General features: G+C 54.0%; 96 protein-coding genes, 2 tRNA genes and 1 riboswitch. Of the genes, 46 read left to right on the top strand and 52 right to left on the bottom strand.

The window, feature by feature from the left end; all coding sequences use genetic code 11:
* The 3 genes from ACRDCA_RS06015 to ACRDCA_RS06005 all read right to left on the bottom strand — a co-directional run.
* The coding region (locus ACRDCA_RS06015) for an ESPR-type extended signal peptide-containing protein (RefSeq protein WP_438688720.1) at positions 1–6,181 on the bottom strand (6,181 nt) is incomplete at its 3' end.
* 144 nt (positions 6,182–6,325) lie between these two features.
* Positions 6,326–6,973 (bottom strand): LuxR C-terminal-related transcriptional regulator, encoded by a 648-nt coding sequence (locus ACRDCA_RS06010; RefSeq protein WP_438688719.1) that lies wholly within the window; start codon positions 6,971–6,973, stop codon positions 6,326–6,328.
* A gap of 451 nt (positions 6,974–7,424) precedes the next feature.
* Positions 7,425–8,702, bottom strand: a complete 1,278-nt coding sequence (locus ACRDCA_RS06005; protein ID WP_438688718.1) for a PTS ascorbate transporter subunit IIC — start codon at positions 8,700–8,702, stop codon at positions 7,425–7,427.
* Between the two features lie 448 nt (positions 8,703–9,150).
* On the opposite strand from ACRDCA_RS06005, the gene yajD reads away from it, so the two are divergent.
* From yajD to ACRDCA_RS05990, 3 genes are all read left to right on the top strand, one after another.
* Complete coding sequence (gene yajD, locus ACRDCA_RS06000) at positions 9,151–9,492, top strand: HNH nuclease YajD (protein WP_438688717.1); 342 nt, start codon at positions 9,151–9,153, stop codon at positions 9,490–9,492.
* Between the two features lie 369 nt (positions 9,493–9,861).
* Positions 9,862–10,497 (top strand): division plane positioning ATPase MipZ, encoded by a 636-nt coding sequence (locus tag ACRDCA_RS05995; protein ID WP_438688716.1) that lies wholly within the window; start codon positions 9,862–9,864, stop codon positions 10,495–10,497.
* Positions 10,494–10,799: a hypothetical protein gene (locus tag ACRDCA_RS05990; protein WP_438688715.1), complete on the top strand. Its 306-nt coding sequence runs from the start codon at positions 10,494–10,496 to the stop codon at positions 10,797–10,799. Before ACRDCA_RS05995 ends, ACRDCA_RS05990 begins: the two co-directional genes overlap by 4 nt.
* Positions 10,800–11,010: 211 nt before the next feature.
* Here the strand turns inward: ACRDCA_RS05990 and ACRDCA_RS05985 are convergent, their stop codons facing one another.
* The 7 genes from ACRDCA_RS05985 to ACRDCA_RS05955 form a co-directional block, all read right to left on the bottom strand.
* The gene (locus ACRDCA_RS05985) at positions 11,011–11,742 is read right to left on the bottom strand and encodes a substrate-binding domain-containing protein (protein ID WP_438688714.1); all 732 of its coding nucleotides are present in this window, start codon (positions 11,740–11,742) and stop codon (positions 11,011–11,013) included.
* Complete coding sequence (locus tag ACRDCA_RS05980) at positions 11,735–12,514, bottom strand: ABC transporter ATP-binding protein (protein WP_438688713.1); 780 nt, start codon at positions 12,512–12,514, stop codon at positions 11,735–11,737. Before ACRDCA_RS05980 ends, ACRDCA_RS05985 begins: the two co-directional genes overlap by 8 nt.
* Entirely contained in the window at positions 12,507–13,505 is a 999-nt protein-coding gene (locus ACRDCA_RS05975) for a FecCD family ABC transporter permease (RefSeq protein WP_438688712.1), read from the bottom strand. The genes ACRDCA_RS05980 and ACRDCA_RS05975 overlap by 8 nt, the downstream gene beginning before the upstream one ends.
* The gene (locus tag ACRDCA_RS05970; RefSeq protein ID WP_438688711.1) at positions 13,502–14,551 is read right to left on the bottom strand and encodes an ABC transporter substrate-binding protein; all 1,050 of its coding nucleotides are present in this window, start codon (positions 14,549–14,551) and stop codon (positions 13,502–13,504) included. The genes ACRDCA_RS05975 and ACRDCA_RS05970 overlap by 4 nt, the downstream gene beginning before the upstream one ends.
* Positions 14,552–14,782: 231 nt before the next feature.
* Entirely contained in the window at positions 14,783–15,706 is a 924-nt protein-coding gene (locus ACRDCA_RS05965) for a DUF7916 family protein (protein ID WP_438688710.1), read from the bottom strand.
* Between the two features lie 206 nt (positions 15,707–15,912).
* A complete protein-coding gene (gene bglX, locus ACRDCA_RS05960; RefSeq protein ID WP_438688709.1) occupies positions 15,913–18,210 on the bottom strand; it encodes a beta-glucosidase BglX in 2,298 nt (765 codons plus the stop codon).
* An 83-nt stretch (positions 18,211–18,293) separates the two neighbouring features.
* Positions 18,294–19,220 carry a LysR substrate-binding domain-containing protein gene (locus ACRDCA_RS05955; RefSeq protein WP_438688708.1) on the bottom strand — a complete coding sequence of 309 codons (927 nt, stop codon included), beginning with the start codon at positions 19,218–19,220 and terminating at the stop codon, positions 18,294–18,296.
* 140 nt (positions 19,221–19,360) lie between these two features.
* On the opposite strand from ACRDCA_RS05955, the gene ACRDCA_RS05950 reads away from it, so the two are divergent.
* From ACRDCA_RS05950 to ACRDCA_RS05920, 7 genes are all read left to right on the top strand, one after another.
* On the top strand, positions 19,361–20,515 hold the full coding sequence (locus ACRDCA_RS05950) for a pyridoxal phosphate-dependent aminotransferase (protein ID WP_438688707.1): 1,155 nt from the start codon (positions 19,361–19,363) through the stop codon (positions 20,513–20,515).
* A 34-nt stretch (positions 20,516–20,549) separates the two neighbouring features.
* Positions 20,550–21,332 carry an ABC transporter substrate-binding protein gene (locus ACRDCA_RS05945; RefSeq protein ID WP_024486873.1) on the top strand — a complete coding sequence of 261 codons (783 nt, stop codon included), beginning with the start codon at positions 20,550–20,552 and terminating at the stop codon, positions 21,330–21,332.
* Positions 21,333–21,938: 606 nt separating this feature from the next.
* Entirely contained in the window at positions 21,939–22,466 is a 528-nt protein-coding gene (locus tag ACRDCA_RS05940) for a fimbrial protein (protein ID WP_438688706.1), read from the top strand.
* Between the two features lie 74 nt (positions 22,467–22,540).
* Positions 22,541–23,053 carry a fimbrial protein gene (locus ACRDCA_RS05935; RefSeq protein ID WP_438688705.1) on the top strand — a complete coding sequence of 171 codons (513 nt, stop codon included), beginning with the start codon at positions 22,541–22,543 and terminating at the stop codon, positions 23,051–23,053.
* 66 nt (positions 23,054–23,119) lie between these two features.
* Positions 23,120–25,606 carry a fimbria/pilus outer membrane usher protein gene (locus tag ACRDCA_RS05930; protein ID WP_438688704.1) on the top strand — a complete coding sequence of 829 codons (2,487 nt, stop codon included), beginning with the start codon at positions 23,120–23,122 and terminating at the stop codon, positions 25,604–25,606.
* Positions 25,607–25,624: 18 nt separating this feature from the next.
* On the top strand, positions 25,625–26,344 hold the full coding sequence (locus ACRDCA_RS05925) for a fimbria/pilus periplasmic chaperone (protein WP_438688703.1): 720 nt from the start codon (positions 25,625–25,627) through the stop codon (positions 26,342–26,344).
* Between the two features lie 16 nt (positions 26,345–26,360).
* Positions 26,361–27,503 carry a fimbrial protein gene (locus ACRDCA_RS05920; protein WP_438688702.1) on the top strand — a complete coding sequence of 381 codons (1,143 nt, stop codon included), beginning with the start codon at positions 26,361–26,363 and terminating at the stop codon, positions 27,501–27,503.
* Between the two features lie 311 nt (positions 27,504–27,814).
* Here the strand turns inward: ACRDCA_RS05920 and ACRDCA_RS05915 are convergent, their stop codons facing one another.
* The gene (locus tag ACRDCA_RS05915) at positions 27,815–28,360 is read right to left on the bottom strand and encodes a helix-turn-helix transcriptional regulator (protein WP_438688701.1); all 546 of its coding nucleotides are present in this window, start codon (positions 28,358–28,360) and stop codon (positions 27,815–27,817) included.
* A gap of 618 nt (positions 28,361–28,978) precedes the next feature.
* On the opposite strand from ACRDCA_RS05915, the gene ACRDCA_RS05910 reads away from it, so the two are divergent.
* Entirely contained in the window at positions 28,979–29,785 is an 807-nt protein-coding gene (locus ACRDCA_RS05910) for a winged helix-turn-helix domain-containing protein (RefSeq protein ID WP_438688700.1), read from the top strand.
* Positions 29,739–30,254, top strand: a complete 516-nt coding sequence (locus tag ACRDCA_RS05905) for a hypothetical protein (RefSeq protein WP_438688724.1) — start codon at positions 29,739–29,741, stop codon at positions 30,252–30,254. Before ACRDCA_RS05910 ends, ACRDCA_RS05905 begins: the two co-directional genes overlap by 47 nt.
* A 43-nt stretch (positions 30,255–30,297) precedes the next feature.
* On the opposite strand, the gene ddlA is transcribed toward ACRDCA_RS05905, so the two are convergent.
* Positions 30,298–31,404 (bottom strand): D-alanine--D-alanine ligase, encoded by a 1,107-nt coding sequence (ddlA, locus tag ACRDCA_RS05900; RefSeq protein ID WP_438688699.1) that lies wholly within the window; start codon positions 31,402–31,404, stop codon positions 30,298–30,300.
* Positions 31,405–31,575: 171 nt separating this feature from the next.
* Here ddlA and ACRDCA_RS05895 point away from each other — a divergent pair, with 171 nt between their 5' ends.
* From ACRDCA_RS05895 to ACRDCA_RS05880, 4 genes are all read left to right on the top strand, one after another.
* On the top strand, positions 31,576–31,779 hold the full coding sequence (locus tag ACRDCA_RS05895; protein ID WP_438688698.1) for a ParD-like family protein: 204 nt from the start codon (positions 31,576–31,578) through the stop codon (positions 31,777–31,779).
* Positions 31,776–32,570: a type I methionyl aminopeptidase gene (gene map, locus ACRDCA_RS05890; RefSeq protein WP_438688697.1), complete on the top strand. Its 795-nt coding sequence runs from the start codon at positions 31,776–31,778 to the stop codon at positions 32,568–32,570. The genes ACRDCA_RS05895 and map overlap by 4 nt, the downstream gene beginning before the upstream one ends.
* Before the next feature lie 45 nt (positions 32,571–32,615).
* The gene (gene dld / locus ACRDCA_RS05885; RefSeq protein ID WP_438688696.1) at positions 32,616–34,313 is read left to right on the top strand and encodes a D-lactate dehydrogenase; all 1,698 of its coding nucleotides are present in this window, start codon (positions 32,616–32,618) and stop codon (positions 34,311–34,313) included.
* A 222-nt stretch (positions 34,314–34,535) separates the two neighbouring features.
* On the top strand, positions 34,536–35,909 hold the full coding sequence (locus ACRDCA_RS05880; RefSeq protein ID WP_438688695.1) for an NAD-dependent succinate-semialdehyde dehydrogenase: 1,374 nt from the start codon (positions 34,536–34,538) through the stop codon (positions 35,907–35,909).
* Positions 35,910–35,970: 61 nt separating this feature from the next.
* Here ACRDCA_RS05880 and ACRDCA_RS05875 read toward each other — a convergent pair whose 3' ends face one another.
* Complete coding sequence (locus tag ACRDCA_RS05875; RefSeq protein WP_438688694.1) at positions 35,971–36,561, bottom strand: Yip1 family protein; 591 nt, start codon at positions 36,559–36,561, stop codon at positions 35,971–35,973.
* A 204-nt stretch (positions 36,562–36,765) separates the two neighbouring features.
* Between ACRDCA_RS05875 and ACRDCA_RS05870 the strand changes: the two genes are divergently transcribed.
* The 6 genes from ACRDCA_RS05870 to ACRDCA_RS05845 all read left to right on the top strand — a co-directional run bounded on the left by ACRDCA_RS05870 (position 36,766) and on the right by ACRDCA_RS05845 (position 41,497).
* The gene (locus tag ACRDCA_RS05870) at positions 36,766–37,233 is read left to right on the top strand and encodes an acyltransferase (protein WP_438688693.1); all 468 of its coding nucleotides are present in this window, start codon (positions 36,766–36,768) and stop codon (positions 37,231–37,233) included.
* Positions 37,234–37,776, top strand: coding sequence for a GNAT family N-acetyltransferase (locus ACRDCA_RS05865; protein ID WP_438688692.1), 543 nt, complete (start codon positions 37,234–37,236; stop codon positions 37,774–37,776).
* Between the two features lie 62 nt (positions 37,777–37,838).
* Positions 37,839–38,672, top strand: coding sequence for a DUF1460 domain-containing protein (locus ACRDCA_RS05860; protein ID WP_438688691.1), 834 nt, complete (start codon positions 37,839–37,841; stop codon positions 38,670–38,672).
* A gap of 118 nt (positions 38,673–38,790) precedes the next feature.
* The gene (locus ACRDCA_RS05855) at positions 38,791–39,603 is read left to right on the top strand and encodes a MetQ/NlpA family lipoprotein (protein WP_438688690.1); all 813 of its coding nucleotides are present in this window, start codon (positions 38,791–38,793) and stop codon (positions 39,601–39,603) included.
* Positions 39,604–39,734: 131 nt separating this feature from the next.
* Positions 39,735–40,760, top strand: a complete 1,026-nt coding sequence (locus ACRDCA_RS05850) for a MerR family transcriptional regulator (RefSeq protein ID WP_438688689.1) — start codon at positions 39,735–39,737, stop codon at positions 40,758–40,760.
* Positions 40,761–40,948: 188 nt separating this feature from the next.
* Positions 40,949–41,497: a GNAT family N-acetyltransferase gene (locus ACRDCA_RS05845; protein ID WP_438688688.1), complete on the top strand. Its 549-nt coding sequence runs from the start codon at positions 40,949–40,951 to the stop codon at positions 41,495–41,497.
* 293 nt (positions 41,498–41,790) lie between these two features.
* On the opposite strand, the gene ACRDCA_RS05840 is transcribed toward ACRDCA_RS05845, so the two are convergent.
* The 6 genes from ACRDCA_RS05840 to ACRDCA_RS05815 all read right to left on the bottom strand — a co-directional run bounded on the left by ACRDCA_RS05840 (position 41,791) and on the right by ACRDCA_RS05815 (position 47,993).
* Complete coding sequence (locus ACRDCA_RS05840) at positions 41,791–42,711, bottom strand: DUF808 domain-containing protein (RefSeq protein WP_438688687.1); 921 nt, start codon at positions 42,709–42,711, stop codon at positions 41,791–41,793.
* Between the two features lie 157 nt (positions 42,712–42,868).
* Positions 42,869–43,798, bottom strand: a complete 930-nt coding sequence (gene pbpG, locus ACRDCA_RS05835) for a D-alanyl-D-alanine endopeptidase (RefSeq protein ID WP_438688723.1) — start codon at positions 43,796–43,798, stop codon at positions 42,869–42,871.
* Positions 43,799–43,954: 156 nt separating this feature from the next.
* Positions 43,955–45,058, bottom strand: coding sequence for an adenosylhomocysteinase (locus ACRDCA_RS05830; protein ID WP_438688686.1), 1,104 nt, complete (start codon positions 45,056–45,058; stop codon positions 43,955–43,957).
* Positions 45,059–45,256: 198 nt separating this feature from the next.
* Positions 45,257–45,940: an outer membrane protein gene (locus ACRDCA_RS05825; protein WP_438688685.1), complete on the bottom strand. Its 684-nt coding sequence runs from the start codon at positions 45,938–45,940 to the stop codon at positions 45,257–45,259.
* A 110-nt stretch (positions 45,941–46,050) separates the two neighbouring features.
* The gene (locus ACRDCA_RS05820) at positions 46,051–46,674 is read right to left on the bottom strand and encodes a response regulator transcription factor (protein WP_438688684.1); all 624 of its coding nucleotides are present in this window, start codon (positions 46,672–46,674) and stop codon (positions 46,051–46,053) included.
* Positions 46,674–47,993, bottom strand: coding sequence for a sensor histidine kinase (locus ACRDCA_RS05815; RefSeq protein WP_438688683.1), 1,320 nt, complete (start codon positions 47,991–47,993; stop codon positions 46,674–46,676). The genes ACRDCA_RS05820 and ACRDCA_RS05815 overlap by 1 nt, the downstream gene beginning before the upstream one ends.
* 153 nt (positions 47,994–48,146) lie before the next feature.
* Here ACRDCA_RS05815 and ACRDCA_RS05810 point away from each other — a divergent pair, with 153 nt between their 5' ends.
* Positions 48,147–48,710 (top strand): DedA family protein, encoded by a 564-nt coding sequence (locus ACRDCA_RS05810; protein ID WP_438688682.1) that lies wholly within the window; start codon positions 48,147–48,149, stop codon positions 48,708–48,710.
* 2 nt (positions 48,711–48,712) lie between these two features.
* Here the strand turns inward: ACRDCA_RS05810 and ACRDCA_RS05805 are convergent, their stop codons facing one another.
* Positions 48,713–49,339: a LysE family translocator gene (locus ACRDCA_RS05805; RefSeq protein ID WP_438688681.1), complete on the bottom strand. Its 627-nt coding sequence runs from the start codon at positions 49,337–49,339 to the stop codon at positions 48,713–48,715.
* Positions 49,340–49,565: 226 nt separating this feature from the next.
* A complete protein-coding gene (locus ACRDCA_RS05800) occupies positions 49,566–50,453 on the bottom strand; it encodes a LysR family transcriptional regulator (RefSeq protein ID WP_438688680.1) in 888 nt (295 codons plus the stop codon).
* Between the two features lie 119 nt (positions 50,454–50,572).
* Between ACRDCA_RS05800 and ACRDCA_RS05795 the strand changes: the two genes are divergently transcribed.
* Entirely contained in the window at positions 50,573–51,010 is a 438-nt protein-coding gene (locus ACRDCA_RS05795; RefSeq protein ID WP_438688679.1) for a PACE efflux transporter, read from the top strand.
* Between the two features lie 241 nt (positions 51,011–51,251).
* Positions 51,252–52,718 carry an L-asparagine permease gene (gene ansP / locus ACRDCA_RS05790; RefSeq protein WP_438688678.1) on the top strand — a complete coding sequence of 489 codons (1,467 nt, stop codon included), beginning with the start codon at positions 51,252–51,254 and terminating at the stop codon, positions 52,716–52,718.
* Positions 52,719–52,767: 49 nt separating this feature from the next.
* On the opposite strand, the gene ACRDCA_RS05785 is transcribed toward ansP, so the two are convergent.
* The 3 genes from ACRDCA_RS05785 to ACRDCA_RS05775 all read right to left on the bottom strand — a co-directional run bounded on the left by ACRDCA_RS05785 (position 52,768) and on the right by ACRDCA_RS05775 (position 57,886).
* Positions 52,768–55,869: an efflux RND transporter permease subunit gene (locus tag ACRDCA_RS05785; protein WP_438688677.1), complete on the bottom strand. Its 3,102-nt coding sequence runs from the start codon at positions 55,867–55,869 to the stop codon at positions 52,768–52,770.
* A gap of 10 nt (positions 55,870–55,879) precedes the next feature.
* The gene (locus ACRDCA_RS05780) at positions 55,880–56,968 is read right to left on the bottom strand and encodes an efflux RND transporter periplasmic adaptor subunit (RefSeq protein WP_438688722.1); all 1,089 of its coding nucleotides are present in this window, start codon (positions 56,966–56,968) and stop codon (positions 55,880–55,882) included.
* 165 nt (positions 56,969–57,133) lie between these two features.
* The gene (locus tag ACRDCA_RS05775; RefSeq protein ID WP_438688676.1) at positions 57,134–57,886 is read right to left on the bottom strand and encodes an SDR family NAD(P)-dependent oxidoreductase; all 753 of its coding nucleotides are present in this window, start codon (positions 57,884–57,886) and stop codon (positions 57,134–57,136) included.
* 937 nt (positions 57,887–58,823) lie between these two features.
* Between ACRDCA_RS05775 and ACRDCA_RS05770 the strand changes: the two genes are divergently transcribed.
* Positions 58,824–59,597, top strand: a complete 774-nt coding sequence (locus tag ACRDCA_RS05770; protein WP_438688675.1) for an arylamine N-acetyltransferase family protein — start codon at positions 58,824–58,826, stop codon at positions 59,595–59,597.
* Here the strand turns inward: ACRDCA_RS05770 and dusC are convergent.
* The 4 genes from dusC to rhlE form a co-directional block, all read right to left on the bottom strand.
* Positions 59,584–60,513: a tRNA dihydrouridine(16) synthase DusC gene (dusC, locus tag ACRDCA_RS05765; protein WP_438688674.1), complete on the bottom strand. Its 930-nt coding sequence runs from the start codon at positions 60,511–60,513 to the stop codon at positions 59,584–59,586. The two genes, ACRDCA_RS05770 and dusC, sit on opposite strands and share 14 nt — an antisense overlap.
* A gap of 123 nt (positions 60,514–60,636) precedes the next feature.
* Complete coding sequence (locus ACRDCA_RS05760; protein ID WP_438688673.1) at positions 60,637–61,725, bottom strand: hypothetical protein; 1,089 nt, start codon at positions 61,723–61,725, stop codon at positions 60,637–60,639.
* Positions 61,726–61,853: 128 nt separating this feature from the next.
* Positions 61,854–62,816, bottom strand: a complete 963-nt coding sequence (locus ACRDCA_RS05755) for a D-2-hydroxyacid dehydrogenase family protein (protein ID WP_438688672.1) — start codon at positions 62,814–62,816, stop codon at positions 61,854–61,856.
* Positions 62,817–62,889: 73 nt separating this feature from the next.
* Positions 62,890–64,257 carry an ATP-dependent RNA helicase RhlE gene (rhlE, locus tag ACRDCA_RS05750; RefSeq protein WP_438688671.1) on the bottom strand — a complete coding sequence of 456 codons (1,368 nt, stop codon included), beginning with the start codon at positions 64,255–64,257 and terminating at the stop codon, positions 62,890–62,892.
* A gap of 323 nt (positions 64,258–64,580) precedes the next feature.
* Here rhlE and cecR point away from each other — a divergent pair, with 323 nt between their 5' ends.
* From cecR to dinQ, 6 genes are all read left to right on the top strand, one after another.
* Positions 64,581–65,279, top strand: a complete 699-nt coding sequence (gene cecR, locus ACRDCA_RS05745; RefSeq protein ID WP_438688670.1) for a transcriptional regulator CecR — start codon at positions 64,581–64,583, stop codon at positions 65,277–65,279.
* A gap of 27 nt (positions 65,280–65,306) precedes the next feature.
* Positions 65,307–66,293 (top strand): secretion protein HlyD, encoded by a 987-nt coding sequence (gene hlyD, locus ACRDCA_RS05740; protein ID WP_438688669.1) that lies wholly within the window; start codon positions 65,307–65,309, stop codon positions 66,291–66,293.
* 9 nt (positions 66,294–66,302) lie between these two features.
* Positions 66,303–68,039, top strand: a complete 1,737-nt coding sequence (locus tag ACRDCA_RS05735; RefSeq protein ID WP_438688668.1) for an ATP-binding cassette domain-containing protein — start codon at positions 66,303–66,305, stop codon at positions 68,037–68,039.
* Positions 68,036–69,172, top strand: coding sequence for an ABC transporter permease (locus ACRDCA_RS05730; RefSeq protein ID WP_438688667.1), 1,137 nt, complete (start codon positions 68,036–68,038; stop codon positions 69,170–69,172). Before ACRDCA_RS05735 ends, ACRDCA_RS05730 begins: the two co-directional genes overlap by 4 nt.
* 9 nt (positions 69,173–69,181) lie before the next feature.
* A complete protein-coding gene (locus tag ACRDCA_RS05725; RefSeq protein WP_438688666.1) occupies positions 69,182–70,288 on the top strand; it encodes an ABC transporter permease in 1,107 nt (368 codons plus the stop codon).
* A 224-nt stretch (positions 70,289–70,512) separates the two neighbouring features.
* Positions 70,513–70,761: a damage-inducible type I toxin DinQ gene (gene dinQ / locus ACRDCA_RS05720; protein WP_438688665.1), complete on the top strand. Its 249-nt coding sequence runs from the start codon at positions 70,513–70,515 to the stop codon at positions 70,759–70,761.
* 140 nt (positions 70,762–70,901) lie between these two features.
* On the opposite strand, the gene ACRDCA_RS05715 is transcribed toward dinQ, so the two are convergent.
* The 6 genes from ACRDCA_RS05715 to moaA all read right to left on the bottom strand — a co-directional run bounded on the left by ACRDCA_RS05715 (position 70,902) and on the right by moaA (position 74,532).
* Positions 70,902–71,609 (bottom strand): Bax inhibitor-1/YccA family protein, encoded by a 708-nt coding sequence (locus ACRDCA_RS05715; protein WP_438688664.1) that lies wholly within the window; start codon positions 71,607–71,609, stop codon positions 70,902–70,904.
* Between the two features lie 128 nt (positions 71,610–71,737).
* Positions 71,738–72,190, bottom strand: coding sequence for a molybdopterin synthase catalytic subunit MoaE (gene moaE / locus ACRDCA_RS05710; RefSeq protein ID WP_438688663.1), 453 nt, complete (start codon positions 72,188–72,190; stop codon positions 71,738–71,740).
* 2 nt (positions 72,191–72,192) lie between these two features.
* Complete coding sequence (gene moaD, locus ACRDCA_RS05705; protein WP_438688662.1) at positions 72,193–72,438, bottom strand: molybdopterin synthase sulfur carrier subunit; 246 nt, start codon at positions 72,436–72,438, stop codon at positions 72,193–72,195.
* On the bottom strand, positions 72,435–72,914 hold the full coding sequence (moaC, locus tag ACRDCA_RS05700) for a cyclic pyranopterin monophosphate synthase MoaC (RefSeq protein ID WP_071683176.1): 480 nt from the start codon (positions 72,912–72,914) through the stop codon (positions 72,435–72,437). The genes moaD and moaC overlap by 4 nt, the downstream gene beginning before the upstream one ends.
* Positions 72,915–72,917: 3 nt before the next feature.
* Positions 72,918–73,430, bottom strand: a complete 513-nt coding sequence (moaB, locus tag ACRDCA_RS05695) for a molybdenum cofactor biosynthesis protein B (RefSeq protein WP_438688661.1) — start codon at positions 73,428–73,430, stop codon at positions 72,918–72,920.
* Between the two features lie 118 nt (positions 73,431–73,548).
* The gene (moaA, locus tag ACRDCA_RS05690; protein ID WP_438688660.1) at positions 73,549–74,532 is read right to left on the bottom strand and encodes a GTP 3',8-cyclase MoaA; all 984 of its coding nucleotides are present in this window, start codon (positions 74,530–74,532) and stop codon (positions 73,549–73,551) included.
* Positions 74,523–74,665, bottom strand: a riboswitch (molybdenum cofactor riboswitch). Its footprint overlaps the gene before it by 10 nt.
* A 262-nt stretch (positions 74,666–74,927) precedes the next feature.
* Here moaA and yvcK point away from each other — a divergent pair.
* Positions 74,928–75,845: a uridine diphosphate-N-acetylglucosamine-binding protein YvcK gene (gene yvcK / locus ACRDCA_RS05685; protein ID WP_438688659.1), complete on the top strand. Its 918-nt coding sequence runs from the start codon at positions 74,928–74,930 to the stop codon at positions 75,843–75,845.
* Here yvcK and ACRDCA_RS05680 read toward each other — a convergent pair.
* Together ACRDCA_RS05680 and uvrB are read right to left on the bottom strand one after the other, a co-directional pair.
* A complete protein-coding gene (locus ACRDCA_RS05680) occupies positions 75,842–76,081 on the bottom strand; it encodes a VF530 family DNA-binding protein (RefSeq protein ID WP_438688658.1) in 240 nt (79 codons plus the stop codon). The two genes, yvcK and ACRDCA_RS05680, sit on opposite strands and share 4 nt — an antisense overlap.
* Positions 76,082–76,193: 112 nt before the next feature.
* A complete protein-coding gene (uvrB, locus tag ACRDCA_RS05675; protein WP_438688657.1) occupies positions 76,194–78,206 on the bottom strand; it encodes an excinuclease ABC subunit UvrB in 2,013 nt (670 codons plus the stop codon).
* Positions 78,207–79,283: 1,077 nt separating this feature from the next.
* Here uvrB and ACRDCA_RS05670 point away from each other — a divergent pair.
* The gene (locus ACRDCA_RS05670) at positions 79,284–79,994 is read left to right on the top strand and encodes an ATP-binding cassette domain-containing protein (protein WP_438688656.1); all 711 of its coding nucleotides are present in this window, start codon (positions 79,284–79,286) and stop codon (positions 79,992–79,994) included.
* A gap of 15 nt (positions 79,995–80,009) precedes the next feature.
* Here ACRDCA_RS05670 and bioD read toward each other — a convergent pair whose 3' ends face one another.
* From bioD to bioB, 4 genes are read right to left on the bottom strand one after another with little or no spacing between them, the layout of a single operon-like run.
* Positions 80,010–80,690, bottom strand: a complete 681-nt coding sequence (gene bioD / locus ACRDCA_RS05665; RefSeq protein WP_438688655.1) for a dethiobiotin synthase — start codon at positions 80,688–80,690, stop codon at positions 80,010–80,012.
* Positions 80,683–81,450 carry a malonyl-ACP O-methyltransferase BioC gene (bioC, locus tag ACRDCA_RS05660; protein WP_438688654.1) on the bottom strand — a complete coding sequence of 256 codons (768 nt, stop codon included), beginning with the start codon at positions 81,448–81,450 and terminating at the stop codon, positions 80,683–80,685. Before bioC ends, bioD begins: the two co-directional genes overlap by 8 nt.
* Positions 81,434–82,585, bottom strand: coding sequence for an 8-amino-7-oxononanoate synthase (gene bioF / locus ACRDCA_RS05655; RefSeq protein ID WP_438688653.1), 1,152 nt, complete (start codon positions 82,583–82,585; stop codon positions 81,434–81,436). The genes bioC and bioF overlap by 17 nt, the downstream gene beginning before the upstream one ends.
* Positions 82,585–83,622 carry a biotin synthase BioB gene (gene bioB / locus ACRDCA_RS05650; RefSeq protein ID WP_438688652.1) on the bottom strand — a complete coding sequence of 346 codons (1,038 nt, stop codon included), beginning with the start codon at positions 83,620–83,622 and terminating at the stop codon, positions 82,585–82,587. The genes bioF and bioB overlap by 1 nt, the downstream gene beginning before the upstream one ends.
* Positions 83,623–83,713: 91 nt before the next feature.
* On the opposite strand from bioB, the gene bioA reads away from it, so the two are divergent.
* Complete coding sequence (gene bioA / locus ACRDCA_RS05645; RefSeq protein ID WP_438688651.1) at positions 83,714–84,988, top strand: adenosylmethionine--8-amino-7-oxononanoate transaminase; 1,275 nt, start codon at positions 83,714–83,716, stop codon at positions 84,986–84,988.
* 46 nt (positions 84,989–85,034) lie between these two features.
* Here bioA and pgl read toward each other — a convergent pair whose 3' ends face one another.
* Entirely contained in the window at positions 85,035–86,030 is a 996-nt protein-coding gene (gene pgl / locus ACRDCA_RS05640) for a 6-phosphogluconolactonase (protein ID WP_438688650.1), read from the bottom strand.
* 152 nt (positions 86,031–86,182) lie between these two features.
* Here pgl and ACRDCA_RS05635 point away from each other — a divergent pair, with 152 nt between their 5' ends.
* A complete protein-coding gene (locus ACRDCA_RS05635) occupies positions 86,183–87,004 on the top strand; it encodes a pyridoxal phosphatase (protein WP_438688649.1) in 822 nt (273 codons plus the stop codon).
* Between the two features lie 125 nt (positions 87,005–87,129).
* On the opposite strand, the gene modC is transcribed toward ACRDCA_RS05635, so the two are convergent.
* The 4 genes from modC to ACRDCA_RS05615 all read right to left on the bottom strand — a co-directional run bounded on the left by modC (position 87,130) and on the right by ACRDCA_RS05615 (position 89,978).
* Positions 87,130–88,224: a molybdenum ABC transporter ATP-binding protein ModC gene (gene modC, locus ACRDCA_RS05630; RefSeq protein WP_438688648.1), complete on the bottom strand. Its 1,095-nt coding sequence runs from the start codon at positions 88,222–88,224 to the stop codon at positions 87,130–87,132.
* A complete protein-coding gene (gene modB, locus ACRDCA_RS05625) occupies positions 88,225–88,914 on the bottom strand; it encodes a molybdate ABC transporter permease subunit (protein ID WP_438688647.1) in 690 nt (229 codons plus the stop codon).
* Positions 88,911–89,684, bottom strand: coding sequence for a molybdate ABC transporter substrate-binding protein (modA, locus tag ACRDCA_RS05620; protein ID WP_438688646.1), 774 nt, complete (start codon positions 89,682–89,684; stop codon positions 88,911–88,913). Before modA ends, modB begins: the two co-directional genes overlap by 4 nt.
* 150 nt (positions 89,685–89,834) lie before the next feature.
* Positions 89,835–89,978, bottom strand: a complete 144-nt coding sequence (locus ACRDCA_RS05615) for an AcrZ family multidrug efflux pump-associated protein (protein ID WP_438688645.1) — start codon at positions 89,976–89,978, stop codon at positions 89,835–89,837.
* A 180-nt stretch (positions 89,979–90,158) separates the two neighbouring features.
* On the opposite strand from ACRDCA_RS05615, the gene modE reads away from it, so the two are divergent.
* From modE to gpmA, 9 genes are all read left to right on the top strand, one after another.
* Positions 90,159–90,950 carry a molybdenum-dependent transcriptional regulator gene (modE, locus tag ACRDCA_RS05610; RefSeq protein ID WP_438688644.1) on the top strand — a complete coding sequence of 264 codons (792 nt, stop codon included), beginning with the start codon at positions 90,159–90,161 and terminating at the stop codon, positions 90,948–90,950.
* A 216-nt stretch (positions 90,951–91,166) separates the two neighbouring features.
* Positions 91,167–92,636 carry a molybdate ABC transporter ATP-binding protein ModF gene (gene modF, locus ACRDCA_RS05605; protein WP_438688643.1) on the top strand — a complete coding sequence of 490 codons (1,470 nt, stop codon included), beginning with the start codon at positions 91,167–91,169 and terminating at the stop codon, positions 92,634–92,636.
* 119 nt (positions 92,637–92,755) lie between these two features.
* Complete coding sequence (locus ACRDCA_RS05600) at positions 92,756–93,328, top strand: cysteine hydrolase family protein (protein ID WP_438688642.1); 573 nt, start codon at positions 92,756–92,758, stop codon at positions 93,326–93,328.
* Between the two features lie 145 nt (positions 93,329–93,473).
* Complete coding sequence (locus ACRDCA_RS05595) at positions 93,474–94,295, top strand: lysostaphin resistance A-like protein (protein ID WP_438688641.1); 822 nt, start codon at positions 93,474–93,476, stop codon at positions 94,293–94,295.
* A gap of 261 nt (positions 94,296–94,556) precedes the next feature.
* Entirely contained in the window at positions 94,557–95,606 is a 1,050-nt protein-coding gene (gene galT, locus ACRDCA_RS05590) for a galactose-1-phosphate uridylyltransferase (protein WP_438688640.1), read from the top strand.
* Positions 95,606–96,757, top strand: a complete 1,152-nt coding sequence (galK, locus tag ACRDCA_RS05585; RefSeq protein ID WP_438688639.1) for a galactokinase — start codon at positions 95,606–95,608, stop codon at positions 96,755–96,757. Before galT ends, galK begins: the two co-directional genes overlap by 1 nt.
* Positions 96,751–97,794: a galactose-1-epimerase gene (gene galM / locus ACRDCA_RS05580; RefSeq protein WP_438688638.1), complete on the top strand. Its 1,044-nt coding sequence runs from the start codon at positions 96,751–96,753 to the stop codon at positions 97,792–97,794. Before galK ends, galM begins: the two co-directional genes overlap by 7 nt.
* A 187-nt stretch (positions 97,795–97,981) precedes the next feature.
* The gene (locus ACRDCA_RS05575; protein ID WP_438688637.1) at positions 97,982–98,320 is read left to right on the top strand and encodes a PsiF family protein; all 339 of its coding nucleotides are present in this window, start codon (positions 97,982–97,984) and stop codon (positions 98,318–98,320) included.
* A 272-nt stretch (positions 98,321–98,592) separates the two neighbouring features.
* Positions 98,593–99,345 carry a 2,3-diphosphoglycerate-dependent phosphoglycerate mutase gene (gene gpmA, locus ACRDCA_RS05570; protein WP_021180326.1) on the top strand — a complete coding sequence of 251 codons (753 nt, stop codon included), beginning with the start codon at positions 98,593–98,595 and terminating at the stop codon, positions 99,343–99,345.
* A 95-nt stretch (positions 99,346–99,440) separates the two neighbouring features.
* Here the strand turns inward: gpmA and ACRDCA_RS05565 are convergent, their stop codons facing one another.
* The 3 genes from ACRDCA_RS05565 to aroG form a co-directional block, all read right to left on the bottom strand.
* Entirely contained in the window at positions 99,441–100,472 is a 1,032-nt protein-coding gene (locus ACRDCA_RS05565) for a M48 family metallopeptidase (RefSeq protein WP_438688636.1), read from the bottom strand.
* 10 nt (positions 100,473–100,482) lie between these two features.
* Positions 100,483–101,673 (bottom strand): YjgN family protein, encoded by a 1,191-nt coding sequence (locus ACRDCA_RS05560; RefSeq protein ID WP_438688721.1) that lies wholly within the window; start codon positions 101,671–101,673, stop codon positions 100,483–100,485.
* Positions 101,674–101,951: 278 nt separating this feature from the next.
* Entirely contained in the window at positions 101,952–103,007 is a 1,056-nt protein-coding gene (gene aroG, locus ACRDCA_RS05555) for a 3-deoxy-7-phosphoheptulonate synthase AroG (protein ID WP_438688635.1), read from the bottom strand.
* A 209-nt stretch (positions 103,008–103,216) separates the two neighbouring features.
* Between aroG and zitB the strand changes: the two genes are divergently transcribed.
* Positions 103,217–104,155, top strand: a complete 939-nt coding sequence (gene zitB, locus ACRDCA_RS05550; RefSeq protein WP_438688634.1) for a CDF family zinc transporter ZitB — start codon at positions 103,217–103,219, stop codon at positions 104,153–104,155.
* Positions 104,156–104,313: 158 nt separating this feature from the next.
* Here the strand turns inward: zitB and pnuC are convergent, their stop codons facing one another.
* The 4 genes from pnuC to ACRDCA_RS05530 form a co-directional block, all read right to left on the bottom strand.
* On the bottom strand, positions 104,314–105,039 hold the full coding sequence (gene pnuC, locus ACRDCA_RS05545; RefSeq protein ID WP_438688633.1) for a nicotinamide riboside transporter PnuC: 726 nt from the start codon (positions 105,037–105,039) through the stop codon (positions 104,314–104,316).
* Between the two features lie 32 nt (positions 105,040–105,071).
* Positions 105,072–106,133: a quinolinate synthase NadA gene (nadA, locus tag ACRDCA_RS05540; RefSeq protein WP_438688632.1), complete on the bottom strand. Its 1,062-nt coding sequence runs from the start codon at positions 106,131–106,133 to the stop codon at positions 105,072–105,074.
* A gap of 860 nt (positions 106,134–106,993) precedes the next feature.
* Positions 106,994–107,069: transfer RNA gene (locus ACRDCA_RS05535), tRNA-Lys, on the bottom strand.
* Positions 107,070–107,256: 187 nt separating this feature from the next.
* Positions 107,257–107,332 (bottom strand) — tRNA-Lys (locus ACRDCA_RS05530).
* Positions 107,333–107,608: the final 276 nt, after the last annotated feature.

The raw sequence follows: 107,608 nt of genomic DNA, 5'->3' as shown, positions 1-107,608 counted from the left end.
TGGTGATAGCTGTGGTGTTGCCCGCGATGTTGGTGGTGTTGATATCGACCTGATCGTTGGTCGCTTTCAGCTGGGAACCGTTCACCGCATCGGTGCTGGTATCCGTCAAGTCACCGGCTGCTACGTTGGTGATCTTGGCTGGGCCGTTACCCATATGGTCGGCGCTGTAGGCATTCAGAGACGGATCCCACTGCAGTGCATCATCCTTCAACTCATTAATATTGGTGGTGTTACCCGCAATATTGGTGGTGTTGGTGGCAATGTTAGTGGTATTGGTCGCGATGTTGGTGGTGTTGGTATCTACCTGCGTGCCCAGAGTATCGATGGACTGGTTGGTCGCAAACAGTTGTGAACCATTCACCGCATCGGTGCTATCACTATTCAGGCGGCCTGCGGCCACGTTAGTGATGGTACGTTCTGCATCCTTGTCGCCCACGCTGACGGTGCTGGTTGGGGCTACCCCGGCAAAATCATACTCTTTGCCGTTGATGGTCGCTTTGGCCGTCGCTTCTGCTGCGGCAGTCACGGAGCCGGCACCCAATGCAACATCGTTGTCATGCGTTGAGATGGCACCCATACCAATCGCCACCGCATCCTGACCCAGTGCGGACGAATCTGTCCCGGTGGAGTTGGCGTGGAAGTACTTGGTCCCGGTGTTGTAGATGTTGTCTACGGTATCACCCAGGTTGGTGATTGCCGTGGTGTTACCCGCGATGTTGGTGGTGTTGATCTCCACCTGATCGTTGGTGGCTTTCAGTTGGGAACCGTTCACCGCATCGGTGCTGGTATCCGTCAAGTCACCGGCGGCTACGTTGGTGATCTTGGCCGGGCCGTTACCCATATGGTCGGCGCTGTAGGCATTCAGAGACGCATCCCACTGCAGCGCATCGTCCTTCAACCCATTAATGTTAGTGGTGTTGTTGGCAATGTTGTTGGTGTTGGTGCTCACCTGATTGTTGGTTTCGGTCAGCTGTGAATAGTTCACCGCATCGCTTGGCGCTACGCCATCCGCCACGTTGGTGATGGTAGTGCCACCGGTGTGCGTACTGTTGTCGTAGGTATTGCCACCCAGGGTAATGTTATTGTGGGTGCTGTTGTCGTACATCACAGCATCCGCAACAGAACTTGCTGCTGTCGCTTTCAACTGTGCGACGTTGACCGCATCCATATCGTCCGCACCGGCAGCCAGCCCGGTAATACGACGATCGCCCACGTTCACTTCACCCTTCGCTTTGCCGCCGACCAGATACGCTTCATGCGACAAGGTGCTGCCGTCTGCCAGAGAACCGGCACCCAGCGCGACGCTGCCATCAGCACTGGCGATAGCACCCATACCGATTGCCACCGCATCCAGGCCAGAAGCGACAGAGTCGGTACCGGTAGAATTAGCGTGGAAGTACTTGGTCCCGGTGTTGTAGATATTGTCTACGGTATCGCCCAGGTTGGTGATCGCCGTGGTGTTACCTGCGATGTTGGTGGTGTTGATATCGACCTGATCGTTGGTCGCTTTCAGCTGTGAACCGTTAACCGCATCGGTACTGGTGTCTGTCAGATCGCCCGCTGTGACGTTAGTGATCTTGGACGTGCCATTGCCTTTATGGTTAGCGCTGTAAGCCCCCGCTCCTCCGTCCTCCGCCGAATCCCACTGCAGTGCATCATCCTTCAGCTCATTAATATTGGTGGTGTTATTAGCAATATCGGTGGTGTTGATGGTGACCTGTTTGTTGGTGGCATTCAGTTGCGAACCGTTGACAGCATCGGTGCTGGTGTCACTCAAACGGCCTGCGGCCACGTTGGTGATGGTACGCTCTGCATCTTTATCACCGACGCTAACGGTTCCAACAGGGGATCCGCCTGCAAAGGTATAGCTATTCCCTGCAATCTGAGTGCCCGTTGTTGCAACGACAGCGTCGGTTTTTGCCCCATCGCCCAGCGCGACACTTCTCGCTACATCGGCGACGGAATTATAGCCAATAGCGACAGATTTAGACGCCGAAGAGTTTGCCAGCACGCCGACAGCCAAAGAGTAATTATCTGATGCTGTAGATCCACCGCCTAAGGCAAATGCGGACTGGCCGGAGGCCGTAGAAGCATTACCAAACGCTCCTGAATTCCCCCCTGTTGCCTTGGAGTTAAAACCAACGCTAACGGCATTACCGTTTGTCGCTTTGGCATTGAACCCCAATGCTACGCTGTTGCTGCCACTGGCCAAACTGCCTATGCCTATTGCAACATCAGCACCAGACAAAGCCTGAGAGTTCTCACCAATAGCCGTGGAGGAAATTCCCGTTGCCCTGGCATTAATACCCGCTGCAAGCGCACGCTCGGCCGTAGCTCCGTCGTTATTGTAGTTGGCACCTTGGGTGCCGCCATCATTAACGCTGTAATAATGGGTTTTGCTATCAGCGATGGCCTGATTGGTGGCAAACAGCTGTGAACCATTGATGGCATCGGTGCTGGAACTGCTGATACGCCCTGCCGCCAAATTGGTGAGTGTGCGTTCATTACCTGCACTACCTATGCTGGCAGATGCGACAGGAGTCGTTCCTGCAAAGGTATAATCTTTACCGGCAATAGTCGTGGTACTTGTTCCCACGGCAGCGTCTACTGTGGAATTATCACCCAATACAACAGAATTATTCAGGCCGGCGTTCACCCGGACATTATTACCAAGAATAACTGTATTGTCAGAGCCAATGTAATTAGAGTCACCCACTGAATAACTTCTTTCACCATCTACTGTGGTATTATTTCCCAGCACCCCGGAACTATATTTATTAGTTATTGAGCTACCACTACCAATACTGATTGATTGATGGCCAAAAGATCTTGATCCATTGCCTATCGCAATCCCACTTTGCTCTGTTACTGTCGCATCAGCACCGATTGCAATCCCCTCAGCTGCGTCTTTAATTGCTTTAGCACCTGTACCCAATGCCAAGCCGTTTCTGACATTCCTTGCAACGGTTGCAGAGTAGCCCATCGCTATACTTCCGTTTTCGCCTGCAGAGCTTTCTGAACCCAGACTAATTGAATGTAACCCGGTACTACGACTATTATTACCAATCGCAATTGCATCATCAGCAAGTTCAAAATATAGCTGACCACCCGCAATTGCTCCTGCCCCCAAGGCGACACTATTATTGCCCAGAGCCTGGCTACCAAAACCAATAGCCGTTGCCTTTTCGGCTATTTTGTAAGTACCGTATCCGTCGGTACCGCTATATCCCGCAATGGCAGAATTACCCATTGCAATATTATCGTTGAAGAGAGCCTGACTAGATTTACCCAGAGCCATGGCCGTGTCGCCAATTGCACTGGACGCGGTACCAATAGCCAGTGAATCCTGACCATTTGAAGATGCGCCAACACCAGCAGCCAACGCATTAACACCCGTTGCACCGTCGTTGTTGTAGTTGGCACCTTGGGTGCCGCCATCATTCACGCTGTAGTAGTGAGTTTTACTATCGTTGATGGCTTGGTTGGTGGCAAACAGCTGCGAACCATTGATGGCATCGGTGCTGGTGTCACTAATACGCCCGGCTGCCACGTTGGTGATAGTACGCTCCGCATCTTTATCGCCCACGCTGACAGTGCTGGTTGGCGCTTTGCCTGCGAAAGTATAAGGTTTACCGCCAATATCAGCGCCGGTTGTCGCCACCGCTGCTGCGGTAACAGAACCAGAACCCAGGGCAACACTGCCATCCTCAGTAGCAATGCTGTTTGCACCCAGCGCCAGAGAACCTTCACCTATTGCTTGTGTTCGCTCACCAACAGCAATAGCGCTGTCACCCGATGCAATGGCACGATTACCTTGTGCAATGCTACTCACGCCCTCGGCACCCGCAAAAGCACCAATCGCTATAGTGGCTTCTTTTTGTGCTTTGGCACCTGAACCAATAGCAGTCGCATCGGTCGCGGCCCCTAAAGATTCCCACCCAATGGCAATTGCACCAGTGCTGGTGGGATCGGAGGTAGAAGAATCAACACCAAAGGCAATACTGTTAATACCGGTTGTGTGAGCACGCATACCTGTCGCAATGCTGGATTCCCCTGTAGAGGTTGCCTGATAACCCATTGCCATTGATGCCTGGCCCACAGAAGAAGCATCGACACCGCCAGCAAGTGAGTTCATCCCCACCGCACCGTCATTGTTGTAGTTACCCCCCGCAGTACCAAAGTCGTTTACGCTGTAGTAATGGGTTTTATTATCGGCAATGGCCTGATTGGTCGCCGCCAATTGCGAGCCATTGATGGCATCGGTGCTGGTAGCATCGACACGGCCTGCGGCCACGTTGGTGAGAGTACGTTCTGCATCTTTATCGCCCACGCTGACGGTGCCGACAGGAGATACGCCCGCAAAAGCATAATTATTCCCGGAAATCTGTGTCCCCGCCGTTGTAACGGCAGCGTTGGTTTTTGCCCCATCGCCCAGCGCAACACTTCTCGCTACATCGGCGACGGAATTATAGCCAATGGCGACAGATTTAGACGCTGAAGAGTTTGCCAGCACGCCAACGGCCAGAGAGTAAGTATTTGATGCTTTAGCTGCGCCGCCCAAGGCAAATGCGGACTGACCGGAGGCATTGGAAGCATTACCGAATGCCCCGGAATTCCCCCCTGATGCCTTGGAGTTAAAGCCGACACTCACGTCATTACCGTTGGTCGCTTTAGCATTGCTCCCCAGTGCCACACTGTTGCTTCCACTGGCCAAGCTATTAAAACCGAGCGCAATATCCGCTCCCGACAAGGCCTGTGACTGATCGCCAATCGCCGTTGCGGAAATTCCTGTGGCACTAGCATTAATACCAGCCGCAAGCGCTCTCACAGCCGTAGCACCGTCGTTGTTGTAGTTGCCGTTCGGAGTACCGCTATCATTGACGCTGTAGTAGTGGGTTTTATTATCGGCAATGGCCTGATTAGTGGCTGCGAGTTGCGAACCATTGATGGCATCGGTGCTGGTAGTGTCGACACGGCCAGCGGCTACGTTGGTGATGGTACGTTGGTTACCGACTCCCGTTGCGCCTACGCTCACGGTGCTGCTTGGTGCAGCCCCAGCGAGGTTATTATAAGTTTTGCCAGCGATAACCATGCTGCTGGTAGCCACGGTCTCCGCAGTTACTGAGTTGGCACCCAACGCAACATCACCGGTGTTGGTGGCTTTGGCATTACCACCCAGTGCGGTAGAGTTTTTACCCGCCCGAGTACTGACTCCGACGGCAACAGCATTATCTGCGGTACTACCGATATAGGAGTCGTAACCAATACCTACGCTGGAGTTACCACCAGCGGTGCTATAACCACCAAGGCTGGTTGAATAACTTCCCGTGGCGTTAGATGAAGAGCCCAATGCGGTAGATGTAGTACCCGTAGCTTTCGCGCCACCGCCACCAATTGCAGTGCTGTAAGCGCCTGAAGCGGTTGACTGGTTACCCATTGCAGCAGAAGTACCACCGGTAGCAATAGCGCCATAGCCTAGTGCAGTGTCAGCTACATTCTTGGCATAGCTGCTATCACCAAGAGCAGTAGCACCTTCAGCTAACGCCTGAGTAGCATAGCCGATGGCGAGAGAATATTTTCCAGATGAAACAACGCTCTGACCAATACCTATCGACCCGTTCCCCGTACTGGCTACCGTGTAACCTAGTGCTATCGCGCCTGCGGTTGAAGCATTAGCACCGTAACCAATAGCGGTCGCGGCCTGGGCCGTCGCCTGGTTACCAGAACCAATGGCTAATGAGTACAGTGCTGAAGCATTGGCATGAGTACCGATAGCGGTGGACTGAACACCACCTGCGGAAGCGGTATCACCTATCGCAGTCGCTTTGTCACCCACTGCCGACGCATTAAAGCCAACCGCTGTGGCAAAACCTGTACCAAGGCTAGCGCCAGTGGCTATAGCTCCAGAACCTATTGCAGTATTGTTTGACATGGTGCCATCAGAGGCCGCAGTACCACCATTGGTAACACTGCCTGGGGTAACCGTCCAAGCTTCTGCTGGTTCAATACTGACCAACGCCGCTGCAAACGCACCAGCCATACCGCCAGCACGCATCAAAGCCCGGCGCGCACGACGAGTGCTGCTACCATCTTTGCCTTTACCTTTGGCCGAGGCGAATTCACTAGCGACCACCCAGGCTTGCTGCGCGGCACTCCAGACTAAACGATATATCGTATTCATAAGCTTGTTCCAATAAAAAGTATTATGCACGCGCAGTGACTCGCGTGATTATCTAATTCAGTGAAATTTAAATAAATTTCAGATTAGATTCCCTGGGTGTGACTCACTTACTCTAAATTCCATATTAAATTCCCCATCACGTTATTAGCGTCTTACTAACAAATCAGACATACTTTTTACACCAAGCTTTTTTAAGGCGTTTATTTTATGACTGGTGATAGTTTTAACACTTCGATTACGTGTTAAGGCAATATCAATGAGGGAGATACCCCTCATTATATCGTTCAAGGTACTTAACTCCGGCGTGGTTAACTTTCTCTTATAAAAGTCATAACATTTGAAATTTTCGCTGCGGCCAGACTGCATGCCGCCGTTCATGGCGGTTTCTATTTTTTTAATAAAAACATAGGATTGACGAAAGAACGAAGCCATATCCACATCTTTATCGATGCAAACAATAGATTCGTCCTGGGTATCATTCATTAATGTCGTCAGATATTTCTTGTCATGTAAAAAAACACAATGGGTAATGACTTCCTCATCGCAAAACTGCTGGGGAAGGCTTTCAAACAGCTTTACCAAATCAAAGAAATTACCACAGCTATCAATAACAACGCCGTTGTAGTAGTTATTGTCATCCTGCCGGGATTTAAAGGCACGATAGTTGTAAAAAAAAACCAGCTTTACCTCAGGTAAATAGCTGCGCTCTTTTCTTAACGTCGAAAAGACATACAGTAATGCCAGTCTTAAATAATAGTTATTCGTGATGCAAGCGACCCTTACCTGGTTCATCTTCAAGTCCCTTTTTTGGTACTGCCCTGGAAAACGGGTATTAGCAGTGTTGTGGTTTCCTGGCACTCCGGCCGGATATAAGCTCACAACCCTTTGCAACTGAGGTTATTAGATAGGAACGACTCCGAGGAAGATGTAAGACAAGGTTGATAGTTTCTAGGAAAAGTCTTGAAATTGGGGTTTTAGTTAAAAAAATCAATAGCTTTTTGAAGATGCAAATCTTAAACACCTTCTTGGCAATTAGGAATAACGACTGATTTATGGGTGCTATTCTTAATTCGCCAATAAAATGGTAATTAGAGTGGGGGCTATTATCATTTATAACTGGAGTGGGCAACATTATCACCCTGGCGATGCAAAGTTTGATTAACGTTTTAGCAGATTATCGGTAGCTACCTCCCAAGAGGTGGCTACCGACTGACAGTATGCGGGGTTACGGGCGAGGAGAAGCTTATTTAAACCAACCAAATACGGTGTTGACCAACATCGATGAAATGGTGAAGTCCGGGTCAGCAAAGGTCACGCCGTTGGCCCCCAGGCCCGCGAACAGGTGTAGCGTCAGAGCCGGGAATACGCACAGCAACAGGCCGTTGATGGTGCTGGCGATGATAGCACCACGGAACCCACCGGTAGCATTACCGAAGATCGCCGCCGCACCGCCGGTAATAAAGCTGGCCATAATACCGGGCACAATAATCGGCAAGCCGATAAACGGGAAAATCAGGATACAAACCAGCTCCACCAGGAAACTGACCAGGAAGCCAATCAGGGTGGCGTTAGGCGCTTTGGTGAACAGCACCATCACATCGACCGCGGGAACCGCGCCTGGAGCAAACACTTTGGCAAACCCTTTAAATGCGGGCACGATCTCGGCGGTAAACATGTTGACACCAGCCTTGGCCATATACAGGCCGCAAGCGAAAATCGCCGACTGTTCCAGCACAAAGATCAGTACGTTTTTATCTGCTGCCCCAGCCCCATAAACCTGGACCATAGCCTCCTTGACCTGCGGCTGCGTGGCAAAGATGCTGGAGATGATCAGCAGGATTAGCATCGTTAACAGCGTGGCGACGTTTGGTTCGCGGATAAAATCAAACTTGTTGCTGATCACGACGTGTTCGGTATCGTGTTTCTTATTACCGAACCATTTCCCCATATAAGAACCGATGATATAAGAGGAAATCGCCGCATGGGAAATGGCATAATCATTCGAACCGATAATATCCCGGCTGAACTTGCTCAATATATACGGGGATATCGCCATATAACAACCAATGAAGATGGAAGCGATAGTCACGATAGCAAAATGGCTATAGCCTAATTCGGCAAGCACCGCCGTCAGCGCAAAGGCCATAAACAGCACCAGGTGCAGGGAAAGGTAAATATTCTTAAAGCGAGTGAAGCGCGCCAGCAGAATATTCAGCACCATCGAGAACAGCAGAATCAGGGCGGCTGTCGCACCCAATTTATCGATGGTCGCCGCCATGATGGCTTCGTTACTCGGCACCACCCCAACAATATTAAATGCATTAGAAAACAGCGAACTAAAGGCAGTAAGCACCTTCATCAGAATGCTGCCGCCCACCTTGATCATGGTGAAACCGATAAAAGAGAGTAAGGTCCCGGTGATAATCCTTGAAATCGGCGCTCGTTGAAAAATCAGCCCTAGCAAAGCGACGATCGCAATGATCACCGCAGGTGTTTTTACCAAGCTTAACAATATGTCCACAATATCCCTCATTATTAAATAATACTTATGTCAGAAGGACTTGTTTCTTGTTACCCGATAGATTTCAAACCACGGTTTAATTAGGCAATAAATGCCCTGCTCGTGCTATGGCTTGAAAGGTGAAGGGAGCAATGTGCCTTCGATGGGCACAGTGATACCACGCGGAATTTTTTTTTACTGCTGGCAAGTGATTGATTCGAGATCTCAATCACGAAAAATGAAACATTGTTTTGTTTTTGTAAAACACTTTTTCATTTTTTATTTTAGTGTTGCAGTTGATGAAGCGATCGGTTCGGGTTCGGCGATCAGAGCGGCAATGATGATCTCGGTTACTCGCACAGCTGTCGATCGGCCTCGGGGTAGGCGATTCCAATCGCTTGCCTGAAGGATCTACGCGAAGTCTGTGGTAATATTGAGCGTAATATCATTTTGATCCTGTAGGCACACCATGGCATTCATTCCAAAAAACTACGCGAGGCTGGAAACCGGCTACCGCGAAAAAGCACTGAAAATCTTCCCGTGGGTTTGCGGGCGCTGTTCACGCGAATTTGTATACTCCAACCTGCGTGAGCTAACGGTGCATCACATCGATCATGACCACAGCAATAACCCAGAGGACGGTAGCAACTGGGAAATGCTGTGTCTGTATTGCCACGATCACGAGCACTCAAAATACACCGAAGCCGATCAGTATGGTTCCACGGTGGTCGCCGGTGAAGATGCACAGAAAGACATGGGGCTAGCCACGCATAACCCCTTTGCCAATCTGAAAAACATGATGAAAAAATAGACTCCGCTCATAATCTGTTGGGGCGCCGCATGCTGCGCCCGATTAGCCCGATGCTGCGCCCAGCCCTCCCTTCACCTGTTTGCTACCTTAATCACCGCTCAAATTGACAACTTGCCAAACTATTAACTTAGGCTGAACTAGCCTCTTTCGCTGGCTTTCATTCCACTCACCAACCTATCAAGTTAGTAAGTTATTAGATAAACAAACCCGCAAGTTAAGACTTTAGCTACTTGGCAAGCCGCCGCCAATGGGGCATATTGTCGTCATACGCACTTGTTAACTCATTTAATTACCAACCTAACAAGCGCATTAACTTATTAAGTTAGTTGGTTGATAAGTTATCCGCTTGGCAACTTGAGAGATGGCAGCATGATTGTTTTGATCGGTTCGCAGAAAGGTGGTGTCGGGAAATCGACCATGGCGGTAAACATCGCCGGATATCTGATCCTCAAAAAGAAAAAAACGGCCATCATCGTCGATGCCGACGATCAGAAATCCATCATGACCTGGTTCAATGACCGCCAGAATGTCGAAGGCGTGCCACAGATCCCGGTGGTAGCCGCCTCTGGCAAGATCAAAGAAACCCTGCTGGAACTGAATCGTCATTACGATTATGTGATTGTCGATACCGCTGGCCGCGACAGTGCCGAACTGCGCTCCGGGCTGCTGGCCGCCGATCTGTTTATCTCGCCGTTGCGCCCTTCGCAAATGGACCTGGATACCATCGGCTACCTGTCCGAAATGTTCTCCACCGCGCAGGAATACAATGAAAAGGTGAAAGGCCACATCGTATTGAACCTGTGCCCTACCAATATTTTCATTAACGAAGCCAACGAAGCGGCCGAAGTGCTGAGCGAATATCCAGAGCTGAAGTTGGTGAACAACCGCCTGTGCGATCGCAAAATTTATCGCGATGCCTGGGGCGAAGCGCTAACCGTGCATGAAGCGCACAATGAAAAGGCTCAGCACGAAATCGAAAGCCTGGTAACCGAGGTGATCCTGTGAAAAAACGCACCCCAACGCACCGCATGTCCGAAGATGAATTTATCAACAGCGCCACTTCGCATACGTTGATTGTTCCCGCCCCTGCTGCCGTTACCGAAAAACCCCAGGGCCGTAAGCGCATCTATAAAGCGCTGTCCGTCAGCCTGACGGATAACCACGTGGAAATGATTGACGATGTCATTGGTCATGCCGCGCGCAACGGCATCGTGCGTATCACCCGTTCCGACGTGATCAAGTTGGCCATAGATACTTTAGCCGACAAGAGCGAGGCACAGTTGCTGGCGCTGCTAAAGAAGATTTGATAACTCACTAAACTGCTAGCTTAATAAGTTAACAATTAAGTAAGTTGGTAATGTCGCTGAATGAGTAGGGGTCGAACATGTTCGCCCCGATTTTATTGATTGATATCTTGTCGTGGGCACAGGATGCAGCGCCCCTACATCAGCAACCTAATTAAGCTACCAAGCTGGTAGCTTATTGACTTAATAACTTAATGTTATTGATATTTAAACATTAAATTAACGATAACATCCCCATGCGCTGCAAAGCCTGCTGCCCTTGCGCGCTGAGAATGAAGGTCATCAACTGCTGCGCGGCCTGACTGCCCTCCTCCAAAAGACACATTCCATAGGTCACTTTGCAGTCGAGCTCGGCTGGCAAAAGACGCACTTTAACCTGTGGGCAGGGGGCTAATGCCTCGGCATAACTGGCGTAGCCAAGGAAGATATCGGTCTGACGTTTTGCAATCAGATACTCCGCTGCCAACCGACCAGCCGGTATTGGTGCCGAATCGGCTCCACCGACCAACGCCACCGCCCTGCTTCGTAACGCACTCCCCTGCCCCGGTAATAACTGCTCGAGACGATCAAACAGCAGTTGTGCATAATCGCCGGAAGGATCGGCGACCGGCGTCGAGGTACCGACCCGCCATTGGGGATCGCACAGTAACGTCAGTAAATCCGGCTGCGTTAACGCCGGGATATTGCGCACCGTGGCACATAGGCGGTTACGGGTAAACGGTTGCACCGCCTGCGCAATACCATTAGCCACCAATCGCTGTGGATGTTCAAGATTGGCAGAGGCGAATATCTGCGGCCTTTCGCCTTGTTCAATACGTTGCCGTAATAATCCTGCCGGGCCAAAGGTGGCTTCAACTCGCTGACCGGTTTGTTGCTCGAACTCTGCCAACAGTGAGGTGAACGCCAGCCGCAGGCTACCTGCGGCAAACAGAGTTATGCTATTCACGGTCGCGCTCCCGCAGGCTGTGGAAGATGGGCACCAACGTTTCCAGATGTCCGTCGGCAAAGGGAACGGATATCCGCTCAATCGGCAGGTGAAACAGCGGCGAGAGATTTTCCGCCGTCAGCACCTGCTGACAATGGCCTAACTGATGCCGCCCTTCCGCTCCCAGCAATAATGCCCGATCCGCCACCGCATGGGCGTGGTTGGGCTGATGGGTAGAAAAGATCACCGCCATATGCCGTTCACGCGCCAGTTGGTCGATCATCGTTAGCACCTTGTCCTGATGGTGCAAATCCAATGCCGAGGTCGGCTCATCAAGGATCAGAACTTCACAGGCCATCGCCAACGCACGGGCTATCAGCACCAATTGGCGCTGCCCGCCGGAAAGGCTGCCAAACTCGCGATCGGCGAATGCCAGCATATCCAGCGCATGCAGCGCCTGTTTGGCTAACTGGTGATCCTGAGCCGAAGGCGAGCGGAATAGCTGCACATGCCGCGCCCGCCCCATCAGCACAATATCCAGCACCTTGTAGGCAAACGGCGGCGTGAAATATTGCGGCACAAACCCTAGCCCGCAGTGACGAGACACGCTCCCTTGTTGCAACGGCAAAGTGCCCAACAACAGCTGCATCAAGGTACTTTTGCCACGACCGTTGGGGCCAAGCACCGCCACCACTTCACCCCGTTGCAGTTGCAAATCGAGCCGTTGGAACAATGTTGGCTGTCCTGGCCAACCAAAGCTCAGGTTGTTGACCTGTAATAGTGTTTCAGCCATTCCAACCTCTCACTTGCGCACGCCGTAACAGCAAAGCAAACAAAGCCGCACCGATCAACGCGGTGAGAATGCCCAGCGGGATTTCACTGCTGCTCAAGGTGCGTGCCAAATCGTCGATCAGCACCATATACAGCGCCCCAAGGCACATGGCAGCCGGTAATAGACGCCGGTGGTCTGGCCCCACCAGCAAACGGGCCAAATGCGGGATCAGCAGGCCCACCCAACCAATGCTGCCGCTGACGGCCACCTGTGCGGCCACAATCATCGCGCATAGCGTCAGGATCAGCCAGCGGGTGCGTTCAACGTTAATCCCCAGCGCGGCGGCATCTTCATCCCCCAAGGAAAGCAGGTTGATGCGCCAACGCAGGGCCAGCAACAGGCCACCGGCCAGCAGCAACGGCAGGAATAACATCTGTAGCTTATGGCTATTGGCGGTGGCAAAACTGCCCAGCAACCAAAATACGATGCTGGGTAGCTTTTCTTCGCTATCGGCCAGATATTGCACCAGGCTGACGCAGGCGGAAAAGAAGCCGCTGAGGATCACCCCGGCCAATACCAGCGAAAGAATATTGCGCCGGGCGATGGCACTGGTAATGGCAAAAATCAGCAGCAAAGCCAACATGCCGAACGCAAAGGCGCAAAACAGCAGCATCAACATTGGCAAGCCCAGCAGGATCGCCAAGGTGCCCCCAAAGGCGGCCCCGGAGGAAACGCCGATAATGTGCGGATCGACCAGCGGGTTACGAAAGACCCCTTGCAGTGCCGCCCCACATAACGCCAGAGCCGCCCCTGCCCCCATGGCTAACAGCACGCGCGGCACACGTACACCGAGGATCACCTGCCGTTCGATTGCTGTGATATCAGCATGCTGGCCGATAAGCGGCTCCAGCAAAATCATCAGGCTATGGCCTGCCGTAACCGGATAACGGCCAATGCCCAAAGAAAGCAGTGCGCAACAGGCCGTTAGCAGAAGCAATATCCCCAGCTTCATTTCACAGTCTGGCAGCAGCTGGCACGGTAATAACGCTGGTAGTAGCTATCGACATATTGCTGTAGATCGATATCGTGAAAACGCTGTGGGTAGAGCACTTTTGCCATCCAGAGTTCCCCCAGCGCCAACGCTTCTGGCATAGGGTAGCCCCAGGCTTTGGCATATTCTGGCATCAGGTAAACCCGTCGGTGTTTCACCGCTTCGATTGGCTGCCATTGTGGCGAAGTGAGGATCTGCTGCACGACTTCTGGATAACGCTCCTGCACCAGGATCACCGCCGGGTTCCACTTCAGTACGTCCTCGATCGAAACCTGCTTGAAGCCCTGGATATCTTTGGCCGCCACGTTGACGGCCCCAGCATGCTGCATCATCAGGCCAGTATATTTACCCGAACCGTAAGTGGTGAGATCCGGGTTGGCCATATAGACCCGAACTCGTTGCGCTTCAGAAATGTCCTGCAAGCGATTGGCCACCAGGGCGCGCTGATGGAAGACATCTTTCACCATTGCCTCCGCCTGAGCCTCACGCCCCATCACTTTGCCAATCAGGCGAATGCCATCCTGCAAACCTAGGTTATAGGCCTGATCTTCATTTTCCAGCATCGGATTGATTTTCCCGGCCTGATCCGCCGGTTCACGACGCAAAGAAATGGCTACCACCGGAATTCCCACCTGCTCGATCTGGGCGATCATATCCGCCGGAGCATAGTTGGCGACAAACACCACCTGCGGATGCAGGCTCAGCAGGCTTTCGATATTGACCGCCGTGAGGTCGCCCGGCATTGGCATCTTGGCCAGGCTCGGAGCCAGACGCAGATAGTTTGGCCCCAGCTGCTTCTGCCAGCTACTGAGCACACCCACCACCTGTGGCATGGCATCAAGCTGTACTAACAGGTTTAACGTCTGATGTTGTAACACCACGGCGCGGGTGATGTGATCGGGCAGCGTGACGGTACGGTTGAGTTGATCGGTGACCTGGCGATCCGCAAAAGCGCTGGAGGAGAAAACAAGCAAAATCAGTAATAGGCGAGGAATACGTTTAAACATAAGGCTGTCTCTATGGGCTATCGTTATATATAAAATCATATAGCGATAGCCACATTGAAACAATCAGCTGGATCAAACAACACATGAAAAGATGAATAGATAGCGAGAGCGCCCCCCTCAACCTAGCCCTCTCCCAAAGGGAGGGGACCGAATGTGCTACCAATAAACTCCGGTATCTGAACGCAGCTCCGTACTGCTCCCTCTCCTTTTTGGGGAGAGGGGGAATAAACGTTAGCGATTAACCGAGCGGGCAATACGCGTATAGGTATGCCGTACGCCACGGATCGCCACGCTGTAGGCAAAAATATTTTCCGGCAGTGCCAGGCCAAGGTAGCCGGTATCGCCGATATGATGCAGATCGGCCCCGGCCATTTTGCTCATCAGGGCAATCTGGCGGAGGGTTTGCACATCGGCCCCTTCCTGAGAAGTGCCGATAGCGGTCATCGCCAGCGCGCCCTGCTGCTGAGTGAAAGCAATCAACGCAGCGACCTTTTCCTGCGACATGCCGGGGATAGTTCCCGGCGCGGGCAGCAGGACGATATCGGCACCGTTTTCGATAAACAACGCAATATCCTGTTCGGTGATTAACTGGCTGCCGCTTTCGCGCACAATCCCGGCACCGTGCATCTTCCCGGTGACCAGCACCAGCTTGTCGCCCACTTCATCACGAATGTGCTTCAGCGCTTCGGCGATGGCCTGATTGCTGACGCCGTTATTCGGGTTGCCGGTCAATACCACCATGCGAGCACCCAGCTCATACAGTTTACGGGCGTTTTCTGCCGTGGCGGCACGCCCCGCGGTCATCTGCCAGAACTCATTATGCGCGGTGGCAAACGCCGGATCGACAGCTTCCAGATTCACCCCGATAACCCGGCCGGTTAGCCGTTGCAGCTCGCGTATAGCGTCTTCTGGCACAACATCGGCAGGCAGCCCGGCAATATGCGGCTGATTGACATCGAACAGATTCAACAGCAGCAGGTCGGCCCCCTGGCTGGCGGCCAGTTCGGCATTGGTAACGTTATTGAGCAACGGCTGAGTCACCGCAATGCTTTCACTGACCAGGATGCGCCCTTCACTGGCACGGATGGCGTAGATCAGCTCATCTTTGCCGATGTTGGCCAGATCGCTGGCGCTACAGTCCAGATATCTCTTCATGGTGTACTCTCCCGATGGTTTTTTATCGAACCTGTTGGAGGCGAATGAGGCTTCTGTTGTCGCGGGATCCCCTCACCCAAAAGGCAAGGGGACCGAATGTGCTACAAATGTAGCCTCGTATCTAACCACGACACCGTTTCAGCTCCCTCTCCTTGTGGGAGAGGGTTGGTGTGAGGGGGATACAGCGAGTGTAAACACTCACAAACTTACTTCAGAGTAAAGCTCTGCTGTTGCAGATTGTCCGAGTCCAGACCGACAAACACGTTGAATTTACCCGGCTCCGCGCCCCATTTCAGGCTGGCGTTATAAAACTTCAGATCGTCCTCGGTAATAGGTAATTCCACCCGCTGTTGCTGCCCCGCATGCAACGTCACTTTCTTGAAGTTACGCAGCTCTTTGATCGGGCGGCTGACCGAGGCGGTCACATCCTGCACATACAGCTGTACCACGGTAGCGCCGTTATACTTGCCGGTATTTTTCAGCATCACGCTGGCGGTAATTTTGCCATCGCGCGCCATTTCCGGGCTGGAAAGCTTGAAGTCCGACAGTTCAAACTGGCTATAGCTCAGGCCATAACCAAACGGATACAGCGGACCATTTGGCGAGTCAAAGTAACGCGAGGTGTACTTGCCTGGGTTTTCCTTGCCGAAAGGACGGCCGGTATTCAGATGGTTGTAATACATCGGGATCTGCCCCACCGAACGTGGGAAGGTCATGGGCAGCTTGCCGGAAGGGTTATAGTCGCCAAACAGCACATCGGCGATGGCGTTGCCGCCTTCAGTACCGCTGTACCAGGTTTCCAGCATGGCGTCGGCATGTTCACTTTCCCAGCTCAAGGCCAGCGGGCGGCCATTCATCAGCACCAGCACCAGCGGCTTACCGGTGGCTTTCAACGCCGCAATCAGATCGCGCTGGCTTTGCGGAATGGTGATATCTGCCCTGCTGGAGGCTTCATGGGCCATCCCCTGCGCTTCCCCCACGACAGCCACCACCACGTCGGCCTGTTTGGCGATGTTCACCGCTTCATCGATCATCTGCTGTGGCGAGCGCGTGTCAAAAGCCACCGCTGGCTCATATTCATTCAGATAATCGATAATGCTTTTATCCTGTGTGATATTGGCCCCTTTGGCATACAGGATGCTGGCCTTATCCTTCACCGCGTTCTGCAACCCTTCACGCACGGTGATCGACTGCTTCACCACGCCTGCCGCCGACCAACTGCCCATGATATCGCGCTGGCTGTCGGCCATCGGCCCGATCAACGCAATGGTGCCCTGCTTTTGCAATGGAAGCGTCTGGTGGTCATTTTTCAGCAACACCATGGTCTTGCGGGCAATCACGCGGGCTTCCGCACGGTGCAGACGGCTTTCGGCATTGGTATCCTGCGGATCGGAGCCCACCGGGCCAAGGTGGTTATACGGATCTTTAAACAGGCCCATATCATATTTGGTATTAAGCACGTCGCGGCAGGCGCGGTCGATCTCGCTTTCTGAAACCAGGCCCTCCTTCACCAGCCCCGGCAAGTATTGGTCGTAATACTCGTCGCTCATGCTCATGTCGACACCGGAGGTGATCGCCAGGCGCACCGCGTCGCGCGCATCCTGTGCCACGCCGTGTTTAATCAACTCTTTAATCGCACCGTGATCGCTGATGGTAATGCCTTTGAAACCCCATTGGTCGCGCAACAGATCTTTCAGCAGCCACGGGTTGGCGGTTGCAGGCACGCCGTTGATCGAGTTGAGCGATACCATCACGCCACCGCTGCCGGCATCCACCGCCGCTTTATACGGCGGCAGGTAATCCTGGTGCATCCGCAGCGGGCTCATATCGACGGTGTTGTAATCGCGCCCCCCTTCGGTAGCACCATACAGGGCAAAGTGTTTCACGCTGGCCATCACCGATCCCGGCTTGGACGGATCGCCATTCTGGTAGGCGTCCACCATCACTTTAGCGATCTTCGATACCAGCCAGGTATCCTCACCGAACCCTTCGGAGACCCGGCCCCAGCGCGGATCGCGGGTAATATCCACCATCGGCGAGAAGGTCATGTTGAGGCCGTCGTCGCTGGCTTCCTGTGCCGAAACGCGACCACTCAGAGCGATAGCCTCCATATCAAAGCTGGCTGCCAAGCCCAGGCTGATCGGGAACACGGTACGCTGACCGTGTACCACGTCATAGGCAAAAAACAGTGGGATCTTCAGGCGACTGAGCTGCATGGCCTGATCCTGCATCACGCGGATATCATGGCGAGTCACGGTATTGAAGATGGCACCGATCTGCCCTTTACTGATGCCATCGCGGATGGCCTCTTTCGGGTTATCCGGCCCAACGCTGATCAGGCGCAACTGGCCGATTTTCTCTTCCAGCGTCATCTGTTTCATCAGGTTGGCGACAAAGGCATCACGCTGCTGCGCATTGCTCCCTTGCGTCACGCTGGTTTCCTGCGCAAAAACCGGGCTGATAGCCAGACCGGACAACATACTCACCACACAAAGCCATTTCATATTTTGATTCTCAGGCACGTCCCCGCCGCCAGTGGCGGCCAGGCGTATTAATAGATGTGAGCACGCAGTTTGCCATAGCAGAATCAATTCGTCTGCGTTGACGTCAACAGATGATGCAATCTGGTCCGGCTGGCTTGCGCCTCGGCCCCCAGCCACTCCACCAGCCGGGTTAATGCAGCAGGCACCACCGCGTGTTCGGGATAAACCAGATAATAGGCGGCACCGCTGACCACGCTGATGGGGAACGGCGTGATGATGCGGTTAGCCTGAATATCCTCCTCCAGCAGGCACAAATCGCCGATGGCGATGCCACAGCCCTGCAATGCGGCGCTCATGGCCAGATCGAGCGTGTCGAAATGCTGTGACTTGGCGGAAGGCAAGGTGGTCTGCCCCGCTGCCTTCAACCACAGCAGCCAGTCGCGGCGATCGCGCGTGGGATGCAGCAAGGTGGTCTCTGCCAAGTCGGCAGGTTCCACAGGTTGAGCCAGATCGGGCAGATAGTTTGGGGTACAGACCGGCGTCAGGATCTCATCAAATAAATGGTGTACCACCAGCCGTTTGCCCTGCGGCTTGCCAAACACCACCGCCGCATCGAAATGTTCGCTGCCAAAATCCAGCCCGTGTGACACCGACGCGGTCAGTTCGATGTGCATCTCAGGCCGTTCATTCTGCAGGCGAATAATACGCGGCAATACCCAGCGCATCGCGCAGGTTGGGCATTTGACGCGCAGCGTCCCCGGCTGTTCCCCGGCCTTGGCCAACGCTTGTGCCAATTGCTCTAACGCCAGCTGTACCGGTGCCAACAGTTGCGCCCCCTGTGGCGTTAGCGTCAGCCCGCGTGCACGGCGGCTGAACAGCGGATAACCCAACTGCTGCTCCAACCCCAGGATCTGGCGGCTGACCGCGCCCTGTGTCAGATGCAGCGTTTGGGCTGCATGGGTAAAATTGAGGCGCTCGGCCACCACCACAAAGGTTTTCAGCACGTCGAGCGAGGGCAACGATGTTTGCATAACGAGTCTCAATAGCTGCATTTATTTTCATTGCTAGCCATGATCTGACTGCATGGCAAGCATGACGAATTTTCTCTTGTTAGCCCATCCTAACTGATGCTTAATCATTCGACACCCGATTCTTTTGCCAGGAGCCCACCATGCAGAGCGCCTGCTCGCAACGTTCGAAACTGCCGGACGTTGGCACCACCATTTTCACCGTTATCGGCCAACTGAGCGCCGAACATCACGCCCTGAATCTGTCGCAGGGTGCCCCCAATTTTGCCTGCGATGTGCAACTGGTCGAGGGTGTTGCCCAAGCCATGCGTGCAGGTCATAACCAATACGCCCCGATGAGTGGCGTGGCCGCACTACGTCATGCACTGGCGGACAAAGTTGAACGTCTGTATGGCGCACGCTTCGACGCCGACGACGAGATCACGGTGATCGCCAGCGCCAGCGAAGGGCTGTACTCCGCCATCAGTGCGTTGGTGCATCCCGGTGATGAAGTGATCTATTTCGAGCCGGCCTTCGACAGCTATGCCCCTATCGTGCGCCTGCAAGGTGCCACGCCGGTAGCCATCAAGCTTTCCCTACAGGATTTAACCATTGACTGGGATGAGGTCGCCGCGGCAATCAACAGCAAAACCCGCATGATCATCGTCAACAGTCCGCACAACCCTACCGGCAGCGTATTTACCGATCATGATATCGAGCGCCTGACGGCCCTGACCCGTAACACCGATATCGTCATTCTTTCCGATGAAGTGTATGAGCACGTGGTGTTCGACGGCGGCATCCATCACAGCATGGCCTGCCACCCTGCTCTGGCAGAGCGCAGCGTGATCGTCTCTTCCTTCGGTAAGACCTATCACGTCACCGGCTGGCGCGTGGGCTACTGCATGGCACCGGCTACCCTGATGGAAGAAATCCGCAAGGTGCACCAATTTATGGTGTTCTCTGCCGATACGCCGATGCAATATGCCTTTGCCACCGCCCTGAATAATCCACAGAGCTACCTGGGCTTGGCGGAGTTCTACCAGCAAAAACGCGATCTGCTAGCCAACGCGCTGCAAAGTTCGCGCTTTGAATTACTGCCCAGCCATGGCAGTTTCTTTATGCTGGCCCGCTTTAGCGGTTTCAGTAATGAAAGCGACAACGACTTTGCGGTGCGGCTGATCCGCGAAGCGAAGGTTGCGACCATCCCGCTGTCGGCCTTCTACAGCGACGGCACCGATACCGGCATTATCCGGCTTAGCTTCTCAAAAGATAATGACACCCTGTTAGAAGGCGCTCGCCGCCTGTGCCAGGTGTGATCCATTGATTGCTTACCATGGGAAAAAGACCTCGATGAAGAAAACATTAAAGACGCTGATCGCCGCAGGATGTTTACTGGCAGCCGGTTCCACGCTAGCGGCAGAGAACAGCCTGCGCTTTGGCCTTGAAGCGCTGTACCCGCCCTTCGAGTCCAAATCCGCCAGCGGCCAGTTGGAAGGATTTGATATCGATCTGGGTAACGCCGTGTGTGCCGCCGCGCAGGTCAAGTGCAGCTGGGTAGAAACCTCGTTCGACAGTCTGATCCCGGCGTTGCAGGCGCGCAAATTTGACGTAATCAACTCGGCGATGAACGTCACCGAACAGCGCAGGCAGGCGATTGCGTTTACCGATTCGATCTATCAGGTACCCAACCGCCTGATCGCCAAGGCCGACAGCGGCCTGAAACCCGATGCCAAATCTCTGGCAGGTAAACATGTCGGCGTGTTGCAGGGATCGATTCAGGAAAACTACGCCAAGGCGCATTGGGCACCAGAGGGAGTCGATGTGGTGTCCTACCAGGATCAGAATCAGGTCTATCTGGATCTTACCGCTGGTCGCCTGGACGCCACCTTGATCATGGCCCCAGCCGGGCAGAGCGGTTTCCTGGCGCATCCGGATGGTAAAGGCTTTGCCTTTGTTGGAGATGCGGTACAGGACGACAAAATCCTGGGTGAGGGCATCGCCTTCGGCTTGCGCAAAGACGACACCGCAACGCTGAAAAAACTCAACGAGGCCATTGCCAAGGTGAAGCAGCAAGGCACCATTGGCGAGCTCTCCAAGAAGTACTTTGGCGATATCGATGTGACGGTGAAATAAGCCGTTATCATTCAAGCATGCCTGGCTGTAACGGTTTTAAGCCGTTACAGCCCTCTTCTAGTTTCCGCCAGTTCCGCCCTATCAACTTCTATTTCTTCTATAGACACCCCTATTTTTCAAAAAAAACACATTGTTTTGTAAATTATTTCCAACCTAAAGCATCACATAATCAAGAGTCTAAAATTAGGATTTTTCTAGTATCCTAATTAATAACTCCAATTTAAATCAATAAAACAGTTATTTATGCTATTGTAAATTTAATTTACAGATCATTATATCGAATTTATCGTATTTACCAACCTAAGATATCGTGTATGATGCATCCATCTCTTGAGAAGAACGCAGTGCATTGAAATGTATGATTACGGCAAAAACCGAGAGACTTCTATAAAGGAAGAGCAACACAACCCGAGGGAATTAGCGTTATTATAGATAGCTGAAATTTATATTATCTATTTTGCACCGCGCTTTCCCGACGACCAAGTTCTCCCCTTATAACAATGCTGCGAGCTGTCTGACTTAAGGGAATTTCTCTATAAGAAACGAGATAACAAAGTTATTAGATTCTTATACTCACTAAGCGATATAAACATGGAAGCGTTATTTATGTCTATCTTGAAAAAAAATATGCTGGTTCTGGCTTTGGTTTCTTCTGCTTTCGCTGCAAACGCGGCAGATCAGGGTTCAGGTACCGTGACTTTCACTGGTTCTATCATTGATGCACCTTGCTCAATCAATTCAGACAGCGTTGACCAAACCGTTGAGCTGGGTGAAATCTCTCAGACCTCTTTGGCTAACCTGGGGACATCTACCCCACGTAACTTCGCCATCAATCTGGAGAACTGCGATCTGACTGACAAGAGTAAAGTTGCTATCACTTTCAATGGTTCACCAGACGTGGTTAACACCGCTCTGCTGGGCATCACCGGGACTGCCAAAGGCGCCGGTATCGTCATCACCGACGGTAGCGGTTCACCGATCAAACTGGGCGTAGCTTCTACTTACCGCGCACTGGGCGAAGGCTCCAATACCCTGGTGTACTCTGCTTACCTGCAGGGTAACAGCGCCACAGCCGGTAGCGTAAAACCAGGTTCTTTCAGCAGCGTTGCTGACTTTACTCTGGCCTATCAGTAATCGTTCCCCAAAGCATACGGGTCCGCCCGTATGCTTGTTATCCCAATCATTATTGATGACATAACCGATTAAAAATGAAGAGATTATTATTAATTTTATTCGGCGGAATACTGTCGGCCAATACTGCTGCATTCCAGCAGGAGACAACCCGCGTTAACTTGAATGGCGTAATAATAGTCCCTGCCTGTGCTATCGCGGCAGAAGCACAAGACCAAAGCATCGACCTTGGCGTGGTCGATGAAACCCGTATGGCGAGCGGGGCTGAACCCAGCTACCCCTTTTCTATCCGGTTAATCAATTGCCTTACCGAAGAAGAAAAGGAAACTAACCATACGCTAGCGGTAACCTTTATGGGCCAATATGAGGGCACCAATCCCTGGTTTAACCTGCAGGGCAATAGTATTGGCGTGGGGATGAAAATAAAGGATCAGAACGACCATATTATTCAGCCAGGTGTTGCACACTCGGGTTACGTGCTAAAAAATGATGATGTATTACGCTATAGCGCGTCATTGGTTAAAACCGCTGACTACTTTAAAGCGGGAGAAGTTAGCGCCACGTTTAGCTTTATTATTGATTATAAATAGCCTTTTTACCCAGCATTCTTTCGGTCAAGGTCTTCGGTTTGAGAATATAAATTTCAGGATGTCATTGTGCGAAAAAAAACAAAAGGAATTAACAAAACCAGGCTGGCTCTTGCTATCTCGTTAATCAACTGGAGTGGCATAGCTCATGCCATTGAATTTAATACCGATGTCCTGAATGCCGAAGACAAGCAAAATATCGATTTATCCCGTTTTACCCAGGCGAATTATGTGATGCCTGGCGAATATCTGATGGCGATCAACATTAATGACTATGTGCTGCCAGAACAACCAATGCATTTTTACGCACGCGAGGGCCAACCGGAAAGCAGCGAACCTTGCCTCTCCCCTGCCCTGATGGGGCAGATTGGCTTGAAACCTGAGGCACTGGCCAAAGTACGTTATTGGCAAAACGGACTATGCGCCGAACTGAGCAGTATCGAAGGCATGGTGGCAAAACCCGATTTGGCTACCGGCACCCTGTACCTGTCTATTCCGCAGGCCTGGTTGGAATACAGCGATGCCAACTGGCTGCCCCCATCGCGCTGGGATAACGGCATTCAGGGGATCCTGCTGGACTACAATATCAACACCCTGGTCAGCAAGCCAAACCAGAGTAGTACCACGCAAAATACCAGCTTGAATGGCACTACCGGGTACAACGTCGGGCCATGGCGGGTACGAGCAGATTTCCAGGGTAACAACACCCGGGGTGGTGAAACCGGTAACCAAAGCAATTTCGACTGGAGCCGGGTGTATATGTACCGGGCGATCCCACGGTTGGCCTCGACGCTGACCCTCGGAGAAAGCTTCTTTGCCTCGGATATTTTTGACAGCTTCCGTTATACCGGGCTTAGCCTGGCCACTGACGAAAGGATGCTGCCGCCCAACCTGCGTGGGTATGCGCCGGAAGTTGCCGGGATCGCTCGTACCAACGCCAAGGTCACGGTTTCCCAGCAAGGACGGGTGATTTACCAGACCACCGTGGCTTCAGGCCCATTTCGTATTCAGGATCTGAACAGCAGCATCAGCGGCAGACTGGACGTCAGGGTCGAAGAACAAGACGGTACCGAACAGACCTTCCAGGTTGATACCGCAACTATCCCGTACCTGACCCGCCCAGGCACCGTACGTTATAAAACCACCGTTGGCCAGCCGTCCGATTTTAATCATCGTACCGAAGGGCCGGTGTTTGCCAGTGGTGAAGCCTCGTGGGGGGTGAGCAACAGTTGGTCACTGTATGGTGGCGCAATAGCCAGTAACGGCTACAACGCCCTATCAATGGGTGTGGGCAGAGATTTATTCGCCATGGGCGCCGTCTCTGCCGATATCACCCAGTCGTTCGCGACCGATTTACCGAGCCAGGGCAGCTACAGCGGCAAGTCTTACCGTATCAGCTATGCCAAGCGCTTCGAAAAGATCGACAGTGAGATCACCTTTGCCGGTTATCGCTTCTCGGAGCGTAACTATATGACGATGTCGCAATACATCGATACCCGTTATCGCGGCAATACTATCGCCAGTGACAAAGCGATGTACACCGTTACGGCGAACAAGAACTTTCAGGATGCCAGGATCGGGCTCTATCTCAACTACAGTCATCAGACCTATTGGGATCAGCAAACGGCGGACTATTACAGCATCGCGGCCAGCCGCTATTTCGATGCTTTTTCGATGAAGGATTTATCGGTCAACCTGTCAGCTAGCCGTACACAGAACGACGGCAGAAATGACAATGCGCTATATCTGAGCCTGTCCGTCCCCCTGGGTAACCAACAGGCACTCAGCTATAACGCCCAACGTAATGGCCAGGGTAATACCAGCCAGACGGTCAGTTATCTGAACAACAGCCAGTTGGGCACCGCCTATCGGCTCTCAACCGGTATTAATACCGGTAATGACGACGGGGTACGTAGCCAGTTTAGCGGCTATTACAGCCGTAATACGCCGGTAGCGGATATCAACGTTAACGCCAGCTATATGCAAAACAGCTTCACCTCGGCAGGGCTGTCTTTGCAGGGTGGCGCTACCGTCACCGGCAAAGGGGCTGCGCTGCATGCGCGCGGAGCCAACGGCGGTACCCGGTTGATGGTAGATACCGACGGCATTGCCGGCGTGCCGATCGAAGGTGGCCGGGCACGCTCCAATGCCTTTGGCATTGCGGTGTTAAACGATATGCAAAGTTATTACCGGGTTGATACCCGGATTGACATCAGCAAGTTGGATGACGATGTCGAAGCCACCCAACCGGTGGTGGAGTCTGCACTGACGGAAGGAGCCATTGGCTACCGCCGCTTTGGCATGCTGAAAGGTGAAAAAATTCTGGCCACGCTGGGCCTCGCCGATGGCAGTCATCCGCCGTTTGGCAGCAGCATTGTTAACCAGGCAGGAAAAGAGCTGGCGATTGTCAGCGATGCCGGTTTTGCCTATTTGACTGGGATACAACCCGGTGAACGTTTAGAGGCGGTCTGGGACGGGAAAAAGCAATGCCAGGTCGTCATCCCTGAAAAGTTGGCGGTGCAATCGCAGTTATTACTGCCTTGTCGACCGCTCTAATACCATGAGAGAAACTGTATGAATTTATTGAATAAAATAGCGCTGCTTTGCGCTATTACACTCACCAGCAACGCGGTGCAAGCCGCCATTACTCTCGATCGCACCCGCGTGATTTACGACGGCCAGCATAAGTCGATCAGCCTGAATATCAGCAATGAAAATAAGCAACTGCCTTATCTGGCCCAGGCGTGGATTGAGGATGCGCAACAGCAAAAAGTCACCAGCCCGCTGATCGTGACACCACCGGTACAGCGCGTTGAGCCGGGTGCCAGAAGCATGGTGCGCATCGCTGCTGCTCCCGAGATAGCAAAATTACCGCAGGATCGCGAAAGCCTGTTCTATTTCAACCTGCGCGAAATTCCGCCGCGCAGTGATAAACCCAACGTGATGCAAATTGCTCTGCAGACCAAGGTCAAACTGTTCTATCGCCCGCAGGCCATCACCCCTAAAGCGGATGAGGTGTGGCAGGAAAAGATCGTTTTGCATAAAACCGCACAGGGCTACCGGGTGGAGAACCCAACGCCCTACTACGTGACGGTGGTTGGCATCAAGGGAAAAGCTGGCGACAAGGTTGCCGGTGATTTTGAGCCGGTGATGGTGGCACCAAAATCCAGCGTAGAACTTAAATCTGCCCCCTTCGCCGTGCCGGTGTTGACCTTTATTAATGATTACGGCGGCCGCCCGGAACTGGCCTTTAGCTGCAGTGGCGAACGCTGCCAATTTGCCAAAACGGTTTAACACGGAGAAATTTTTCATGTTGATAAACAAAGCAAAAAGTTCACTGCGTGTTAACAAACGCTGGCAACGGTTAACCATGGCTATGCCGTTGTTACTGATCGCACTGGGCTACAACAGTCAGAGCTCAGCGGCGATCGTGCCGGGTAGTTGTAATTTCGACGCTGCATTCGCCACGGTTTTTTCTATATATCCCTCCCCAGCACAAATGTATAACGGTTTTGTGGCAGCCAGCAAGACCGTGATGTTCCGTTTTAATTACCAGAAAACAGGCACCAACGATGACATGCTGGCCAGCGGCGCTTGGTTCGCAGGTGGCGAGCTAGGGGCGTACTCAACCATTCCAGTATTAGATAGTGGGGGGAAGACTATCCCTGGCTTGGGTTTCCGATTGACTAACTCAACAACCGGTAGCCCCGCGACCAAAACCAGCAATAATATGCTGCACTGGTGGTTTGAAAACCAACCAGGTACCTTTGGCATCCTAGAAAATTATAATCTGGAGTTCGTGGTTATCGATGCCAGCCTCTATGTAGGAGGCTCACCCGTCGCTTTCAAAGCTCCCTCGATCACTATTGCCATGGGCAACGCCGATGCCTGGGATCAAAAAAACGTGAGCAACGGTGGGACTCGTTGCGGATCCTCAACCGCGATTTCGCCACCTCAAGCCCTCTCATTAGGGGGAACGGCCCCGCCAGTCCTGCCGCCGCCTACCTTGCCTACCTGCTCACTGGGTGCCAAGGAGATTTTGGTTCCGTTAGATCCGGTAGATGCCTCGCAGCTAGCGACTACCGGTAACACGGCGAGCACCACCGGATTCACTATCCCATTGGGTAACTGCGGTAAAGATGCCAAACCCTATATTACGCTGACGGACAGTGCCAATATCAGCAACCGCACCAGCGATCTGACACTTGCACCGAGCAGCACCGCCAAAGGGGTGCGTATCAGGCTGACCAAGGGCGACGGCAGTGCGTTACAGCTAGGGGCACAGAATACGTCGGTAAGTTCAAATAACGTCGGCCAGTTTTTGGTAGGCACCTCACCGGCGGACAACACGCCGATGTCGATAAAATTGAATGCGGCCTATGTGCGAACCGATGGGAAAATTGAAGCGGGTTCTGTTAAAGCCGACGCCATTTTCACCGTCGCTTATCCGTGAGTAACTCGTTGCCAACGTCCTGCGATGAAGACCTGGCCGCCGCAGTTCCAACTCCCTCTCCCTCTGGGAGAGGTGAGAGAATATCATTCCACACTATTACTTATTTCCTATGAATTTCCTCTTCCTATACCTTTAATATCCCCTATCAATTTCATATTCCCCCATTAAACTAAAATTTAATTTTCCTATAAACGAAAACGCCACTAATCATATAATCAATGGCGTTTTTATTTAAAACAAGGACATGCTTATAGCAAATACTATAAATGAATAGAAAATAGTTTTATTGTTTTTAGGACAAGACCACTCAATTAAGCTGATGTCATTTTACGTAATAACTCCTGATTACTTTTAACACCCAATTTGTTCATTACCGACCTTTTTTGTGTACTGATAGTCTTTTCACTTTTACGCAAAATCTGGGCAATACTCTTGCCGGAAAATCCGCGTATAAACAACTTGATGACCTCATACTCGTTGGTGGTCAGGTTTTCATTAAAACGAGTGGTCAATTGGTGTTTTATTTGTTCGTTACGTTTTAACAACAGGGGCGAGTCCAAGAAAAACCCTTGTTGCAGAACGCTGGAAATTTTTAGCTTGATTGAATCTATTCCCTCCTCCCTGTAGATAATATTAGCAATATCTTTCCTGATGGAACTGAGCATGAGATTATTTTCTTTCTCATGACAAATAATAAATATTTCTATCCCGCGATTAAAGCTCACCGCTTTTTCCAAGCTGCGGTAGAAGTTTGGCACATCGGTATCGATAAAAATGGCATCGGCATAGGTTGACGCACTGCGACTAAATTTAGACTCACCTTTGAAATTAAAATCGATTAACGATTCCTTGATCAAGGTTGACAATCCTTGCCTTAAAAACAGATCTGGCGTAACAATTAAGCACTTAAACACGGTTACTTCTCCAAAATAATTAAATAATGGTATAGCCAGCACATTAACTATTTGATAATTTAATGAGTGCAATGAAGTATTTTACGCGGAGTTTTAAACGATCAACCACGGATCCCAATTATACATGAATATACGTTTAATTAGAATTGTCTTACCTTGATAACAGGCACTTTACTGGTGATTAATAACGACTCCAACTCGATAACCTTGCTCTCTAATTACCTATCGCTAGCCACTCTCTTTGATAGTCAGCTTTCATAATGCCTTATGCAGCATTCGCCACCAGGCCGTCACCTCTCACTGACACCAGGGTTATCCTGATGCAAACCATGGTATGGGATAATTCTCATGATCGGTAGTTTATATCAACAAACCAAACCATATAGCAGAATCGACCTATGAATTAGAGTAAATCATGTTTTTACACTGATCATTAACCCATATCAGTCATCCGTGATGCACTATACTTAGCTGATATCAGCGAACTCTCAGTCACTAAATAGACACCGGAAAAGTGCTAAATTTAACATTCAGTAAATTTTATCTTTTGGGGTAGCCACAATGCGATTTATTCTCAATAAAATGGTGGTATTTGATGAAGAACAGGGAATGCTTGAGGAGGTTAACCAAGAGGAAGCGGGTAAAACCCTTTCTCTTACCGAGATCCGCCTGATTGGTTTTTTTGTCAACAATCCGAATGTCGTCGTTTCGCGTGAAACGTTGTTAATCGAAGTTTGGGAAAAAAACGACCTGACGCCATCCTTAAATAATCTTAACAACTATATGTCGATGGTACGTCGCAAATTGGCTCGACTTGGCCTGCCTGACGTGATTATCACCATCCCTAGATCTGGTTTTTGTTTAAAAATAGACAGCATTGAGACGATTGAAGAAGAAGTACCTGCCACTACAGAATCGTTTAAGAACGAATTTGAAATTTCAACCCAACCAGAAAACCACTCAAAAACCGGCATTTCAGCACTACGTATCCGCCCAGGCTATAAAACCACATTCGCCCTGCTATTGTTCGTGGCTACCTTGATAACTGCGAGCTATGAGGTTTATTTCCATATCGAAAACACGGGAAAGATGATTAAAAATGATATCACCTTCCATAAAAAAATAGACAATAGTGATGTTTATTTTTTACAGGGATCATTAATCGAGCTAGAAACCGGAACTGTTGAGGAAGATGCCATAATCAAAAAAATAGCCAGCAGCAAATATAAAAACCCTGTCGTATATGTTTATATAAACAAACGTTCAACCAATAAATCAGAACAGGGCCACTTCATATACGCTTTATGTGGAAATAGCAAAAATGAACAATGTGAAACCACCTATACCTATAATTCAAAAGTTCTTTAAGCCATGGGTTTTATTGGTGCTATGTTCTCTAGCTCTACTGATGACATTAGCTATTCATTGGCCATCAACGAAAAACATCTATCGCGGCTTACATTGTGCAACCAAACTAAACTCTTATGAGATCAGGGATAAAGGCTCAGTTGATAGCATGTTGGACGCCTCTATCTATTTCAAAAGTGATGATAAAGGTACTATCTCATTGTATGGTGTCATGCATGATGGTGTTAAATCTTCTGTGATCTCAAGAAACCTGGATTTTCATTATGAAATAGACGGGAAATTCCTGTTGTTGACCGATACCGTGAACAGGAAAAGTGACACCGATACCGCACCGGACGATGCAGTTACCTTTGGCAAAAAAGTGACGCTACGCGTGGAGCAGCTGCTAGGGGACGATATCTTAATCTCCACCGCCTTCATTCCAGCCTTCGTTTGTACCCAAACTGAAAGTAAACGGCAAGGGAGATAGCCAAGGAAGGGCAACAACCTGTGTCACGTTGTTGCCCGCCAGCTTAATCCCGATCAAACACCGAGCTGTTCAGCCCGCGATCCTGCTGATGCCGCTCCAGCGCCAGCTCAATCAAGGCGGTGATCAACTGGGTATAGCTCACCCCGCTGGCCCCCCACAATTTCGGGTACATGCTGATATTGGTGAAGCCCGGCAACGTATTAATTTCGTTGATGATGACATTGTTGTCCGGCGTCAGGAACACGTCGACGCGTGCCATACCTAAACAATCCAGCGCTTTGAAGGCTTGCAACGCCACCTCGCGGATTTTATCGCTGACGTCCTGCTCAAGCGCCGCGGGTACCACCACCTGCGCGCCCTGCTCATTAATATATTTGGTATCGTATGAATAGAATTCATCGCTCAGAACGATTTCACCACACACGCTGGCCTGCGGATTATCGTTACCCAGCACCGCGCATTCTATCTCGCGGCCCACAATGGCTGATTCCACCAGCACTTTATGGTCAAAACTGAATGCCAGAGCAATGGCCTGTGCGAACTCTGCCTCATCATGTACCTTGCTGACGCCAACGGAGGACCCCTGGTTCGCCGGTTTAACAAACAGCGGTAACCCAAGGCTTGCCGTTAATTGGGCAAAAGTGTATCTGTTGCGATTAGAGCGCGTCAGCGTCACAAAGGGTGCCACGGACAGCCCGGCATCACGCAGCAGGCGTTTGGTGACGTCTTTGTCCATGCTGACCGCTGAACCCAGCACGCCCGCACCAACAAACGGCATATTGGCCATACGCAGCAACCCTTGCAGCGAGCCGTCTTCCCCCAGTGTGCCATGCACGATCGGGAACACCACGTCGAGCTGCCCCAAGGCACCGGCACCATCGGCCTCGATCAGCTGTTGTTTCTCATACCCAGGGACCAGCGCCACGTTTTTATTCGAGTGGTTCAGCGCGATCAGCGCCGGATTTTCTGCATTCAGCAGGAAGTTGGAGGCATCGTTAAGGTGCCACTGCCCCTGCTTATCGATCCCCAGCAGCGTGACGTCAAACTTGTCTTTGTCGATGGCATCCAGAATGTTTTTTGCCGACTGTAGCGAAACCTCATGTTCCGCCGATTTGCCCCCAAAGATCACCCCAACACGTAGTTTAGTCACGCCCTAAATCCTTCTTGAAAATGTCATGGCAACAAAGCCGACCCTCACAATAAACGCATTGTGCAGCCCCGGCAATGACCATTCGGCCGAAAATACCTGCGCCACAGAATGCCAAACCAGCAGCATCCAAAACGTATACACTTCGTATATTGTTGACTTCAGGAGTAGGTTATGGGGATCGTAAAAATTTCTGATGCCTTGCATGACGATCTCAGGCTCGCCAGCCTGACCATGTCGCGTTCTATCAACGCACAGGCGGAACATTGGATCAGGATCGGCATGTTGGCAGAGCTCAATCCTGAGCTGACCTATCCGCAACTGGTAAAGAAAATGATGAAAGAGAATGCGCTGACGCTAAAGGAGATTGTCGGGTGAAAGATATTGTGATCAAAACGCCGCAGGAGATTGCCATCATGCGCCACTCCGGCGCACTGCTGGCCAAGGTGTTTGCCATGCTCGACGAGGTGATCGGTGAGGGGATCACCACCATGGAAATCAATGACCGTACCGAAGCGTTTATCGTTGATGAACTGAAATCGCGCCCTGCCAGCAAGGGCCAATATGATTTCCCCTACGTGCTCAATACTTCGGTCGACGAAGTGATCTGCCACGGCATCCCTTCTGCCAGCAAAATCCTGCGCTCCGGGATGATCGTCAATGTAGATATTACACTGGAAAATAACGGGTTTATTGCCGACTCCAGTAAGATGTATTGCATCGGCCAGATCACCCCGGTGGCCAAACGGCTGGTGAATAACGTGTATGAGTCGATGTGGCAAGGTATCCGAACCGTGAAGCCCGGTGCTACGCTAGGTGACATCGGCCACGCCATCCAGCGCCATGCCGAACAGGCGGGTTACAGCGTGGTGCGGGAATATTGCGGACATGGCATTGGCCGCGAAATGCACGAAGGCCCGGCGGTGTTGCACTTCGGCCAGCCTGGCACCGGCACGGTGTTGCAGGAAGGCATGGTGTTTACCATCGAACCGATGATTAATCAGGGTGACCACCGCATCAAACAGAAGAAAGATGGTTGGACCGTGGTGACCCGCGATAAAAAACTTTCCGCCCAATGGGAGCATACCGTGGCGGTCACCGCCGACGGCGTGGAGATCCTGACGCTGCGCGCAGAAGAACGTGAGGCGGGATATCAGCAACGCTATTAACACTTAAACTCCCGTGGCAATCAGGCGGGTGACATGGAGATGGGCATGACGCAGGCATTTATCACTCAGTTGAAAAATATCGTCGGTAGTGCGCAAGTGCTGACCGGCGAGCGTAGCACCGAACGTTATCGCAAAGGCTTCCGCTCCGGCGGTGGCAAGGCACTAGCCGTAGTGTTCCCCACCCGCCTGCTGCAATTGTGGCAGATCCTGCAAACCTGCGTCGCTGCCGACAAGATCGTCATTATGCAGGCGGCCAATACCGGTTTGACCGAAGGCTCCACCCCCAGCGGCCAGGATTATGACCGTGAAATTGTAATCGTCAGCACCTTGCGGCTCGATCATATTCAGGTGTTGGATAACGGCAAGCAGGTGGTCGGTTTCCCTGGCAGCACGCTCAATAAGCTGGAAAGGTTGCTGAAACCCTATGGCCGTGAACCGCATTCGGTGATCGGTTCTTCGTGCATTGGCGCTTCGGTGATTGGTGGCATTTGCAACAACTCTGGAGGGGCGCTGGTCAAACGCGGCCCGGCCTATACCGAAATGGCACTGTACGCCAAGCTGGATGCCGATGGGCAACTGCGGTTGGTCAATCATCTGGGGATCAATCTGGGCGATACGCCCGAAGAGATCCTCACCCGGTTAGAAAAGGGTGATTACCGGCCAACGGACGTTGAACACGGCGAGCTGCGCGCTTCGGATAACGAATACGCCAGGCGGGTGCGCGATGTGGATGCCGACACCCCTTCCCGTTTTAACGCCGATAAACGCCGCCTGTTCGAAGCCTCCGGCTGTGCCGGTAAGCTGGCAGTGTTTGCGGTACGTCTGGACACCTTCGCCAAAGAAGACAAAGAGCAGGTGTTCTATATCGGCACCAACGACACCGCGGTATTGACCGAACTGCGCCGCCATATGCTCAGCAAGTTTGAGAATCTGCCGGTGGCTGGCGAGTATATGCACCGCGATATTTTCGATATCGCCGAGGTGTATGGCAAAGACACCTTTATGATGATCGACAAGCTGGGCACCGATCAAATGCCGCGCTTCTTCACCCTGAAGGGTCGGGTGGATGCCACGCTGAACAAACTGCCCCTGTTACCGCACAACCTCACCGACAATCTGATGCAAAAGCTGAGCAAGCTGGCCCCTAACCATCTGCCGCAACGAATGAAAGAGTATCGCCAACGCTTTGAACACCATCTGCTGCTGAAAATGGCCGGACCGGGGGTGGAGGAAGCCCAACAGTATCTGCAAAGCTACTTTGCCGAGATCGATGGGGACTTTTTCGTCTGTACGCCTGAAGAAGGTAAGAAGGCGTTCCTGCACCGCTTTGCGGCAGCGGGCGCCGCCATACGTTATCAGGCGGTACATGCCGATAAGGTGGAGGATATTCTGGCACTGGATATCGCCCTGCGCCGCAACGATAGCGAATGGTTTGAAACCCTGCCGCCGGAGATCGATAACCAACTGGTGCACAAGCTGTATTACGGCCACTTTATGTGCCACGTATTCCATCAGGATTATGTGGTGAAAAAAGGCGCGGACAGCCATGCGCTGAAGGAGCAAATGTTGGCGATCCTCAATCAGCGTGGTGCGGAGTATCCGGCCGAGCACAACGTTGGCCATCTGTATCACGCCAAAGCCGATTTACAGGCGTTCTATCAGGATGCCGATCCCACCAACAGTTTTAACCCCGGTATCGGCAAAACCAGTAAGCAAAAACACTGGGGTAACAACATCCAGTAACATTTTATCTTACCCCCCTCTCCCACAGGGAGAGGGAGCCGGTAGATCTTGCCCTTTTGGGTTCAAAGGATCATCTCAGCAAACTTGTATTAAGCCTCTGCAAGCGGGGTTCTGGCACACTACCGCCCTTTTTGCCCCTCCTCCTCAGCCCTGTCGTCTAGACTTAATGTTCTGAATAAGGCGTCTGTCAGGCGTCAACATGAGCGACGAAAGGAGCATTTCATGCCGTACCAGACAGTAAATCCTTTTAACAATCAGCTAATTAAAGAATATACCCCGCATAATGACGATCAGGTGGAGCGGGCCTTGGCACAGGCCGATGCGCTGTATCATTCCGACTGGGCCAAGGGTGACATCACTCAGCGCCTGCCGGTGTTGCACAAATTGGCCGATCTGATGGAGAGCCGGGTAGAGGAACTGGCTAACATTGCCAGCGTTGAGATGGGTAAGCTCATCGCCCAAAGCCGTGGCGAAGTCAAACTGTGCGCCCAGATTGCGCGTTACTACGCCGATAATGCGCAAAAATTCCTGGCTCCGGTGCGCTATGAGTCCAGCCTTGGCGAAGCCTGGGTGGAACATCATCCCATTGGCGTGTTGATGGCGGTCGAGCCTTGGAACTTCCCTTTTTATCAATTGATGCGCGTGCTCGCCCCTAATCTGGCGGCCGGCAACCCGGTGTTGGTCAAGCATGCCAGCATCGTGCCCCACTGCGCCGAAGCGTTCGAAAAGCTGGTGCATGAGGCCGGTGCGCCAAAAGGTGCCTATACCAACCTGTATATTTCCCAGGATCAGGTAGCCGACATTATCGCCGACGATCGGGTGCAAGGTGTGGCGCTGACCGGCTCGGAAAAAGCGGGCAGCATCGTGGCGGCTCAGGCTGCCAAGAAGCTGAAAAAGGCGACGCTGGAGCTTGGTGGTAACGACGTTTTCGTGGTGCTGGATGACAGCGATCTCGATAAAGCCGCCAAGGTGGGCGCTCAGGCACGGCTGAACAATGCCGGGCAGGTGTGTACCGCCGCCAAGCGTTTTATCGTGCAGGAGAAAGTGGCGGAGCAGTTCCTGCAAAAACTCACCGACCATTTCCGCGCGGTGAAAATGGGCGATCCGCTGGACGTATCAACTACGCTCGGCCCACTATCCTCCAGGTCTGCCCTGGAAGGGCTGATCGAACAGGTCAAAGACGCGGTGAAACAAGGGGCCAAACTGCACCTGGGCGGTAAGGCGTTACAGCATGAGGGTAACTTCTTTGAGCCTACCATCCTCACGCATATCAGCCGTGACAACCCGGCCTATTTCACCGAGTTCTTCGGCCCGGTGGCTCAGGTCTACGTGGTGAAAGATGACGAACAGATCGTCAAGCTGGCCAATGATTCTCACTACGGGCTCGGTGGTGCCATCTTCAGTACCAATATCGAGCGCGCCAAAAAGCTGGCCTCCCGTATCGAAACCGGCATGGTGTATATCAACTCATTGACCGATACCGCACCTGAACTGCCGTTCGGCGGGGTGAAACGCTCCGGATTTGGCCGGGAACTGTCAGACCTGGGGATTAAGGAGTTCGTGAATCAGAAGCTGGTGGTGGTGAGTAACAGCTGATGCTTTAAATAAAATGCCCCTCATGCCGCAACGGTATGAGGGGCAACTACCGAAAGTCACTTCAGAATAACCAGGAACCATACCCCCATAGCAATACCGTCAGCCCCAGCAGCAGCTCAAGTACCAGAATGCCGATCGCCAAGGTCGAACTGGAGAAGAGAAACCCTTCTTTACGATCGATATTCAGGAAGTGCGGAATACCGAGATACAGCAGATAACCCGAGTAGGCCAGCCCGATAATCCCGACAAACAGACACAGCCACACCACCGGATACAGCGCGACCAATCCGCTGAGGAACATCGGGGTCGCAACATAGCCCGCAAACACCATGCACAAATGCAGGCTTGGTCGTGACTCATAGCGCCGGGCCATCCAGTGGATCACTTTGCCCATAATCGCCACACCGGCCAGCATCAGCAGGTAAAAGGCCACCGCAGTGTAGAACGCGGTGAACATATCCAGGCGGATCGCCTGCCCTTCACCAGAGAGCCAGCCCGTCTGGGTGGTACCGATGAACGCACTGATGACCGGTATCAACGCCATTAGCAACACGTGATGGGTGTATAGGTGCGAGACGGTTTCATTCTCGCTTTTAATCTGTTTTAGCTCGGCGTTGGGATGGGCCAACAGACCCCAGACATGATTGACCATGAGACACCTCCTCTTTTCGCCGCAACCGCGATCGGCGAACGGAAACACACCACTGGCGGCGCTGACACCGCGCGAGGGTTGCGGTTAGCGGGCTCTAGCCCCTGGATCAATTATAGTCTTTGGCTGAAAAAACGTACGCTCCCGGCAGCCAGTAGGTTACTCTGACTATAATCAATATGTTGCGCTACCCGATGGAGGGAAACCATGACAGCCAAGATCCGCACCCGCCAAAGCGGGATCAATAACGTGCAGGCCGGCCAGAACGTGATGGTGATCGAACCCAGCAATCTGTACGGCTGCCAGTTGGGTGACGACGTGTTCGTCGGCCCGTTTGTCGAGATCCAGAAAAACGTCAGCGTAGGTGCTCGCAGCAAGATCCAGTCGCACAGCTTTATCTGTGAATACGTTACCCTGGGCGAAGATTGCTTTATCGGCCACGGCGTGATGTTTGCCAACGACCTGTTCAAACAGGGAACTCCCAACGCCAATCCGGCAAGCTGGGGACATACGCGGCTCGGTAACCGGGTTTCGGTGGGTTCTGGCGCAACCATACTGGCCGTAGATATCTGCGATGACGTGGTGATTGGTGCCGGTGCGGTGGTCAGCAAGAGTATTACCCGCAAAGGCATCTATGCGGGCAATCCTGCCAAACTGCTAAGGGAGCTGGAATAATTGAACCCGGCGATCGACATTGAAGCTATCACCGCACTTCCCTTCGGTTACCTGGAATACGGTGATTTTTCCTTTTCCGTCGCCTGCTACGCTCAGCCCTGTTTTGATAAGCCCGTTGAGCTTTGGCCAACCCAGCCGGTACTCCCTTTCAATAAAATCTACCCGCTGGCCCCGTTCCTTAATGACGATGGGGAAACCTTCCTCGCTCGTTATCAGGGGGAGGCCGTCGGGCATATCACGCTCAGCAAAAACTGGAACGACTACACGCTGATCGAGGAAATTGCCGTTAGCCGCCATGCCCGCCGCCAGGGCGTGGCCACGGCGCTGTTGGATACCGCACGCCTGTGGGCGCGGGATCAGGACACCGCCGGGCTGATGCTGGAAACGCAAAACAATAACCTGAACGCCTGCCGCTGCTATCAGCGCTATGGCTTTGTGCTGGGCGGCATCGATCATTTACTTTATCGTGGGCAACCGGACATTGCCGATCATGAAATCGCCCTGTTCTGGTATCTGCCGTTCAATAACGAAGTGGGCTATTGATACGCCTGGTTTAGCTGGCGCAAGCCATACTGGCCGCACAAATGATCGTTTGGGAGAGAGGGATGCGTGACCTGGTCCTGATACTATTCACCGCGCTCCTGATGGGTTGCAGCGGTAAACAACCGGCCAAAATCCCGGTAGAATCACCACCAACACAGGTGAAATCTCTGACAATGGCGATAGCAATGGACGATGACACAGTAAACAAACTGCAAGCGGCGCTGGCACTGCGTGCTGCGGTGCCAATGATCGACAAAGGGCAGGCCATCGAGCTGCTCTCACAGACTTTCCTCGATACCCCTTACGTCGCCAACCGGCTGATCGGTTCCGCATCCACCGCAGAACAGTTGGTGATCGATTTGCGCGGGGTGGACTGCTTTACCTATCTGGATTACGTTGAGGCGCTCAGAACCGCCACCAGCGAAAGCCAGTTTGTCGAGAATGTGATCCAGACGCGCTACATCAATGGCGATGTCAGTTTCCAGCAGCGCAAGCATTTCTTCACCGACTGGGCGCACACCCGCCAGATACTTGCCGACGACGTCACCACACAGCTCAGCCCGCACGCCGTCACCGTGGTCAAACAGCTCAACCGCAAAGCGGATGGGGAACTTTACCTGCCTGGCATCGCGGTCACCGAGCGTAGCGTAAGCTACATCCCCAGCGAATTTATTGACCAGCAGTTGATAAGCCAATTACAGACCGGCGACTATATCGGCATCTACACCAAGCTGCCTGGCCTGGACGTGACTCATACCGGCTTCTTTATCATGACCCAAAGCGGGCCCGTGCTGCGCCATGCCTCCTCACGCCCGGAAAACAGGAAAGTGATGGACTCGGCCTTTGCCAGCTATGTGCTGAATACGCCGGGCATCGTGGTGTTACGGCCACGCTGATCGGCGGGTTATTAACTAGATGATTTTATGCTTAACAACCATTTGACTTGGCTACGGCCATAGGTTTAGCTGTTGACACAATACTGACCGATCTTATTGTTTTTACAGGGAGTCACTCATGGCAATTGTTTGGCGCGGCACGGCTTTGGCCGCAGCATTGGCAGCAACGCTATTATTACAAGGGTGCGATCAGCAGGCCGATCAGAACCATATCAAAGTTGGCGTGATTAACGGCGCCGAGCAGGACGTGGCAGAAGTCGCCAAACGGGTCGCCAAAGAGAAATACGGCCTGGACGTTGAACTCATCGGTTTCAGCGGTTCACTGCTGCCCAATGATGCCACCGATAAGGGTGAACTGGATGCCAACGTGTTCCAGCACCGCCCCTTCCTGGAACAGCAGAATAAAGATCACGGCTACAAACTGGTGGTGGTAGGCAATACCTTTGTCTTCCCGATGGCGGGCTATTCGAAGAAGATCAAATCACTGTCAGAGTTGCAGGACGGCGCGGTGATTGCCATCCCCAATGACCCGACCAACCTGGGCCGCGCACTGTTGCTGCTGCAAAAGGTTGGGCTGATCGAGCTTAAGCAGGGCAAAGGCCTGCTGCCCACCTCGCTGGATATCAGTGCCAACCCGCACAACTACCAGATAATGGAACTGGAAGGCGCGCAGCTACCCCAACTGCTGGACGATCCTAAAGTTGCCGTGGCGGTGATCAGCACCACCTACATCAACCAGATTGGCCTGACGCCGACCAAAGACGGGATTTTTATCGAGGATAAAGATTCACCGTACACCAATATCGTGGTGGCGCGTGAAGATAATAAAGATGCGCAGAACGTGCAGAACTTCGTCAAAGCCTACGAGTCCGATGAGGTTGCCAAAGCGGCAGAGAAAATCTTCAACGGCGGTGCTGTCAAAGGCTGGTAACGTCTCTCTATCTCTTGCAGGTGCCGGTTAGCGGTGCCTGCAACGTTTCACGAAAATTCCCCTCCTCCCTGCTTGACCCTCACGTTACGTCAGGCTGTAGTATCTCTGCACACACCAGGGAGATATTCAGCATGTTATTGAAAGTAGGTGAATTGGCTCGTCGTTCGGGGATCACCGTAAGAACCTTGCATTACTACCACAGCATTGGGCTGTTGATCCCTTCTGCGCGTTCCGATGCGGGTTATCGTTTGTATAACCGGTTAGATATTACTCGCCTGCATCATATTCAAGCCTTGCGGCGGATGGGGGTAGCGCTGGCGGAAATCGAATCCATTCTGGCGCACTCCGGCCTGGCGTTGCCAACGGTGATTGAACAGCAGATTGCCATGCTTGAGCGGCAACTGACGCAAATAACCACCTTGCGCAACCGCTTACAGCATATGCATGCTCAATTGACCCAGGGTGATGAACCCGAATTGAATGATTGGCTGACCACGTTGGAGATGATGACCATGTACGACAAATACTTTACCGCCGACGAACTGGCGCAACTGCCGTTCTATCAGGCCGATGAGACGCGTAACCGGGAATGGCAGGAGATGGTCAGCAGCGTACGGCTGTTGATGGATAGTGGGGTACTGGCCGAAGATCCGCGTGCTCAGGCCATTGGCCGCCGTTGGATGTGCACGCTGGAGCGTGATACCGCAGGCAATCCAGCTTTCCTGACTCGCCTCAATGCCATGCACGCCGATGAGCCTTCGATGCGCGAACAAACGGGGATCACGCCAGCCATGACCGATTACATCACCCGTGCCTTCGCCGAAACCAAGCTGCAAATCTATCAGCAATATCTTTCTGCCGACGAGTATGCCTATGTACGCGCTCACTATTTTGACCGCATTCACGAATGGCCACCGCTCATCGCCCAATTCCAGCAGGCCATGAAGCAGGAGGTTTCACCCGATTCGGCCCAGGCAAAACGGTTGGCGGCCCTTTGGCTGGAGCTGTTCCAGTCCTATGCCAGTGACAATCCGGCCACCCAGATGAAGATCCGCCAGGCGATGGAGCAGGAGCCGACCTTGACCGAAGGTACCTGGCTCACTCCTGCACTGCTGGACTATCTGCGCCAGTGCGTCATGCAGCTGATGCGGGGATAAGCGATTTCCCCTCACCCCAATCCTCTCCAACAGGGCGAGGGAGCTGGTACGGAGCAGCTGTCAGGCACATGAACTAATTGTCTATCGAGTTTGCTTATCACCGTCAGATAAAAAGCCAATTTATCTGGCCCTCGGAGAAAGTGCATAATGCCTTCATGCTCTGATTTCTCATCATAAAAGGGAACATTATGTCACTTGCCACCCTGCCGCAGACCACGCTGAGCGTCACCGATGCCAGCATTGAGGATATGGCCGCCATTCAACAGATCTATGCCCATCATGTGCTTTACGGGCCTGCCTCGTTCGAAGAAGCGCCCCCAACGCTGGAGGAGATGCAACAACGCCGTAATAACGTCTTGGCTGCGGGGTTGCCGTGGCTGGTGGCGAAAATGGAAGAGCGCGTCGTGGGGTATTGTTATGCCACCACGTACCGGCCACGGCCCGCCTACCGCTATACCATCGAAGATTCGGTCTATGTCGCCGAAGGCATGCAGGGGCACGGTATTGGCAAGGCATTGCTTGGCGCATTGATTACCCGCTGTGAAGACGGCCCGTGGCGGCAAATGTTGGCGATGATTGGCGATGCCGCAGGCAACGTTGGCTCCCTGGCCCTGCACCGTAAGTTGGGCTTCACCAGCATCGGCACCTTAAGCGGAGTAGGGTTTAAATTTGGCGGCTGGCTGGATACGCACATCATGCAGCGGCCACTGAGCGACGGTAATCATTCGCTGCCTTAAGCCGTTTCCGGGCAAGCTGCTGATTTTCATCTATAGTTAATTCTGTCGTGGCTTAGCGATCTCAGCGTGTATTCACGCACTCACTAAACATACTCAGTCGGGAGAGACGGATGAAAATTTTTCTGTGGATTATTGCGATTATCTTTATTGTTGGCCTGTTGACCATTACCGGCGTATTTAAACTGATCTTCTAGTACTCATTATCTGCATGATTGGGCGCATTAATGCGCCCAAAGTGTGAGTCTGGTGAAGGTTTGCCAGCAAACTAAAAGGCCCCGCAGGGCCTTTTAGCGTTATGCTTTAAAACGGGAACGTAGTGCGCTTATCCCGGAAACCACCACCATCACCACGCCACCGGCTATCAGGCCAAACACCGCGTTCAGCAGCGTTGGGGTGACGCCCCCGAGGATTTCACCAACGCCTGGCACTACCGTAGAATAACTCGCCCAGTCGGTAAACAGGTGATGCACCGGCGGTAAACCATGGGTCAGGATCCCGCCCCCCACCATAAACATGGCCAGGGTCCCCACCACCGACAGCGTTTTCATCAGGTAAGGTGCAGCACTGACGATACCGCGCCCTATCGATTGTGCCATCGCGCTACGCTTACGGGCCAACCAAAACCCCAGATCGTCCAGTTTGACGATACCCGCCACGATGCCGTACACCCCAACCGTCATCACAATGGCGATGCCACACAACACAATCACCTGCTGGCTAAAGGTAGCCCCGGCGACGGTCCCCAGCGTGATGGCAATAATTTCAGCGGAAAGCACAAAGTCGGTGCGAATTGCGCCTTTGATTTTGCGCTGTTCATAGACCGCGACGTCTTCACTGGTATCCAATTCCGCTTGCTCTTCTGCCGCTGCGCCCTTGCGGTGCATCAAGCTGTGGTAAACCTTTTCAAATCCCTCAAAACAGAGGTAAGCCCCACCGACCATCAGCAACGGCGTAATTGCCCACGGGGCAAAAGCGCTGATCAACAATGCCAGCGGCACCAGGATCGCCTTGTTGATAAACGATCCCTTGGCCACTTTCCACACCACGGGTATTTCACGATCGGCCTTAACGCCGCTGACCTGTTGGGCATTGAGCGCCAGATCGTCTCCCAGCACCCCGGCGGTCTTTTTGGCCGCCATTTTCGTCATCAGCGAAACATCATCCAGTAACGAAGCGATGTCGTCGATCAGGGTTAATAAGCTGCTGCCTGCCAAAATGCACTTTCCTTATCAAAAGGTGAAATCACCCTACCGGTTTAGCATAGCGGGTTGAAAACATGAAGGGGGGAAATCTTAATGAAAGAACGGAGGTTTTAACCTACGGATGGGGAAACGATAACCTGCCGCGCTAGACGGCAGGTTAATAAAAACGTTATTCCGTGTCGTTCTTCGCCAGGGCGGCATCTTTCTGACGGCGATAATCTCGCGCCGCCGCTGGGATCGGCGTCACTTTGCCGGTTTCAATCCAGGTGCGCAGACGGCTGGCATCGGCGAAATGGGTGTATTTGCCGAAGGCGTCCAACACGACCAGCGAAACGGAACGGTTGCCGATCACGGTACGCATCGCCAGGCAATGCCCCGCCTGATTGGTAAATCCGGTTTTGGTCAGCTGGATATTCCATTTCTGGTTGTAGACCAGGTGGTTGGTATTGCGAAACGGCAAGGTATAGTTGGGATCCTTGAAGGTCGCCATCCGCTCGGTGGTGGTGCTCAACTGGCCGATCAGCGGGTACTGTTTGGTCGCCAGCATCAACTTGGTGAGGTCACGGGCAGTAGAGACGTTATGAATCGAAAGTCCGGTCGGTTCAACGTAATGCGTATTGGTCATGCCCAGCGCTTTGGCCTTGGCATTCATCGCCCGAATAAATGCCCCATAGCCGCCGGGATAATGATGCGCCAAACTGGCCGCAGCACGGTTTTCCGACGACATCAGCGCCAACAGCAGCATATCCTTGCGGCTGATTTCGCTGTTCAAACGCACCCGCGAGTAAATGCCTTTCATTTCTGGCGTCTGGCTGATATCAACCGACAGCATTTCATCCAGTGGCAGGCGGGCATCCAAAGTCACCATCGCCGTCATCAGCTTGGTGATTGAGGCGATAGGGACCACTTCATCAGGGTTACGTGAATAAATCACCCGATGCGTTTGCATATCCAGCACCATAGCGCTGCCAGAAGCCAACTCCGGTTGGCTGGCGTGCACTGCGGCGGTTTTTTCACTGGCTAATGCACGCGGCACCAAGCCGGTACCCGCTTGTAACGCGAGCAGGGTTAGAACCAAAACACGGATTTTCACAAGTATTACTCTGTAACGGAGGAGAGAACCGACTGCGATGAATTATAAGTGAGGGCTATAGAATTGCACTGTGATTGTGAGTAGCTATTTGTGACAAATCTTAACGGCACAAAATTTGTGCAAACCGCGAGCGTACTGGCTTGTACGCCCGCGAGATAAAAGTTACAGCGCTGGTTGCCAGGCAGATTGAGGCAACAGGTACAATCCGGCCTCATGCTGCTCACCGGCCCCAACAATATGCCCGATCCCGGCGGCCATCACGGCCAGGGTCACATCGAAGGCGTTCAGGCTGTCGCCGTAACCCGCCGTCAGGTTGAACATCGACCCGTTGGCCAGCAGATACAGCGTTTTGTCTGCCAGTTGGTAAGCATTCACAAATGGCATTGGCTCGCGGTGCGGCAAGGCTTGCAGGAAAGCAACGTCGATCTCTTCCGCCACATGCCCAACGTTGAGGATAAACACCCCATCCTTGGCCCGCTCCAGGTGCCGTGCAGACAGCACGTTCTTGGCCCCGGTGGCCGTGGCAATGACGTCGGCCTGTTCTATGGCAGTGGCTAAATCAACCACCGCCCAACCATCGTAACGCGCCTGCAAAGCACGGGCCGGATCGATTTCCGCCACGATAACTTGCCCACCGTAGGCCTTGGCAGAAGCGGCCACACCCTGACCAACCAGCCCGTAACCAATCACCACTACACATTTTTCGTGCAGCGTCAGGTGAGTGGTCTGGAAGAAGGTATGCCAGGCGGTCAAGCCAACCATATGGCGATTATGCAGCCCTTCTTTTACCGGCAGGTCATCCCAGTTAAAGATCGGGTAACGTGGGGCAATACCTCCCAGGCGGCTGATGCCTGAACCGGTTGCTTCCAGCCCGGCCTTGATCTGCGGGCCGTTAGCGGATTGGTGCAGGCGGGTGGTCAGATCGGCCCCCATCTCGCACAGGTGAGTCGGCCCCCAGGCCAGCGCACGATCGAAAGAGTCAGACCAATCGGCATCGCTCATATCACGCCAGGCGTGCGCCTCGGCACCGTGGCGTTCCAGCCAGGCCACTACGTCATCCTGCACCGTGGTCGGATTGCAGGTGGTGAGATAGATGGCGGCCCCTTTATCCAATAACCCGGCAACCAACGGGGCCATTTTCAGATCCAGGTGCATGTTACACGCCAGACGCACGCCGTGCAGATCCGGTAACGCTGCCACTGCCGCTCGGGTACGCGGCATATGTCGCATGGCCCATTTCAACTCACTGTCAAAATCCTGATACATCAGTTACTCCTCTACTACGCCACGCCGCCGGGGCATGGCCGAATGATCCCATCTTAACCGCATGGCGACTATTATCACTCAGATCGAACTCAAAAACCGAGGTGACTATCATGGCAGAGGTAATGCTGAGGTTATTGATGCTTCTGGAGGGCCTGCTTGATGATTGCCGAGCCTGGCGGCCCGACATCAACGATAAGGTTAGAACAGATAACGCACGCCTAAAGCAAACTCGCTGGAAACCAAACGTGCTTTCATTTGCTCATCTTTCAATCCACGGGCGTTGGTGAAGTTATTATAACCACTTTCAATATTGCCCATGTCAACGTAGCGATAGCCTAAATCAAAGCTGAGGCGTTCCATCGCGGCATAGCTGACCCCGGCACCTATAGCATAAGCCAGGTTATTTTGCGTGCTTGAGGCATATTGACGTGACGTATTACCCTGCCAACCATCGGACTTCACCTTGGCGACCCCCAAACCCACCGTACCGTACAGCGAGAAATTGTAGCCTAACGCATAGTCGCGATAAACGTTGAGCATCAGGCGCTCTGCGTCCACTTTATGGTGGTTGTAGCTGCTGGCAAAGGTCGTTGAACCGCTGGTGTATTCACTTTTCTTTTTGAACACATACTCCGCCTCGCTGCGCCAGCCATTGCCAAATTGGTAGCCTGCGGCGATAGACCCGTTATAGAAGTTATGTTTTTCATCACCGCTGACAAATTGACCGACTCCAGGGCGGCTGCTGGTGTCCATATTCTCGGCGGATTGTCTGGCATGCAGTAATTTGGCCGCTGCGTAATAGCCGGACAAATAATCATCGGCGACAGCACTACAGGAAATAGCGGCTAAAGAAACCATCATTAAGACAGGTTTGATATTCATGCGTTCCTCGCTTGAAAAGGTTATTTATGATGAGTAATAAAGACTCATCTAAAATAACCAGCGAGGTGCAGTAGAACAATTCGGTCAACTACCTACCCCTCTAGGTATTTTTACTTAACCCTTTCCAGGGAGAATAACGCCCCATAGATCTTCATTAACTTCACCGAAGAATTAATACCCAATTTGGCAAACACATTGGCACGATGAGCCTCCACCGTGCGTGGTGAAAGGATCAGCTCATTGGCAATTTCCTTACTCGATTTCCCTGCCATAATCAGCCCGGTGACCTCTTGTTCCCGTGCCGACAGGGTGCTGATTTTTTCTTTCAATTCAGCCATTTCTTGCCGCTGTTGCTGTAAAACTCGCTGATGCTCCAGGGCACCACTCACCGTTTCGATCAGCAAATCGGCGTCAATCGGTTTGGTCAGGAATTCAAATGCGCCATTTTTGAAGGCCCGGCGACACAGCTCAATATTTCCGTGCCCCGTCATAATGATCACGGGAAACTCCAGACCTTGCTGTTGCCACTCTTCGAGCAACGTTAAACCACTTTTACCCGGCATACGGATATCCAGCAACAAGCAGCCGGATAACGCCTGCGGGTCAGAAATATTCTGCTGAAAATCCAGGGTATTTTGGAATGTTACCGTTCGCCAGCCCATGGTGGCCAATAGCGAACTGAGTGAACAGCGGATGGCATGATCGTCATCAATCAGATAAATAAGCTGTTCCATCACTCCTCCTGAGTGTTAAGCGGGAAACACAGGGTAAAACAGGCACCTTGGCTGGCAATATTTTCCGCGGTGATCGTACCATCAAGACGCTGAACCAGGGTTTCTGTCAGCGCCATTCCCAGCCCCAATCCCTCTTGGCGGGTGGTGAAGAAGGGGATAAAGATCTGTTGCAAAGCTTGATCAGAAAGGCCGGGGCCGCCGTCGGTGATCCTCAGACGGATAGTTTGATCCGCATGCTCGGCATCAATGGCTATCCACGCCCTACCCGGGTTGTGGTGTTGCTGGGCCTGAATGGCATTGGTCACGATGTTATGGAAAATCTGTTCAACCTGCAAAGGATCGGCCCACAATGCAGGCAACGTGGCCGGTAACCGGTTAATGATTTTGACCTTTCCGCGGCTTATCTCCTCTTCCAATAGCATCGTGACACGCAGCCAGACCTGATGCAGATCGACCTGCTGGTAAACCACATGGTCATGAGCCAACTTTTGCCGAAACTGCAACAGCAACGTGCCGATCCGTTTGATTTGTATCACCGCAGCATCAAGCAATGGTGCAGCTTGATCCGGCTGCTGCTGGTTAATCAGGCGCAGGGCTGTCTGGTTATAACTCAAGATGGCCGTCAGTGGCTGATTCAATTCATGCACCATACCGGCGGTAATTTCCCCCATGGCGTTAAGCCGCGTCAATTGGGAGAAATGTTCACGCAAAACGGCAATATGATGTTGGTGTTTTTGTAACCGATACTGGCCGATAAAATAAATCATGACAGCCCAGAAAGCAGACAGCAGTATGCACATCAGCCAAGGTAAACGGGCCATATCCGGATCGTTTCCGGCGGATAATTCAAAAGGCTGCAAGGCGCTGTTTACTCCTTTATCCCAACGCCAGTAGCTGGTTTGAGCCCCCTTTCCCTGCTCAAACAAAGGTGTATTGCGCCAACTCAGGCTAATATGGCGAAAGTTATGACTCTGAGGAATGTCTGCCAGTAGTGTGCCGAGATCAATCAACAGCGAAAAATTCGGGTTCGCCAGCCAATAAGTTCCCTCGCCGGTTGGCATCAACGTTGGGTTGGTATCCGCCTTGGGCACCGGTTTCCAGGCAACAATCTGCGGGAATTTTTGCTGGACAATGGCAGGATCGCTGGTCACGGACAGCAAAGAAAGCACCGTTTCAAGCTGGGATAATTTAACCGTGACCTCGCGATATAAAATACGATAGGTAACTGATTGCTCTTCATATTGCTGTTGCAAGGCATAAATTATCACCCCGCTCCCTGAAAGCAGGGATAAAAACAACCAGAGACCTACTTTGAGCATAATAACTCCATGTCATGCAGACGCCTTTATTAATAACGGATTAAACACTATGCCAATGCAAGAATCTATTATTAAGATCGGGCTGCCTCAATTCATCTGCCGTTGCCAGGACAGGGTGTTATAATCCTATTTCATCGTGACCAAGGAACAACAATGACAGATTTGGCCCACTACATTACCCAATACGGCTACTGGGCGCTGTTCATCGGCTGCCTGCTTGAAGGTGAAACCATCACCCTGCTGGGGGGGATTGCGGCACATAACGGGTTGCTACGCCTGCCGCTGGTGATTGCGGTGGTGGCGATTGGCGGCGCCTTGGGCGATCAGGTGCTCTATTTTGCCGGACGCCATTTCGGCGGGCGGGTGCTTGCCCGTATCGAGAGCCAACAGGCGCGTATTGAACGCGCCCAAAAGCTGATTGCCAGCCACCCGATCCTGTTTGTGATTGGCGTGCGTTTTATGTACGGATTCCGTCTTATCGGCCCGGTGCTGATCGGCGCCAGCAAGCTGCCCCCATCACGCTTTATCCCGCTGAATATCCTGGGAGCCATCCTATGGGCAACGCTATTTGTTCTGCTCGGCTATTTTGGTGGGCAGGCCATCAGCAGCTTCGTCAGCGGCAGTGACAAAAAGCTGTATAGCCTGCTGTTCTGCGTGGTGGTGATTGCCGCCATCCTGCTGCTGCGCTACTGGTGGCGGCGGCGGCAACCTCAATAAGGCTACTTGTTAAACATCAGCTTCAGGCCCAACAGGGCCAATACGCTGCCGCCGAGGCGATCGAACCAGGCTTTGAAACGCAGGTACACGCGGCGCGGACGCGGTGACGACAGCACAAACGCCACAAAGGCATACCACAACAGATCGACGACCAATGCGATCAACGGTAACACGATGTACAACACCATCGGTATTTTATGACTAAGCAATGCCGCAAATACGCTGCCGAACACGATGGCGGTGTTCGGGTTGCCCAACTGGGTCAATAGCCCGGTGGTAAACGCCCGGCGAAAGCCTAGCTGCTGGCCGCCAACGGCTTCGATCACCAAAGGCTGATTGGCTCCACGCAGCATTTTGAACGCCAGATAGATCAGATAGGCGCCCCCCAGCATTTTCAGTGTGGTATACAGCCAAGGCAATGCCACCAGCAGCGACTGCAACCCCAATAGCGCAATCAAGGCAAAGATAAAACAGCCGATCCCCATCCCCAATGCCACCGCCATCCCATCGCGCCGTGATGAAGCCACCGCAGTGCGCGCTACCAGAATAAAACTTTGCCCTGGGCTCATCGCCCCTAGCGTTATCGCCCCGGTAATACTGAGTACCGATAGCAGCGTGTCGTTGATCATGTCCTTTCCCTTCGCCATATCCCGTCATTCAAATTAACGCGGCGGCCAAAATAAAAGCAATAGAAACGTGAAGATACAGGAGTCAAAATGCCCCTCCCCCCAGCCCACTCCCACAGGGAGAGGAAGCTGGCCGGCACACTTGGTTGGCCAGTGCTGCAACACAAAAAGTGTTCACCATGTCCTTGAACACCTGTCTACCATGTCCCCGAACTGTACAGGGAGTAGACTAGTGTGAGGGATGCATCATCAACTCTACCAGTTCCCGCGCTGCCTTTTGTTGCGGCTGGTTCTTCAGCCAGATCAGGTGCATCGGCAGGCGCAGTTCGTTTTTGGTATTTTTAAATTTCAACCGGATTAGCCGGCCCTGTTCCAGCAAAGGTGCCGTTAACGATAGCGGGAAATTGCCCCAGCCCAGCCCTGCCTCCACCATGCTTAACGCCATTGGCAAGCTGTCGGTACGCCAGAAGAATTCTGCTACCTGTGGGCGTTTGTCGGCCATAGGCAAGTCACGGCTGGCTACCACGATCTGCCGCACATTGACCAGTTCCTCCAGAAACAACTCGGCACCCGTCGCTCCCAGGGCCGAATGCTGTGCCGCTATGGTTGCCACCAACGACTCGCTGCCCACAAAGTGAAACTGCTCCTGGCTGTTAACATCCAGCCCACCGAACGCCAGACACAGGCTAACCCGCTGCTGATGGAGCAGATGCAACACCTCATCTTGCGGCGCGGTCAGCACCTCGATATCCAACAAGGGATAACGTTCGGCCAACGTTTTCACCGCCGCCAGCAAACCACTGCTGTTGATATCCGATGCTACACCGATCGACAACCTGCCCTCCAACCCCTGGGAAAGCTCAATGGCATGGATCTGCAACTGCTTGAGCTGTTCGGCGATCAGGCGTGCGTGGGGAGCCAGCGCCAAAGCCAGCGCGGTGGGCACCGGTTCGCGGTGCGAGCGGTCAAACAGCTGAAAGCCCAGCTCCGCTTCCATATTGGCAATCCCCATGCTGACCGCCGAAGGCACACGCCGCAGCGCCCTGGCCGCCGCAGAAAAAGAACCGCGATCCAGCACCGCCAAAAACAGTTCGATATTGTCACTGGAAAAATTCATCGCCTCATCTATCAGTTAAACTGACAGCTCCTGACTTTATCTATCAATAGTATTGACGTTATCTTACGCATCGGGCTGCCGGACGTCATCAGGCACGAAACATAACGCAGGAGAAAAGCATGCAAGGCGTGAAACGCAAACTGGTCTACGTGACCGCTTATGAAATTATCGGCATGGTCATTTCGGCCCTTGGGCTGGCACTGCTTTCCGGCACCGCCCCCAGCAGCACCGGGCCTTTGGCGGTGATCATCACCACCATCGCCGTCAGCTGGAACGTGATTTACAACTACCTGTTCGAATTCTGGGAAAGCCGCCAGGCTTCGCGCACCCGCACGCTGAAACGCCGCATTCTGCACGCGGTAGGCTTCCAACTGACGCTGGTGGTTTATCTGATCCCGCTGATCGCCTGGTGGATGGAGATTTCTCTGGTGCAGGCCTTCCTGCTGGATATGGCGCTGATCGTGATCATCCCCTGCTATACCTTTGTGTTTAACTGGGCCTTCGACAAGATATTCGGCTTGCCGACCTCCGCCCTGCCTGCCGCCGAATCGGCCTGAGTGAAGCTCTCCTTCTGCCCTGCAATGGGCAGAAGGAGAGTCTATTGGCCGATAAATCTTCATTCCCCCTTCACCCGATAATCCTCGTCTTTCTCACACCAATCCCTCTGAACCGCAGTTTTTTTGCCTCAATTGTGCAGAACGGGTAGCATGCCTCGCCGTTATTTACGCTACGGCTAACAGCGGAATGATGCCATGACGTCATCCCCACAATGCAAACAGACAGGAAACGGGACGAATAATGCACTCAGACAAAACGTCTGCACCAGATAAGCAGGCGGCGAGAAAACGTTGGTTGGATTCGCACGAATCCGGTTACCACAAAAGCATGGGTAAACGGCAGATACAAATGATCGCCATTGGCGGCTCTATTGGTACCGGTCTGTTTCTGGGTACCGGGGCACGTTTACAGATGGCTGGCCCGGCACTGGCGCTGGTCTACCTGGTTTGCGGCGTCTTTTCTTTCTTTATCCTGCGCGCTTTGGGGGAACTGGTGTTACACCGCCCTTCCAGCGGCAGCTTTGTTTCCTATGCGCGTGAATTTCTGGGGGAAAAGGCCTCCTACGTTGCGGGCTGGATGTACTTTCTCAATTGGGCGATGACCGGCATTGTCGATATCACCGCCGTGGCGCTGTATATGCATTATTGGGGGACCTTTGCCGAGGTTCCACAGTGGCTGTTTGCCCTGGGGGCGCTCGGCATTGTGGCTACCATGAACATGATCGGCGTGAAGTGGTTCGCCGAAATGGAGTTCTGGTTTGCACTGATCAAGGTCGCCGCCATCTCTCTGTTCCTGGTGGTGGGGGTCATCTTTCTTGGTGTCGGTACGCCGGTAGCCGGCAATCCTACCGGCATCCATCTGATCACCGATAACGGCGGCCTGTTCCCACACGGCCTGTTGCCTGCGCTGGTATTGGTGCAAGGGGTGATCTTCGCCTTTGCCGGTATCGAACTGATCGGCACCGCCGCCGGCGAGTGCAAGGATCCGGAAAAAATGATGCCGAAAGCGATCAACAGCGTGATCTGGCGTATCGGCCTGTTCTATGTCGGCTCGGTGGTATTGCTGGTGCTGCTGTTACCGTGGAACGCCTATCAGGCCGGGCAAAGTCCGTTCGTCACCTTCTTCTCCAAGCTTGGCGTGCCTTACATCGGTACCATCATGAATATCGTGGTACTGACTGCGGCCCTCTCCAGCCTGAACTCAGGTCTGTACTCCACTGGCCGTATCCTGCGCTCACTTTCCATGGGCGGCTCAGCCCCCAAGCTGATGGCTAAAATGAGCAGCCAGCAGGTACCCTACGCCGGTATTCTGGTGACCTGCGGTATCTACGTAATTGGCGTGGTGCTGAATTATCTGGTGCCTTCACAGGTGTTCGAAATCGTGCTGAATATCGCCTCGCTGGGCATTATCTGCTCGTGGGCGTTTATTATCGTCTGCCAGATGCAACTGCGTAAGGCCATCAAGGCGGGGAAAGCCAAGCCGGTGGCGTTCAAGATGCCGGGAGCCCCCTTCACCTCATGGCTGACGCTGCTGTTCCTGTTAGCGGTGGTGATCATGATGGCCTTTGATTACCCGAACGGCACCTGGACTATTGCCACTATCCCTGTGTTGGCGGTGCTACTGCTGCTTGGCTGGTTTGGCCTGCGCAAGCGTGCCGCAGAGGTGAAACTGGAACAACAGGCTCACGAACAGCAGAGCGGGCATTAAACGGATGCCACCGGCTGATCTACCCGGCACACCCGCTGGGTAGATCTGGCTAGGCGAAACGTGATTTAACCCACTCGCGCAACCGTTGAATATGCAGGTATAGCGCAGGGATAAAGAAGATCCCGACCAGCGTCGCCAGCAGCATCCCGCCAAACACGGTAATGCCGATAATCTGGCGGCTCATCGCCCCGGCCCCGGTAGCAAATACCAAAGGCATCACACCAAGAATAAAGGAGATGGCCGTCATCATCACCGCCCGAAAACGTTGCCGGGCGCCGTCCTGCGCGGCTTCGCGAATGCTGGCACCTTCTTCGCGCCGAGCCTTGGAGAATTCGACGATCAGAATGGCATTTTTGGCGGCCAGACCGATCAACAACACCAGCCCGATTTGAACATAAACATCGTTGGCAAACCCCATCATGCGTAAACCGGCAACCGCCCCCGCCACCGCGAAAATCACCGAGAGCATTACCACCAGCGGGATACTCCAGCTTTCATACTGAGCTACCAGGAACAGATAGGCGAACACCAGCGCCGCCAGATAGATCAGCAGCGCCTGGTCACCAGTCTGTTGTTCCTGCCAGGACAGGCCGCTCCAACTGTAGCCATAGCCCTTTGGCAGTTGCTCGGCCAGCAAGGACTCCATGGTTTTCATCGCCTGCCCGGAGCTAACCCCTTCGGCCGCAGAACCGTTCACCGAAACCGACGGAAACTGGTTGAACTGGTTGATAAAAGGTGCGCCGATGGAAGGGGTGAGTCGAACCAGATTGGCCAGGCTCACCAGTGCGCCGGTATCACTACGCACGTTCAGGCGGTTTATTTGCTCGGTGCGTTGCCGGAAATCCATCTCATTTTGCAACTGCACCCGGAACATGCGGTTATTGACCGAGAAATCCCCTACGTTCAGGCCACCGAGCGAAACTTGTAACGTATTGAAGATCCGGCTGACCGGCACCTGCAACAGCGCCGCACGTTCACGATCGACCGCCAGATCGATATCCGGCACCACGGCGCTGAAGGTGGTAAAGACCCGGCTCAACTCTGGCCGTTGGTTGGCGGTAAAAATAACCCCTTGGGCCACCTGAGCCATCTGCTGTGGCGTTTGCCCTTCCAGCGCCAGCAGGCGTAAATCAAAACCGGCGGCGTTGCCCAGCCCGGCGATTGCCGGTGGATTCACCACCATGATCATCGCCGAAGGGATAGCCGCCAGCCGCCCCTGAAGATCGGCCAATACCTGGTCAACATGTTCACGTTGGCCCCAGGGTTTCAGCATCACGATGGCAAAACCGGCATTGGGAGAGTTACCCCCGCTCAGCAGGCTGAAACCGGTAATTTTGATTACGTCCTCTACCGCCGGATTTTGCGCTACCTGTTGATGCATCTGATCCATGACCACCTGAGTTCGCTCAAGGGAAGCGCCATCCGGCAGTTGGACGTTAACGAAGAAGTAGCCCTGATCCTCCTCCGGCAGAAAAGAGGTTGGCAGGCGGCTATAGCCGTACCAGGTCGCCACACCAACAACCAGCAGGGCAATCACCGTGGTTAACGCCCGCTTGCCGGCCAATGCGGCCAGACGGACATAGCCATCGCGCATCCGGTCCATACCCCGGTTGAAGCCGCCAAAAAAGCCGGTTTGCGCCAGTTCACGCCGCCGGATCAGCGTGGCGCACAGCGCCGGGGACAGCGTCAGCGCATTGATGCTCGACAGGATAACCGCCGCCGACAGGGTTACGGCAAACTGGCGATACAGCTCGCCCGTAATACCCGGCAGCACCGCAATGGGGACAAATACCGCCATCAGCACCAGCGTTGTGGCCACGATCGGCCCGGCAATCTGGCTAATTGCCTTGCGGGTAGCATCGGCTGGGGTAAGCGCGGGATCTTGTGCCAGCAGGCGCTCGACGTTTTCTACCACCACAATGGCGTCATCCACCACGATGGTCAGCGCCAGGATAATGGCGAACAGGCTCAAGGTGTTGGCGGAATAGCCAAAAACGTACAACACGGCAAAGGTGCCGAGCAACGAAACCGGAATGGTCAACGCCACAATAAAGGTGGCCCGCAGGCTCTGCAAAAACAGGTAAACCACCAGCAGCACCACCGCCAAGGTCAATGCCAGCGAGATGGCTATTTCATGCAACGTTGCCGTTACCGGGCGGGTGGAGTCATATTTGATGTCATAGCTCATATCGCTGGGGAAGGACTGCGACAAACGTGCCATCTCCTGGCGCACCGCATTGGCGACATTCAGCGCATTGGCCCCCGGCGTGGGGTAAACCACCAAAAATGCCGATTCCTGTTGGTTCATCGAAGCATTGACCTGGTAGTTTTGCGCCCCCAGATCCACTCTTGCCACGTCGCCCACCCGCACGGTGCCACCATTGGCACCGCTGCGGATGATCACTCTGGCAAACTCCTGCGGATCGGTTAACCGCCCCTGCCCGCTGATGGTCAGAGTTTGCTGCTGGCTTGAAGGCGAAGGCGCGGAACCGATCTGACCTGCGGCAGCCTGCACGTTCTGTTGCTGCAATGCCTGGACGATATCCTGCACGCTGATATTGAGCGATTCCATACGCTGTGGATCGAGCCAGACACGCATGCTGTAATCGCGGGCACCAAACACCTGCACATCCCCCAGGCCGCTGATACGGGCCAGCGCGTCACGCAGTTGGATGCTGGTGTAATTGCTCAGAAACAGCGTATCGCGACTGCCTTTGGGAGAAAACACGCTGACGCCGAGCAGCAGGTTCGAGGCCCGTTTACGCACCGAAACCCCGTTGTTATTCACCTCAGCCGGTAGCTGGGCGCTCACCTGTGAAATACGGTTTTGCACCTCCACGGCGGCCATGTCAGGATCGGTACCACTGGCAAAGGTGATGCTCAGTTGGTAACCGCCGTTGTTGGCGCTGGTCGACTCCATATACAACATGTTACTGACGCCGTTGACCTGCGCTTCGATTGGCGATGCCACTGCCTGAGCCACATCGCGGGCGCTGGCCCCAGGATAGAGCGCGCTGACGGAAACCACCGGCGGTGTGATATCTGGATACTGTTCCACCGGGATCACCTTGAGGGAAACTATTCCCACCAGGGTGATCACCAGCGCAATCACGATGGCAAATTTCGGTCGCTGGATAAAGAAGTGCAGCATCAGCGTCCCCTTATGGTTGCGCGTTGGCGCTGGAGAGAATGGCGTTTACCTGCATACCGGGTCTGACGTGCTGCACACCGGCGATAATCACCTTTTCGCCAGCGCTAAGCCCGGTGTTAACCTGATAATATTGCTGGTGCTGTTCACCCAGTTTCACCTCACGAACCTCAACGATATTCTCCGGAGAAACCACCAAGACAAAGTGACCTTGCTGGTTTTGCTGAAGCGCGGCGATGGGCACCAGCGTGACCGTCTGCGGTTGCTCGGCGGTCAGGATCACGTTCACCACCCCCCCGGGCAGTAGCAGATGATTAGGATTGGCAAAGCGGGTGCGCAACGTGACGGTACCGGTGTGGGCATCAATCTGGTTATCTACCGATTCAAAACTGCCCGGTTCTGGATAGGACTTGCCGTTAGCCAGTTCAAGACGGGCGGAAAACTGCCCTGCGGCGAGCTTGCCCTCCCCATGCTGGCGCTGATAGGCGGCGGTAATGTAGTCCCGTTCATTGATGGAGATCGCCACGCGGATCGGATCGAGTTGAATAATGTTAACCAGCGTGCCGCTTGCCGCGTTGACCAAGCTGCCCACATGAAAACGGCTGTGACCAATGCGACCGGCAATCGGCGCATAGATACGGGTATAGCTGAGCTGTAGCTGCTGAGTGTCAAGCATCGCCCGCGCCTGGGCTACCGCCGCCCGGGTGCTATCTCGTTCAGCCGCCGCCGCATCGATATCCGCCCGGCTGACCGCGCGGTTGTTACCTAACTGCTGCAAGCGCGTCAGGTTGACCTGCGCCAGGTTTGCCGTGGCCGTGGCACTGTCGAGCTGCGCCTGAGCCTGCGCTACGGCAGAATGATGCAAGGCTGGCTCGATTTCGTACAGCAAATCTCCCGCCTTGACCATCTGCCCTTCGGTAAATGGCCGCTGGGCGATAAACCCTTCGGTACGGGTCTTCACCTCCACGGTTTGTATAGCCTCGATACGGCCAAGATAGTGCAACGCACGTTCGGGTTGGCTTTGTTCAATCAGCGCCACGGTCACCGCAGGCAGCGGCGCGGCAACGATCGGAGCGGCAATAGCCAGCAGCCACAAGGCCATAAAGCGGGAGAACGAAGGTTTAGTCATACGCACAGAGCCACTCATCAATTAGTTACCAGCTAAATTGATGAAAATTATAGTTCACCCAGAGAAAGTCAGAGCGAGCGCTGTTAACGATTAACGGGCGCAGCATGCGGCGCCGCTACCAGTGAGCACAACCGTGGTTTATTGCGCGGTATAACCGCCATCAATGCTGTAAAAGGCCCCGGTGGTGAAACTGCTGTCTGCAGAAAGTAAAAAAACCACCGTTTTCGCCACCTCTTCACGCGTAGCCATGCGCCCCATTGGATGGGTAGCGGCCATTTTCTCCCGTACTACGGCGGGTAATTTGCCCATTGAAGGCGTATCAACATAGCCAGGCCCGACGGCGTTAATGCGTATCCCTTGTTTGGCAAACTCCAGGGCAGCGGCCCGCGTCAAACCGATGATGCCATGCTTGGCCGCGGTATAAGGGGCAATGCCTGCAATACCGACCATGCCATTGACCGCAGAGAGATTCACTACCGCGCCCCCCCCTGCCGCCGCGATAGCGGGCAATCCGTACTTCATACCATAAAAGGTACCGCTGAGATCGGTTTCAATCACCGCGTGCCAATCTTCAATGGAGTATTCATGCAGCGGCACGTCATGTGGCCCGGTAATACCGGCATTGTTGACCAGCAGATGCAACTGCCCGTAGAAGGCCAGCGTCTGCTCTACCGCATTGCGTACCGACTCAGGTTCGCGGGCATCCATAGTTAACGGTAATACCGATTTGCCAGACGGATCCATACGTTGTGCCGTAGCTGCCAGCCTTGCATGGTTTCTGGCGGTGATGGCCACCTTCGCCCCACGATCCAGCAACTCTTGAGCAATGGCTTCACCAATACCGGTTGACGCACCGGTCACCAACGCAACTTTACCCATGAGATCTTGCATGACGCCCCCTGTTCGCTTGAGTGAGACGTCAAGGCTAAGGCTTGATCATGACAGTTTCTGGCAGTGGTGATCCTCCAACCGAGCAAAAGACGAAACAAAAAAGCCCTGACATTATTTGCCAGGGCTTTTAGGTTACTATCAATTTAAAATTCAACATTCATCGACTTACTAACTTGGTACTACTTTCGATACTACGTAAAAATGTACTTGTTTATCACAGATAATATTGGGTATTGAACAGCTAACTACAACCTCCCCTATACTGGCTGATTTACAAAACGCTCACTTACTTACCTCTTCATTTACAGAGATACAGCAAGTTAAACGGGTACATTCCCCCTCGCGATATAAACTATTTGACGCATGGCTTTACTTTCGTTGCAACACACTTACAGATAAAACCTCACAAATTGCAACATTAACACTTAAAAAACAGAGCCTTACATCATCGCGTTGTCGTTCACACCCTGCGATAGTAGAAACTGACTACGTGGCCTTAGAACATTGCCGAGTGAGTCCTGACTGGCTACTCAACGGCAACTTCCCCATACAACAAATTTCGTGGCCTTTATCGCAATATCGCTAAACAACTTATTAAAGATACCCTTTCAATCTGTTATTTAGCTAAGCAGCCAACTATCAATTTCCTGCTGCTGAATACTAATCTACGGTGTTTTCAAACTAAGTCAATACTGTTTTTAACAACATGCTTTTATTCTCTAAGTGGCTAATTTTAAACGAAGTGAAATCGAGTAGCATTTAGCTTTCTTTTATTTCCACGTTTGCAACATAGGAAACTACGACCGTTAACAAGAAGATGAGATGTTTTAGCGCCAGCGGCTTTACACCAGCAAATTTTAACACCGCACGTATTGCTCTCCCCACCGCCGAAAATCCCGCTAATTTAGGCAAAATTTCCCGTTCAGCGAGAATTCTGGTGGATATAACGCGCTATCTACAACATATTGGCTTCTCAGGCTCGCTACGGGCCGATCTGCCAACCCTGCAACAGTTGCATCGCTGCCACATGCTGGCGGTCCCCTTTGAGAATTTGAGCATCATCTATCATCAGGGGATCGATCTCAGCGAGGCCGGGCTGCTCAGCAAAATCGTCGATCATAATCGCGGCGGATTTTGCTATGAATTGAACCGGATATTCGCCCTGCTGTTGCAGCAGATTGGCTTTCAGGTGACGTTTATCTCCGGGGAAGTCCACGCCAGAGACGGCTCTTTTGGCCCGCCGTTTGACCATATGGCGCTGATGGTCACCTTGGATCAGCCATATCTGGTCGATGTCGGGTTTGGCGATTCCTTCCTCGCGCCGCTGAAAATTACCACCAGCGAACAACAGCCCCAGGCCAGCGGCACCTTTCATCTCGAACAACACGGCGACTGGTATCACCTGGAGCGGCGCAATGGCGATCGGGCTTCCCACGCCAAGACGCTTTATCGCTTTACCTTGCAACCCCGTCAGCCAAAAGAGTTTGACGACATGTGTCACTATCACAGCACTTCACCACAGTCACACTTTACCCAAAAGCTGGTGTGCTCCCGCCCAATAGAGGATGGCCGTATCACCCTCAGCGAGTTAAAGCTGATCGTAACCCAGGACCATCATCGTAAGGAATCAACGCTGCATTCAGAAGAGGAACGGCTAGAGGCGCTACGGCACTATTTTGCTATTGAGCTGCCACAGCCTAGCGGCAAATGACTCGCGCAATATCCCTGGAGTTGTTTAACGTGCGGATCTCGGTAAACAGCTCCGTGGCTTCCTGATACTCTTTGCGCAGGTAGCTCAGCCACTGTTTGATGCGGGCAACGTGGTACAGACCGGTATCACCCTGCTTTTCCAGGTGCACATACTTTTGCAGCAGTTGCACCACCTGCGGCCAAGGCATACGCGGTTCGTTATATTTTACCACCCGGCTCAGGTTGGGGATGTTCAATGCGCCGCGCCCCAGCATCACCGCATCGCAACCCGTTGCCGCCATGCAGTCTTGCGCGCTTTGCCAGTCCCAGATTTCCCCGTTGGCGATCACCGGAATGGTTAAACGCTGACGGATTTCCCCGATCGCCTGCCAGTTGATGCGATCGGCTTTATAGCCGTCCTCTTTGGTACGGCCATGAATGGTGATTTCGGTTGCCCCCGCCTGCTGTACCGCATCGGCAATTTCAAAGCTGCGGGAATCCGAATCCCATCCCAGACGCACTTTTACCGTGACCGGCAGCTCTGCCGGCACCGCAGCGCGCATTGCTTTGGCCCCCTGATAAATCAGTTCGGGATCTTTGAGCAAGGTGGCTCCGCCGCCGCTACCGTTGACATGTTTGGACGGGCAACCGCAGTTCAGATCGACACCGTAAGAGCCAAGTTCAACCGCCTGAGCCGCGTTTTCCGCCAGCCATTCAGGATACTGGCCAAGCAGTTGCACCCGCACCAGAGTGCCGGAAGGCGTTCTGCTGGCATGGTGCAGCTCCGGGCACAGGCGGTAAAAGGATTTAGCCGGCAGCCGTTGGTCGATCACCCGCAGGAATTCGGTGATGCAGAGATCGTAATCGTTCACCTCGGTGAGCAATTCCCGCACCAGAGAGTCGAGTACCCCCTCCATTGGAGCCAATAATACGCGCATGCCTACCTCTGCTATCAAAGAGGGCGCAATGATACGGGCGAAAAGTGGTGCCAGCAATATGAGATGGCCGAATGAGCTAGCAAAAGCTGTTGGGACTGCCCTGCAACACCAGGGCAGAACTCTCTATTCGACAGGCCGATAAGCAATAAAACCGCCATCGGCGTCATAAAGGACATCAAAACCATTTAAAAAATGCACGCCTGTATTGACGAATGGAGTCGGGCGCGTGGTGTTGAGATGGATAGACGTCGGTGTGAGTGGGGTAGCTTCGCCACCTACGGTCAATTCATATTGCGCTGCGTTGGCTGCGTTATCGACGCCAGGAAATTTCAAACTCAGGATAGTACCTGATGCAAGCGTCTTTGCCCCTGCAAGCATGGCTGGTGGCAGAGTCAAAAACATCGCGGTCACTCCGGTATCGACTAACGAAATACCGCAGGCCGCTGGCGGTTTGTGGTTAATCGTCATGCAGACCGAGGCACTCATCCATTCGTGCTCTACGTTAGGGTTCGGCGCGAGTTTGACGTAACTGAATTGACGCTGGGTGTTAGCCAAAGTGAGTCCAATATGAACACCGTTGCGTGTAACGATATAACCATGACGTATAGGCTGCTCGCTGGTTACATTCAGGAAAGGATTGTTGCGCGGTGTGCTTTGAGCTTGCCCATCGGATTCCCGATCAAACCCAACTCCCATCATGGCGATACCGCGAGGCGCGTCATCTGGCTCACACTCGCGAGCATCAGGCAGGCATTCAATACGCGTTACAGCCAAAACGGGGATCGGCGTGGTCGTAACGCTGGCACCATTTTCTCCAGCGATGGTCACGGGCACGGTAACCCAAACGCCAATCATGATCCGACCCGAGCTGCTATAAGTCAGACGCCCCGGAGTCGCGGGGAGTTGATCGAAATGGGGGATCCGATTTGCAGAAACAACTATGCCGGTTGAACCAGTATCCATGACGATGGGATGCAGCCCGCCGCTGCCGTCACCGAAGGCAATCCGCAATTTTGGAACATGGGCCAAACGGGAGGGGTCAGTGTCGTCAACGTTTGGCAGGTACGTGAGATAGCTACCTGCATGATAAGCGCTGTAGTCGGGTGCAGTGGACGCCGACGCTATCGAACCACACACAGAAACAGTGAACAAGCCAGCCAAGGATAACAACTTGTAAGCCGGTATGATTAGGAAATCTAAATTGATGTTCAAAATACTTCTCCTAACTGCACTTCGGTTGGGTGGGAGACAACGGCCATTTTGGTGATAACTATTACCGCCACCAAGGACTTCTAAGGTGTGTCCCTAGAACTTGGGAAGGCAATGACATTATTTATTACTCAACTCGTTAACTTGCGCAGCGGCTCACCGGCCATAAACGCCTGGATATCGGCAATCGCTTCCCGGAAATAGGTGCGGTAATTATCATCCGCCACATAGCCCACATGCGGGGTCGCAAGTACATTGGGCAAGCGGCGCAGTGGGTGGTCGGCAGGCAGCGGTTCGACTTCAAACACGTCCAGCCCGGCACCGGCGATCTGCCCGGATTGCAGCGCCTCCACCAACGCTTGCTGATCGACAATCGCCGCACGTGAGGTATTGATCAGAAACGCGCTGTTTTTCATCTGTGCCAGCGCCTGACGGTCGATCAGCCCACGGCTGCGATCGCTCAGCACCAGATGAACGGAAACAAAGTCGCTCACTGCCAGCAACACCTGTTTTGACTCAGCAAGCTGCACGCCGAACTCTTGTGCTCTTTCCGCCGTCAGATTCTGGCTCCAGGCCACCACGTTCATGCCAAACGCCTGCGCCACTTTCGCCATCTGGCCGCCGATCTTGCCTAATCCCAGTAAACCTAAGGTTTTGCCATGCAAGGTGATGCCGACATGCTGCTGCCAAGGCCCGTTGGCCCGCAATCCGCTACTTTCGGCCACCAGATGTTTAGCCAAACCCAGGATCAGCGCCCAGGTCAGTTCCATCGGCGCTGCAGAACCACTGGCGGTACCGCACACGGTAACACCTTGCCGGGTTGCCGCTGGCAGATCGATCGAAGCGTTTCGCATGCCTGAGGTGATCAGCAATTGCAGTTTTGGCAAACGGGAGAGCAATGCGGCAGTGAACGGCGTGCGCTCCCGCATAATCACCACGATTTCACAGTCACTGATGCGGTTCACCAACTGATCCTCATCGTCAATATGCTCACGCAGGGAAAAGACGTCGACCAGCTCGCCGAGGGCAGACCAATCCGCCATCGAAAGCGCCACACCTTGGTAATCATCAAGAATTGCACACTTCAATTTCATCGGTAACTCCTGGCAAACAGGCGAAAAAAAACCGCCAACAAATGGCGGTTTAGTATAGCTCAACTCGACATGATCACTCAGACGGTTTGCGGCTATGCGGACGGCGCGATGGAGCACCTGAACGCGGTTTGCCATCACCCTGTGGGCGAGCACTGCCGCCGCCGCGATTTTCACGCTGACCGCCGCCATTGCCACTACGCTGGCCGCCACCGTTACCGGTACGCGGAGCGCCGTTGCCACGTGGAGCACCACGGCCACCACCAGCCTGACGACCATTGATGATCGGCTCAGCCTTGATGCTTGGATCCGGCTCATAGCCTGGCAGGGCAATACGTGGAATTTCACGTTTGAGCAGGCGTTCGATATCCCGCAACAGTTTGTGTTCATCCACACACACCAGTGAGATCGCCTCACCGGTACGTTCGGCACGGCCAGTACGGCCAATACGGTGCACGTAGTCTTCCGGTACGTTTGGCAGTTCGTAGTTCACAACGTGTGGCAACTGGTCGATATCCAGGCCACGCGCAGCGATATCCGTAGCCACCAGCACGCGGATTTTACCGTCTTTAAAATCTGCCAGTGCACGGGTACGTGCGCCCTGACTTTTGTTACCGTGGATAGCAGCAGCGGTGATGCCATCTTTATTCAGCTGTTCGGCCAAATGGTTGGCACCGTGCTTGGTACGGTTAAACACCAGCACCTGCTTCCAGTCACCTTCGCCGATCATCTGGGAAAGCAGTTCACGCTTGCGCTTCTTATCGACAAAGTGAACGCTTTGTTCAATCTGCTCGGAGGCGGTGTTGCGGCGAGCCACTTCTACCGAGGCCGGGTTGGTCAGCAGTTTACTGGCCAGGCCTTTGATCTCATCGGAGAAGGTGGCAGAGAACAGCAGGTTCTGACGCTTGGCAGGCAGCTTGGACAGCACGCGGCGGATATCATGGATAAAGCCCATATCCAGCATGCGGTCGGCTTCGTCCAGCACCAGAATTTCAATTTTAGACAGATCAACCGCGTGCTGATGTTCCAGATCCAGCAGGCGACCCGGTGTTGCCACCAGAATGTCGACGCCGCCGCGCAGTTTCATCATCTGCGGGTTGATGCTCACACCACCAAACACCACCAGCGAACGCAGGCGCAGGTGTTTGCTGTAAGCCTCAACGTTTTCGCCGATCTGTGCGGCCAGTTCACGGGTTGGCGTCAGGATCAACGCACGTACCGGACGACGGCCTTTGATTGGATGATCGTGTTTGCTCAGCAGCTGTAACAGCGGCAAGGTAAAACCGGCAGTTTTACCTGTACCGGTCTGGGCGCTGGCCATCAGGTCACGGCCTGCCAATACCACCGGGATAGCCTGGCGTTGAATTGGCGTAGGTTCGCGATAGCCCTGTTCTTCAACAGCGCGCAGAATTTCAGCACTTAAGCCGAGGGTTTCAAATGACATAGTAGAGAAAAACTCCAGATCCCCCCTAACCTAAACAAACGTTCGGTGCAGTTTCCGGGAGGATGATCAGACGGGGCATAAGGAGGCACTCGCACTTTTTTGCGGCACATCCTCGGCATGACCTCGAGGGATTGGCACAAACTGCAGTGCACCAAGCGCCAGAGTGTAGCAGAAATCCGAGCGGAAAAGACAATTTTACGTGTTCGCCGCACATTTCTCCGATATCGCTAGTGACAAACAATAATATTCTGGGCTGTGGTTTACATTTTGTACTGCTCAGACTAAAGTTAATCATATGATTGATTAACTTTTCAGGTCAACCAATGACTGCTTCAGAAAACCAACCTGTCATTCCCCTGTCGCGCGGTGAGCAAGCCCGCCAGCAGCTCCTTGCTGCCGCGATAGAAGTGTTCGGCGAATACGGTATTTCAGGCGCAACCACGCGGCAAATCGCCCAACGAGCGGGTCAGAACATCGCCGCCATCACCTATTATTTCAATTCGAAAGAGGGGTTGTACCTGGCAGTGGCGCAGTGGATTGCCGATTTTATTCAGCAAAGCTTCCGCCCACTCAGCGAAGAGATCGAACATTTCTACCTGCTGCCCACCGAGCAACGCCCACCAGAACGCTATCTGTACCATCTCAAAAGTGGGTTGCTGGCCTTCAGCGAACTGATGACCCAGCCCCACACGCTCAACCTGAGCAAGATCATGTCCCGCGAGCAGCTTTCGCCAACCGATGCCTACCCGCTGATCCACCAACAGGTGATAGCCCCGCTGCACCGTTTACTCTGTCGCCTGCTCGCGGGCTATACCGGCATCGATGAACGCTCCACCAAAATCGTCTTGCATACCCATGCGCTGATCGGTGAGGTGCTGGCATTCCGCGTCGGCCGCGAAACCCTGCTACGCCAGGCTGGCTGGCAGCAGATAGCGGCAGAAGAAGCCCGGCAGATTAGCGAGGTGCTGGCCGAACATATCGACATTCTGGTCAACGGGCTACGTCAGCGTTACGCCGTATAACTTTCCGTCTTACAAGTTGGGAGTTTTATGAACAAGAAAAGAGTTGCCATTCTGGGTGTCGCAATCGTGCTGATTGCCGCTGCGGCCTACGGTTTCTGGTATTACCAACGCCAGCAGGATAAGCCCCTGACGCTGTATGGCAATGTCGATATCCGCACGGTCAATCTGGGCTTCCGGGTTAATGGCCGGTTGGCCACGCTGGCGGTAGACGAAGGGGACAGCGTGCAACCTGGGCAGTTGCTGGGCAAACTGGACGATGCCCCCTACCAGAACGCATTACTACAGGCGCAGGCCAACGTAGCCAACGCCAAAGCCAAACTGGATTTATTGCAGGCTGGCTACCGAAATGAAGAGATTGCCCAGGTGCGTTCGGAAGTCGCCCAACGGCAATCAGCCTTCAGCTATGCCGACAGTTTCTTAAAGCGCCAGCAGGGTCTGTGGGCGAGAAAGGCCACCTCGGCCGATGCCCTGGAAGATGCCCGTACCGCACGTAATCAGGCACAGGCCAATTTGCAGGCCTCGAAAGATAAACTGTCACAATATCTATCCGGTAATCGCCCGCAGGAAATCGAACAGGCCAACGCCAATCTGGCACAGGCCGAAGCAGCACTGGCACAGGCCCAATTGGATCTGCATGACACCACCCTGGTCTCCCCTTCGGTCGGCACGGTAATGACACGGGCCGTGGAGCCGGGCACCATGCTCAGCGCGGGCAGCACGGTCTTTACCCTGTCGTTGACGCGCCCGGTGTGGGTGCGCGCCTACATTAACGAGGCTAGCCTGGGCAAGGCCACGCCGGGTAGCAAAGTCTTGATCGAGACCGACAGCCGCCCTGGCAAGCCTTACCACGGCAAAATTGGCTTTGTTTCGCCCACCGCAGAGTTCACCCCCAAAAGCGTAGAAACGCCGGATCTGCGCACCGATCTGGTCTACCGCTTGCGGATCATCGTCAACGATGCCGACGATGCCTTGCGCCAAGGGATGCCGGTTACCGTCCATTTCGCACAGCAGTAAGGAACCGTGATGGCACAGGTACATACCATCGAGCTGGTCGCGTTGGAAAAACGCTTTCCATCACTCGATAAACCGGCGGTGGCCAGCCTGACGACCACCTTGCGCAGCGGCGCAGTTACCGGGCTGGTTGGCCCCGATGGTGCGGGTAAAACCACCCTGCTGCGCATGTTGGCGGGTTTGATGCAGCCCAGCAGCGGCAAGCTGACCGTCGCCGGGTTGGATCCGATCGCGCAGGATCGTCAATTGCACGCCATTCTCGGTTACATGCCGCAGAAGTTCGGGCTGTATGAAGATCTGACGGTGATGGAAAACCTCACGCTGTATGCCGATCTGCGCGGCGTAACGGGCGATCTGCGTAAGCAAACTTTTGAGCGGTTGCTGACGTTTACCGATCTGACCCGTTTTACCGAACGGCTGGCGGGCAAGCTTTCAGGCGGTATGAAGCAGAAGCTCGGGCTGGCCTGTACGCTGCTTGGCCAACCTCAGGTGCTGCTGCTGGATGAGCCTGGCGTTGGCGTCGATCCCATCTCACGCCGCGAATTATGGCGAATGGTGCACGAACTGGCCAACGACGGCATGTTGATCCTGTGGAGCACCTCCTATCTCGACGAAGCCGAACAGTGCCGCGAAGTGCTGCTGATGAACGAGGGCGAATTGCTGTTCAGCGGCGCCCCGCAGGATCTGACCCAGCGTATGGCTGGCCGTACCATCTTGATCGATACCCCAGCCGGTAGCCATCGGGCACTATTGCAGCGCGCGATCTGCTTGCCTGCGGTCAGCGACGGGGTGATCCAGGGGAAATATCTACGGCTGATCCTCAAGCCAGGTGAAGATCATCAACAAGTATTGCGCGATCTGGATCTGCCTGAAGCCGAATTGACCGAAGCCGATCCGCGTTTTGAAGATGCGTTTATCGATCTGCTTGGCGGAGGCCCAAACAGCAAATCAGCCCTGGCCGAGATCATGCCGACGGTCACGGGCGATAGCTCGGAAACGGTGATCGAAGCGCAGGGATTGACCAAAAAATTCGGCGATTTTGCGGCCACCGATCACGTGGATTTCAAGGTACAGCGCGGCGAGATCTTTGGCCTGCTCGGCCCCAACGGCGCAGGTAAATCCACCACCTTCAAGATGATGTGTGGCCTGCTGGTCCCCAGCGATGGTAAAGCGCTGGTGCTGGGGATGGATCTGAAAACCAGCTCCGGCAAGGCGCGCCAGCATCTGGGCTATATGGCGCAGAAATTCTCGCTGTACGGCAACCTGACGGTGGCGCAGAACCTGAAATTTTTCTCCGGCGTTTATGGCCTAAGTGGCAAGAGCCAGCGCGATAAAATCGACGAGATGTCCCGCGCCTTCAACTTCGGCCCGATCCTCGACCAAACACCGGATTCACTGCCGCTCGGTTTCAAACAGCGGCTGGCGCTGGCCTGTGCGCTGATGCATGAGCCGGACATTCTGTTTCTTGATGAACCCACCTCGGGCGTCGATCCCCTCACCCGGCGCGAGTTCTGGCTGCACATCAACGGCATGGTGGATAAAGGGGTGACGGTGATGGTCACCACCCACTTTATGGATGAAGCGGAATATTGCGATCGCATCGGTCTGGTCTATCGCGGCAAAATCATCGCCGCTGGTACGCCGGACGATCTCAAACAGCAGATAGCCAACGAGCAAAATCCCAATCCTTCGATGGAGCAGGCGTTTATTGAACTGGTGCAAGGCTACGATCGGGAGGAAACGGCATGAACAGCGATAACGGCTTTTCCTGGCGACGGCTGCGGGCGCTGTGCCTGAAAGAAACCCGACAGATCCTGCGCGATCCCAGCAGCGGGTTGATTGCCTTCGTCATTCCGCTGATGCTGCTGTTTATTTTCGGCTACGGCATCAATCTGGACTCCAGCAAGCTACGGCTGGGGATCCTGATGGAGCAACAGAGTGCAGAGGCGCGCGATCTGGCCAATGCCTTTATCGGTTCCCCCTATATCGAGCCGACCGTCAGCGATAACCGCCAGCAACTGATCCAGAAAATGCAGGCAGGCAGCATTCGTGGCCTGGTGGTGATCCCCAGCGATTTTGCCGAGCACCTGGCACGGCCTAACGATCGCGCCCCCTTGCAGGTAATTACCGACGGCAGCGAACCCAATACCGCCAACTTCGTGCAAGGCTATGCCCAAGGGATCTGGCAAATCTGGCAGCAACAGCGCGCCACCGATCTGGGGCGTGAAGACAAACCGCTGATTGAGGTCCAGATGCGCTACTGGTTTAACCCGGCGGCCATCAGCCAGCACTTTATTATCCCGGGGGCCATCACCATTATCATGACGGTGATCGGTGCCATTCTGACTTCGTTGGTGATCGCCCGCGAGTGGGAGCGCGGCACCATGGAGGCGCTGCTCTCCACCCAGGTAACGCGCAGCGAGCTGCTGCTGTCCAAGCTGGTGCCTTACTATTTTCTGGGCATGATCGCCATGGTGCTATGCATGGTGGTTTCGGTGTTTGTGCTTGGCGTGCCCTACCGGGGTTCCTTGCTGTTGCTGTTTGTGATCAGCAGCCTGTTCCTGGCCAGTACGCTCGGCATGGGGCTGCTCATCTCGACCATCACCCGCAACCAGTTTAACGCTGCCATGGTGGCGCTGAACGCCGCCTTTTTGCCATCGATTATGCTATCCGGATTTATCTTCCAGATCGACAGCATGCCCGCCGTGGTACGCGCGGTGACCTATATCATTCCGGCGCGCTATTTTGTCAGTACGCTGCAAACGCTGTTCCTGGCGGGCAATATCGGCACCGTATTGGTGATCAACCTGCTGTTTTTGGTCGCCTCGGCGGTGGTGTTTATCGGCCTGACGGCCTGGAAAACCCAGCGGCGGCTGGATTAAGGGGAAGCCATGTTTCACCGTCTCTGGACGTTGATCGTCAAAGAAATGCAGTCATTGCTGCGCGATCCACAAACCCGCGCCATTCTGATTATGCCGGTGCTATTGCAGGTGGTGCTGTTTCCGTTCGCGGCCACGCTGGAAGTCACCAACGCCACTATCGCGGTGTACAGTGAAGACAGCGGCCCGCACTCCGTGGAACTGACCCAGCGTCTGGCCAAGGCCAAGGCCTTCTCTCACGTGCTGTTATTACGCAGCCCGCAGGAGATCAGAACCACCATTGATAACCAGAAGGCGTTGCTGCTGGTGCGCTTCCCGGCCAACTTCTCACGGGATATCGCCAGCGGAAACACCGCGCCGTTGCAGTTGCTCCTCGATGGGCGTAACTCCAACAGTGCACAAATCGCTGCCAACTATGTGCAGCAAATCGTGCAGGACTATCAAAATGAGCTGATTGGGCAACGCGCCAAACCCAACAATAGCGAATTGGTGGTGCGCAACTGGTATAACCCGAATCTGGATTACAAATGGTTCGTGGTGCCTTCGCTGATTGCGATGATCACCACCATCGGCGTCTTGATCGTAACCTCGCTTTCCGTAGCGCGTGAACGCGAACAAGGTACCTTGGAGCAGTTATTGGTGTCCCCGTTGACAACCTGGCAGATCTTTATCGGCAAAGCGGTACCAGCGCTGATCATTGCCACTTTCCAGGCCTCGATCGTGTTGTTTATCGGTATCTTTGCCTATCAGATCCCGTTTGCCGGTTCGCTGCTGCTGTTCTACGGCACCATGCTGGTTTACGGGCTTTCATTGGTGGGCTTCGGCTTACTGATATCTTCGCTGTGCGCGACACAGCAGCAGGCATTTATCGGGGTATTTGTGTTTATGATGCCGGCGATACTGCTTTCCGGCTATGTTTCACCGGTAGAGAATATGCCGGTTTGGTTACAGCATCTCACCTGGGCCAACCCCATCCGCCACTTCACCGATATCACCAAACAGATCTATCTCAAGGATGCGGGTTTCAGCATTATCTGGCATAGCCTGTGGCCGCTGCTGGCGATCACCGCCACCACCGGCAGCGCCGCTTATGCCATGTTCCGGCGCAAGATTGCCTGAATTTCGGGCGTAAAAAAACCGACGGGTGAAGTCGGTTTTTTTACTTTCCGGCACGGAGTTGGTGGCTCTGACCAGAGTGGAACGATCCTCATCTGACGATTAAATAATAGGCCTCGAGCGTTTTTTTTTCAACACATGGGTATTTTTTCTGTATAAATTATAGGCAAATTATATATAATCAGCGAGTTAGCTCTGGTGATAGTTCTTCTTCGGCATCCCGCCCAGTGCGGTATGAACGATTTAAAGCCCTGGCTGAAAGACGGGTGGTGCCGATTTCAGTGCTCTGGCCGGAGAGGGACGATCCTCACCTGACAATGAAGATAGCCGTTGTGACAGGCAGTGTAGGAGCGAACTTCGGCGTTCTCTCTCCACTTGTGGAGAAACGGATGGAAACTTTTATTGATAAAGTTCTCATCGTTCTGAAAGCGCTGGTTGCGCTGCTGGAACTGATCCGCCGGTTTATCGATAGATAACGGCTGAAACGTAGCTAAGGCCAGGGAATTACCACTCTCTGGCCTTTAATATTTATAGAAAAACAGACCACATCTGCAATGGCATCAGTGCAAATACAAAAGGCCCTGCAAGCAGAGCCTTTTGGCAGTATTTTCGGGTATTAACGGCGGTTGCCGAAGATACGCAGCAGCATCAGGAACAGGTTGATGAAGTCGAGATACAGCGTTAATGCACCGACGATGGCGTATTTACGGAAGCTGTCTTTATCATCAGCATTCAGTTGTTCGCCCATCGCTTTCAGTTTCTGGGTGTCATACGCCGTCAGGCCCACAAACACCAGCACACCGATATAGGTGATGGCCCACATCAGCGCCGGGCTTTTCAGCCAGATATTCACCAGCGAAGCCAATACAATCCCGATCAGGCCCATAAACAACATGCTGCCGAAACCGCTCAGATCGCGCTTGGTGGTGTAGCCATACAGGCTCATGGCACCGAACATACCCGCAGTAACCACAAAGGTGCTGGCGATCGAGCTATAGGTATAGGCAATAAAGATGCTCGATAGCGTCAGCCCGGTCAGCGCCGAATACAGCATAAACAGCGCAGTTGCCATGGTACCGCTCAGGCGGTTAACCATGCCGGAAATCACGAATACCAGGCCCAACTGCAGGATAATCAGCCCGAAAAAGGTGATCTGGCTAGAGAAAATAAAATTGATGATTGCAGGCGTGTGAGCTGCATACCAGGAAACAAACGCCGTCAACAGCAAGCCACAGGTCATCCAGCCATACACCTGCGCCATATAAGCCTGAATGCCGCTGTTGGCACGTTCAACGATCGAACCATTACGTGGATATCGGTCCATGACGGTTACCTTTTACATGTGAACTAAGTTTCGGGGAGAATTATCCCCTGCCAATGATAAGCGTATCACATAAAACACCGCGCGAAACGGACAAAGGTATTGATTTATTTCCGCTGTTGAGGCGCGATTTACCAACGCTTGGCGGCTTGCTTATCGCTATCGCGAGCCTCTACCCAGCGTTCCCCCTGCCCGGTCGCCTCACGTTTCCAGAAAGGAGCCCGGGTTTTCAGGTAATCCATGATGAATTGTGCCGCCTCGAAGGCCATACTGCGGTGGGCGCTGGTCACGCCGACAAACACAATTTCATCGCCAGGGAATAAATCACCGATGCGATGGATCACCGTGGCCCGCTGCAATGGCCAACGGGCACGAGCTTCTGCAACGATTTCTTCCAGTGCTTTTTCTGTCATGCCGGGGTAATGCTCCAACGACAGCGCGCTGACGTCATCCCCCAGATTGTGATTGCGTACCTTGCCGGTAAAGGTCACCACCGCGCCGTCATCATCACACTTTGCCAGCCACTGGTACTCTTCACCTACGTTAAAGGTGGCCTGGCCAACGCGGATACGAGTATTTTCCACTGTTAACCTCCGGTTACCGGTGGAAAGAAAGCGACTTCATCACCAGCGTGCAGCGGATGCTCTGCGGCCACCAGCGATTGGTTTACCGCCGTCAGCAATTTACCGGACTCCAGCGCCAGCGCCCAACGCTCGCCACGCTCACACAGCGATTTACGCAGTTCTTCCACCGTAAGGTATTGTGCCGGCAGGCTCAGCGTACTGGTGCCAACCAGTTCACGCACCTGGGCGAAAAACAGAATATTAATCATGATCCCACCTTAAAATCCCCGGACTTGCCGCCGCTTTTCGCCAGCAGCCGTACCGGGCCAATTACCATATCTTTCTGCACCGCTTTGCACATGTCGTAGATGGTGAGCGCAGCGACCGAAGCCGCGGTCAACGCCTCCATTTCCACCCCGGTTTTACCGGTCAAACGGCAGCAGGTTTCGATGCGCACGCGGTTGAATTCCGGCTGTGCTTCGAGCTGTACTTCCACTTTACTCAGCATCAGCGGATGGCAAAGCGGGATCAGCTCCCAGGTGCGTTTCGCCGCCTGGATACCGGCAATGCGCGCCGTGGCAAATACGTCGCCTTTATGGTGGCTGCCGTCGATAATCATCGCCAGCGTGGCCGCCTGCATTTCAACAAAGGCTTCGGCACGGGCTTCACGCACCGTCTCCGCTTTGGCCGAGACATCGACCATATGGGCTTCGCCAGCGGCATTAATGTGAGTAAGTTGCGTCATGGATTACTTCTTCAAATGAGGTAAGAAGTTGCACGGGCGGTGGCGCGCGTCCAACTGTTTTTCAATGATACGTTCCCAGGCAGTACGACAGGCGCGGGTAGAACCCGGCATGGCAAACATTACCGTCTGGTTGGCAATACCGGCTACGGCGCGTGACTGAATGGTCGCCGTGCCAATCTCTTCGAACGACACCATGCGGAACAGTTCGCCGAACCCTTCCACTTCACGATCAAACAGCGGCAACAGCGCTTCTGGCGTATTGTCCCCGGAGGTAAAGCCGGTGCCGCCATTAATCAACACCACTTGCACGTCATCGCTGGCAATCCACGCGGAAACCTGTGCACGGATCTGATAGATATTGTCTTTGACCAGGGCGCGCGCCACCACCAGATGACCGGTTTCAAGCGCGGCCTCTTGCAGATATTGGCCGGAAGTATCTTCCGCTGCGGTGCGGCGATCCGAGACGGTCAGAATGGCAATCTTTGCCGCAATAAATTCACTGCTGGTTTGGCTCATGGTGTGTTGTGCTCCTTATTATCGATGGCCCCTCACCCTAACCCTCTCCTACAGGGAGAGGGAACCGATCGAGCTCGTATTAATCATCTGACGTTCTCCGCAGCTACAGGAGATCGTATTAGCCGCCGATAAACGATAGGTTCTGGGTGAGGCCGCTATTGCCCTGATGCAGAAAGTGAGTCTGCTTTTTGGTTTGCAGCCCGCTTTGAATACGCATCTTCAACTGTTCCAATTGGCCGTCATCCGCCAACAGATCGCGCAGGGTGATCCCTTGTTCACCAAACAGGCACAGGTGCAGATTGCCAATGGCGGAAACCCGCAGGCGATTGCAGCTGGCACAGAAATCTTTTTCGTACGGCATGATCAGCCCAATCTCGCCCTGATAATCCGGGTGACTGAATACCTGCGCCGGGCCATCGCTGCGGCCACGGATTTGGCGTTGCCAACCCTGCTGCTCTAATTGCAGGCGGATCACTTCGCCAGAAACATGGTGTTTACGGAACAAATCGCTGCCATCACCGGTTTCCATCAGTTCGATAAACCGCAGTTGGATTGGTCGATCCTTGATCCATTGCAGGAAGCTGCCCAGTTGCTGATGATTAACATCACGCATCAGTACGGCATTCACCTTTACCTTGCTGTATCCGGCGCTAAAGGCGGCATCGATCCCTTCCATCACCTGGCGGAACTTGTCCTGACCGGTGATGGCATGAAACTGGCGTGCATCGAGGCTGTCTACGCTGACGTTGATGGCCGTAAGGCCCGCATCGCGCCAACTGGCAACGTCACGCGCCAGGCGATAGCCGTTGGTGGTGACAGCCAGAGTACGGATCGCCGGGTTTTCACGCACGGCGGCAATGATGTCGGTAAAATCGCGGCGTAAAGAAGGCTCACCGCCGGTCAGGCGTACCTTTTCGGTACCCAGTTCGGCGAAGGCACGGCTGACGCGCCGGATCTCATCCAGAGAGAGGAAGGTCTTCGGGCTGCCGCTGGGTTTATAACCATCCGGCAGACAGTAGGTGCAACGAAAGTTGCACACGTCGGTGATCGACAGGCGCAAATAATAGAATTTGCGCTCAAAAGCATCAATGAGTTGCGGCACCTGTAACACCTTCCAAATACGGGAGATGCGAGCGTTTCCACTCTGCACCCTGGTGGCTGACATCGCCACGGCCAGGGTACCCTATCGTTCCAAAGAACAACGTAGGCACCAAGGCTAGGAGTTTTGATCCCCTCCCCACTACCTCAAGTAGCCGGGACGAAACCGTGGTTTTCCAGAGAATTCTAGCGCTAAACAACCGCGATAGCCAATGTGGATTTACGCTATATATCTGTGTATACAGCGTTTTTCATCCCCTCAGGTCTGGATAACCATAATAAACAACCGTTACGCCAGTGAATTGACCAGAATCACGCAAATCGCACTCTTTATCGCGTTTTTGCGTCAAATCCGCTACTTTAAGCAGGCAGTCTACCTACCCTGAGTTAAGGAATTTTATGCGCAACCGTACCCTGGCCGATCTTGATCGGGTCGTGGCACTAGGCGGTGGTCACGGTCTTGGCCGTGTGATGTCTTCGCTGTCGTCGTTGGGCTCGCGCCTGACCGGCATTGTCACCACTACCGATAACGGCGGTTCAACCGGCCGCATCCGCCGTTCTGAAGGCGGCATTGCCTGGGGTGACACCCGTAATTGCCTCAATCAGCTCATTACCGAGCCTAGCGTCGCCTCGGCGATGTTTGAATACCGTTTTAGCGGTAATGGGGAGCTGGCAGGGCATAACCTGGGGAATCTGATGCTGAAAGCCTTGGATCACCTGAGCGTACGCCCGTTGGAGGCGATCAATCTGGTGCGTAGCCTGCTGAAGGTCGACGCGGCATTGATCCCAATGTCGGAACAGCCGGTCGATCTGATGGCCCACGATCACGAAGGGCACCAGGTCTATGGTGAAGTGAATATCGATCAGTTGAAGATCATGCCGCAAGAGTTGCTGCTCTCACCGCCGGTACATGCCACCCGTGAAGCGGTTGAGGCGATCGCACAGGCCGATCTGATCCTGATCGGGCCGGGCAGTTTTCTGACCAGCCTGATGCCGCTGTTGCTACTGGAGGATCTGACTCAGGCCCTGCGCCGCAGCAGCGCCAATATGGTGTACATCGGTAATCTGGGCCGCGAGCTGAGCGTCGCCGCTGCTGCCCTGACGTTGCAGGATAAATTGGCTCTGATGGAAGAGAAGATTGGCCGTAAAATGATCGACGCGGTGATCGTCGGCCCGGCGGTAGATACCAGCGCAATACAGGATCGCATTGTGGTGAAACAACCGTTGGAAGCCAGCGATATCCCGTATCGCCACGATCGCCAGCTATTGCGCCAGGCGCTGGATACCGCGTTGGTGGAGCTGGCTAGCCGCGATTAATCCTGGCCACGGAGCCAAGGGTTCTCGCTAACGCTGTCGATGTAGAGATCTTCTACCTGCTTGCGCGCCCACGGCGTGCGGCGTAAAAACTTGAGGCTGGATTTGATGCTCGGATCGCTGCTGAAGCAGTTGATGCGAATACGCTCTGCCAGCCCACTCCAGCCATATTGTGCCACCAGCTTGTTCAGCAGTTGCTCTAGCGTGATGCCGTGTAACGGGTCTTTGGATGGGGTCATGGCGGCTACTCGTCTCAATATTGGGGGCACACCTTAATCAGCAATCGGGCGTACGGCAAGAAAATTTACTGGGGCGCGGCATGCCACGCCCTTCAGGTTCAGTGAAGATCCGTTATGAAAGCGCGATAAACTGCTCACGCAACTGGTGGATCTCATCACGCACCGCAGCGGCCTGTTCAAACTCCAGATTCTGCGCATGTGAATACATCTGTGCCTCCAGCTCCTGGATTTTTTGCTCCAGCGCTTTGGGAGTGAGCAGCTTGTATTGCGCCGCATTCTCTGCCGCTTTGCCCTTCCCTTTGTTCTTGCCACGGCTGCTTGGCTGCCCAAGCTGCAGAATATCCGAAATCTTCTTGTTCAAGCCCTTCGGCACGATGCCGTTGGCTTCGTTATGCGCCTGCTGCTTGGCACGGCGGCGTTCCGTTTCGCCGATTGCCTTGGCCATCGAATCGGTGATGCGATCGCCATACAGGATCGCTTTACCGTTCAGGTTACGTGCCGCTCGGCCAATGGTCTGGATCAGCGAACGCTCGGAACGCAGGAACCCTTCTTTGTCTGCATCCAGGATCGCCACCAGCGACACCTCAGGCATGTCCAGGCCTTCCCTCAACAGGTTGATGCCCACCAGCACGTCAAACTCGCCAAGGCGCAAATCGCGGATGATTTCGACACGCTCGACCGTATCGATATCCGAATGCAGATAGCGCACCCGCTCGCCGTGCTCTTCCAGGTATTCTGTCAGGTCTTCCGCCATGCGTTTGGTCAACGTGGTGACCAGCACGCGCTCGTTGATGGCGACACGTTTGCGGATCTCGGAAAGCAGATCGTCCACCTGAGTAGTGACCGGGCGCACTTCGACGATCGGATCCAGCAGGCCGGTTGGGCGCACCACCTGATCGATAATGTCGCCGCCGGATTTCTCCAGCTCATATTTGCCCGGCGTGGCAGAGACGTAGATGGTCTGCGGTGCCGCGGCGGCAAACTCTTCAAAGCGCATCGGCCGGTTATCCAGCGCCGAAGGCAGGCGGAAACCGTACTCCACCAGCGTCTCTTTACGCGAGCGGTCACCTTTGAACATACCGCCGATCTGCGGGATGGTCACGTGGGACTCATCCACCACCAGCAACCCGTCTGCGGGCAGGTAGTCGAACAGGGTTGGCGGTGGCTCGCCCTCACCGCGCCCGGAAAGATAGCGCGAGTAGTTTTCGATACCGGAGCAGTAACCCAACTCGTTCATCATTTCCAGATCGAACTGGGTACGCTGGGTCAGCCGCTGCTCTTCCAACAGCTTGTTGTTTTCCAGCAGTACCTTGCGCCGCTGAGCCAGTTCCACCTTGATCTCTTCCATCGCCTGCACGATTCGTTCACGCGGGGTGACGTAGTGCGATTTCGGGTAAATGGTAAAGCGTGGCACCACCTGCTCAATCTGGCCGGTAAGCGGATCGAACAGCGACAGGCGTTCGACCTCTTCATCGAACAGCTCAACGCGCAGCGCCAGCTCGTCCGATTCCGCCGGGAAAATGTCAATCACTTCACCACGCACGCGGAAGGTGGCGCGCTGGAAAGCCTGATCGTTGCGGGTATATTGCAGCTCGGCCAGGCGGCGCAGGATCGAACGCTGATCGATGATCATGCCCTTGGTCAGGTGCAGCATCATTTTCAGGTACAGATCCGGATCGCCCAGACCGTAGATCGCGGAAACCGAAGCTACCACTACCACGTCGCGCCGCTCAAGCAGCGCTTTGGTGGCCGACAAACGCATCTGCTCGATATGTTCGTTGATCGAGGCGTCTTTCTCGATAAAGGTATCGGAGCTTGGCACATAGGCTTCGGGTTGGTAGTAATCGTAATAGGAGACAAAATATTCCACCGCATTCTCGGGAAAGAACTCTTTCATCTCGCCATACAGCTGCGCCGCCAACGTCTTGTTGGGTGCCAGCACCATGGTAGGCCGGTTGAGATCGGCGATCACGTTGGCGATGGTAAAGGTTTTACCTGAGCCGGTTACCCCCAGCAGCGTTTGGTGCGCCAGGCCGTCTTCCAGGCCCTCTTCCAGCTTTTGGATGGCTTGCGGCTGATCGCCGGCCGGTTTGAATTCGGAATGCAGTTTGAAATGTTTGCTCATATCCCCATCATCTTTCAGGTTTGCGGCCAGACGGTAGCGGCCTAATTATGGAAAGACCGGAAGATTTCCGCCAGTGCGTATGATACTGGATATAAAACCAGCTTCAAGCGGATTTATGCTATTCACGTCCGTTAACGGGGCGCGAGCGCACCGGTAAGGTGACAATATCATGACATTTTTATTGTCAATCACCGTGTTATCCCCAGATTGCGGCACGAATTAACTTTTGGCTGTAACCTGGCTGAAAAAACGCTGATCGGCGCGCTAACCCTATTCGCCGGCTTGATTTTAATTAACTTGTTGATATTAAATTAAATTAATAAAAAGACGAGAATCCGGACAACCTGCGCACAACCCGCGCCCGCTCTCTGTTCACACCGCTTTTCTAAGTATAATGCACAAGGTTATCCACAGGAATAGTGGATAACTCTCACTACCCCATGGGGGGCGGGAGTTGCGGAAAGAAGACTTTTCCCAATCAAACGTCAACGGAGCCGGTTTTTTAGTTATTTTTTTACAATAATATTGCTTTGGTTATGCCGATTAATGCTAAAAGCCCTGATAACGAAAATCCTCTTTTGGTTATTTTGCCCTTCAGGGGTTGCAAGTTGCGGCAACAAGCTTTAAGGCGTGCACCAACAGCTTGCCGTGCCGCACGGTAACGGTGCAAAAAACGTCCATGTTAACTTCCATGCCTTGGCAGAGCCGGTGCACATCAGGCCTAAACCAGTTAACAAAACAATAACAAATCGTGTTATTCGTTGCGCAACGTCTGATGGCCTGGGAATTGCATTCCTTGTTCAAGGGCGTTGCTTTGGGTAGAGAACCGTAAAATTTTGGCCAGAATCGGCGGGAACTTTCTCGGCCATCATCGGCGAAAAAGCGCATTGTATGCCTAAAAGTCCCCTTAGAGCCGTCAAATGGACAGTAACGGCCATTTCCAACGCTAAAACGATGCTATTTGGCCTGAATTTCATTAAGGGTATTCAGGGCCAGCATTTGCCACACCCGGGAGAGACGCCGCTTGTTGCGGTCAACGTTATCCATACGTGAATATCGGTCTTGAGGAGATGCCAAATGTTAAGCTTACGGGCGGTGAACCAATATTATGGGCAGCAGCATACGCTGTGGGATGTCAGCCTTGAATTACCTCGTGGGCAATGTACCCTGCTGCTTGGCCGTAATGGGGTGGGAAAAACCACGCTGATCAATTGCATCATGGGGCACCTGCCGATCGTCAGCGGCAGTATGACCTGGCAGTCGGCGGATGAGCCGCCGCAAAACCTGTTGCCGCAGCCGGTAGAAAACCGGGCGCTTCTGGGCATTGGTTATGTGCCACAAGGGCGGCAAATATTTTCCCAACTGAGTGTAGAAGAGAACCTGCAAGTGGCGCTGTTGGCCGGACGAGACAAGACTCGCCGCATTCCCCCCATCATTTACAGCCTGTTCCCCCGGTTGCAAGCTTTGCGCATGCACCGTGCGGGTGACCTGTGCCAAAGTGAGCAACAGCAGTTAGCAATCGGTCGCGCGCTGGTGTTGGAACCGGAGCTGCTGATCCTCGATGAACCAACAGCCGGGGTACCACCTTCCCTGGCGACGGAAATCGGTCTGGTGCTACGTAAACTGAATCAGGAGTTGGGCATGACCATGTTGCTGGTTGAGCACCAACTGCCCTTTGCCCGCCACCTGGCAGACCGCTTCTGTCTGATGGATAAGGGGCGTAACGTGGCAAATGGCACGCTGGGGCAGTTGGATGAGCGCCTGATTGATACCTATCTGACGGTGTAAATCTGCGCTAGCTGGTTAAGGTTGCAACCTGGCCAGGTCAAGATAGTGCCCCAATGCCTGCTGCTCTACCTGCGGCAAATGAGGGATCTCGCCCAGCAGGGGCGCAGGCAACAGACGGCTTAAGGTGGCCAGGTACTCTGGATGGCGCTTTCCCGGAGCGGTGACATCATTGGCGATCCAGCCAGCCAGGGTCAGACCCGCCTGTTGAATAGCCAGTGCTGTCAGCAGAGCATGATTGATGCAGCCCAGCTTGATGCCCACCACCAGGATCACCGGTAGTTGCTCCTGCTGCACCCAGTCAGCAAAGGTGTCATGCTCAGAAAGCGGAGTAAACCAACCGCCAGCGCCTTCGACCAACAACCAGTCCACGCGTTGCTCAAGCAGGCGTAAACCGGTAGACAGCCGTTCCAGCGAGATGGGCCGCCCTTCGGCCTGGCTGACGATATGCGGCGAGGTCGGCTCGGCAAAGGTGTAAGGGTTCACTTCGGCGTAATCCAGCGCCACGCTGCTGTTGCTTTGCAGTGCCAGCGCATCGCTGTTGCGTAATCCCTCACGGGTCATCTCACTGCCCGACGCCACCGGTTTATACCCGGCACAACGCCATCCTGCCGTGCTGGCGGCCTGTAGCAGGGCGCTGCTGGCTACGGTTTTGCCCACTTCGGTGTCGGTTCCGGTCACAAACCAGCGCTTAATCACGATAAATCACTCCGTAAACCAAATGATAACTGAGAGGAAACTGCCCGTCCTGACAAGGATAGGCTGCCTGCAATGCGGCAAGCCGCCAGCGGGAAAGTAGGCCAGCCTCACGCCCGTGATGCAGGTGAGTCGCGCCGATGCCCTTTAGCGATCGCATCAGCGTCATCACGTCGGGATAACGGAGCGTTTGCCACTCGGCCGTAAGCTGGTGCCGGTAGGGATGACAGGCGGCGACGATCTGAGTGAGCGGCAGGAAGTCATTCACATGACGCTCGCCATCCACCTGCTGCCAGGCGTCACCTAACTCGCGTAAAGCGCCTTGCGCCAGCGTTGAAAACAGGATCAGTCCGCCGGGCCGCGTCACCCGATACAGCTCAGCCAGCGCAGCAGGCAGATCGCTGCACCACTGCACTACCAGGCTGCTAAAGCAGATATCCACCGATGCGCTGGGTAAAGGGATGTGCTCGATATCCCCGAGTAGATAGCGATCCGCCGCTTGCCGCTGGCGGGCAAAATCCAGCATGCCCGGAGCCAGATCCAACGCGCTGACCTGCTTGCCCTGCTCACGCCAGCGACGGCTGAAATAACCGGTGCCACAGCCCGCATCCAATACCTGTTGGCCTGGGTGAGACAGCCCCATCCCCAGTAAGCGTTCACCAACCTCCCGTTGGAGCACTGCTGCGGCATCATAACTCGCCGCGGCCCGGCTGAAGGCGGCAGCAACGGCCTGCTTGTTGACCGTATCAATGGCAGATGTCATGCAGCACCTCCAGTAAACGATCGATATCTTGCGCCTGGTGCGCAGCGGTGAGGGTAATGCGTAACCTCGCCCCACCCGGCGGTACCGTCGGCGGACGGATAGCGCTGACCCATAATCCCTGCTGCCGCAGGCGTTGCGCCAAATCCAGCGCCTGCTGGTTATCCCCAACCAGCAACGGTTGGATTGCTGTATCCGACTCGGTAAGCGCCAACGGCAATCCCGCTACTCCGGTACGGAAATGCTGGATGTGTTGTTGCAGTTGAGCACGCAGCTCATCTCCTTGCTGGATGCAGCGTAACGCTGCCTGTAAGGCACAGGCTTGGGCGGGTGGCATCGCAGTGCTGTAGATCAGATGGCGGGCGAATTGCAGCAGGTATTCCGCCAGCGGTTCATCGCAGAGGATAGCCGCGCCGCTGACACCGAATGCCTTGCCAAAGGTCACAACCAGCACTTCTGGCTGTACCCCTTGCTGCCAGCAACTGCCGCGCCCCTGTTCGCCACGTACGCCAATGCCGTGCGCATCATCCACCATCAGCCAGGCGCCAGCTTCCTGCGTTAACCGATGCAGTTCAGCCAACGGCGCGCTGTCGCCGTCCATACTGAATACCCCTTCGGTGATCGCTAGCTGTTGGCCAACGCACGCTTTTTGCAGCAAAGTGGCCAACGCCTGCGGCTGGTTGTGCCGAAAGCGACGAAGTTGCGCCGGTGAGTGAGTGGCCGCTTCCAATAAGGAGGCGTGGCTGAGCTTATCCGCCAGAATGCGATCGTCGGCCTGCATCAGGGCGGCCAGCAAGGCCTGATTGGCCGCATAGCCGGAGATAAACAACAGCGCGCGCGGATAGCCAAGCCAATCTGCCAGTTGTTGCTCAAGCTCATGATGCGCCTGACAAAAGCCGGTGACGTGACCGGAACCGCCGCTGCCCACACCATAACGCTGCGCCCCCTGCTGCCAGGCGGCGATCACCTCAGGATGTTGGCTAAGGCCCAGATAATCGTTACCGGAAAAATTCACATAGCGCTGGCCGTCGAGTTGCAAATGGCGGCCATTGCTACCTTGATTCACCTGACGTTGGCGATAAGCGGCGGCCCCTCGTCTTTCATCCAGCGCCTGCTCGATCCGTTGCTGCCAGCTCATTACAGCGCCGCGTTGTAGAATTCGGCGGTATCGGCGTGCAACAAGCGCTCGGTCAGCACTTGCTGCTGCTGATTGTCACCCTGTTCGGTGGCGGTTTGCTGCGGATTCAGACCGAGTTTGCGGAACAGTTGCAGGTCCTTGTCCTCTTCCGGGTTGGGCGTAGTCAGCAACTTGCAGCCATAGAAGATGGAGTTGGCCCCGGCCATAAAGCACATCGCCTGAGTCTGTTCACTCATTTGTTCACGCCCCGCCGACAGGCGGACGTAGGAGGTTGGCATCATGATGCGGGCAATGGCAATGGTGCGGATAAAGTCGAACGGATCGACGTCGTCGTTATCGGCCAGCGGCGTGCCTTTCACCTTCACCAGCATATTGATCGGCACGCTCTCCGGCGGCTTGGGTAAATTCGCCAGTTGCACCAGCAGCCCGGCGCGGTCACGCACCGTTTCACCCAGCCCGACAATGCCACCGGAACAGACTTTGATCCCGGCGTTGCGCACCTTATCCAGCGTGTCGAGACGCTCCTGATAGCTGCGGGTGGTGATGATATTGCCGTAGAATTCCGGTGAGGTATCCAGGTTATGGTTGTAATAATCCAGCCCCGCCTCCGCCAGGCGTTCTGCCTGCGCGCCATCCAGCGTCCCCAACGTCATGCAGGTTTCCATCCCCATCGCCTTGACGCCCTGCACCATCTGTTGCAGGTAAGGCATATCGCGCTCGTGCGGATTTTTCCATGCCGCCCCCATGCAGAAACGGCTGGAACCGGCCGCTTTGGCCTTGCGCGCCGATTCCAGCACCTGTTCGACCTGCATCAACCGTTCGGACTCCAGACCGGTTTTATAACGCGAGCTTTGCGGACAGTACTTGCAGTCTTCCGGACAGGCGCCGGTTTTGATCGACAGCAACGTACTGACCTGCACCTGTTGCGGATCAAAATGTTGGCGGTGAATGGTTTGGGCTTCGAACAGCAGTTCAAGTAAGGGTTTATCAAACAGGGCCTGGGCTTGCCCCACTGTCCAGCGAATGCGATCGGCCATTGACGGCGTCTCCAAAAGGGAAAAAAGTGTCGTCAGTGTAGAGTTTGCGATTATACTGTCAACCATTCTGTGAAAATTTGGTTTACGATTAATGTCTGTTTCTGCCTGCGATAGTGAATTCGATCGACGCCATATCTGGCACCCTTATACCTCTATGACCCAGCCTCTGCCTTGCTATCCGGTGGTGTCCGCCAGCGGTGTCGAGTTGCAGCTGGATGATGGCCGCCAGCTGGTGGATGGTATGTCTTCCTGGTGGGCTGCGATCCATGGCTACAACCACCCGCAACTGAATCAGGCGGCCGTGCAACAGTTGGAGAAAATGTCGCACGTCATGTTCGGCGGCATTACTCATCCCGCCGCAATCGAGCTGTGTCGCAAACTGGTAACGATGACGCCGGAAGCCTTGCAGTGCGTATTCCTGGCAGATTCTGGCTCGGTGGCAGTAGAAGTGGCATTGAAGATGGCACTGCAATATTGGCAGGCCCGTGGCGAACGGCGGCAGCGCATTCTGACCTTACGCCATGGCTATCATGGCGATACCTTTGGTGCGATGTCGGTCTGCGATCCCGACAACTCCATGCACAGTCTGTATCAGGGCTATCTGGCCACACACCTGTTTGCCACCGCGCCACAGTGCCGCTTTGACGAGCCTTGGGATGAGCAGGATATTGCCCCGTTTGCCGAGTTGCTGGAACAACATGCGGGGGAAATTGCCGCCGTGATCCTGGAGCCGGTGGTACAAGGGGCTGGTGGGATGCGCATCTATCACCCAACCTATCTGCAACGTGTGCGAGAGCTGTGCGATCGCCACCAGATCCTGCTGATTGCCGACGAGATCGCCACCGGTTTTGGCCGCACTGGCAAACTGTTTGCCTGTGAACATGCCAATGTAGTGCCGGATATTCTGTGCCTGGGCAAGGCGTTGACCGGTGGTTATATGACCCTTTCCGCCACCCTGACCACCCGCCACATAGCGGAAACCATCAGCAACGGGGCCGCAGGCTGCTTTATGCATGGGCCTACCTTTATGGGCAATCCGCTGGCCTGTGCGGTGGCCTGCGCCAGTTTGACCTTATTGGAAGAGGAGCCATGGCAGCCGCGAGTAGCAGCCATTGAAGCCCAGCTTAAACAGCAGCTATTACCGCTGGCGGCATTACCCAAGGTGGCAGACGTGCGGGTGCTGGGGGCGATTGGCGTGGTTGAGATGCATCAGCCGGTGGATGTGGCATTGCTGCAACGCGGGTTTGTCGAACGCGGGGTGTGGATCCGGCCCTTCGGTAAACTGATTTACCTGATGCCGCCTTATATCATTACGCCGGATCAGCTCTCACGCCTGACGGCGGCGATCGCCGCTGCGGTAGAGTAATTTCATACTTTAAGGGGCGAAGCATTTCGCCCCTCATTATTGTCAATTATTTGGCCAGCACGCTCACCCACATTGGGCCTTTGCCCACCGGGTAACGCGCCAAGTCCGTCAGCTCACCGCTGTGCTGATCGATCTGATATACGCCGATATGGCCGGATTTTTGCCCTGCCGAAATCACGAAGCGACCGCTGTGATCGATATTAAAACCACGTGGCTGTTCTTCCGTGGCATGGTGCCCAACCACCGCAATCTTGCTGCCATCTTCCGCTACGCTGAACACCGTCAGGATGCTGGCCGTGCGATCGCTGGCATACAGGAAGCGGCCGTTTGGCGTCAGGTGAATATCTGCCGCCCAGCGGGTGCCGGTGAATTCGGCTGGCATCATGTCCAGACTTTGCACCAGCGTATATTTGCCGCCGTTTTCTTCGATGGCGAACACGTCCACCGTACCATCCAGTTCATTGACGCAATAAGCGAATTTATCATTGCTATGGAATGCCATATGGCGCGGGCCTGCACCGGTTGCCGTCGCGACGGCTTCCTGGCCGTGTGGCGTCAGTTGGCCTTGCTGGCTCAGATTAAACAGGCGGATGCGATCCTCTTTCAGGCACGGCACCAGCAGCAGTTGATTGGTCGGGTCAATATTGGCCGAATGCGGTGCAGTCAGGCCATCGATCTGCTGGATAGGTGCCAGCACCACGCCATCATGGCCAATCGGACTGATGCTGGCACAGTTGCCGCTATAAGATGCGCAGAACAGGAAGCGGCCCTGCAAATCGGTTGAGATATGGGTCGGGCTGCCCGGTAACGGTGCCATACCTGCCTCATGCAACGTGCCATCGTCCGCGATACGGTAGCTGACAATGCCAAACGCCGGGCGTACCCCAACATACAGATGGGTCTTGTCCGGGTGGATCGCCATCGGCTGCACTTGCCCCGCTACCTCGACCGTTTGCAACAGCGCCAGCGCGCCCTGGTCATCTAACTGCCATACGTGGATCTGTTGGCTTTCCGGGCTGGCGACATAAACGATTTGCTTCATTTGCTCTCCTCAATGAGAAAGGGTAACCGGTTTCAGTTTGTTCTAGCTTACGCGACATTTATGACATGGCAACCCTGGGCTGCGCGGTTTTATCGAACGGTTATCCGGTGTACTATCGAGGTAATTTTCTTGCTAACTATAATGAGACCGCCATGAGCTACCGTGTTATTGCCCTCGATTTAGACGGCACCTTGCTAGACAACCAGAAACGAATCTTACCGCAGTCGCTGGCCGCGCTGGCGGAAGCCCGCGCCGCCGGGGTGAAGGTGGTGGTAGTTACCGGCCGCCATCACGTTGCCATCCATCCTTTCTATCAGGCGCTACAAATCGATACGCCAGCCATTTGCTGTAACGGCACCTATCTGTATGACTTCCAGCAGAAAAAAGTGCTGGCTTCCGATCCGCTGGTCAAAGAGCAGGCCAAACAGGTGCTGCAACTGCTCAAGCAAAACGATATTCACGGCCTGATGTATGTGGACGACGCCATGCTGTATCAGGAAACCAGCGGCCATGTGATCCGTTCGCTGGCCTGGTCAGAGACATTACCTGCCGCCCAACGCCCGACGCTGTTGCAGGTCAACAGCCTGGTGCAGGCGGCAGATGACGCGCAGGCCATCTGGAAATTTGCCACTTCACATAGCGATCTGCCGGCACTGCGCAGCTTTGCCGAAATGGTAGAAAAAGAGCTGGGCCTGGCCTGTGAATGGTCGTGGCACGATCAGGTGGACATTGCCAAAGGTGGCAACAGCAAGGGCAAGCGCCTGCAACAGTGGGTGGAATCGCAGGGATTGAGTATGGATCAGGTGGTCGCCTTTGGTGACAACTATAACGATCTGAGCATGCTGGAAGCGGTTGGGCTGGGCGTCGCGATGGGGAATGCCGATAACGCCATCAAGGAACGTGCGGATCTGGTGATTGCGGATCACCTGCAGCCGGGTATTGCCGAAGTTATTCGTTCTCGCGTGCTGAGCTGATAATCGCCCCTCACCCTAACCCTCTCCCACAGGGAGAGGGGACCGAATGTGCAAAAAATTAAACACCTGTCACCACCATCAGCTCCGTAGGAAAAGTGCCTCAGCATGCCTCCAACACCTCCGCATCAGCTCCCTCTCTTTGTGGGTTGGGGTGAGGCGCCATCACGGCTGATCGAGACACTCTTGACCTGAGCATAAAGCCACTGGCCGGGTCTGATGGCCAAATCATCACGTGCCCAAGGGGTGATGCGTGCCCAGAGAATGTTTTCCCCGACCATCAGCTTCACCTCAACCTGCCCTTCCACCTCCAGACACTCCACCACCTTGGCGGGCAAAATATTGCGGATGCTGCTATTGGTTGGCGGTTGTAACACCAATGAAACGTCGGCGGCGTTAATACGAATACGCATCTGGCTGCCTACCGGCGCTGCAATTCCTCCCACCCACAACCGTTGATCGCCCAGTGCCAACGCGGTCATGGCATAACGCGGGTGGTGCTCAATCACGCTAACGCTCAGCACGCTGCTCTGATCTTCACGCTGTAGCCAAGGCCGCAGCGCGCTGCTGGCCCAGACCTCCTCCAAACCACCAAACGCGCGTACCTGGCCGTGATCCAACACCATCACCTGTTCTGCCAAGCGCAAGATCTCGTCCATGCTATGGCTGACATAGAGGATGGGGATGTTGACGTCCTGCGCCAACCGCTCCAGATACGGCAACAGCTCACGCTTACGTGGCATATCGAGCGAGGCCAGCGGTTCGTCCATCAGCAGCAATTCAGGGGCTGTCAGCAGCGCACGGCCAATCGCAACGCGCTGTTTCTCTCCGCCGGAAAGCGTTAGAGGCAGACGGTTAAGCAACGGTGCTATACCCAACAGCTCGACAATGCTGTCAAACTGGCCGCGCATACCGGCCGCCATACCGTATTGCAGGTTGCCCCGCACGCGGTAATGGGGGAACAGGCGCGCATCCTGGAAAACATAGCCAACCCGGCGTTTTTCCGGTGGCAAGCAGACACCGCTGGCGGTATCCACCAGCGTACGGCCGTTCAGCACGATACGCCCCTGCTGCACCAGCGTCAGACCACCGATGGCGTTAATCAGCGAGGTTTTACCAGCCCCGGACAGGCCGAAGATCGCGGTGATGCCCTGTGCGGGCAGATTTGCCTGCACGTTGAGGTTGAGATCGCCAAGCTGCTGGGAGAAATCCAGTTCTAACATCTATAGGCCCATACGCTTGCGGCCCCAGCGGGCCAGCCATTCGGAAACCATCAGGGCAGCCAGCGCCAGCACGATGGCAATCACGCACAGGCGCGCTGCTGCCGCTTCGGCCCCTGGCGTTTCAATCAGGGTGTACATTGCCAGCGGGATGGTGCGGGTTTCGCCGGGGATGTTGGAAACAAAGGTGATGGTGGCACCAAACTCGCCCAGTGAACGGGCAAAGGCCAGCACCACACCCACGATCACACCGGGTAGCGAAAGCGGTAAGGTAATGGTGAAAAACACCCGCCACGGATTAGCACCCAGGGTACGGGCCGCCAATTCCAACCGGGTATCCACCGCTTCCAGCGACATGCGGATAGCACGCACCATCAGCGGGAAAGCCACCACGGCCGAAGCCAAAGCCGCACCACGCCAGCTGAAACTGAAGCTGAAACCAAACCAGTTATACAGCCATTCGCCGATAAAACCGCGCCGCCCCATGGCGATCAGCAGCAGATAGCCCACCACCACCGGCGGCAGGACTAACGGCAGATGGATAATGCTATCCAGCAACGATTTGCCGGGAAAATTGCAGCGTACCAGGATCCAGGCCAGCAAAATACCCAGCGGCAAACTGCAGACTACCGCCAGGCTGGAGACTTTCAGGCTCAGTTCAACGGCCTGCCACTCATACTCACTTAATATCATTTACGCGGGGTGAATCCATAACGTTCGAAGATAGCCGCGGCTTGCGGACTCTTCAGGTAATCGTAGAAAGCCGTCACGGCTGGCGTCTGGCGATCTTTAACGATCGCCATTGGGTATTCGACCGGTTTGTGGCTGTCTTCCGGGAAGATGGCGATCACTTTAACCTTGTCGCTGGCTACGGCGTCGGAACCGTAAACGATGCCGAGCGGGGCTTCTTCACGCTCAACCATCGCCATGGCGCTACGCACGTTGTTAGCACGCGCCAGCTGAGGTTCCAGCGTGGTCCAGGCCCCCAGATTCTGCAACGCTTCTTTGGCGTAGATGCCCGCAGGCACATGATCCGGATCGCCCACGGACAGGCGGCCGCCGTTGAGTAATTTTGCCCAATCGGTTTGCTGGTTGATAGTGATTTTATCTTGTTTGGCCGATTTGGCGGCGATCAGCACCAGCTCATTGCCCAGCAGGGTATAGCGGGTGTCTTGCACCATCTGCTGCTTATCAATGGCATAATCCATCCATTGCTGATCGGCAGAGATAAACATATCCGCCGGTGCCCCTTGCTCAATCTGGCGTGCCAGCGTAGAAGAGGACGCGAAAGAGGAAACAACTTCAACATCTTTGCCTTTCTGGTATTCAGTGGCGATATCCTGCAACGCGTTGGTCAGCGAGGCCGCGGCAAACACGGTGATTTTCTCCGCCGCAGCAACCTGTGCCACCAGCCCTGAAGCCAATACCACGCCGCCAACCCATTTAATCCATTGCTGTTTCATCGTTTCCTCCGCAAGTTAACCGTTCATCACATCGTTATGTAAAAAATAATATAACGTAGCACGAAAGATTGTCATGCGGTTTATCGGCAAAGCGGGAGATAACTTGAGAAATACCCGCCAAAACGGCTTGGCGGGCATTTGGGATGGGGATTAGCTGCGGTTTTCTTTCGGATGGCCAATTTTGGAGAAGACGTTAAACACTTCACCCAAGCCATAAATCAAGCCCAGGATAATGGCCATTACTACCGGCACCATTACCACGGCAAACAACAGACTGGTCAACAATTCTAACATGGTAGCCTCACTTAACTGCTTTAAACCGCTGCGTAGGCCTCACTGTAAACCAAAACGCAGGCGAAAACGCGGTTATTTTACCGACTGAGGGAAATTTGTAACCGGCTAAACGTGCTCAGTTGGCGCTTTGCTGCAAATCGGCGACAATAACCTGACTTATTGCCTTATTAAGGACTAATCATGCAGGCCGAGATCCTCCTGACCCTAAAGCTTCAAGAGAAGCTGTTCGCCGACCCACGCCGTATCGCGCTACTCAAACAAGTGGTCCATACCGGTTCGATCAGCCAGGGAGCCAAACTGGCGGGGATCAGCTACAAGAGCGCCTGGGATGCCATCAACGAGATGAATCACTTAGCCGAGCAGACGGTAGTCGAACGTGCAACCGGTGGCAAGGGGGGCGGCGGCGCGCAGGTAACCCGCTATGGCCTGCGGCTGATCCAGCTTTACGATCTGCTGGGCCAAATCCAGCAAAAGGCTTTTGACGTGTTGCAGCAGGATGATCTGCCGTTGGACAGCTTGCTGGCCGCCATCGCCCGTTTTTCGTTGCAAACCAGCGCCCGCAACCAGTTTTTCGGCACCGTGATTGAGCGCGATCACCAGCAGGTCCAACAACATATCAGCTTGCGGCTGGCCGATGGCCACACCCGCCTGACCGCCGCCGTCACCCAGCAAAGCGCCGATCGGTTGCAGTTGACGCCGGGCAAAGAGGTATTGGCACTGATTAAGGCCCCGTGGGTGAAGCTGAGTACCGATCCGGCCTCTATGGGCCTGGCCGATAACGCGTTAGCGGGTAGCGTAGCCAGTATTCAGCCTGGTAGCGATCACAGCGAGGTTCTGGTGACGCTCAACGGCGGAGAAACGCTGTGTGCTACCGTCAGCAATCAGGAACTGGCACAGTTGAAACTGAGCGCCGGCTCGGCAGTTCACGCCTTGTTCAACGCCGATCGGGTGATTGTCGCGACGTTGTGTTAAACGCAACGTCACGTTGCAGTATTGCCGATTGACATCTTTTCCGCTTGCTCCTATCTCTATACCCTATGGATTTCAAGCCGCAGCTAGGCGGCAAGCTCGTTCATCCCTAGGAGCTTACTTTTCGTAAGTGACTAGGGTGAACGAGTGCAGATAACAACGCTGCGGCTTGAAAGACGACGGGTATAAATAAAATAATTGCAGAATAGGGAACAGAGGATGCCTTCGTTGCACATTTCGCAAGGTTCATTTCGCTTAAGCGATACCCGCACGCTGGAGCTGGGTCGGCTTGACATACAGTCCGGCGATAGCTGGGCATTCGTCGGGGCTAACGGCAGCGGGAAATCCGCGCTGGCCAGAGCGCTGGCGGGTGAACTGACATTACTGAAAGGCGAACGCCACAGTGATTTTCACCATGTGGTGCGGATTTCGTTTGAACAGTTGCAAAAACTGGTCAGCGATGAATGGCAGCGCAACAATACCGACCTGCTTAGCCAGGACGAAGACGACACCGGTCGCACCACGGCGGAAATCATTCAGGAAGAACTCAACGATCCCGCTCGCTGTGCGCAGTTAGCCGAGCAATTTGGCATCACTCCCCTGCTTACACGCCGTTTCAAATATCTCTCTACCGGTGAGACACGCAAAACCCTGCTGTGCCGCGCCCTGATGGTCCAACCCGATTTGCTGATCCTCGACGAGCCGTTCGACGGGTTGGACGTCAATTCACGTGCTCAGCTCGCTACCCTGCTGGGAGAACTTGCGCAACAGGGCTATACGCTGGTGTTGGTGCTGAACCGCTTTGATGAAATCCCAGGCTTCATTCAGCAGGTTGGCGTGCTGGCCGATTGTACCCTCACCAGTCAAGGGCCACGGGAACAGGTGATGACCGAAGCGCTGGTCGCCCAACTGGCGCACAGTGAAAACCTGAACGGCTTGACGCTGCCGGAAACCGAAGATCCCACCCGGGTCGTCCGGCTCCCGGCCGATCGACCACTGATCGTATTACGTGATGGCGTGGTGAGCTACAACGATCGTCCCATTCTCAATCAGCTCAGTTGGCAAGTTAACCCCGGTGAGCACTGGCAGATCGTCGGCCCGAACGGAGCGGGAAAATCTACCCTGCTCAGCCTGATCACCGGCGATCATCCGCAAGGCTACAGCAACGATCTGACGCTGTTTGGCCGCCGACGAGGCAGCGGCGAAACCATCTGGGATATCAAACGCCATATTGGCTACGTCAGCAGCAGCCTGCATCTCGACTACCGGGTCAGCTCCAGCGTGCGTAACGTGATCCTGTCCGGTTTCTTTGATTCGATCGGTATTTATCAGGCGGTTTCCGATCGCCAACAACAGTTGACCTCGCAATGGCTGGCGCTGCTCGGGCTTGGCGCTATGGGTGATGCCCCCTTCCATAGCCTTTCCTGGGGCCAACAACGTCTGGCGCTGATTGCCCGCGCGTTGGTCAAGCACCCGGCGCTGCTGATCCTCGATGAGCCGTTGCAAGGATTGGATCCGCTTAACCGCCAGTTGGTAAGGCGTTTCGTGGACGTGCTGATCCAACAGGGCTCAACCCAGCTGCTGTTTGTCTCACACCATGCAGAAGACGCGCCGCAATGTATCACCCACCGCTTCTCCTTCATCCCTGAAGGCGATAGCTATCGCTACCAACAAGACGTCCTGGCTTAACCTACCCGGGATGAGAGTCACAACGCTCATCCCGCGACATATCCGGCAACACTTACTCCACAACACATCACATTTGACCTTTTATCATTAAAGGGTAGAGAGACGTTTTTGGAGAGGATATGTCCGCCGCGCTGATTATTATTGACCTGATTGAAGATCTGGCTGGCCCCAAAGGGCGGGCGAATCACTGCCGCGAACAAATCGTAACGCGTGAAGTGATCACGCGCGTCAACGCTGCTGCGGCCTATGCGCGGGTACGTAAAATCCCGGTGATTTGGCTGCGCACCGGTTTTGCCGACGATTACCACGACATTCCCCGGCACTCGCCGCTGTTTATTCAGCTTAAACATATTGGCGCGTTGCGGCTAAGCCACGGAGGATGTCATTGGTTGGCCGGTCTGGAGGTACAAACCGAGGATTTGCGTCTCGAAAAGAAAGGACTCAGCGCTTTTGCCGGTAACAATTTGTTGGCCTGGTTACAGCAGCACCGCTGTCACCACCTGCTGTTGGCTGGCATCAGCACCCCGCTGGCCATTGAGAGCACTGCCCGGCAGGCGCACGATGCAGGATTGCAGGTAACCGTACTACAAGATCTCTGCGCCGCCTCAACGGAAGAGATCCACCAGCAAAGCCTGGAAACCTTGCAAAATCTGGGGGAGGTTATGCGCTCTCAGGCATGGATGAAGGAGTAAGTCATTTCCGCACGATTAACTACTGTCCAGACCTTTGATTTCACCCTGTTGTGCTACTATCCGAATTAGTGCTCGTTTAACCAGACATTAACACGCCGGATTTCCGGCATTGAGCGCCGTGTGTCTATTTTAAGGGATAGCTATTATGTGGGGCGTACTCTCGGCTTCGTTGTTTTTTTTGCCCTTTAACCGGCTGATTGCTGCAGTAGTATTGGCAGCCGCCGCCGCAATGGGGGTTTATCACCATATCCTGACGCCCATCGGCCTGGGTTATCTGGCGATTATCGCTCTCGCTATCTGGCTTCATCAGCACTATCGCCAGCAGCACAGCATCACCCTGGCGCTGGAACTGTTTTTAGTCGCCAACTCAATCGCCCTGTTTTATCACCAGATACCTGGCTTTAATAACCAATTGATGGTCGATCAGGACAAAGTGGGCCCACTGAGCTCGCTGTATTCCATGTATTACAACTTCGATAAAGCGCTGGTGCCTTTCCTGCTGTTAGCCTGTCTGCCAACGCTGTTTAACGCTGGCAAGCCCGACAAACGGGTTGGTGCCAGCGCCTGGGTGCTCCTGTTGCTGGCTATCCCTGCGGTACTGCTGTTAGCGGTGGCACTCGGTGGTCTGAAAGTTGAGTTGCACCTGCCGTCATGGATCCTGGCATTTATCATGGCCAACGTATTTTTTGTTTCGATGGCCGAAGAAGCGCTGTTCCGGGGTTATTTGCAGCAACGTCTGCGCCAGTGGCTGGGTGCCTATCCGGCACTGATTATCACCGCTTTACTGTTTGGGGCCGCCCACTTTGCCGGTGGCATGCTGATGGTGGCGTTTGCCACTCTGGCGGGCGTGATTTATGGCCTGGCCTGGATGTGGAGTGGCCGCTTGTGGGTGCCTATTGGCTTCCACTTTGGCTTTAATCTGGTCCATCTGCTGTTCTTCACCTACCCGGTTTATCAGTATCCATAGTCCTGCTGGCCGGCAGATCCTGCTGCCGGCCCAACTAGGTGTAACCGCTACCACTTTACCAGCCCATCAACCTGATTTATCCCTGCGACAATATAGCCGCAATCAATGTAAGCGATTCCATTTTTCGCGCTAGATCACCTTTTTATCGCCACGAGCATGCTATCTTCTAGCCATTATTTGCCAAAATGCTGATGGTTAAAGTCGCTCAGGCAACAGTGAAAGCGATTACAAATAGCCACACAGTTAGCTGAAGGAAGCGTTATGCCTGATTTTAACCCTATCGATCATCCACATCGCCGTTTTAATCCCCTGACCGGCCAGTGGGTGCTGGTCTCTCCGCACCGGGCCAAACGCCCATGGCAGGGTCAGCAGGAATCCCCCGCACAGGAAAGCCTGCCCTCCCACGATCCTGACTGCTTCCTTTGCCCTGGTAATACGCGCGTTACCGGCGATAAAAACCCTGACTACCCGGGTACCCACGTGTTCACCAATGATTTTGCCGCCCTGATGCAAGATACCCCGCAGGCACCAGAAAGCGACGATCCGCTGATGCGTTGCCAGAGCGCGCGTGGCACCAGCCGGGTGATCTGCTTCTCCCCCGATCACAGTAAAACGCTACCGCAGCTGACGCTACCCGCGCTGGAACAGGTGATCGCCGCCTGGCAGGAACAGACTGCCGATCTTGGGCGCAGCTATCCCTGGGTACAGGTGTTTGAAAATAAAGGGGCCGCAATGGGCTGTTCCAACCCTCACCCGCACGGTCAGGTATGGGCCAACAGCTTTTTGCCGAATGAAGCCGAGCGGGAAGATCGCCTGCAACACGAGTATTTCAGCCAGCATCAATCCGCCATGCTGGTGGACTACGCACAGCGCGAGCAGGCCGACGGTAGCCGGACGGTAGTGGAAACCGAGCACTGGCTGGCGGTCGTCCCTTACTGGGCAGCCTGGCCATTCGAAACGCTGCTGCTGCCAAAAGCGCCGGTGCAACGCCTCACCGATCTCAGCGCAGCGCAAAGCCAGGATCTGGCCATCGCACTGAAGAAATTGACCAGCCGTTACGACAACCTGTTCCAATGCTCTTTCCCTTATTCCATGGGCTGGCACGGCGCCCCCTTCAACCAGGCCGATAACCGCCACTGGCAGTTGCATGCCCACTTCTACCCGCCGCTATTACGCAGTGCCACGGTGCGCAAATTTATGGTGGGCTATGAAATGCTGGCGGAAACCCAGCGCGATCTGACCGCAGAACAAGCCGCTGAACGCCTGCGCGCGGTCAGTGATATCCATTACCGCGAAGCCGGAGTGAACTAATGAGTCTGAAGCAACATACCCAAGCCCTGTTTACCGAACACTTTGGTTATGCGCCTACCCTGACGATCCAGGCCCCGGGCCGGGTCAACCTGATTGGCGAGCACACCGATTACAATGACGGCTTTGTCCTGCCTTGTGCGATTGATTATCAGACCGTGATCAGCGGGGCCCCACGCAGCGATCGCCAGATCCGCGTATTGGCTGCCGATTACGAAAACCAGCAGGATCAGTTTTCACTGGATGAACCGATCGTCAGCCACGCCAGCCTGCGTTGGGCCGATTATGTACGCGGCGTGGTGAAACACTTGCAGACCCGCGATGCTAATTTTGGCGGTGCCGATCTGGTGATCAGTGGCAATGTCCCGCAGGGAGCCGGCCTTAGCTCTTCCGCCTCGCTGGAAGTCGCCGTCGGCCAGGCATTGCAGGCGCTCTACCACTTGCCGTTGGACGGCGTAGCGCTGGCGCTGAATGGTCAGGAAGCGGAAAACCAGTTTGTCGGCTGCAACTGCGGCATTATGGATCAGTTGATTTCTGCGCTGGGCAAGCAAGATCACGCGCTGCTGATCGATTGCCGCTCGCTGGAAACGCGTGCCGTGCCGATGCCAGCCAATATCGCGGTGGTGATCATCAACTCCAACGTCAAACGTGGCCTGGTCGATAGCGAATACAACACCCGCCGCAAACAGTGCGAATCAGCGGCACGCTTCTTCGGCGTCAAGGCGTTGCGGGATGTCAGCCCGGATCTGTTTTTCCCGATCCAGCATGAGCTGGATCCGATCGTTGCCAAACGGGCGCGCCATGTGATCACCGAAAACGATCGCACCCTGGCGGCTGCCGATGCCTTGGCCGCGGGTAACCTGAAACTGATGGGTAAACTGATGGCCGAGTCGCATGCTTCTATGCGTGATGATTTTGAAATTACCGTGCCCCCTATCGATACGCTGGTCGAGATTGTCAAAAACGTCATTGGCGATCGGGGCGGCGTGCGTATGACCGGCGGTGGCTTTGGCGGTTGCATCGTAGCCCTGATGCCGCTGGATCTGGTGGAGCCGGTACGTGCTGCGGTAGCTCAGGAATATCCACGGCTGACCAACGGCCTGCAAGAAACCTTCTATGTCTGTAAAGCCTCACAAGGATCGGGCCTATGTTGAGTGATAACTCCGCCGTTGCTCCAGACGGCCAACCCTTTAATCTCACCACTCTGCGCAATGCTGCGGGAGCGACGCTCACTTTTATGGATTGGGGCGCAACCTGGCTTTCCGCCGTACTGCCACTGAAATCAGGGGAACGGCGTGAGCTGCTGCTGGGGTGTCAAACCCCGCAGGATTACCTGCATCAAGGAGCCTATCTGGGGGCTACCGTCGGGCGCTATGCCAACCGTATTGCGCATGCCAGCCTGCAAATCGACGGCAAACCACGCCCGTTGATCGCCAATCAAGGGGAGCACCAACTACACGGCGGCCCCAACGGCTTCCATGCTCGCCGCTGGCAGATCGTGGAGCAGAGTGAGCAGCAGGTGATTTATCAGCTCCATTCGCCAGATGGCGATCAGGGTTTCCCCGGCAACCTCGATGTGACGCTCACCTACCGCCTCACCGCCGATCACCGGCTGGAAATTGAGTATCAGGCACAGACCGATCGCGCCTGCCCGGTCAACCTGACCAATCATGCCTATTTCAATCTGGATGGCGCAGGCCACGACGCTCGTCAACAGCGCTTACAACTGTTCGCCGACCAGTATCTCCCCGTAGACGGCGACGGTATCCCCAGCGCCGAACTGACCGCGGTAGCAGGTTCCGGGATGGATTTTCGCCAGCCGAAAACCCTGCAACAAGATTTATTGCGCGATCGCGATCAGCAGCGGGTCAAGGGTTACGACCATGCTTACCTGCTGCATGAAACCTGCAACGGCTTGATAAGCCCGGCTGCTCACCTGTGGTCCGCCGACGGCAAGGTCGGGATGACGGTGTATACCACCGCGCCAGCGCTACAGCTGTATAGCGGTAATTTCCTGGGTGGCACGCCTGCACGCGACGGTGGCAGCTACCAAAATTACGCTGGGGTAGCGCTGGAAAGCGAGTTCCTGCCGGACAGCCCAAACCATCCCGAATGGCCACAACCAGACTGTTGGCTACAACCAGGCCAGCAATATCTGAGCGCCACGCATTATCAGCTTATTCCTATGTAAGCCGCCACGCCCCTTATCATGCGGTAAGGGGCGTGATTGTTATAATTGCTTACATTGCGCCCCTCGGTGGTTACCTTTCCTTATTGCCAACCCCGCACTAGAATCAGGCTACCGTGGTATACACAAGTCCGTGTGCGATATCACAATTTTCGGCCTGCGGGCCGTTCAATAGCTGAAGGAACACCTAATGCGTCTGATCACTGCACTTCCATTACTGGCAGGTTTAATGCTGAGCACCAACCTGATGGCTGCCGACACCGCAGCAAAAACGCCTTCTCCGGCGCAGGCTGCACAGCAAAAACGCATGACCGATTGTAATCAGCAGGCTACCACCCAATCGCTGAAAGGTTCTGACCGCACCACCTTTATGAGCACCTGCCTGAAGGCCGAAGGCCACCAAGCCGAGAAAACCCTCACGCCGCAGCAGCAGAAGATGAAAGACTGTAATGCCGACGCCGCCAAAAAGAGCCTGAAAGGTGACGAGCGTAAAACCTTTATGAGTAGCTGCCTGAAAAAAGCTGCCTGATCGCCTTAACGCTACGGCGCGAATGACTCGCTCTCATTCGCGCCCAACTGCCAGCCTGAACGATTCAGCTCTTTCCTTCGCTCCCTCTTACCTTGCGCTAAAAAATTGGCTATGGTTAACACCATACCCAGCAACGCTAAGGGTCATGCAGTCCTGTTCAGGTATGCAAGCGAGCAAGGTTATTCACGGGTATATTGATTGCCGTGATCAAGGCCGCAGATTATAATGATATTCGTTATCATTAAACCGTCAGATTATTAAGGAGTTAAGCTATGGCTGTAACTAAGCTGGTTCTGGTGCGCCACGGCGAAAGCCAGTGGAACAACGAAAACCGCTTCACCGGTTGGTACGATGTCGATCTGTCCGACAAAGGCCGCACCGAAGCAAAAGCCGCGGGCAAATTGTTGAAAGACGAAGGTTTCTCTTTCGACTTCGCTTATACCTCCGTACTGAAGCGTGCCATCCACACCCTATGGAATATTCTGGATGAGTTGGATCAAGCCTGGCTGCCGACCGAAAAGTCCTGGAAGCTGAACGAACGCCATTACGGCGCGCTGCAGGGTCTGAACAAGGCTGAAACCGCAGAAAAATACGGTGACGAGCAGGTCAAGCAATGGCGTCGCGGCTTTGCGGTAACGCCACCGGAGTTGACCAAAGAAGATGAGCGCTACCCTGGCCACGATCCGCGTTACTCAGCGCTGAGCGAAAAAGAGCTGCCGCTGACCGAAAGCCTGGCACTGACCATCGATCGCGTTATCCCTTACTGGGACGAAGAGATCCTGCCACGCATCAAGAGCGGTGAGCGCGTGATCGTCGCGGCTCACGGTAACTCCCTGCGAGCGCTGGTGAAATATCTGGATAACCTGAGCGAAGACGAGATCCTCGAACTGAACATCCCAACCGGCGTGCCGTTGGTGTATGAGTTCGACGAGAACTTCAAGCCAATCAAACGTTACTACCTGGGTAATGCCGATGAGATCGCGGCCAAGGCTGCGGCAGTCGCCAACCAGGGTAAAGCGAAGTAATTTTCGTTGCTGAAAACAACAAGGGGCGCTGCATGCGCCCGTCTTGCGATGTTATCAATCTGAAAGCCCCTGGCATTGCGCCGGGGGCTTTTTTATTACTCTTTGCTTCGGGCAGCTTCAATAGCCTGCAAACGCGCCTGCATCTCTGGGTGGGTGCTTAACCATTCCGGCATCTCAGGTGCCACGGTTGAGGTGCTGGCCGCCTGTTGCAATGCACGATAGGTATTTTCCATCGCCAATAGCGAACGCCCTTGGCGCTGCATTTCTGCAATTGCCCAGTCGTCCGCCTCGCGCTCCACGCTGCGGGAGAACTGCATTTCATGCACAAATGAGGCCGATTGCAACAAGGTGTCGCCGATGCCGCTCACGTCGCCGGTCATCCACATAAACGTCAACGCTACCAGGGATGAACGTACCACCATGCGCATGGGATGACGGTAAGCATGATGCCCCATTTCATGCAGCATCACTGCTGCCAGGCCATCGTCATGGGTCGCAAGCTTGACCAGATCGTCGGTGATCACCAGAGTACCGTCGGTTAACATAAACGCATTAGCCACATCTGGCACCGCCAGCAGTTTCAATTTGAGCGGCGTACGTTCGTGCCGCATCTGCTCCGGCATCACCTGTTGGAACAGCTTCTCTACCGCTTGCTGTTTCTCGGCAGGCAGTTGCGACGGTTCGAAGCCACCTTTCTGCAGTAAATCTAGCGTATGTTTACCCAGCCTTTGCTCAGCGGCGGTAGGAATACGCTCTGCAATTACGCTGCTTGCCCAGGGAAGCCCCACATAAACATAGGCCAACGTGAGCAAAATGGTCAGCAGCAGCGCCAGTATTACGCCGCGTTTATGGCGTTCTAGTCGGTGAACCAATCCCGGTGAACGGCGTTGATAAAACCACTGGCGAAACGGTGCATCGTCGGCAGGCACAAAACGGCTACCATCGGGGAAGGTCAGGGTCAGCGGAATGCGGCCCAATGAATCGGAAACGGTAATCTGCGGCAGAGAGAAATAGCGATGCTCACCGTCATATTGCAGCGTTATCCCATCGCCCATCTCGTTTAATAACAGCCGAGCCACCTGTTGGGCGGCCCGGCCAGGGCACTGGTAGTGTCCTTCAAGGATCATCAGTCTTTACTCAAAAACTGGTGCCCAGGTCTAGCGCCTGCACGGCCTCTTCGGCGATTGCGTTGTTAGCCGTATCATGGTGAGCCTGTACGGTCAGCAGCGACAGATCGCCTTCAACCTGCGTGGACTGTGCCATATAACGCGCATGACGTACATGCGCCACTGGTGCCGCAAGGCCCAGAGAGAACACGGTGATCAGGCTGTTGGTGATCAACAACATCATATAAGGCAACGTCTGCATGGTAGAACGCAGTTTAACTTCACCTTGCAAGGTGGTTTGGTTAAAGATGTAATTACGCTGTGCCACCACCATATAGCTGCTGGACACCATCAGGCCGATCAGCAGCACTAACATCATCATAAACAGGCTACCGATATGACTGACCATCAGGCCTTGCATTGCAGCATCGGACATTCCGCCAAACAGCGCCATCTGGAATAGTGTGGCAAAGAACGAGCCAACCAGTACCAAAGCGATAGCCAGGAATGGTAAGAAGATCAGCAGACTGAACAGTGCGATCTTAATAAACTCGGCTTTCTTGAATTGGGCAACAAAGGGTGAATTGCCAAAACGCAGGTTGTTCACATACAGATCGTATTGCAGAGTCGCCAGGATACCATTGATTGCGGCCAACATTGGTACAAACAGGATGACCGTAATCACAGCCAACACAATCATCGCCGTTGGGCTACCCAGATTGCTGCCAATCAGACCTAATACGATCATAACGACATACAAACCAATCACTAACAGCAGTGGGCAGAACAGTAATACCCAGTATGCGCGTCCGGTTTGGCACAGGTAATTGAAGCGAACGCCACGATAGCTGGACATAATGGCGTTATAACGCCAACTGCGGATAATAATCCAAGGGATCAACGCAAAAAAGGCCAGCATAGCGACCATGCCAAGCAATGGGTTGATAAACAAGAGAATATAAAACAGGATCACGCCACCGATCACCAGCAGACGGCCCTTGAGAATTTGCATTGGCTGCGCGTGATAATCAAAGCGGTCGCCATTCAATTCGGTATTACCATAAAAATAACGACGACGGCGCACCGTTGCCCAGGCAGAGTATATACCTAAGGTAATAGCCGTCAGTAAGATATTGACCAACCAGATAGCGAAATATTCGCCACCCGTCCCGCGAAAATGCATTTGATGCTGAGTATTATTGTTAGAACTGTTATTTTCCATTAACTCTTCGTCCTGAAGTAAAATCATTCACTACCATCCCTTATTTTAAACAAGGGTATTAGGTTTGCAAAAAAATCACGCCATGATAGTCATACGGCGCAACGATCGCAAATAGTGTTTTTACTCAAAACCTCAATAGACAACTTAATGAGATTATGCTGAGAAAATGCCTCCGGCTGATTGAACCGCCTTTAAGGCATTTGGATAATAATGGGGATAACCTTAAAGATGATATTATTAGCCCCGTACGTATTGTATGGGGCTGTCAGCAGAGCTTACTAGCGGCTACGGCGCGCCTTCACCGCCGACGCCAGTTCGCGCAGTACGGTTTCGGTATCTTCCCAGCCAATACAGGCGTCGGTGACGCTTTTGCCATAAACCAGCGGCTCGCCACTTTCCAGGTTCTGATTGCCCTCTACCAGATGGCTTTCGATCATCACCCCAATAATGGCTTTCTCACCACCACGCAGTTGCTGGCAAACATCTGCGTTCACTTCCAACTGCTTTTTAAACTGCTTGCTGCTGTTGGCGTGGCTGAAGTCTATCATCACCTGAGCAGGCAGACCCGCTTTGGCCAGCCCCTCTTTAACTTCTTTCACGTGGGCCGCGCTGTAGTTAGGCTCTTTGCCGCCGCGCAGAATAATGTGGCAGTCACCATTACCGCTGGTGTTAACAATCGCAGAATGCCCCCATTTGGTGACAGACAGGAAGCAGTGCGGTGCGCCAGCGGCGTTGATAGCATCGATCGCTACCTTGATAGTGCCGTCGGTACCGTTTTTGAAGCCGACCGGGCAAGACAGGCCAGAGGCCAGTTCGCGGTGCACCTGGGATTCCGTGGTACGTGCGCCAATCGCTCCCCAGCTCATCAAATCCGCCAGGTATTGCGGGGTGATCATATCCAGGAACTCACCCGCTGCAGGTAGGCCGCTGTCGTTAATATCCAACAGCAGTTTACGTGCCAGGCGCAGGCCTTCATTAATCTGGAAGCTGTTATCCATCTGTGGATCGTTGATCAGCCCTTTCCAGCCCACCGTGGTACGCGGCTTTTCGAAATAGACGCGCATGACCACTTCCAGCTCACCGTTAAGTTCCTGGCGCAGGCTCATCAGGCGCGCGGCATACTCTTTCGCAGCTTTGGTATCGTGAATAGAGCAAGGCCCGATCACCACCAACAGGCGATCGTCATTGCCCCGCAGGATGTTGTGGATCGATTGGCGGGCCTGTGACACCGTCTCAGCTGCCTGAACCGAAGCCGGAAACTTTTCCAACAGGGCCACCGGTGGCAGGAGCTCCTTGATTTCTTTAATGCGTAAGTCGTCGTTTTGGTAATTCATCACTTTTCCATTCGGTATCGGGTGTATCGCTCAGCGCGTAGGGTAGATTTTACCAATCTAGCCTGTGAGGCTGGCGCTGTAAATCACCTTTAACCCTCGTCATCGCTGCTGGCATATATTCAGCTCCTCGCCAAGGCGGCCTATAATGAACTAAGTCACGGCCAAACTTATGTTTTGCCAGCCAACAATTTTTGCAAAAGGAACAGTTAATGTCTGGAGCTTCTCATGCCCATCAGCCTAAAGACGGCAACAGTAAGCGCCTACTAGCCGCATTTTTAGTCACCGTGGTCTTCATGATCGTCGAGGTCGTTGGCGGTTTGCTTTCCGGTTCGCTGGCGCTGCTGGCAGATGCCGGGCATATGCTGACGGATGCCGCAGCATTACTTGTTGCCCTGATGGCGGTGCACTTCTCGCAGCGTAAACCTAATGCCCGCCATACTTTTGGCTATTTGCGCCTGACCACCCTGGCCGCCTTTGTCAATGCCGCCGCTTTATTGCTGATCGTCATATTCATCCTCTGGGAGGCCGTACGGCGCTTCTTCGATCCACAGCCTGTGATGGGTACCCCAATGCTGGCGATCGCCGTAGCGGGCCTGCTGGCTAACCTGTTCGCCTTCTGGCTGCTGCACCGTGGCAGTGAAGAGAAAAATATCAACGTGCGGGCCGCCGCCCTGCATGTGCTTGGCGATCTGCTCGGTTCGGTAGGGGCGATTGCGGCAGCCATCGTCATTCTTACTACCGGCTGGACTCCCATCGATCCGATACTCTCGGTGCTGGTTTCCTGTCTGGTGCTGCGCAGCGCCTGGCGTCTGCTTAAGGAGAGTTTTCATGAACTGCTGGAAGGGACACCGCAGGAGGTGGATATCAACAAGCTGCAAAAGGAACTGTGCCTGAATATTGCAGAAGTGCGCAATATCCATCATGTGCATGTCTGGCAGGTTGGTGAACAAAAGCTGATGACGCTGCATGCCCAGGTGATCCCCCCCCACGATCATGACGGGCTGTTACGCCGTATCCAGGCTTATTTGCTGGAGCATTACCAAATTGGCCATGCGACGATCCAGATGGAATATCAGCATTGTGATACTCCAGATTGTGGCATTGCGAGTGACCACTCACACTCTGGCCATCTGGGGCATCATCATTAACACCCCTAACCCTTTCCCACAGGGAGAGGGAACCGAACGTGCCACAACTCGGCTGCGACAATTAGCCTTCCACATCGCCCGGTTACAGATTATCTTCTTACCTGCAAACAATACCGCAACAGCTCCCTCTCCCAGTGGGAGAGGGTTGAGGTGAGGGGCTAAGGTGCAGAAGAAAGCGGCTGGGAGTGATTCTTTGCGGCACTGCGTATCCAGAGCCAAGAGCCATTAAGCGCAATCAGTGTCAAAATGACGTATTCCAGCGCCATGGCATACACGCCCTGGTAAGCAAAAATTGCCACGCTGATCACGTCAATCACCACCCACAGCAGCCAGTTTTCAACGTACTTGCGCGTCATCAGGATCATCGCAACGATGGACAGTACCATCATGGCGGAATCCCAGAACGGGAACGCGTCTGGCTGCAACTCTGGCATCTGCACGTTCAGACCCAATCCCTGCATTACCGCCACCGCAATTTGCGTCAGGTAAGCGAATACCCGGTCGATATTAAACGTCATCAACGCAATACCGATCACGCACACGGCTCCCCATGCCAATGCCTTAGGCAACGGCAACCAGCGGATCTTCAGTTCGGCCTGATTATCCTGCGTCTGGCGGCTCCAGGCGTACCAGCCGTAAATATTGGCCACGAAGAAAAACAGCTGTAACAATAGGCTGGCATAAAGCTGGATCTGAAAGAAGATCACCGCAAACAGCGTAACGTTGATCAGGCCAAACAGATAGTTGATGATTTTCTCTTTGCTGGCAAACCAGATGCACAGCAAACCAAACAGCGTGCCGATAGCCTCAATCCACGACAGGTCATAACCCCCTGCACCAATCGGAATATGAACCAGGATATTACTCGTGCTGAAAAAGCTCATTTTACCACCCTTATAAAACGCTAAGCCCACATTCAGGCGTTGCCTTTAACCTGCATTTTCAACTGTGCTGCAAAATCCAGCATGCGGTTGAGCGGAATGAGCGCCTTGTCACGCAGCGCGCCATCAACAAAAATTTCATGCTGCGAGCCGCCTTGCTCCAGCCCTTCGGCAATAGCCTTCAGGCCGTTCATTGCCATCCACGGGCAGTGGGCACAGCTGCGACAGGTTGCCCCCTCTCCGGCCGTAGGCGCTTCAAACAGTTCTTTATCCGGACAGGCTTGCTGCATCTTGTAGAAGATACCGCGATCGGTAGCCACGATCAGTTGCTGGTTGGGCAACGTTATCGCCGCCTGGATCAGTTGGCTGGTCGAACCGACGGCATCGGCCAGATCGACGATCGCCTGTGGTGACTCTGGATGCACCAGTATCGCAGCTTCGGGGTATAGGGCTTTCATGCGTATTAACGCCTGGGTTTTAAACTCGTCATGGACGATACAGGCCCCCTGCCAGCATAATACGTCTGCTCCGGTCTGCTTTTGCACATAGTTGCCCAGATGACGATCCGGTGCCCAGATGATTTTCTCCCCCAGGCTGTCGAGATGTTCAATCAGCTCAACGGCAATGCTGGAAGTCACCACCCAATCGGCACGCGCTTTGACCGCGGCGGAAGTATTAGCGTAAACCACTACCGTCCGATCTGGGTGGCTGTCACAGAACGCAGCGAACTCCGCTTCGGGACACCCCAGATCCAGCGAACACTCGGCATTCAGCGTTGGCATCAGCACCTGTTTTTCCGGGCTGAGGATTTTGGCTGTCTCCCCCATAAAACGCACGCCAGCAACCAGCAACGTGGACGCAGGATGTTGGCTGCCGAAACGCGCCATTTCCAGCGAGTCGGCCACGCAACCGCCGGTCTCTTCGGCCAGCGCCTGGATCTCCGGGTCGGTGTAGTAATGGGCGACCATCACTGCATCACGCTGCTTGAGCAAGGTTTTGATCTTCTGCCGATAAAAAGCCTTTTCGGCAACGTCTAACGGCACCGGTTTCGGCGGAAATGGGTATATCGCCGCATTGACATCAAACATTTCACTCATCGCAGTCATCTCTATGCTAGGGTGTGGGCCTGCTTTTTTGGCTGTACTTTGCCGCTTGCCGAACCGCCTCGTTTTATATACTAAACAAAATACCTAAAATTCACTCAGATGTCGCTTAACATTTGTTGTTTTGACTTTATTTGTTTATTGGATTGAAAATTCCGGATCAAAAAAGGGAGAGACGGCGGACATTTCCCAGGCTTCATGCGTAGGGGCGCTGCATGCTGTGCCCGTCTGACGGATGAGCTAGCAAGAACAAGCGTTGAGGAATTCAAAGACAAAGTTAGGTGGGCGTATAGTCCAAGGAGCGGTGGGTCTGGCAGGAGGACCGGCTGCCGCCGTTGTCTCGCAAGCGAGACTCGAACCTGAACGCAGGATCTCACCCGCACGACTGGTGCAATATGTAATTTTATTGCTGGGATTTTATTACTTAGGATTCTTTAAGATGGTGGGTCTGGCAGGATGACCGGCTGTCGCCGTTGTCTCGCAAGCGAGACTCGAACCTGAACGCAGGATCTCACCCGCACGACTGGTGCGATATGTAATTTTATTGCTGGGATTTTATTGCTTAGGATTCTTTAAGATGGTGGGTCTGGCAGGATGACCGGCTGTCGCCGTTGTCTCGCAAGCGAGACTCGAACCTGAACGCAGGATCTCACCCGCACGACTGGTGCAATATGATGTGCTGGTATTTGGATTTTATATTGGGGAATTCTTTAAGATGGTGGGTCTGGCAGGATGACCGGCTGTCGCCGTTGTCTCGCAAGCGAGACTCGAACCTGAGCGCAGGATCTCACCCGCACGACTGGTGCAATATGATGTGCTGGAGTTTAGAATTTAGTACTGAGGGATATTTAAGATGGTGGGTCGTGCAGGATTCGAACCTGCGACCAATTGATTAAAAGTCAACTGCTCTACCAACTGAGCTAACGACCCACTGATGTGGTTTACTGCTTAACCGCGTTAGCAACGAGAGACTCTCGACTGCATTTCTTTACCAATTCGTTAAGAATTGGTGGGTCGTGCAGGATTAGCGGCCTTGCCGTGGTCTCCCTACGGTCGGCTCGAACCTTTGACGGTTCTCATCCTTTACGATTCCACACTATACCAACTCTTCAAGAATTGGTGGGTCGTGCAGGATTCGAACCTGCGACCAATTGATTAAAAGTCAACTGCTCTACCAACTGAGCTAACGACCCACTGACGTGGTTTACTGCCGTATCTTAAAATGGTGGGTCTGGCAGGATTAACGGCTGTGCCGTTGTCTCGCGGCGCTCGGCTCGAACCTCTTACGGTTCTCATCCTCACGATTTGACTCACTGGTAAATCTTAAAAATGGTGGGTCGTGCAGGATTAGCGGCCTTGCCGTGGTCTCCCTACGGTCGGCTCGAACCTTTGACGGTTCTCATCCTTTACGATTCCACACTATACCAACTCTTCGAAAATTGGTGGGTCGTGCAGGATTCGAACCTGCG

It is taken from the genome of Serratia sp. (in: enterobacteria) (assembly GCF_051654945.1).
Lineage (GTDB): Bacteria > Pseudomonadota > Gammaproteobacteria > Enterobacterales > Enterobacteriaceae > Chania.
The sequence above is the reverse complement of the archived record's forward strand: the minus strand, read 5'-3'. Positions and strand labels throughout refer to the sequence as shown.

Bases quoted from the DNA above. Each gene is read 5' to 3' on its own strand.
- ACRDCA_RS05925 (WP_438688703.1), top strand. From the start codon at position 25,625: ATGAATTTATTGAATAAAATAGCGCTGCTTTGCGCTATTACACTCACC.
- ACRDCA_RS05575 (WP_438688637.1), top strand. From the start codon at position 97,982: ATGCGTCTGATCACTGCACTTCCATTACTGGCAGGTTTAATGCTGAGC.
- ACRDCA_RS05725 (WP_438688666.1), top strand. From the start codon at position 69,182: ATGTTTCACCGTCTCTGGACGTTGATCGTCAAAGAAATGCAGTCATTG.
- pgl (WP_438688650.1), bottom strand. From the start codon at position 86,030: ATGAAGCAAATCGTTTATGTCGCCAGCCCGGAAAGCCAACAGATCCAC.
- ACRDCA_RS05880 (WP_438688695.1), top strand. From the start codon at position 34,536: ATGCCGTACCAGACAGTAAATCCTTTTAACAATCAGCTAATTAAAGAA.
- ACRDCA_RS05875 (WP_438688694.1), bottom strand. From the start codon at position 36,561: ATGGTCAATCATGTCTGGGGTCTGTTGGCCCATCCCAACGCCGAGCTA.
- ACRDCA_RS05955 (WP_438688708.1), bottom strand. From the start codon at position 19,220: ATGCAAACATCGTTGCCCTCGCTCGACGTGCTGAAAACCTTTGTGGTG.
- ACRDCA_RS05970 (WP_438688711.1), bottom strand. From the start codon at position 14,551: ATGTTTAAACGTATTCCTCGCCTATTACTGATTTTGCTTGTTTTCTCC.
- bioC (WP_438688654.1), bottom strand. From the start codon at position 81,450: ATGACATCTGCCATTGATACGGTCAACAAGCAGGCCGTTGCTGCCGCC.
- ACRDCA_RS05910 (WP_438688700.1), top strand. From the start codon at position 28,979: ATGCGATTTATTCTCAATAAAATGGTGGTATTTGATGAAGAACAGGGA.
- ACRDCA_RS05965 (WP_438688710.1), bottom strand. From the start codon at position 15,706: ATGAAGAGATATCTGGACTGTAGCGCCAGCGATCTGGCCAACATCGGC.
- ACRDCA_RS05715 (WP_438688664.1), bottom strand. From the start codon at position 71,609: ATGGACCGATATCCACGTAATGGTTCGATCGTTGAACGTGCCAACAGC.
- ACRDCA_RS05845 (WP_438688688.1), top strand. From the start codon at position 40,949: ATGTCACTTGCCACCCTGCCGCAGACCACGCTGAGCGTCACCGATGCC.
- bglX (WP_438688709.1), bottom strand. From the start codon at position 18,210: ATGAAATGGCTTTGTGTGGTGAGTATGTTGTCCGGTCTGGCTATCAGC.
- galM (WP_438688638.1), top strand. From the start codon at position 96,751: ATGTTGAGTGATAACTCCGCCGTTGCTCCAGACGGCCAACCCTTTAAT.
- galT (WP_438688640.1), top strand. From the start codon at position 94,557: ATGCCTGATTTTAACCCTATCGATCATCCACATCGCCGTTTTAATCCC.
- ACRDCA_RS05600 (WP_438688642.1), top strand. From the start codon at position 92,756: ATGTCCGCCGCGCTGATTATTATTGACCTGATTGAAGATCTGGCTGGC.
- ACRDCA_RS05950 (WP_438688707.1), top strand. From the start codon at position 19,361: ATGCAGAGCGCCTGCTCGCAACGTTCGAAACTGCCGGACGTTGGCACC.
- ACRDCA_RS05870 (WP_438688693.1), top strand. From the start codon at position 36,766: ATGACAGCCAAGATCCGCACCCGCCAAAGCGGGATCAATAACGTGCAG.
- ACRDCA_RS05815 (WP_438688683.1), bottom strand. From the start codon at position 47,993: ATGCTCAAAGTAGGTCTCTGGTTGTTTTTATCCCTGCTTTCAGGGAGC.
- ACRDCA_RS05855 (WP_438688690.1), top strand. From the start codon at position 38,791: ATGGCAATTGTTTGGCGCGGCACGGCTTTGGCCGCAGCATTGGCAGCA.
- ACRDCA_RS05785 (WP_438688677.1), bottom strand. From the start codon at position 55,869: ATGCTGCACTTCTTTATCCAGCGACCGAAATTTGCCATCGTGATTGCG.
- modE (WP_438688644.1), top strand. From the start codon at position 90,159: ATGCAGGCCGAGATCCTCCTGACCCTAAAGCTTCAAGAGAAGCTGTTC.
- aroG (WP_438688635.1), bottom strand. From the start codon at position 103,007: ATGAATTACCAAAACGACGACTTACGCATTAAAGAAATCAAGGAGCTC.
- hlyD (WP_438688669.1), top strand. From the start codon at position 65,307: ATGAACAAGAAAAGAGTTGCCATTCTGGGTGTCGCAATCGTGCTGATT.
- rhlE (WP_438688671.1), bottom strand. From the start codon at position 64,257: ATGTCATTTGAAACCCTCGGCTTAAGTGCTGAAATTCTGCGCGCTGTT.
- ACRDCA_RS05795 (WP_438688679.1), top strand. From the start codon at position 50,573: ATGCAAGGCGTGAAACGCAAACTGGTCTACGTGACCGCTTATGAAATT.
- ACRDCA_RS05895 (WP_438688698.1), top strand. From the start codon at position 31,576: ATGGGGATCGTAAAAATTTCTGATGCCTTGCATGACGATCTCAGGCTC.
- pnuC (WP_438688633.1), bottom strand. From the start codon at position 105,039: ATGAGCTTTTTCAGCACGAGTAATATCCTGGTTCATATTCCGATTGGT.
- zitB (WP_438688634.1), top strand. From the start codon at position 103,217: ATGTCTGGAGCTTCTCATGCCCATCAGCCTAAAGACGGCAACAGTAAG.
- ACRDCA_RS05830 (WP_438688686.1), bottom strand. From the start codon at position 45,058: ATGTATCAGGATTTTGACAGTGAGTTGAAATGGGCCATGCGACATATG.
- ACRDCA_RS05595 (WP_438688641.1), top strand. From the start codon at position 93,474: ATGTGGGGCGTACTCTCGGCTTCGTTGTTTTTTTTGCCCTTTAACCGG.
- ACRDCA_RS05820 (WP_438688684.1), bottom strand. From the start codon at position 46,674: ATGGAACAGCTTATTTATCTGATTGATGACGATCATGCCATCCGCTGT.
- modC (WP_438688648.1), bottom strand. From the start codon at position 88,224: ATGTTAGAACTGGATTTCTCCCAGCAGCTTGGCGATCTCAACCTCAAC.
- modF (WP_438688643.1), top strand. From the start codon at position 91,167: ATGCCTTCGTTGCACATTTCGCAAGGTTCATTTCGCTTAAGCGATACC.
- moaC (WP_071683176.1), bottom strand. From the start codon at position 72,914: ATGACGCAACTTACTCACATTAATGCCGCTGGCGAAGCCCATATGGTC.
- modB (WP_438688647.1), bottom strand. From the start codon at position 88,914: ATGATATTAAGTGAGTATGAGTGGCAGGCCGTTGAACTGAGCCTGAAA.
- ACRDCA_RS05560 (WP_438688721.1), bottom strand. From the start codon at position 101,673: ATGGAAAATAACAGTTCTAACAATAATACTCAGCATCAAATGCATTTT.
- modA (WP_438688646.1), bottom strand. From the start codon at position 89,684: ATGAAACAGCAATGGATTAAATGGGTTGGCGGCGTGGTATTGGCTTCA.
- nadA (WP_438688632.1), bottom strand. From the start codon at position 106,133: ATGAGTGAAATGTTTGATGTCAATGCGGCGATATACCCATTTCCGCCG.
- ACRDCA_RS05945 (WP_024486873.1), top strand. From the start codon at position 20,550: ATGAAGAAAACATTAAAGACGCTGATCGCCGCAGGATGTTTACTGGCA.
- ACRDCA_RS05975 (WP_438688712.1), bottom strand. From the start codon at position 13,505: ATGAAGCTGGGGATATTGCTTCTGCTAACGGCCTGTTGCGCACTGCTT.
- gpmA (WP_021180326.1), top strand. From the start codon at position 98,593: ATGGCTGTAACTAAGCTGGTTCTGGTGCGCCACGGCGAAAGCCAGTGG.
- ACRDCA_RS05615 (WP_438688645.1), bottom strand. From the start codon at position 89,978: ATGTTAGAATTGTTGACCAGTCTGTTGTTTGCCGTGGTAATGGTGCCG.
- ACRDCA_RS05905 (WP_438688724.1), top strand. From the start codon at position 29,739: ATGAACAATGTGAAACCACCTATACCTATAATTCAAAAGTTCTTTAAG.
- yvcK (WP_438688659.1), top strand. From the start codon at position 74,928: ATGCGCAACCGTACCCTGGCCGATCTTGATCGGGTCGTGGCACTAGGC.
- bioA (WP_438688651.1), top strand. From the start codon at position 83,714: ATGTCTGTTTCTGCCTGCGATAGTGAATTCGATCGACGCCATATCTGG.
- yajD (WP_438688717.1), top strand. From the start codon at position 9,151: ATGGCATTCATTCCAAAAAACTACGCGAGGCTGGAAACCGGCTACCGC.
- moaB (WP_438688661.1), bottom strand. From the start codon at position 73,430: ATGAGCCAAACCAGCAGTGAATTTATTGCGGCAAAGATTGCCATTCTG.
- dld (WP_438688696.1), top strand. From the start codon at position 32,616: ATGACGCAGGCATTTATCACTCAGTTGAAAAATATCGTCGGTAGTGCG.
- ACRDCA_RS05730 (WP_438688667.1), top strand. From the start codon at position 68,036: ATGAACAGCGATAACGGCTTTTCCTGGCGACGGCTGCGGGCGCTGTGC.
- ACRDCA_RS05995 (WP_438688716.1), top strand. From the start codon at position 9,862: ATGATTGTTTTGATCGGTTCGCAGAAAGGTGGTGTCGGGAAATCGACC.
- ACRDCA_RS05920 (WP_438688702.1), top strand. From the start codon at position 26,361: ATGTTGATAAACAAAGCAAAAAGTTCACTGCGTGTTAACAAACGCTGG.
- ACRDCA_RS05780 (WP_438688722.1), bottom strand. From the start codon at position 56,968: ATGGCCTTGTGGCTGCTGGCTATTGCCGCTCCGATCGTTGCCGCGCCG.
- ACRDCA_RS05980 (WP_438688713.1), bottom strand. From the start codon at position 12,514: ATGGCTGAAACACTATTACAGGTCAACAACCTGAGCTTTGGTTGGCCA.
- ACRDCA_RS05935 (WP_438688705.1), top strand. From the start codon at position 22,541: ATGAAGAGATTATTATTAATTTTATTCGGCGGAATACTGTCGGCCAAT.
- uvrB (WP_438688657.1), bottom strand. From the start codon at position 78,206: ATGAGCAAACATTTCAAACTGCATTCCGAATTCAAACCGGCCGGCGAT.
- galK (WP_438688639.1), top strand. From the start codon at position 95,606: ATGAGTCTGAAGCAACATACCCAAGCCCTGTTTACCGAACACTTTGGT.
- ACRDCA_RS05735 (WP_438688668.1), top strand. From the start codon at position 66,303: ATGGCACAGGTACATACCATCGAGCTGGTCGCGTTGGAAAAACGCTTT.
- ACRDCA_RS05635 (WP_438688649.1), top strand. From the start codon at position 86,183: ATGAGCTACCGTGTTATTGCCCTCGATTTAGACGGCACCTTGCTAGAC.
- ACRDCA_RS05940 (WP_438688706.1), top strand. From the start codon at position 21,939: ATGTCTATCTTGAAAAAAAATATGCTGGTTCTGGCTTTGGTTTCTTCT.
- bioF (WP_438688653.1), bottom strand. From the start codon at position 82,585: ATGAGCTGGCAGCAACGGATCGAGCAGGCGCTGGATGAAAGACGAGGG.
- ACRDCA_RS05800 (WP_438688680.1), bottom strand. From the start codon at position 50,453: ATGAATTTTTCCAGTGACAATATCGAACTGTTTTTGGCGGTGCTGGAT.
- ACRDCA_RS05755 (WP_438688672.1), bottom strand. From the start codon at position 62,816: ATGAAATTGAAGTGTGCAATTCTTGATGATTACCAAGGTGTGGCGCTT.
- ansP (WP_438688678.1), top strand. From the start codon at position 51,252: ATGCACTCAGACAAAACGTCTGCACCAGATAAGCAGGCGGCGAGAAAA.
- ACRDCA_RS05670 (WP_438688656.1), top strand. From the start codon at position 79,284: ATGTTAAGCTTACGGGCGGTGAACCAATATTATGGGCAGCAGCATACG.
- ACRDCA_RS05680 (WP_438688658.1), bottom strand. From the start codon at position 76,081: ATGACCCCATCCAAAGACCCGTTACACGGCATCACGCTAGAGCAACTG.
- ACRDCA_RS05805 (WP_438688681.1), bottom strand. From the start codon at position 49,339: ATGATCAACGACACGCTGCTATCGGTACTCAGTATTACCGGGGCGATA.
- ACRDCA_RS05810 (WP_438688682.1), top strand. From the start codon at position 48,147: ATGACAGATTTGGCCCACTACATTACCCAATACGGCTACTGGGCGCTG.
- ACRDCA_RS05860 (WP_438688691.1), top strand. From the start codon at position 37,839: ATGCGTGACCTGGTCCTGATACTATTCACCGCGCTCCTGATGGGTTGC.
- ACRDCA_RS05850 (WP_438688689.1), top strand. From the start codon at position 39,735: ATGTTATTGAAAGTAGGTGAATTGGCTCGTCGTTCGGGGATCACCGTA.
- ACRDCA_RS05825 (WP_438688685.1), bottom strand. From the start codon at position 45,940: ATGAATATCAAACCTGTCTTAATGATGGTTTCTTTAGCCGCTATTTCC.
- ACRDCA_RS06010 (WP_438688719.1), bottom strand. From the start codon at position 6,973: ATGAACCAGGTAAGGGTCGCTTGCATCACGAATAACTATTATTTAAGA.
- cecR (WP_438688670.1), top strand. From the start codon at position 64,581: ATGACTGCTTCAGAAAACCAACCTGTCATTCCCCTGTCGCGCGGTGAG.
- bioB (WP_438688652.1), bottom strand. From the start codon at position 83,622: ATGGCCGATCGCATTCGCTGGACAGTGGGGCAAGCCCAGGCCCTGTTT.
- moaD (WP_438688662.1), bottom strand. From the start codon at position 72,438: ATGATTAATATTCTGTTTTTCGCCCAGGTGCGTGAACTGGTTGGCACC.
- ACRDCA_RS05775 (WP_438688676.1), bottom strand. From the start codon at position 57,886: ATGCAAGATCTCATGGGTAAAGTTGCGTTGGTGACCGGTGCGTCAACC.
- dusC (WP_438688674.1), bottom strand. From the start codon at position 60,513: ATGCGCGTATTATTGGCTCCAATGGAGGGGGTACTCGACTCTCTGGTG.
- ACRDCA_RS05565 (WP_438688636.1), bottom strand. From the start codon at position 100,472: ATGATCCTTGAAGGACACTACCAGTGCCCTGGCCGGGCCGCCCAACAG.